Raw genomic sequence first — 109,899 nt, 5'->3', positions numbered from 1 at the left:
GACCTGAGCGAACTGGCGCTTTACGCCAAGGTGGACAACCGGCAATTTCGATTGCTCAAAGCCGCCACCCCTGGGGCCTACACCTTCATATTAGAGGCAACCAAAGAAGTTCCGCGCCGCGTTGCCCACCCGCAGCGCAAAACCATTGGCCTGCGGGTGCCCAACCACACCACTTTGCTGGCTTTGTTGGAGATTCATGGCGCACCCTTGCTGGCCACCACCCTGATTCCCCAAAACGAAACCGAGCCCTTGAACGACGCCGAACTGATCCGTGAACGCTATGAACACCAAGTGGCGGCAGTGGTCGATGCAGGAGCCTGCAGCCTGCAAGCCACCACGGTGGTGGACCTCACCCCCATGGCCGACGGAAGTGAGCCAGAAGTTTTACGTCAAGGTTTAGGGAAATTAGTACTTTTAGGTTTATGAATTGGCTAAAATAACTTAATTCAGGGTTTTTACGCATCCTAAAGCGCTTAACAAAAATTTTTATCACATACTTTTCACCAATAAATTGATAAAAATTAGTGAGAGAATACTTTTGTGAATTTCAATGAATTAGTACAAACAATTTCTACCCATGCAATACCTGTGTTGCTCGCTATCACCCTGCACGAAGCTGCGCACGGTTACACAGCGCGGCAGTTGGGTGACGACACCGCATGGCAAATGGGGCGCGTCACCCTCAACCCTTTTGCCCACATCGACTTGCTCGGCACAGTCCTCATGCCTTTGATGCTGTTTTTCGCCACTTCAGGTCAGTTTTTGTTTGGCTATGCCAAGCCTGTTCCTGTGGATTTTTCCCGTCTGCGCCAACCCAAGCGCGACATGGTGTGGGTGGCTTTGGCAGGTCCTGCGGTCAATTTGCTTCAAGCATTTGCATGGGCGGTGCTGATTTACCTGCTCTCGGGCATGGGTAATGAAGAGCGTTTTTTCATTGAAATGGCGCAAGCTGGCGTATTGGTTAATTTGGTGATGTTTGCTTTCAACCTGTTTCCCCTGCCTCCGCTGGACGGCGGACGCATCGTGGTGGGCTTGCTGCCCATGCGCTTGGCCATTGGTTTCTCGCACATTGAACGCTTTGGGTTTTTCATTGTCATGGGCTTGGTGCTCATGGGTGTGATCAATACGCTTTGGATGCGCCCCATCATGATGGCCACCACCGAAGGTATTCAGTGGTTGCTTCAGCCTTTGGCCGCTTTGCTGCAACTTGCCCCATGACAGAACGCGTACTCTCTGGCATGCGCCCCACCGGCGCCTTGCACTTGGGCCACTACCACGGCGCCTTGAAAAACTGGGTGCGCCTGCAGTCTGAAATGCAGTGCTTTTACTTTGTGGCTGACTGGCACGCTTTGACCACGCACTACGAAAGCCGCGAAGTCATTGAGAAAAATGTCTATGAAATGGTCATCGACTGGTTGGCGGCGGGCCTAGACCCCAATCAGTGCACCATTTTTTTGCAAAGCCGCATACCCGAACACGCTGAACTCTTTACCCTGTTGGCCATGGGCACACCTATCGGGTGGTTGGAGCGTGTGCCGACCTACAAAGACCAACAAGAAAAGCTCAAGGACAAAGACCTCAGCACCTACGGCTTCTTGGGCTACCCGCTGTTGCAAGCCGCCGACATTCTGATTTACAAAGCCCGCTGGGTGCCCGTGGGCGAAGACCAAGCCAGCCATGTGGAACTCACCCGTGAAGCGGCAAGGCGTTTCAACCATTTGTACGGTCGCGAACCCAATTTTGACGCCTTGGTGCAAGACTGCTTGGCCAAGTTACCTAAAGACAGCGTCAAGCGTTTTGAAAAATCACGAAAACAATTTCAGGAAACTGGCGACGCCAAAGCCATGGAAGGTGCCTTGGGTTATTTAAAAACTGCACCTGAACTCGATGACAAAGACCGCGAGCGTCTAGAAGGCTATTTCAAAGGCACAGGCAAAGCCGTACTCACCGAGCCACAAGCCCTGCTGAGCGAAGCCAGCAAATTGCCAGGGCTGGACGGCGCGAAAATGAGCAAAAGCTATAACAACTCGATTGCCATGCGCGAAGACAAGGCCAGCATAGAGACCAAGGTCAAGCGCATGCCCACCGACCCTGCGCGGGTCAAACGCAGCGACCCTGGCAACCCTGATCGCTGCCCAGTTTGGCAATTTCACCTGGTGTATTCGCCCCCCGCTACCCGCGATTGGGTGAAAACCGAGTGCGCTCGCGCTGGCATTGGCTGCTTGGAATGCAAGCAGCCGGTGATAGATGCGATCGTTTCCGAGCAACAACCCATGTTGACACGCGCTGAACCTTTTGTTTCCAATCCTCGGCTTGTTCGTGATATCGTAGACGCTGGAACACAGCGGGCTCGGGCCACGGCACAAGAAACCATGCGCGATGTGCGCGAGGCCATGGGCCTGAATTACTAAGAACGGAGAATAACGATGAGTCTTTACGTCATTGATGACCACCCAATGGTGCGCCAAATGATTGGCATGCTGCTGCGCCGCCTACGCCCCGCCTCCAAGGTGGTGGAGTTGGAGAAATTCAGCGAGTTACAGGCCGCGCTAATCAAAAACGGAGAGCCCGAGTTGTTTGTGCTCGACCTCTTGCTGCCAGGTGTCAAGGGCGCGACCGCTATCTCCGATGTGAAAAAAATGTACCCCGAGATTCCCTTGGTAGTGCTCTCAGCCATGCCTTCTGGCGAAGCGCGTGACGCCTGCCTTGAAGCGGGTGCCGACTTGTACATCGAAAAATCCACCGACACAGCTGAAATTTCCGCTGCCATCCAAGACATCATGAAGTCAGACGATGGCGACGACGATGCCGAAGTTGTGGTGATTGGCGACATCAAACTCTCCAAGCGCCAAAAGCAACTCATCCTCATGCTGGACCGCGGTTTGTCCAACCGCGATATCGCCGCCGAACTCAGCATCAGCGAGCACACCGTCAAGGTTCATTTGTGGCGCCTGTTTCGCCGCTTGGGTGTCAAAAGCCGTACCCAAACTCTGCACTTTGCACGTACCCATGGTTTATTGATGGGCTGATAGCCCACCGTCCAGCCCTTATTTACTCAAGGGTTGGGCAATCACCAAGTTCAGTTTTTCTTTGCTACCTGGCTTAATGGGGCCAGCGCTCACCCCCAAGTCGCCGGGTTGAGCCATGGCGTTACCGCTTCTTGAAATACGCGCCCTCACCATCACCGCGCTGATGTGCGAGAGCTTCATTTGCGGGTTCATGGCCATGCTGTCGTCCAGCACAAAATCGTAAGGTAATTTGTCCACTGTCGTGCGGACAATGGCCAAAGGCATGCGCGGTCCATCAGCAGCATTGGCGTAAATAAACACCGTGTCTTGCGGAGAAACCTGCGAAGCCAAGGAAGGGTCTAGGCTGACACGACCGGCAATGCGCTCAGCGCCTGGCGCCGATTTGCCCTGCATGGGCTTGGCAGTTGGCGCAGGGGTTTGTGGCGCTTGGGCCACCACCGTGTCGGGGTCAAGAGCCGGCATGTTCAAGCGTTCACGCGCCTTGTTGATGGCCTCGACCAAGGCGGGCAAGTCAGGTGAGGATGCTGGCAACAACCCGCGAACTTTGTCCCAGTATTTCAGCGAGTCTTGAAACTGGCCTTGTGAAAATGCAGCACTACCAGCCAGCAGCAAAGCGTTGCCATGCTCTGGGTCTGCTTTGAGCACACTATGGATAATGTCCCATGGCTCACCGTCAAACTTGCCTTGGTTTTTTTGCGCCAACACCTCGGCACGTTCAATACGCACATCGTCGTTGGCAGCAAGTGAGAGCGACTTTTTAAAGGCCTCATCGGCAGGTTCAAAACGCCCCAAAGCACGCTCGATACGCCCCAGCATCACCCAGCCCTCGGCATTGTTGGGGTTCTCGGCCAAGCGTTGGCGCAATTGGTCCGACATGGCTTGGAGTTTTTCGCTGGACATTTGTTCGTCGCCACCGACTTGGTTGGCCAGCAAGGGATCGATGCCAACAGGTGTTCCTACCCAAAAATACAAACCAAAAGATATCAAGGGAATGACCAAGGCCAAACCCGCCACCAAGCCACGCCAGTCAGGCGTGGCCACAGGCGCAGAGGCGGTTTTCTGCGGGGTATCTTCCAGTAGACGCTGGGTTAACTCTTCATGCGACGCATCAAAACCGGCTTGGTCAAGGGTGCCTTGCGCCAGTTCGTGTTGCAACTCTGCCAAATGTTCACGGTAAACCGCGACCTGCGACAACACATTTTCATGTTCACTGACCGGCAAACCTGCCAGCGACGCACGGCGCAAACTCCACGCAAAAACCAAAACCACGACGACACACATGAGAGCCGCCCAAATCAAAAACCATTGAACCGCGTTCATTCAATCTTTCAAAAGTTGTTCTGCTTGCGCTCGCTCAGCAGCGTCAAGATGGTGATGGGTGAGTTGCCGGCGCAGACGCAAATACCGCCACAAACCGCCAATTGCCAGCACAAACAAGAAAAAAGGCCCAAACCACAAGGGCCAAGTCAAGGGCTTGAGCGGCGGCTTGTAAAGCACAAAGTCGCCATAGCGTTCAACCAAATAGGTTTTGATCTCTTGGTCGGTTTTGTTTTCACGAATGAGTTTGCGCACCTCGCGGCGCAAGTCTTCGGCCAATTCAGCGTGCGAAGAAGCCAAGGACTCGTTTTGGCACACCAAACAACGCAATTCTTCGGCAATCACCACCAAGCGGGCTTGCACCTGAGGGTCTTGCGCCATGGGCTGGGCTTCCCCCCCCTGCGCCAACCCAGACATCAGACTCAAGCAAGCCACAAGGAGTGCATGTTTCATGCGGGTTTGTCCAATTGTTGAATCAAGGGAAGAATGGTCTCAATCAAAATTTCAGGGGTAACTGGGCCAACGCGCTTGTAGCGGATGACGCCTTCTTTATCGATCAGGTAGGTCTCGGGAACGCCATAAACACCGTAGTTGATACCCACACTTCCATCCAAATCCATCACCGACAGTTTGTAAGGGTCGCCAGCCTTTTGTAAAAATTTCAAGCTGCGTTCCCGAGCGAGTTGCAATTTATCCGCCTCACTGGCTTGCGGGTTAGCTGCTTCGCTGCCTTGCAGTTCTTTGTAACTCAAACCCACGATGGGAATACGCTGGCTTTTGGCAAATTGCACCAGCAAAGGGTGCTCTTCTCGACAAGCCACACACCATGTCGCCCAGACATTGAAGATCCACACTTGACCCTTCATGTCAGTCGGGCTAAAGGGCTTGTCACCACTCAAGGTGGGCAAGCTGAACACGGGCGCAGGTTTGCCCACCAAGGGGGAAGGGATTTCGCGCGGGTCGCGCTTTAAACCCACGCCCAAAAACACCACCAAAACGGCGAACAACGCCAATGGGAGTAGAAATTTTTTCATACCGAGCCTGACAAAGCCTCGGATGCTGTGCGAACAGACTGTTGGTTGGTGTTGCGGCGGTAGCGCCGGTCTAGGGCGGCCAATACCCCACCAAAGACCATGAACAGCACGCCAGCCCACAGCCATGGCACAAAAGGCTTGTAGTAGACGCGCATGCTCCAAGAAGGCGTGTCTCCTGCGACAGGGTCACCCAAGGAAACATACAAATCACGCCATAAGCCTGAGTCGATGGCAGCTTCAGTCATGGGCATGGCGGTAGAAAAGTAGCGGCGTTTTTGGGGGCGTAAAACTTCAATGACTTGTTCGTTTTTCAGCACCTCGACTTTGGCTTGCAGGGCTTTGTAATTGGGCCCCATCACGTCTTCCACGCCGACCAAACGGAAGGTATAGGGTGCAATGGTGACGGTGTCGCCCATGGCCATTCGCACATCGCGCTCGACCTCGTAAGACTTCACACCGGTGATGCCCAGCACCAGAACAGCCATGCCAAAGTGCGCCAAATGCATGCCCCAAAACGAACCGCCTATGCGCCCAGGTTTGCGCAAGCGCTCCAGCACATGCTGCAAACTGCCCAGGCCCACCCACATGCCCAGAAAAACGCCCAGCACGGTGCCGCCAGACCAATTACCCAGCACAAAGGGCAGCACCATAGCCAATAACAAAGCAGCGCCTCCTACAAACCGCAAACGCCAAAACACCTCGCTCATACGCGCCTCACGCCAGTGCGCCACGGTGCCAGGCACCAACACAAACAGCAGCGGCACCATGAGAGGCGCAAACACCAGATTGAAATACGGCGGCCCCACCGACAGCTTGCCAAGGTTCAACGCATCGATGATGAGCGGATACAAGGTGCCCAGCAACACCGCGCCCGTGGCCACCACCAGCAAGACGCTGTTGAGCAGCAAGAAAGACTCTCGCGAGACCAAACCCATGCTTCCGCCCAAGGTGACAGCCGGCGCCCTCCAAGCAAACAAGGTGAGGGACGCGCCCACCACAACCGCTAAAAAAATCAGAATAAAAATTCCGCGAGAAGGGTCAGATGCAAACGCGTGAACCGACGTCAACACACCAGAACGAACCAAAAAAGTCCCCAGCAAAGACAGCGAAAAAGCCGCAATCGCTAAAAGAACTGTCCAAGCTTTGAAACTGCCACGCTTTTCAGTGACCATCAAAGAGTGAATAAGCGCTGTGCCCACCAACCAAGGCATGAGGGACGCGTTTTCCACGGGGTCCCAAAACCACCATCCACCCCAACCCAACTCGTAGTACGCCCACCAAGAACCCAAGCCGATGCCAAAGGTGAGAAAAGCCCACGCGATGACGGTCCAAGGACGCGACCAGCGAGCCCAGGCGGCGTCAAGTCGCCCCGATAGCAAGGCAGCAATGGCAAAGGCAAACGCCACCGACATGCCCACATAGCCCATGTACAACATGGGCGGGTGAATCACCAAGCCAGGGTCTTGCAACAAAGGGTTGAGATCGCGCCCATCGGCAGGCATGGGAAAGAGCCGGTCAAAGGGGTTGGAGGTGGTCAAGATGAACATCAAAAAACCCACCGACACCAGGCCCAAGACACCCAACACCCGCGCCACCATGGCCAGTGGCAGGCTGGCGGAAAAAATTGCAACCGCTGCGGTCCAACCACTGAGCATGAGCACCCACAACAGCAAAGAACCTTCGTGGCCGCCCCACACCGCTGCGAATTGGTAAGGCTTTGGCAGCAAGGTATTGGAATGCTCGGCGACGTATTTGACCGAGAAGTCGTTGCTTAAAAAAGAAGAGGCCAAACAGGCAAAGGCAAAAGAAACCAATACAAATTGCAGCAGCGCAGCAGGACGTGCCAAAGACTGCCAAACCACGTTGTAGCGCAAAGTGCCTGCCAGCGGCACAGTCCCCAAAAATAAAGCGATAACGGCAGACAACACCAACGCAAATTGACCAAGTTCAGGAATCATCAGCTGTGCGCTTTCAAGGTTTGACAGATTGCGCGGCACGGGCCTGCGCGGCTTCGTCTAAGGCGTGTTGCGCCTCAGGGGGCATGTAATTCTCGTCGTGTTTGGCAAGCACCTCGGAGGCGGTCATCAGACCTTGCGCATCCAAGCGACCTTGCGCCACCACGCCCTTGCCCTCTTTGAACAAATCGGGCAGCAAACCACTGTAGCGCACAGGTATCTCTTGGGCGGTGTCTGTCACCACAAAAGACACATCTGTGCCGTTGCGTTGCAGGCTGCCTACTTTCACCAAACCACCAATGCGAAAGGTTTTGTTCTTGGGCGCTTCACCCTTTAACACTTGGGTAGGTGTGAAGAAAAACACCAAATTGTTTTGAAACGCATTAAGCACAAAAGCTGCGGCCAATGCCAGCACCAGCACACCACCTGCAATCAGCGCAAAACGGGTTTGCCGAGGCGTCATATTCATGGGTTCTCCAAGGCTTTTTCGGCCCGCGCCAGCGCCAAGGCGCGGCGGTGGGCTAGGTGAGCCTGAACCATTTCCAAAAGCAGTAGTAAAGCCGTCATTCCCATGCTGCCCCACACATACAGGCCATAACCACCCATCAACCAAAAATCAGACCATGTCTCCCACCTCATGCATTGGCTCCGGCAACTTCAGCAAGAGCCTGCACCCAATCGGTATGACGTTCACGCTCAATGATGAGGGTACGAACACGGTAGCAAACAATGGCCAAGGTATAGGCCCACATGGCCAAGGCCATCAGCAACATGCCCCACAACATCAGTTGCGCCATGCTTGGCGAGCGTGTCAGCGACACCGATGCGCCTTGGTGCAAGGTATTCCACCACTTCACTGAAAAATAAATGATGGGCACATTGATGGCGCCAACGATAGCAATCAAAGCCCCGGCGCGGTCGGCGCGGCGCACATCGTCAATGGCAGAGGTGAGCGCAATGTAGCCAAGGTAGAGAAAAAACAAAATCAACTCAGACGTTAAACGTGCATCCCAAACCCACCATGTGCCCCACATCGGCTTGCCCCACAAAGCGCCTGTCCACAAAGACAAAAACGCAAACATGGCACCGGTGGGCGCCAAAGCGCGGGTCATCATGCCCGATAAGCGGGTGTTGAAGGTGAGGCCCAGCACACTCCAAAACGCCATGGCAAGGTAAATCACCATGGACATCCAAGAAGCGGGGACATGCACAAAGATGATGCGGTAGCCCTCGCCCTGTTGGGCGTCAGCTGGCGCCAATGCAAAGCCTATCCACAAGCCCGCCAAAGTGAGTGCAAAGGCGATGGCGGCTAGCCAAGGCCACAAGCGTCCCGCCAAGCCGTAAAAGGTCTGGGGTGCAGCGTAATAGAACCAGCGCATCGTCATTTATTCATTCCAAGGCAATGCGCAAAGCCGCACTGCACGCCCAAGGGCTGAAAAACACAGCTGGCAACAACATCGCCAGCAAAATTGAAATATGGGCTTGCGCACCCAAACCACTGTTCAAGGCCTCGACTGCGCCAGCACCAAACACCAGCACCGGCACAAACAAAGGCAGAACCAACAACGCGATCAACACACCACCGCCTCTTACCCCTAAGGTGAGTGCTGCGCCAATGGCACCAATACAAGACAACACCGGTGTCCCCAATAAAAGCGAGAGGGCCAACATGCCCAAAGCATCCGTTGGCAAATCGAACTGCAACCCCAACAATGGCGCCAATGCTACCAAGGGCAGGCCCGAGACCAACCAATGCGCAAAAATTTTCCCTAAGACCAAAAGCCCTAAAGGCTGCGGGGACAGAACCAAGTGCTCCAACGAACCGTCCCGCCAATCGTTTTCAAACAAACGCGGCAAGGTGAGCATGCTGGCCAGCAATGCCCCTACCCACAACACGCCCGGCCCAATATGACGCAAGGTGGCAGCTTCGGGGCCAATCGCCAAAGGAAACAAGGCGGCGACCACCACAAAGAAAAACAAGCCACTCAGCACCTCGGCTTTTCGCCTGAAGGCCAAACGCAGGTCGCGCACAACCAAAGTAAAAAACGCGTTCATGCGCCCAGCCTCCATGGCTGCACAGAGGGTCCCAAGTCAACCGCTTGGTGACTGGTGAAGAGCAACAAGCCGTCTTGCAGAAGATGGTTTTGTAACACTTGCTGCAAGGCATGAACCGCCAGTGTGTCCAGTGCGACAAAGGGTTCGTCCAGCACCCACAAGCGGGCTTTGGACAGATGCAACCGTGCCAGCGCTACGCGGCGCTTTTGACCTTGCGACAAGACGCGCAGTGGCAAATGGGCTCTTGCCTCTAGACCCTGCGCTTGTAAGGCTTGCAAGGCTTGTTCGTGACTGACAGGATGGCCTGCCAGTACTGAGGCGACGCGCAGGTTCTCCACAGCAGAGAGTTCATCTTTCAAGCCAAGGTTGTGGCCCAAATACAGCAAGTCCCGCAAAAAAGCATGACGCACCTGCGCAATGGCTTGCCCGCCCCAGCGCACCTCACCGCTGGCAGTGGGAGCCAATCCGCACACCATGCGCAGCAAACTGGTTTTGCCCGATCCGTTGTCGCCCTCGATTTGCATGGCTTGGCCAGGACTCAAGGTGAAACTTTGGGGTGCAAACAAGGGACGACCGCCACGTTCGCAACTCAGCGCAATGACTTGGAGTTGGCTCATACCCAAAACGTACCCGCCAAAGTCACTACTTTGGCACCTGTGCTGATTTTGAAACGTGCAATACCGGCGCTGCGACCAGTGTTGATGCCGCCCATGTCCAATGTACGAATGCCGCGCTCTTTCAAAGCCTCCATGCCTTTGTACAGCAGCAGGTTGTGCGCATGGGCATCGCGCCCCGCATCGCTGGTCCAACCAATTTGGTAGGTGGCGGCTTGGCCGTGCAGCAAAAACATCATGCCTGCCACACGGTCGCGCCCAATGTCAGCACGCAAAGTCAACACATTGTGGCCGGGCTGTTTACGCGAGGCGATGTAGGCATCGACAAAATGCAGCGGCATGCCTTGCAAGCCGCGGTTGTCTCGCTGCTGCTGCTCGGCGTCCATCAACCAGCGGTACTGGCCCACATTGGTGCCCACGCGGTGTACCGTGAGTTCTGACTTTTCAGCGCCACCCACGCGATGGCGAAAGCGCTTTTCCAAACCTGCTCTAAGGTCTGCCATCGACGGGCTGAGGTTAAGCAGCGCAGTGGAATAACCGGTCATGACGCGCTTCAAGGGCGACAGCCCCAAGTCTTGTGTACTGGGTTCATCTGGGGTGACAAACAAAAACCGCAAACCCTTGACCGGCAGGCTTTGACGCAGGCTGCGATAGGCATGGGCTTTGTCTTTGCCGCTCAGGTGAGCTAACCACAAAGGGCCTCGGGTACACAAGGCCACACCGCCCAAGTTGCCAAAACGTCGCACCACGCATTGCGCCAAACCTACGGTTTGGCCATCGGCTTGAATGACTGCGCGAACAACTGTGCCACCGCTGACCAACATGGTCGAGCCATAAGCCCAATCTTGCTGAAGTGGGCCTGCGGCCTGGGCGTGCGCTGCGTCCCATGCATCTGTGTCTTGGGTGCCCCACTCGACTTTCATGCCGCCACACCCGCTTTGGTTAACATGGCCGCATGTGGAGCAGATTGTTTAAACGCACGCCGGTACAAACCGTGATGGGCCATCGCCTTGCCGAGCCGCGCCTGACGTGGCAAGCTGCCCTGTGGGTGTTTATCTATGTGGGCATCCCCTTGCTGTTGATTGGCACCTTGATTGACTTGGCCATACAGCTGACCACCGGCATATGCACCGGTTTGTGGTGTTTTTTCTAAAGCGTTGCCATTCATAAAGTGGGCATCTTAGCGGTTGCTACTGCCTTGTTTTTCAGGACTCCATGAACCTCCCTTCCTCCCCCTCCCCCCAATCCCTCTCTGGCCTCTTTCCATTTGTGAAACCCTACAAAGCGCGTATTGCTTTAGCGGGGTTGTTTTTGCTGGCAGCCGCAGCAGCCACCTTGGCGTTTCCGTGGGCCTTAAAACAGTTGATCGACCAAGGCCTGACGGGGCCGGGCAGTGCCGAGCGCTTGGCAGGGCAGTTCGCGCAGTTGTTTGGCGTGGCGGCGGCTTTGGCGCTTTTTTCAGCAGCGCGTTTTTACACCGTCACTTGGTTGGGCGAACGCATCACGGCGGATGTGCGCAATGCGGTCTATGGCCATGTGCTGCAACAAAGCCCTGCGTTTTTCGAGACCACGCAGACCGGCGAGGTGTTATCGCGCTTGTCCAACGACACGACACTGGTGCAAACCGTGGTCGGCTCATCACTTTCCATGGGACTGCGCAACTTGGTGATGGGTACCGGTGCTTTGCTGATGCTGGTTTACAACCACCCCATGCTGATGGTGCAAGTCATTGGCCTCTTGGTGTTGGTGGTGTGGCCAAGCGTGACCTTGGGTCGACGGGTTCGCAAACTCTCACGCGCCAGCCAAGACCGCGTGGCCGACGCCAGTGCCTTGGCCGCCGAGGTGTTGAACGCGATTCCTGTGGTGCAAAGCTATACCTCGGAGGCCCGTGAAGCCACGCGTTTTGTGGACTCCACCGAGCAAGCCGTGAAAACGTCCTTGCGACGCGCATTGGCACGTTCGGTGTTGGTGGGTTTCATTATTTTGGCCAGCAGTGCCGCGCTCTTGTGGGGCCTGTACCAAGGCACTTTGGCAGTGCGTGACGGCAGCATGAGTGCGGGTGAGTTGGGGCAAACCGTGGTCTATGTGATTTTGCTGGCCAGTGCGTTTGCGGTGCTGGGCGAGGTGTATGGCGATTTGCTGCGCGCTGCAGGGGCTACCGAGCGCTTGATGGAGTTGCTGAGCACAAGGTCTGTCATCAGTTCACCCTCAAGGCCTTTGCAAGCCGCTTGGCCAGAGCGCGGCTCATCATTGTCTTTGCAGGCTTTGGATTTTCATTACCCCTCACGGCCGCAAACCATGGCCTTGGCGGGTTTGAGCGGCGATATTCATGCGGGCCAAACAGTGGCGGTGGTGGGCCCCAGCGGTGCGGGCAAAACCACGCTGTTTGGTTTGCTGCTGCGCTTTTACGACCCGCAAGCGGGGCGCATTGTGCTCGATGGCGTGCCCATCAGCGAGTTGTCTTTGCACGATTTGCGTTCACGCATTGGCATCGTGCCGCAAGAGCCGGTGATTTTTTCAGGTTCAGCCATGGACAACATCCGCTATGGCAAACCCACAGCCACCGACGCTGAGGTGTTGGCTGCTGCCAAAGCCGCGTTTGCCGATGAGTTCATCGTGCAACTGCCCCAAGGCTATGACACCTTTTTGGGTGAAAAAGGCGTGCGCTTGTCGGGCGGTCAACGCCAACGCATCGCCATTGCCCGCGCCATGCTGAAAAACCCGCCGCTTCTTTTGCTGGACGAAGCCACCAGTGCGCTGGACGCGCACAGCGAACGCATGGTGCAAGCCGCACTTGAAACCGCCATGCAAGGGCGCACCACCTTGGTGATTGCCCACCGTCTCGCCACCGTGCAAAAAGCCGATGTCATTTGGGTGTTAGACCACGGCGCTTTGGTCGAACAAGGCACGCACACCGAGCTGGTCGCCAAGGGCGGTTTGTATGCGAGTTTGGCAGCTTTGCAATTCAATCAAAATTGAAACACATGGCACTCTTGCAAACCCCAGACACCGCCATCGACTCGCCCCAAGCGGCGTGGCGATTGCTCACCACCTTGCTGCTGATGCTCTTGGGCAACAGCGGTATGTATGTGGTGTCTGTGGTGTTGCCAGAGGTGCAAGCCGAGTTTGCTGTCAGCCGCGCCGATGCCTCCATCCCCTACACCTTGAGCATGTTGGGCTTTGGCATTGGCGGCATGTGGATGGGGCGCTGGGCCGACCGCTTTGGCATTGCGCGGGTGGCGGCCTTGGGCGCTCTAGGTGTGGCCAGTGGTTTTGTTTTAGCGGGCATATCGGGCGGCATCGTGGGTTTTGCCTTGGCGCAAGGTTTGTTGGGTTTGCTGGGCATTGCGTCCACCTTTGCGCCCTTGTTGGCCGACACCGCGCAGTGGTGGAACAAACGCCGTGGCATTGCGGTGGCGGTGTGCGCCAGTGGCAATTATTTGGCAGGTACCTTGTGGCCACCCATCGCGCAATGGGGCGTGACCCAAGTGGGCTGGCGCACTACCTATCTATGTATAGGCTTGTTTTGCGGCATAGGCATGGCCTTGCTGTCTTTGCGTATGCGCACCAAACCACCAATAGCCCAAGCGGCCACGGTCAACCGCCACGGCGTGATAGCGTCTGAGCGGCCCTTTGGTTTGTCCGTCACCCAAGCGCAATGGCTGTTGAGTGTGGCGGGTGTGGGTTGCTGTGTGGCCATGGCCATGCCGCAAGTGCATATCGTGGCCTATTGCAGCGACTTGGGGTTTGGTGCGGCGCGAGGTGCTGAAATGCTGTCGCTGATGTTGGCTTGCGGCATCGTCAGTCGCTTGGTGTCGGGCGCGATTTGCGACCGCATTGGTGGCATTCGCACCTTGCTGCTGGGCTCAGCCTTGCAAGGCATTGCGCTGATGATGTTCTTGCCCTTCGATGGCTTGGTGCCGCTGTACCTGGTGTCGGCCATGTTCGGTTTGTTTCAAGGCGGCATCGTGCCGTCTTACGCCATCATTGTGCGCGAGCATTTCCCTGCCAAAGAAGCGGGTGCGCGAACCGGCACCATCATCATGGCGACCTTGGTGGGCATGGCGCTGGGCGGCTGGTTGTCCGGCAAGATTTTTGACATCACAGGTTCCTACCACGCGGCCTTTATCAACGGCATTGCATGGAATGCGCTGAACTTTGGCATTGTGTGGTGGCTTTACAGACGCCACCAAAGGCATCAAGGTTTGCAGGCGGTAAAAACATAGCGATTGAGGCTAAAGAAATAGCCGCCAGCTTGCTCCATGCTGCTGACATCGGCTTGCCAATCGGCAACCAACTGTGAACCGTAGTCAGGCAAACCACCCACAAAGGAAGCGATAAAACCCATCATGCCGCCGCTGAATGTGTGGGGGTTGAAACTGAGGTTGATTAAGGGGATGGTGTTGACCTGCACTTGCGCAAATCCTGCAGCTTGCAAGCGTTGCACCAAGCTGCGTGGCAACTGGGGATGCGGAATATGCTGGCTCCAGCCCTGCATCACGCGGCGCATACGTGCTTCATCACGACACGCCCAGACGCAAGACTCCCAGTCGGTGTCGACCAACAAAACCTGTGCGCCGCTTTTCATCACCCGCGCCAGTTCAAGGAATGCAGCGTCCAAGTCCGCTACATATTCATAGACCTGCGTGGCCAGTGCAACATCAAATGCGCCATCGGCAAACGGCATATGCAACACATCGGCTTGGTGAAAAGCCACTTGCTTGGCGTCTTCACAGCGTCGAGCCGCCAACTGCAACATGGGCGGGGCGATATCAATGGCATCCACACGTCCTTGGTCACCTACTGCAAGCGCTAGGGCCAAGGAGGTGAGGCCAGGGCCGCAACCAATGTCCAAGGCCTGCATACCAGGTTTGATATGGAGCAACTGAAAAATCTGCTCACGTTGCTGCACCACATCGGGTGTGAGGTAGATGTTCTCCAAACGCTGGGCGCCAGCTTGGTCAAATTGCGCCAAGGTGCTGTCTGTATCACGCATGCATTGCACTCCAAGAAGGGTTCCCACGGCCAGCGTGAGCGCGTTGAATCTTAGCCGTACCCCCGTTGGGGAGTTGTATGCTCTGCCGCCATGAGCCTGTCTTCAGTCAAAACATTTTTTCAAGCACTGCAACTTGACGTCGCCATCTTGGAGACCCAGGCCAACACCGCCACCGTGGCCTTGGCCGCTGCCGCTCACGGCGTGGAACCGGGACGCATTGCCAAAACCTTGGCCTTCAAGTTGGCCGATGGCCGCGCAGTGTTGCTGGTGGCGCGGGGTGACGCTCGCATCGACAACGGCAAATTCAAAACCGCTTTGGGCAAAGGCAAGATGCTCAGCCCCGATGTGGTGGCTGACATCACTGGTCACCCGGTGGGCGGCGTGTGTCCGTTTGGCTTGGCGCAACCGCTGCCGATTTACTTGGACGTATCGTTGAAGGCTTTTGACGAGGTGTTGCCTGCGGCGGGTTCGGTCAACAGCGCGGTGCGTATCTCAGTAGCGCTGCTTGAGCAGGTGACGCAAGGGGTGTGGGTGGATGTGTGTCAGGCAGTGGAAGCTATCAGTAGCCATTGAATAAAAAATCAAGGGCCGTCACGATGCTGGCTTGCTCGGTGACCAAAGAAGCCACTTGATGCTTCAATACCCTGGCGGGAACCGCTGCCATTTTGGGGGTTTCAAGTACAAAGTCTTGACCTGCAATACTGAAAACAGGCATGAGTCGCTCGGGTATTCTCACGTTGGCAAACTGCCCCATCGGTCTCAATGGGATAACCATTCTGGTGTCCAAGCCATCAAATAAATCGTTTTGAATATCTAACATATAGGGTGTTGTCTTGGCTGATGCACCTTCATTGGCATAGACGTCAAAGCGAGGCATCAGAAGGTCTTCCATTCGTCCAAGGGCAAGCCTTCGGCAGCCACTGTTTCGTTGTAGACGGCGACAAATGCGGCATGTTCTTCGCGCCAGCGTCTGGCCTGCTCTTGCTTGACGTAATTCTGTAAGTAGGCGTCGCACAGTTTGGAGATGTTGAGGTTGAGCTGCTTGGCAGCGTCCAACACATCTGCGCTGAGGGTGAGGTTGGCCGCACGCTTGCCCGAAGGCTTGAGCGCTTGAAGCGTTTTGGTGTTACTCAGGTTATGCATGATTTCGATGCGCATGATTGTATGCGTATATTTTATTACCCCTCTGATTTTGTATCAGCGCTTGATTTGAACCAACAAACGTATTTCAGAGTGAAAGTGATACTGCTTAAACAATTAAGTTCTAGTTAAACAGGTATTTTGATTTATTTATTAGTTATATTGAATATATTTATATATTCATTGGCTCTATCAAATGAATACCAACGATGGAAAACTGTTGCTGCCACCGATGGTGAAACACATGAGCAAAGTATGTCTTGGCATTGACAGAAGCCCAAGGCACCCGAAGTGTGGGGCAAACCGAAGTGCGTTTGCGTTTTTTGAGTGAGTTCGCCCAACTGACTTTGCACGAAAGTACATTGGTCGAGGTGTCCAAAAGCATTTACGAACGTCAGGGATGGCCGTCCCGCAATGGTGGCTTGGAGAAAACATTCATCCATTGGGCACAAGCAGATTCACAAGTGCTGGCCTTTTGCAAGATCAGCGAAAACCGCCATACCTTTGCGTGACTGCGTTAAGTATTTGCGCCATGCACACCAAGACCTTCCCGCTCAGTAAGTCTCTAACTGCAACCGCCCCTCTTGCCTCAAGTTAGCAGCCACAGAGGCCCAGTCCATTCCTGCACCCACGGCAATGTCTTGCAAAGCCTGCAACACGCCTTCTTCCATGACCTTCAAACCGCACACATAAAAATGGGTTTGCGGGTCTTGCAGCAAGGCCGCCAGTTGCGGTGCTGCGTCGCGCATGGCATCTTGCACATAGCGCTTAGGCTGGCCGGGGGTGCGTGAATACGCAAAGTGGATGTCGATGAAGTCTTTGGGCAGTTTTTGCAAGGGGCCAAAGTAGGGCAGCTCTTGCTGGGTGCGAGCGCCAAAAAACAGCACCAACTGACCGCCTTCATATTTACCGTTGGCTTTCAAGCGGCGGCGCCATTCGGTCATGCCGCGCATGGGCGCGCTGCCGGTGCCGGTGCAAATCATCACCAAGTGGCTGCCCGCATGGTTGGGCATCAAAAAGCTGCTGCCAAAGGGGCCTATCACCTGCACGCTGTCGCCGGTTTTCAAATCGCACAAATAATTGGAAGCCACGCCTTTGACGGGCTGGCCTTGGTGGTCTTGCACCACACGCTTGACGGTGAGCGAGAGGTTGTTGTAACCCGCACGTTCGCCGTTGCGTGGGCTGGCCACTGAGTATTGACGGGCATGGTGGGGCTTGCCTTGGGCGTCCACGCCTGGCGCAATGATGCCCACCGACTGCCCTTCCAACACGGGAAATGGCAGGCTGCCAAAGTCAAGCACGATGTGGTGGGTTTCGTTGTCGGTGCCTGCCTCGTTGACCTGCATATTGCCCACCACCTTGGCGCTGATGGGCGACTTGGGGCCGTACAAATTGGTCGTGGGTTGCGCCGCAGAGCGTGGCGGCACATTGACTTCTGGGGGGGATAAGGGCGCGGCAGCAACGCCTTGCCACTCGACATCAGACTGGGGCGCAGGCAATTCGTCCCACGTCAGTTGCTCAGCCACGCTGTAGGCTTTGCTGCGCAACACTGGCAACCAATGGTCAATGGAGCCCGTGGGACATGGCGGCACACAGGCCATGCAGTGGTTGCAAATGTCTGCATCCACCACATAGTTGCGGCTGTCGTGCGTGACCGCACCCTCGGGACAAGTGGCCTCGCAGGTGTTGCAGCGGATGCACACCTCGGGATCAATCACATGCTGCTGCAGCAGCTCGACCGTCTCGCTCATGCCTGAACTTTAATTGAAGCGCACGTAGTCAAAATCCACCGGCTGGCGGTTGATGCCAATCGCTGGTGGCGCAATCCAATTGGCAAACTTGCCTGGCTCGACCACACGGCCCATCAGGCTTTGCACAAAAGCACGGTCCTCTGCGGTGGGCAACCATTCGCCGACCTTGGCATTCCATTCGTTCTCCGACACCACGCGGCCATCGGGCGAAATTTTGGCGCCCGACAATGCGCCGATGTTGCGGTGAAATGCTTTGTGCGGCACGCTCAGGCGGTGGGGCAAACCGGCTTTGTCGATGACGCGGTTCCAACGCTCTACGCCACCCACCGAGTCTTTGATGAAGTCGTCGCGCAGCACTTCGTTGAGTGCATTGAGCATGGGCACTTCTTTTTCTTGTAACTGGCCGTTGACCACATTGAGCACTTTGTAGGTTTGGCCGCGCAACACATGGTCGTCGTCGCGCTTGGTTTCTTCATAGCGGCCTTTGATGCCGGTGGAATAAAACGTCGCCGCGTTGCTGGACTCGTCGGCACCAAACAAATCGATGGTCACGCTGAAGTGGAAATTCAAATAGCGCTGCAAGGTGGGCAGGTCGATCACGCCAGCGGCGCGCAACTGGCCCATGTCGTCGGTTTTGAGTTCATTCATCTTGGCGCAGGTGCGCTGGATGATTCGGCTGATGCCAGACTCACCCACAAACATGTGGTGCGCCTCTTCGGTCAGCATGAACTTGGTGGTGCGAGCCAGTGGGTCGAAACTGCTCTCGGCCAAAGCGCAGAGTTGGAACTTGCCGTCGCGGTCGGTGAAATAGGTGAACATGAAAAAGCTCAGCCAATCGGGCGTTTGCTCGTTGAAGGCTTGCAAGATGCGCGGGTTGTCTTCTTGGCCGCTGCGGCGCTCTAAAAGCGCTTCGGCTTCTTCGCGGCCATCGCGGCCGAAATGTTTGTGCAGCAAATACACCATGGCCCACAGGTGACGGCCCTCTTCCACATTGATCTGAAACAGATTGCGCAAGTCGTACATGCTGGGCGCGGTGAGTCCCAGGTGACGCTGCTGCTCGACAGAAGCCGGCTCGGTATCACCTTGCGTCACGATGATGCGGCGCAAATTGGCGCGGTGTTCACCAGGCACGTCTTGCCATGCGGCCTCGCCTTTGTGGTCGCCAAAATGGATTTTGCGGTCGGCCTCGCCTTGGTTCAAAAAGATGCCCCATCGGTAGTCACGCATCTTCACATGGCCGAACTGCGCCCAGCCTTGCGGGTCCACGCTGACAGCGGTGCGCAAATACACATCGTTGTCGGTCGTGCCCTCGGGGCCCATGTCGTCCCACCAGTTGATGAAGTTGGGCTGCCACTGCTCCAAGGCGCGTTGCAATGTGCGGTCGCCGCCCAGGTCGACGTTGTTGGGGATTTTTTCGCTGTAGTTAATGGCTGACATGTGTTTTCCTGATGAGATGAAGGAAATTAATTGGGATCTGACCCCAATTAAATGCGGTTGAAATCGAAAGCGGCTTTCTCGCCTTTGCCGTAGACCTTGAGCGCACCTTTGTCGCCGACGGCGTTGGGGCGGTTGAAGATCCAGTTTTGCCAAGCCGACAAACGGCCAAAAATGCGGGTCTCCATGGACTCTTTTTGGCTGAAGCGCAAATTCGCTTCCAAGCCGGTGAGCGAATCGGGCGACATGGCAGCTCGCTCTTCAATGGCGATGCGGATTTCATCGGCCCAGTCAATGTCGTCGGGTGCCGCAGTGACCAAACCCAGCGCCATCGCTTGGTCAGCGTCCAAAGCTTTGCCGATGGCGGCACGCACAGCTTCAAGCGGCGCGGTTTCTTCATAGAAACGCCGTTGTAAACGAGACTGATGGTTCACCATGGGGAAGAAGCCCATGTTCAATTCATTCAACACCACACGAGGCGCTGTGTCTGGCGCATCAGGCAGGGCCAACATATAGGCGCGGTCGGCACAAAACGCCAACTCGGCCAAGGTGCCCGCAAAACAAGATCCCTCGTCGATCAGCGCAAACAAAGAGCGGGACGACACATCCAGTCTGGCCAAGGTACGGCGCAGCAAGCCGATGGTTTCATTCACCAACCAATGCGCTTGGTGCTGTACCAGCAATGCATCAGACTGCAAAGCCAAGGCTTGGTCGCCGCTGGTCTTCAGCAGCCATGTACCGATATCTAGCTCGTTGCTGCGCAAGCACAAAATCGCATCATCCAATTCACGCGCCATTTGCAAGGGGTACCAGCTGTCACCGGCTTGTTGAATCGCTTCGATGGTGCTGGGCAAAGCCGCTTTGGGTGCTGACACGGTAAGTGTGGCTGTGCGCTTGGTGCGGTCAATGTCGACCTGCACATAGTCATAGTGCAAACTGTCGGCAGTGGTTTTCTTGTGCAAAGGGGTCAAAGCCACGCCTTGACCTTTGGCTGCTGCACCCGCACGTTGGCTTTGGGCAGCAAGTTGTTGGGCATGTTTGGCCACCGCATCGGCAAACTGCGCGGGCTTGGCGATGGCATCCACCAAACGCCAGTCCACCGCTTTTTGGCCGCGCACGCCTTCAACGCTGGTGCAAAAAATATCTGCGTGATCATGGCGCACATGGCGCTTGTCAGTCACGCGGGTCAGGCCACCGGTACCAGGCAACACGCCCAACAATGGCACTTCAGGCAAAGAAACACTGGATGAGCGGTCGTCGACCAACACTATCTCGTCACACGCCAGCGCCAACTCGTAGCCGCCACCCGCGCAAGCGCCGTTGACCGCCGCCACAAATTTCAAGCCGCCATGGCGGCTGCTGTCTTCGATGCCGTTGCGGGTTTCGTTGGTGAATTTACAAAAGTTCACCTTCCACGCGTGGGTAGACAAACCCAACATGAAGATATTGGCACCCGAGCAAAAAATGCGGTCTTTCAAACTGGTGACCACCACCGATTTGACTTCAGGGTGCTCAAAACGCAGTCGCTGTAAGGCATCGTGCAATTCAATGTCTACACCCAAATCGTAGGAGTTGAGTTTCAATTTGTAGCCAGGCAAGATGCCACCGTCTTCTTGGATATCCAAAGACAAGGTGGCAATTTCACCGTCCACTTTCAAGGACCAATGGCGGTACTGGTTTGTATGGGTTTGGTAATCGACCTTGAAATCTGACATGGGGGCATTCCTTTGATGCCCTGCATCATCGTGCAGAATTTATCTCGGTTAATGCAATATATTGCAGCTATTTACAACTGAGCTAGCCAAGCCTTTTTCAACACCTGAAAGCTTTGCTCCTCGGACTGGGCGCTGGTGTCGATGTATACATCTGCTTTGGCGTAATAGGGGCTGCGGCTACTGAGGATGCGTTGCAAGTCTTGCATGGCCTCGGTGCTGGCAGCCATGGGGCGGGTGTCGCCTTGCGCCAAAACCCGCGCCATGTGGTCCTCTGGCGTGGCTTGCAACCAAATTGCAAAGCACTGTGCCAGCAGCTTATTGAAGGTGGTCTCCTCTGACACCAAGCCGCCAGGGGTAGCCAACACCGCGTGGGTGTTTTGCGCCAAGCTGTCTTCCAAAGCGCGGCGCTCGTAACGGCGATAGGCCTCGGGCCCATACAGACCGTGAATTTCGCTGATGCTGCAACCCGCCAGCTGCTCGATCACACGACTGAGCTCGACAAACACATAGCCCAGCTCTTTAGCCAAACGTTTGCCCAAGGTGGACTTGCCCGCACCACGCAGGCCAATAAGTGCAATGTGTTGACGCGGCGCTAAGCCGGCTTGCGCCGATTCTTCCAGCAGGCTTACCAAGTTGCATTGCAAGGCTTTGGCCACTTGCAACAGCACCAAGACCGATGCATTGCCCGTGCCCGATTCCAAATTCGCCCAATGCCGCTCAGACACCTGCGCTCTGGCCGCCGCCGCTTTGCGTGACAAGCCCCTGCGGGCACGCAACAAGCGCACCCGCTCGCCCAAGGCAATCAGGTAGGGGTGTTTTTCGTCCAGCGGGGTGTTGCGCATCTATGCACTTTAATGCATATTGGTGGCTGCTTGGTTTCAGGTGTCTTTGGACACCTTGATGGTGGGAAATTTGGAAGAAAAATCTTTCGCCTTGGCGGCCACCGCCACTGCCAACTGCCTTGCCACCGCTTTGTAAATACCCGTGACTTCGCCATCGGGGTCGGCCACTACGCTGGGCAAGCCGCTGTCGGCTTGCACACGAATGGCCATGGACAGCGGCAAAGCACCCAAATACGCCATGCCTTCGGCATGGGCCATTTTTTTGCCGCCTTCCACGCCAAAGATGTGCTCGGCATGGCCACACTGGCTGCACACATGCACCGCCATGTTTTCCACAATGCCCAAAATAGGCACGCCCACTTTTTGGAACATGCGTATGCCCTTCAAAGCGTCTATCAATGCAATGTCTTGCGGCGTGGTAACAATCACCGCACCCGTCAGCGGTACGCGCTGACTCAGCGTCAACTGGATGTCGCCGGTGCCAGGGGGCATGTCCACAATGAGGTAATCCAAGTCACGCCAATGGGTTTGCCGCAGCAATTGCTCCAAGGCCTGCGTGGCCATAGGACCGCGCCAGACCATGGCTTGGTCTTGTGCCACCAAAAAACCAATTGACATCACCTGAACGCCGTGCGCTTCCAAAGGTTGCATGGTTTTGCCGTCAGCACTTTCAGGCCGACCCGACAAACCCATCATCATGGGTTGGCTGGGCCCGTAAATATCGGCGTCCAGCAAACCCACACTGGCGCCTTCAGCGGCCAAAGCGAGTACCAAATTGGCAGCAGTGGTGGATTTGCCCACGCCGCCTTTGCCAGAGGCCACCGCGATGATGTTCTTGACCTGCGGTAACAGCGCCACGCCAGGCTGGGCTGCATGGGCAATCACTTTGCTGCTGACTTTGGCCTTGACCGAGCTCACTCCGCTGACTTGACCCACTACCTGTTGCAACTGCTGCTCGAATGCGGCCCACAGGCTTTTGGCGGGATAACCCAGCTCCACCTCAAAGCTGACATCGCCGCCTTTGAGTTGAAGATTTTTCACAGACTTGCTTGTTACAAAGTCCAGGCCAGTAAGGGGGTCGACCACGGTTTTCAACGCGTTGGTGACATCTTGTTCGCTCAGGGCCATATGTACTCCAATGTGTCTGTTGGGCAAAAGGGGGCTAGTCTAACGAGCTCTTTCATTGACGAAAGAAGCAACGCATAAAATCAGCCTCCCTCTTTGTTGCGACCCCCCATGACCCAGCGCCGCTTATTTGTCACCACCGCCCTGCCCTATGCCAATGGCAACTTCCACATTGGGCACATGATGGAATACATACAGGCCGATATTTGGGTGCGCTTTCAACGCATGCAGGGCCACGCGGTCAACTTTGTCTGCGCTGACGACACCCACGGCGCGCCCATCATGATCGCCGCCGAAAAGGCTGGTCTCACGCCACAACAGTTTGTCGCCAACATCGCCGCTGGCCGTCAACAGTACTTGGATGGTTTTCACATTGGCTTTGACAACTGGCACTCCACCGACGCCCCCGAAAACCACGCCCTGGCCCAGCAGATTTACCGCGACCTGCGCGACCTCTCCCCTGCACAAGGCGGCACGCTGATCGAGCGCAAAACCATCGAGCAGTTTTTCGACCCCGAGAAAAACATGTTCTTGCCCGACCGCTTCATCAAGGGCGAATGCCCCAAGTGCGGTGCCAAAGACCAGTATGGCGACAACTGCGAAAGCTGCGGCGCGGTCTACGCGCCCACCGATTTAAAAAATCCCTACTCGGCCTTGTCGGGTGCGACGCCGGTGCTGAAACACGCCGAGCATTTCTTCTTCAAACTCTCAGACCCGCGCTGCGTTGAATTTTTGCAAGACTGGACACAAAACGGCCAACACCTGCAAGCCGAGGTGGCCAACAAGGTGAAAGAGTGGTTCAGCGTTCGCACCAACCCGGATGGCTCCACCAGCGAGGGCCTGGGCGACTGGGACATCAGCCGCGACGCGCCTTACTTTGGCATTGAAATTCCCGATGCGCCGGGCAAGTACTTTTATGTGTGGCTGGATGCGCCGATTGGCTATTTGGCGTCATTGAAAAACTGGTTCGATAAAGGCGGCTCCAAGGCCCAGCACGGCGAGACGCGCAGCTTTGACGAGTACATGGCCGCTGATGACACCGAGCAATACCACTTCATCGGCAAAGACATCGTCACCTTCCACACCCTGTTTTGGCCGGCGATATTGAAGTTCAGCGGCCGCAAAGTGCCGAACAAGGTGTTTGTGCATGGCTTTCTCACCGTGAACAACGGCGAGAAGATGAGCAAAAGCCGTGGCACCGGCTTGAACCCCTTGAAGTACTTGGAGCTGGGTATGAACCCCGAGTGGCTGCGCTATTACTTGGCCGCCAAGTTGAACGGGCGCAACGAGGACATCGACTTCAACGCAGATGATTTTTTGGCACGGGTCAACTCGGACTTGGTGGGCAAGTACATCAACATTGCTTCAAGGGCAGCGGGCTTCATTGCCAAGCGTTTTGGCGGCAAGTTGGGCGCGGTGAGCGCCGATGGCGAAGCGCTGCTGGCGCAACTGCATGCCGGCCTGCCCGCCATCGAAGCCCTTTACGACAACCGCGATTGCGCCAAAGCGCTGCGCGACACCATGGCCTTGGCCGACCGCGTGAACGAATACGTCGACGCCAACAAGCCTTGGGAGTTGGCCAAACTAGAAGGCCAAGACACCCGCTTGCTGGATGTGTGCAGCACCTGCATCGAGGCCTTCCGATTGCTGAGCCTGGCCTTGAAGCCCGTGCTGCCGGCCTTGGCCGCCCAAGTGGAAGCGTTTTTGAACATCGCGCCTTTGCAGTTTGCGCAGCGCGACCACCGCATGGGCGCGGATCACAGCATCGGCAGCTACCAACACCTGATGCAACGCGTCGACCCCAAGATGCTGGAAGCTTTGTTTGAGCCGGATAAATTGGAATCTGACCCCAATTTATCTGTCCCCGGCGGCGAGCCGATTGCCGAGACCATCTCCATCGACGACTTTGCCAAGATCGATTTGCGCATCGCCTTGATCGTCAACTGCGAAGCGGTGGAGGGCAGCACCAAGCTTTTGCGCTTGACGCTGGACGTGGGCGAAGGCCGCACCCGCAATGTCTTTAGCGGCATCGCCAGCATGTACCAACCCGCGGACTTGGTGGGCAAGCTCACCGTCATGGTGGCCAATTTGGCGCCGCGCAAAATGAAGTTCGGTGTGTCTGAGGGCATGGTCTTGGCCGCCAGCCACGCCGATGAAAAAGCCCAACCTGGCATCCATGTGCTGCACCCTTGGCCGGGTGCCACGCCGGGCATGCGCATCCACTGATGCGCTGCTCGGCGGTCTTATTGGCAGCAGGCCCGGCCTCACGCATGGGTCACCGACCCAAGTGCTTGCTCGAGCGTGATGGCCAAGCGCTGATTCGCCGAACCGCCCTTGCCTTGCTCGACGCAGGCATTCAAGAGTTGGTGGTGGTGCTGGGACACTACGCCCAAGAGGTAGCACCTGCTTTGAAAGGTCTGTCAGTTCGCACAGTGACCAACCTCCATCCCGAGCAAGGCATCATTTCCTCCCAACGTCTAGGCTTACAAAGTATCACCGCAACCTGCGATGCGGTGCTGATGTGTTTGGCCGATCAACCGCTGATAGAAGCACAAGACAGCACTGAATTACTTTTAGCTTTTGCCAATCGCCCAACAAATACGAGCTTGGTTTTTCCTCAAGTGCAAGGACAGCCGGGTAACCCAGTAGCCTTAAGCGCTGAAGTGCGTGAAGCGGTCTTGCAAGCCACAGATGACTTTGGTTGCCAAACTTGGCGTCAACACAATACCGCTTTGGTGTGTGCATGGGCAAGCGACAACCAGCACTTCATCACCGACCTTGACAGCCAAGCCGATATCGCGGCCTTGCAGCAACGCGGTATCGATCTACGCTGGCCAGACGTCAGCGCACTCTAAGCCCAGAGGCGTATAGTGGTTTGCCATGGCATGGCTGACTTTTCAACCCCAATTATTTCAAGCGCTCAAGGGCTATAACCGCCAGAAACTGGGACAAGACATAGGCGCGGGTTTGACAGTTGCGGTAGTGGCCCTGCCCTTGGCCATGGCCTTTGCCATCGCCTCAGGCTTGAAGCCAGAAGCCGGCTTGTTCACCGCCATCATCGCGGGGTTTCTCATTTCTGCAATGGGCGGCAGCAAGGTGCAAATCGGTGGACCGGCTGGCGCCTTCATCGTCATCGTTTATGGCATCGTTAGCCAGCATGGTGTGGCTGGCTTGATGTTGGCGACGCTGCTCTGTGGTGTGTGGTTGCTGCTCATGGGCATGTTGCGATTGGGATTGCTGGTTCGATTTATTCCTGTGGCTCTCATCATTGGTTTTACCAACGGCATTGCGGTGCTGATTTTGTTGTCGCAAATGAAAGATTTTTTCGGTCTGCATATTCACCCTCTGCCGCCAGACTTTTTCCATTTGTTGGCGTCCTTGGCCAAACATGCCGATACCCTCAACACCGCCGCCTTGGCCTTGGCCTTGGCTAGTCTGGGTCTGTTGGTACTGTGGCAAAAATTGTTGCCCAAGGTCTTGCCCAGTGTTTGGGTGCGGCGTTTGGCAGTGTTGCCGGGTTCGCTGTTGGTGCTGGTACTCAGCACGCTTGCCACTGTGGGCATGGACTTGCCAGTAGACACCTTGGGCAACCGTTTTGGCGGCATGCCCGACAGCTTACCCCCATGGACTTGGCCGTCATTTAACGCTCAACAACTGCATGCCGTGCTGCTACCCAGCATCACCTTGGCACTGTTAGTCGCGATCAAGTCTTTGCTGAGTGCAAGGGTGGCGTACAAGCTTATTCATGACCGACATGACCCCAACCAGGAGTTGATGGCGCAAGGCATTGCCAACTTGGCCATGTCTTTTGTGGGCGGCATGCCAGCCTCCGGCACGATTGCCCGCACCATGACGAATGTGAAAAACGGCGCTGCTAGCCCAGTGGCCGGCATGGTCCACGCTATCACCCTGTTGCTGGTGATGCTGCTGGGAGCGCCTTTGGCGTTTCATGTGCCCTTGGCGGCCCTCAGCGCCATCTTGGTTTTTGTGGCTTGGAACATGGGCGAGTGGCATGCATTTGCGGATCTACAGCAGTTTCGCTGGCCTTACCGCCTCACGCTGTTGGCGGTGTTTGTGCTGACGGTGACAGTGGATTTGAGTGTTGCCGTCTCGGTGGGCTTGGTGGCGGCCACCCTCACGTTTTTATTTCGCATCTCCAGCCTGACTCGCAGCGAGGTGCTGTGGCAAGACCCGCAAACCCAAGTCCTTCGTTTGCAAGGGGCTTTATTTTTCGGTGCAGTCAACCTGATAGAGCAACGCATCGACGATTTACCCAACCAGCGCTTGGTACTCGACTGCGCAGGCCTCATCTACATCGACTCCAGCGGCGCAGAAGCTTTGGGACAGTTGTACGAGGCTTGTCAACAACAAGGACTGCTGTTGCAACTGGCAGGCTTGAGAGGACAACCCTTGGATATCTTGTGCCGCTGTGGTCTGTTGGCGGAAATTGGCGAAGAAAACTGCCTGCCCGATGCGCAGGCGCTGGTAAAAACCCTTGGTGGCTAGAATAGTGTTCCCACTCTTGGACAGCCCCATGTCACTGTTTGCCCGCCCTGAATACGTCTCTGAAGCCTCGCAGTTCATCGATCAGTTTAAGCAGGCCAAGCCCACGCTGGAAGCCGAGCAGCGTCAGGGCCGTGCATTGCTATGGGATACCCTTCTCAATGCCAAGGAACAAAGCGAGTTCAAGGCAGCCAAAGTCGCACAAAAGCCCTACGTTTATTTCAATTCCAGCGTCAAGTGAACACGCCTCATTTGCATCCTGATTGGCAAGGACCCAGCGGCGACTTGCCCCATATGCCCAGCGTCATCGACCATGTGGCGGTGGCTCGTTTGTATGGTGAACCGCTGTTTGCCATGCCGCAGGACCTGTACATCCCGCCCGACGCATTGCAAATTTTTTTAGAGGCCTTTGAGGGCCCGTTGGACTTGCTGCTCTACCTGATCCGCAAACAAAACTTCAATATCTTGGACATTCCCATGGCGGGACTCACCCGCCAGTACCTCAGCTATGTCGAGGAAATTCGCAAAACCAACCTTGAGCTTGCCGCTGAATATTTACTGATGGCAGCCATGCTGATAGAGATCAAGTCGCGTATGTTGCTACCGCCCAAAAAGGTGGCCGAGGGTGTAGAGGCCGAGGACCCCCGCGCGGAGTTGGTGCGCCGCTTGTTGGAATATGAGCAACTTAAATTGGCGGCAGCCAACCTGAACCAATTCCCCCAACAAGGGCGAGATTTTTTACGCGCACAGGTGTACATCGAGCAGTCCATGCAACCCCGATTCCCGCACGTGGATGCGGTGGAATTACAGCAAGCTTGGGCGGATATTTTGCGTCGTGCCAAACTGGTGCAACACCACAAAATCAGCCGCCAAGAATTGTCTGTCAGAGAACACATGAGCATCGTCTTGAAAAAACTGCAAGGCCAGCGCTTTGTCGAGTTCGCCGATTTGTTCGACCCCGCTTTGGGTGTACCAGTGTTATTGGTGACCTTCATCGCCTTGCTCGAACTGGCCAAGGAAACTTTGGTGGACATCACCCAAGCCGAGGCCTATGCACCTATTTATGTTCGACTGGCTTACGCACCAGTGAATTGATCTCTTTGAGGAAAGACCCACCATGAGCGTACAACCGAGTTCCCATCATCCTGCCAAGCGCCCTGCCATGACCCTGCACAGCTTGATGAAGATGTACAGCGAAGGCGAAAAAATCACCATGCTGACCGCCTATGACGCAAGCTTTGCAGCGCTGGCTGATTTGGCAGGCCTTGAAGTCATTTTGGTGGGGGATTCTTTGGGCATGGTGTGCCAAGGCCACACCAGCACCTTGCCAGTGACGCTTGACGCCATGCGCTACCACACCGAATGTGTGGCCCGTGGCGTACAAAAGCAAAACGGCCGACCAATTGTTTTGGGCGACATGCCCTTTGGCACCTATGCCACCCCTGAACAAGCTTTTTGCAGCGCCAGCGAGTTAATGCAAGCCGGTGCGCATATGGTGAAGCTCGAAGGCGGCGTCTGGTTGGCCCCCACCGTGGAGTTTTTGGTCACCCGTGGCATACCGGTATGCGGACACATTGGCCTGACACCCCAAAGCGTGAACACCTTGGGCGGCTACCGTGTGCAAGGGCGCACCGACAGCGGTGCACAACAATTGATGCAAGACGCTTTGCTGTTGGAGAAGGCCGGCGCACAAATGTTGGTTTTGGAAATGGTGCCTGCAGCGCTCTCGGGGGACATCACACGCGCTTTGACCACTTGCGCCACCATCGGCATTGGCGCTGGCGTAGATACCGCAGGACAAATTTTGGTGTTGCACGATATGTTGGGCGTGACCCAAGGCAAGGTTCCTAAGTTCGCACACAACTTCATGAGCGAAGTCGGCAGCATTCAAGACGCCATGCACGCCTATGTGCGGGCAGTCAAAGAGCAACGATTCCCTGTGAACGAATTGCACGCTTGGTAAAAAACGCATGTTGATCGCTTATACGCTGGCCGAGTTGCGCCAGCATTTGCTGCGCTTTGAACGACCCGCCTTTGTGCCCACCATGGGTAATTTGCACGAGGGCCATTTGCACTTGCTACAAGTGGCCAAGCCCTTAGGCGATGTGTTGGTAGCCAGCATTTTTGTCAACCGCTTGCAGTTTTTACCGCACGAAGACTTTGCCAGCTACCCCCGCTCCTTTGAAGAAGACTGCGCCAAGCTGCGTGAACAGGGTTGCGATGTGTTGTTCGCCCCTGCAGAAACCGAGCTGTACCCCCAGCCCCAAACCTTCACAGTGCTGCCCGACCCAGCCTTGGCCGACATCTTGGAAGGGCAGTTTCGCCCTGGCTTTTTCACCGGTGTAAGCACAGTGGTGATGAAGCTCTTCACGGCCGTGTTTGCCGGCAAAGCGCTGGGCGTGGCGGTGTTTGGCAAGAAGGACTATCAACAATTAATGGTGATTCGCCAGATGGTGCGCCAGTTTGCCCTGCCGATTGACATCCACGGCGTGGACACCTGCCGTGCCCCAGATGGTTTGGCGCTGAGTTCGCGCAACGGCTACTTGAGCGCCGACGAACGGACCGAGGCGGTGCAACTGTCGATGGCGCTGCGCCAATTGGGCCTTTCGGCCATGACCGCAGGTGCTGCAATGCCCGCCTTGTTAACCCAACTCGAAGCCCAAGCCATGAACCACTTGCGTCAGCGCGGCTGGCAACCCGACTACCTCACCTTGCGGCGGCGCCAAGACCTGCAAGCGCCACAGGCCGGTGATGCACTGGTGGTGTTGGGTGCGGCGAAATTGGGTGGCACGCGCTTGATTGATAACTTAGAGCTTATTCGCCCTTAGCGCCTCGCCCCATGAGCACCGCCACGGCCTGCTGCGGCGTGGTGTGCCCTTGCAATACCGCCTCCACCGCTTGGGCGATGGGCATGTCTACACCCAGATGCTGCGCACGTTGCACCACAGTATGGGCGCTGTACACGCCTTCAGCCACATGGCCCAGCGACTGCAATACCTTGTCCAGCGATTGACCCTGCGCCAAGGCCATGCCAACTTGTCTGTTGCGGCTTAAGTCGCCGGTGGCGGTGAGCACCAAGTCACCCAAACCGCTCAAGCCCATGAAGGTATCAGCACGTGCGCCCATGGCCAGTCCCAAGCGGGAGATTTCTGCCAAACCACGGGTGATCAACGCCGCACGTGCGTTCAAGCCCAGTTGCATGCCGTCGCACAAACCAGTAGCAATCGCCATAACGTTTTTCACCGCGCCACCCACCTCCACACCTACTACATCGTCATTGGCATAAACACGCAAGTTGTCGCTATGAAAAGCATCCACCAATACCTGACGCACTAATGCATGTTCACTGGCCGCCACCAACGCGGCAGGTTGCCCAGCAGCCACCTCTTGAGCAAAACTCGGTCCACTCAAGACACCTGCCAGCATCTCAGGCGCAACCTCGGCTTGCACCTCGTGGGCAAGCAAACCTTGGCGCGATGAAGTCGACGCAGCAGCCTCAAACCCTTTGCACAACCAAGCCAGTGGGGTGCGATGTTGCAAAGGCGCCAGCGCTTGCAACACCGAACGTAGCGAGGCCATGGGTGTAGCCAAGACGGTCAAATCAGCACCGGACAAGACTTGCGAGAAAGGGGCGTGACTTAAGTCAAGAGAATCAGGCAAAACACGGCCAGGCAAATAGCGCTTGTTAACGCGCTGCTGCCGCATGTTTTGAATGAGCGATGCATCTCTGGCCCATAAAGTGACTTCATGGCGCTGGCAGGCTTGCAAGGCCAAGGCCGTTCCCCATGCGCCTGCCCCAACGATGACCAGCTTCACTGCAGTTTTTGGTCTGCCGCCATGCGCTGCTGCTGGTCGTACATGGATTGAAAGTTAATTTCCGCCATGTGAACTGGAGGGAAACCTGCCCGTTGAATCACGTCAGCCACATTGCCACGCAAATAGGGGTAAATGATTTGTGGGCAGGCAATGCCTGTGACAGGTTGTAACTGGCCCTCAGGTAGGTTGCGAATTTCAAAAATACCCGCCTGCTTGGCCTCGACCAAAAACATGGTTTGCTCGTTGATTTTGGTGGTGACGGTGGCGGTGACGGTGATTTCAAAAACGCCTTCGCCAATTTGCTCGGAGCCTAAACCGATTTGAATATCCACCGAAGGGGCTTCTTGTGACAACAAAATGGCAGGTGAATTGGGCTGCTCTAAAGACAGGTCTTTAAGGTAAACGCGCTGGATTTGAAAGACGGGATCGTTGGCTTCGGCCATGGTGTGTTTCCTGAAATATAAATACCCGCTTAGAAATAACTTCCTAAGCGGGCGAGGGTTAGGTGGCGAAGATTATGTCAGCTTGGCTTGCAGCAAAGGCATAAGGCCGCCACGGCTGTCCAAAGCCATCAAATCATCGCAGCCGCCCACATGGGTCTCACCAATGAAGATTTGCGGCACGGTGCGCCTGCCTGTCAATGTCATCATCCGATCTCTCTCGTCGGGCAAGAGGTCGATGCGTACCTCCTCGATGTGCTCGACGCCGCGAGCTTTGAGGATTTGCTTGGCCCGATTGCAATAAGGACAAACAGCGGTGGTGTACATCTTGATGGGTGGCATGGTGTTGCGGGTAGTTAGGTTTTTTCCAAAGGTAAATTGGCTTCTTGCCAAATCTTCAATCCGCCAGACAGGCTGTGGGCCTGCTCGAAGCCGAGTTTGGTAGCAATTTTTTGGGCGCGTTGCGAGCGAACGCCACTGGCGCATACCAAGATGAGGGGACGTTTTTTGTCATTGATGGCTTTGCCAAGGCTTGACTCTAAAGTATCAATGACAATGTTTTTGGCGCCGATCAAATGTCCAGCGGCAAACTCCTCGGGGCTGCGAACATCAACGATTTGGGCTTTTTCACGGTTGATCATCAATACCGCTTGGGTTGGGGAAATACCTGCGTTGCCCATGGCTTGCAAGGTGGGCACAAGCAGCGCCAGACCCGAAATCACAGCGACCAGCACCAACATCCAGTTATCGATCAAAAAACTCACCATGGTTACCTTGGAAATTAGTCTCAGAACTGTCATTTTAGAATGCATTCTTTTATTCTGACTAAACAAGGACATTTCTTCCCTATGTATACCCTGGTGCTCATTCGACACGGCGAATCAATTTGGAACCTGGAGAACCGTTTCACCGGTTGGGCCGATGTCGATCTGACCCCAAAGGGTGTTGAGCAAGCCCGACAAGCTGGCGTTTTGCTGAAAAACTCAGGTTTTGACTTTGATGAGGCCTATACCAGCGTGCTTAAACGCGCCATCCATACCTTGTGGCACGCCTTGGATGGCATGGATAGAACTTGGTTGCCGGTGACTCACCACTGGCGCTTGAATGAGCGACATTACGGCGCCTTGCAAGGCTTGAACAAAGCCGAGACCGCTGTGCAGTACGGTCAAGCGCAAGTGATGGCGTGGCGGCGCAGTTTCGATGTGGCCCCGCCTGCTATGCAACCTGGCGACAGCCGCTGGGAAGCCCAGGACCCGCGCTACGCCAAGCTCAGTGCCACTCAGGTGCCACTCACGGAGTGCCTCAAAGACACGGTTGAGCGGGTCATGCCCTTTTGGCATGAATCCCTGGTACCCGCCATTCGCGCTGGCAAACGCGTCTTGGTCAGTGCGCACGGTAACTCGCTGCGGGCCCTTGTCAAATACCTTGACAACATCGCCGACCAAGACATTGTGGGTTTGAATATTCCCAACGGCGAACCTTTGGTGTATGAATTGGACGCGGATTTACGCCCCATCCGCAGCTATTACCTGAAAGACGCCTAGACCCAGTGCTGACCATGCCCTGCCAAGGTTAATTTGCATAAAGGCTGCGCTTGGGATTCAGGCACAGTAAACTATCTTCTTCAATTGCCTATTAACGGCTTTTTTTAAACAGGGTAAAAATGGGCCAAAAACTCAAAATCGCGGGCTGGATCAGCATTGGTGCTCTGACGGGTGCATTAACCACCTTTTCATTGCAAACTGTGGCTCGCGCCAACATGGCGCCGCTGCCACTTGAAGAGTTGCAGCAACTCGCCGCTGTTTTCAGCATGGTCAAGAGCGATTACGTTGAAACAGTTGACGAGAAAAAACTCATCAATGACGCCATCTCTGGCATGGTCTCCAGCTTAGACCCGCATTCACAGTATTTTGATAAAAAATCCTACAAAGAATTCCGTGAAGGCACGACAGGCAAGTTTGTCGGCGTCGGCATCGAAATTTCCCAAGAAGACGGCATGGTCAAAGTGGTCTCGCCCATCGAAGGCTCGCCCGCTGACCGCGCGGGCTTGAAGCCTGGCGACTTGATCACCAAGGTCGATGACACCTCCATGAAAGGCCTGTCATTGAACGAAGCCGTCAAGCGTATGCGTGGCGAACCCCGCACCAAGGTTTTGCTTACCATCTACCGCAAAGACGAAAACCGCACCTTCCCAGTCACCATCGTTCGTGAAGAGATCAAAACCGTCAGTGTTAAATCCAAAATGATTGACAACGGTTACGGTTGGATTCGCGTCAGCCAGTTCCAAGAGCGCACCGTTGACGACTTGGCCCGTAAACTTGAAGAGTTGTACAAACAAGACCCCAAAATGAAGGGCTTGGTGCTCGATTTGCGCAACGACCCCGGTGGTTTATTGGATGCAGCAGTGGCTATCTCTGCCGTCTTCTTGCCCGACAACGTGACTGTCGTCTCCACCAACGGCCAATTGGAAGAAAGCAAATACACATTCAAAGCAGCGCCCGAGTTCTACTTGCGTCGCGGTGGTCAAGACAGTGTTTCCAGTCTTAATAACAAAACCAACGGCTTTTTCAAGAAAATCCCCTTAGTGGTTTTGGTCAACGAGGGCTCTGCTTCGGCCAGCGAGATCGTTGCCGGCGCTTTGCAAGACCACAAACGTGCCACCCTCATGGGCAGCCAAACCTTTGGCAAAGGATCGGTTCAAACCGTTCGCCAACTCGGCTCAGACACTGCGTTAAAAATCACCACCGCACGTTATTACACGCCCAGCGGACGCTCCATTCAAGCCAAAGGCATCGTGCCTGATTTGCTCATTGACGATACCGCCGAGGGCAGTCCTTATGCAGCTTTGCGCACCCGCGAGGCTGATTTGGAAAAACATTTGAACAGCGGCCAAGGCGAAGAAGTCAAAGACCCTTCGCGAGAGAAAGCCCGCGATGAGGCTTTGAAGCGCCTTGAAGAAGAATCGAAAAAACCTGTGGCAGATCGCAAAACGCCCGAGTACGGCAGTCCTGAAGACTTCCAGTTGCAACAAGCGCTCAACCGCTTGAAGAATCAACCTGTCAAGGTCAGCAAAACTTTGACCGAACGTCCTGCCGACAAAAAGGAACAGTAAGGCGTGAATGACGCCCAACTGCTGCGTTATTCTCGGCATATCCTGCTCGATGAGCTCGGCGACATAGGCCAACAACGGCTGCTTGGCAGCCATGCCGTGGTCATAGGTGCAGGCGGTTTGGGCTGCAGTGCAGCACTTTTTTTGGCATCCAGCGGTGTGGGGCATATCACCTTGGTTGACCATGACGAGGTGGATCTCACCAACTTGCAACGGCAGATCGCACACAGCACCGAGCGCATAGGGCAAGCCAAAGTGGTATCAGCCAAACAAGCGATGCTGGCGCTCAACCCCGACATACGCATCACCGCCTTGCAACAAAAGGCAGACCCTGCGCTGTTGGATCAACTCTTGCCTTCGGCCCAAGTGGTGCTGGATTGCAGTGACAATTTTCAAACCCGCCACCTGCTGAACAAGGCCTGCGTGCTACACCGTGTGCCCTTGGTGAGCGGCGCAGTCATTCGCTTGGATGGTCAGTTGACCACCTACGACCCCAGGCAATCGGACTCACCCTGTTACGCCTGTGTATTTCCGCCTGACCAAGTCCCTGAAGAAATCAGTTGCGCCACCATGGGTGTGTTGGCGCCTTTGGTGGGCGTCATTGGCAGCATGCAAGCAGCCGAAGCGCTGAAGTTACTGACTGACTTAGGCAGCTCTTTGGTGGGGCGACTGCAAATGCTTGATGGTCGCAGTCTGGCATGGACCGAAATGCGTTTGCGCCGTCAAGCTGATTGCGCCGTGTGTTGCTCGGACAAGCGCTCGTAAAAACGCACCGCCAGCGCAGCTCGATCTGCTTGCGGCATTTCAATAACTGAGCGCACAAAACGGTAACGCGACTTTTCTACCACCCTGCAACTGGCTGCATTGCGCTCATCCACACGGCAAACCAAGCGTGCACTGGGTATAAGGTCTAGGGCTGCGTCGCTCAAGGCGGCGACAGCTTCGCTCATCAAGCCATGTCCATGCGCTGAGGTTCTGCACCAATACCCCAACTCAAACTCTGGTACTTTGGCATCAATGCGGTGAAAACCGACGCTACCTACTAGCGTGCCTGTGGCTTTGTCATGCATCAGCATCGGCCAAGACAAACCCAATACAAAAGCACCAAAGCAAGATTGGCAGTAGTCCTCTGCTTTTTCGGGTGTTTGTGGCTTTTGCGCCCAAGGTAAAGAGTCGGGCCATTGGCGAAGCGCTGGCAAACTCTCTTGCACTGCCGAGTGCAAGGCGGCGCCTTCTCCGGGCTGAGGACAGCGTAACCACAAACGTGACGTCTCTATAAGTTCAAGCCATGCAGTGCTCATACGCCGATGATCCAGCCTTCCAGTGCATCCATCTCAGGTGGTAAACCATACAGCTTATCGCCACCCACATGGCGTTGCTGTGCCATAGCTGCTTGCACCATGCAAAGCACAGCGTCGAGTTTGTCGCCAGTGGCGTCTTGCACCAAAGCGTCATGCTGCGCAGGACGCAAATACAGCGTTACCCCCACTTGCCCGCTTACCAAGCCATGCAAGATGTCCTTGCGGGCAATCAAGCGCTCAGGGGTTTGTTTGGCCTTATCGTCGCTCTTATAACTGCGCGAACCTATCAGTTGTCTGGCCAACCACCCAGGGTAGGCTTCCAAAGCCACACGTTGTGTGTCGCCGTTATGAAGGCCTGGGAAATCCAAACCCGCTTGCAGCATCAAAGGCACACCAGCATGAAGCATATAAGCCACTGGTGGGTTCACCCATTTCATCGATGGGCTTGAACCTGCAGGAATATCGGTCGCACGGTGGGCAAATTTGCCACCAGCGGGGCGGTTATCGCAAAAGGCTTTGAAAGTGTCTCGAATTTGCGCGCGGCTGAGCAAGGCGAAATGGTCTATGCAGTCTTTCCAACTGAGCGGCCATTTCAGCGTAGTGACCAACTCGCGTGGTAAGCCAAACGGCAGATCAAAACCACCCGTCCATGGGCCTGGCGTGTGCAAAGCTTGCTCGAACGCAACAAGGCTTGTGCAAGCTTGCAAACCCTCGAGAACCAAGCGCTTATCTCGCCAAGCACCCCAAGCCAGCACAATGGATTTGCGTGAGGAGGGTGAGCTGCTGAAGTCACAGCCCAGCAAGCGTGTCATGGCAAAAAATTTAGGCGCGACCCAAAATGGCAGCTGTGGCCATCAACTCTTCAAGCAAGGCCAAAGAGACGTGGCCCGATACCGTATAAGGGTCCAGCACGGGGAGTTCGGAATACTTCAACACCACCGAGGTATTGAGTTTGGACAAATTGACCTGCCCCATGGTCCAACCACCAAAACGGCGTTCTGCAATTTCTTCGTAGTTGAGCAGTACCACATCGGTATGGCGCTTGTCGCTGACAATTTGGGCATACAAGTTATTGACTTGGTTGCGCCCACCTTCAATGGCTTGCAAATAAATGCCGCCGCCATAGCAAAGAATGCCTGTAATGCCATTGGCCATATTGTGTTCGCGGGCAACCGACAAGATGGAGTCTGTGGCCGCAGAAGCGTCGGGGTCTAGCGCCCGACTGACATAAAGCAATCGCACCAACATACCATCAGTCCTTTTTAGGAATCAGTGACAGAAATTCTCGGCGCAAATTGGGGTCTTTCAAAAATGCGCCACGCATGACGGAGTTGATCATGCGACTGTCCATGTCTTTCACCCCGCGCCAAGCCATGCAGTAATGAGAGGCCTCCATGACAATGGCCAAACCATCGGGCTGGGTTTTGACTTGAATCAAGTCAGCCAACTGCACCACCGCTTCTTCTTGAATCTGGGGGCGGCCCATGACCCATTCAGCAAGTCGAGCATACTTGGACAAACCAATCACATTGGTGTGCTCATTGGGCAAGACGCCAATCCAAATTTTTCCAATGACCGGACAAAAGTGGTGGCTGCAAGCGCTGCGAACCGTGATGGGGCCGACGATCATCAACTCGTTCAAATGCTCGGCATTGGGGAACTCGGTGATGACAGGCGGGGTGACGAAGCGGCCACGAAAGACTTCTTGAACATACATTTTGGCCACCCGCCTCGCGGTGTCTGCGGTGTTGTGGTCATGCTCGGTATCGATGACGAGGCTACTGAGAACACCCGTCATTTTCTCGGCGACTTCTTCGAGCAATTTATCGAGTTCGCCTGGCTCAATAAAGTCAGCAATATTGTCATTGGCATGAAAACGCTTGCGCGAAGCCAGCAACCTTTCGCGGATTTTGATGGACACAGGAACACCCGCGTCATTTGCCTCTGAAGTCATGGTTGTCTCAGTCTTTTTCAACATGTCCAAGATACTAACAGCAGTGGACTGATTGAGCCTACAGGCAAAGACAAAGACCCTGCCTAGGCTGTTTCGATGGTGCGCAAACGGATATGCAACTCGCGAAGTTGCTTTTCATCTACCAGCGAGGGCGCTTGGGTAAGCAAGCACTGCGCACGTTGGGTTTTAGGAAAAGCAATCACGTCGCGGATAGAGTCTGCACCTGTCATCAGGGTGACGATACGGTCCAAACCAAAGGCCAAACCACCGTGGGGTGGAGCGCCATATTGCAATGCGTCGAGCAAGAAGCCAAATTTGATTTGCGCTTCCTCGGGGGTAATCTTTAAGGCATCAAATACTTTTTGCTGTACATCGGCGCGGTGAATACGCACCGAGCCCCCACCAATTTCCCAGCCATTGAGCACCATGTCATAGCCCTTGGCAATACACTTCTCAGGCGCTGTGACCATCCAATCCTCGTGCCCATCTTTGGGGGCAGTGAAAGGGTGGTGTACGGCGTTGTAGCGACCGGCTTCCTCGTCGAACTCGAACATGGGGAAATCCACCACCCACAACGGCGCCCAGCGGTCTTGCAGCAGGCCTTGTTTTTTGCCAAAGTCACTGTGACCGATTTTCAGGCGTAAGCCGCCAATAGCGTCATTCACCACTTTGGCCTTGTCAGCACCAAAGAACAGCAAGTCCCCGTCTTGTGCGCCACTGCGCGACAAGATTTCAGCAATGGCTTTGTCGTGCAGATTTTTCACAATAGGCGACTGCAAGCCTTCTCGACCCTTGGCCACTTCATTGACTTTGATCCACGCCAAGCCTTTGGCGCCATAAATTTTCACGAACTCGGTGAAACCGTCTATCTCGCCTCTACTCATCTCGCCACCACCGGGCACACGCAATGCAACCACACGCCCGCCTTTGCTGGTAGCCGGGCCGCTAAAGACTTTGAAATCTACATCGGCCATGACATCGGTGAGTTCGGTGAACTCGAGTTGAATACGCAAGTCGGGCTTGTCCGAACCAAAGCGGTGCATTGCTTCTGAATAGGCCATGATGGGGAAGTCGCCCAAGTCAATATCGAGCACTTGCTTGAACACACCTTTGATCATGTCTTGAAACAAAGCGCGAATTTCTTCTTCACCTAAGAAAGAAGTTTCGATATCAATCTGGGTGAATTCGGGTTGGCGGTCTGCTCGCAGGTCTTCATCGCGAAAACATTTGGTAATTTGGTAGTAACGGTCAAAGCCAGACACCATCAGCAACTGCTTGAACAGTTGGGGCGACTGTGGCAAAGCAAAGAAATGTCCATCGTGAACACGGCTAGGTACCAAGTAGTCACGAGCGCCCTCTGGCGTGCTTTTGGTCAGCATGGGTGTCTCAATGTCGACAAAGCCATTGGCATCTAAAAATTTACGCACTGCCATTGATACGCGGTAGCGCAGCATAAGATTCTTTTGCATATAGGGGCGACGCAAATCCAACACCCTGTGGGTTAATCGAGTGGTCTCAGACAAATTGTCGTCATCAAGTTGGAAAGGCGGCGTCACTGAAGGATTGAGCACCACCAACTCATGGCAAAGTACTTCTATCTTGCCGCTTTTGAGTTGTTCGTTAATGGTGCCTTCTGGGCGCAAGCGCACCACGCCTTTGATCTGCACGCAAAATTCATTGCGGATGTCTTCGGCCACTTTGAACATATCGGAGCGGTCGGGGTCACAGACCACCTGAACATAGCCCTCACGATCACGCAAATCTATAAAGATCACGCCACCATGGTCGCGTCGGCGATTGACCCATCCGCACAAAGACACACTTTGCCCTTGCAGTGCTTCGGTGACCAATCCACAGTAGTGCGTTCTCATAGCTTGTTATCCAGTCTTAAAAAATAATTGCGACATCAGGCACTCTAGGGCACCGACTTTTATTGAAGGGTGGTGGGTAAAGCCGTGGGAGAGACTGCACCCATAGAGATGACATAGGTCAGCGCTTCGTCCACACTCATATCGAGTTCAATCACATCTGTGACGGGTACCAGCAAAAAAAATCCACTGGTAGGGTTGGGCGTGGTGGGCACATAAACGCTCATAAAGCCATCTCCCAAATGTGTTTGCACTTCGCCTTGGGGTACACCAGTTTGAAATGCAATAGTCCAAGCACCCTGTCGTGGGTACTGCAACAACACTGCCTTTCGAAAGGCGTTGCCATTGCTTGAAAAAAGCGTGTCAGATACTTTTTTTACGCTGGTATAGATAGATTTGACAATGGGTATGTGGGTGAAAAGATGATCCCATTGCTTGACCATCCAACGGCCTGCCACATTGGAAGCCAAGGCGCCAGTGAAAACCAGCACCAAAAAAACCATCACAACACCCAAGCCTTTGATGCCATTGAGCTGCTGCAAAGAATTTGTATGTACTTGCGGCAAGACACTGCCCAAACCATAAAGCACATTAGCCAAAATACCGTCGAGGGCGCCAACCAGCCAACTCAAAACCCACAGGGTGATGGCCAAGGGCAACCACACCAGCAGTCCAGCAAAGATGTATTTTTTTAAATTCATTTTGTGATACTTGAAAAAGCCAGCCAGTAATTATCGACTTTAGTGACAAGCACACGAAGGGGCGCAAGAAGAGGCGCTGGTAGCAGCAGGGGTGTCAGCGGATTTGGCAGGCGGCGCTGCATCAGGCGTAGCCGTGGTGGCAGGGTCGGTACTGGCAGGGGCAGTGTTGCCCCCTCCTTTGAAGTCGGTGGCATACCAACCCGATCCCTTGAGCTGAAAACCAGCAGCCGTGAGTTGCTTGGTGTAAGAGGGTTTACCGCAAGAGGGACAGTCACTCAAGGGGGGGTCGGACATTTTTTGCAGCTGGTCTTTTGCGAAGCCGCAAGCGCTGCATTTATAAGCATAAATTGGCATAGATGATTCGCAGAGTGAGCACAGATTGAAGCCTTAAATTGTATGCTTTTTATGCAGGAGAAGGCCCCCAGCCCCTGAAAACCGCGTCCAACTGTTCTTATACTACTCGCCTGGCGCTCGCACAGCGAGTTTCTTTGTTGGGTTATCCACTTTTTACTTATGGAGTCTTTGCCATCATGAACAAACGTCTTTTGTGGCTTGTCTTGGCTTGCTTGTCTGTTGCCGCTTGTGGCAAAAAGGAAGAGCCAAAGGCTCCTCCCGTTGCTGCGGCACCTGTGAATGCAGAAGAGAAGGTGTTAAACGTTTACAACTGGCCCGATTACATTGCTGCCGACATGATCGCCAATTTCGAAAAAGAAACTGGTATCAAAGTTAATTACCAAACCTTTGAAAACAATGAAGGCTTGCAAGCCAAGTTGGTAGCAGGTAACTCTGGTTATGACATCGTGGTTCCTGGCTCGGTGTTCGTGAAAGCCCAAATCGAAGCAGGTCTGCTGAAAAAACTCGATAAATCCCAAATCCCCAATTACAAAAACCTTGATCCCGCCTTGATGAGCAAACTCACAAGTGTGGACCCAGGCAATGAATATGTACTCCCTTGGGCGTGGAGTTTCACTACGGTAGCCATCAACAAAGCCAAAGTCACCAAAGCTTTGGGCAGCACCCCCATGCCAGAAAACGCTTGGGACTTGGTGTTTAACCCCACCTATACCTCCAAGCTCAAATCCTGTGGCATCGCCTATCTCGATTCACCCTCTGAAATCTTGCCACCTGCTCTGCACTACATTGGCAAGAATGCTTACTCGCAAGATGCGGCGGACCACAAAGCCGCTGGCGAGATGCTGGCCAAGGTTCGCAAAGACATTCGATTGTTCTCTAGCACCATGATCGACGACGTCGCAGGAGGCAAAGCTTGTGTGGCCTTGGGCTGGGCGGGTGATTTCAATATTGCCATTGCGCGTGCCAATGAAAACAAGAGCGGCCAAGAGCTCGAAGTGATGTTGCCCAAAACCGGCGGCCTGATCTTCTTTGACAACTTGGCCGTTCCTGCTGACGCCAAGCACCCCAATAACGCCATGGCTTTCATCAATTACTTCCTCAAAGCCGAAGTCTCTGCTGCTTTGACCAACGAATTGGGCTACCCCACCGCGAACAAAGCCAGTTTGGCCAACGTCAACCCAGAAGTCGCACAAAACAAAGCCGTGTTTCCTGATGAAGCCAATTTGGGCTTGATGGTGCCACCTGCCGCATTGGGTAACGCGGCTCGTGAGTCCATGACAGCGGTCTACACCAGCTTCAAAAAAGGCAAGTAAAGATTGGTGCGGACACTTAAGTTGTTCACAGAGTGTCCGCCGTCTTTAAGCTAAGTCATACATCTTGAAGACCTTGTCGTCCACGTTAGGACTGCTGTTTTTGCGGCGTGGCCGCTTGATGGTTTTGGGTGTCCCATGGTTTTGGTTGCTGCTGTTTTTTGCGGTCCCCTTTTTCATACTGCTGCGCATCAGTGTGACCGACATGGGGGAGCAACTCAACCCCTTTGCCCCGCTGGTAGATGTTCAAGCGGGGCATTTTTCTTTGCGTCTGAAGTTCGCCAACTATGTGTCTTTATTGCGCGACCCAGACTCAGGCTGGGGACAGACGCTTTACATCGAGTCGTATCTGCTGTCTTTGCGGTACGCTTTTCTAACGACCTGCTTGTGTTTGTTCTTTGGTTATCCCTTTGCCTATTTCTTAGCCCGAAGTCCCAGCAACGTTCGTCCTTTGTTGCTCTTGATGGTCATGCTGCCTTTTTGGACCTCGTTTTTATTACGGGTCTATGCATGGAAGGGCTTGCTGGCAGATGCCGGCTTGATCAATAACCTCATGCTAGCAGTGGGGTTGATAAATGAACCTGTACAACTGCTCTACAACGATGTTTCCATGTTGGTAGGCATGACCTATGTCTACCTGCCCTTCATGGTTTTACCTCTTTATGCCAATTTGGTGAAACTTGATCTGCGTTTACTTGAAGCTGCCCAAGATTTGGGAGCAACCCCTTGGAAGACTTTTTGGCTCATCACCGTACCCATGAGTCGTGCAGGCATTGTGGCTGGATCCATCTTGGTTTTCATTCCTTGCTTGGGTGAATTTGTCATCCCCTCTCTTTTGGGGGGCGCAGAAAACATCATGATTGGACGTGTGGTGTGGGATGAAATGTTCAGCAGCAACAACTGGCCTCGAGCCAGCGCCTTGTCTATTGTGTTGATTTTGGGTGTGATCATTCCGCTGGCTTGGTTTAACCAACGTTTGGCTCTTAAGGTCGCAGAGGAAGGCCAGTAATGCAGGCCAACCCATGGCACCGCTATGTCAGCCGCTTATGGCTGGGTGGGGTGTTTTTATTTTTCTATTTACCGCTGATTTTTTTGGTGGTGTTCTCCTTCAACAGTACCCGCCAAGACAGCCAGTTCACGGGGTTTTCGCTGCGTTGGTATCAAGCCTTAGGCCAAGACACCCGTTTGGTTGAAGGTTTTTTGCTGTCTTTGAATGTGGCTTTGCTCAGTGCCACCTTAGCTACGGTATTGGCTACTTTGGCAGCTTATGCCTTGATACGTTTTGGAGTATTCAAAGGTCGCTCCTTGTTCAATGCCATGCTGAACTCACCTTTGGTCATGCCTGAAGTCATCATTGGCTTGTCCTTGCTATTGCTGTTTGTTGGCATGGAGCGTTGGGTGGGTTGGCCTGGAAGGGGTGCAACCACCATCGTGTTGGGACATGCTTTGCTGGGCATGGCGTATGCCACTGTGGTGGTGCAGTCTCGCCTAAAAGAAATGGACCGATCCATTGAAGAGGCAGCACTTGACTTAGGTTGCCGACCCTACCAAGTATTTTTTTTGGTGACACTGCCCAATATTTCGCAAGCTTTGGTTGCAGCGTGGTTGCTGACCTTCACCTTGTCGTTTGATGATGTGGTGATTTCCGAATTTTTATCTGGACCTGGCGTGACTACCTTGCCCCAAGTGATTTTTAGCTATGCGCGGCGTGGAGTGAACCCCTCAATTTACGCTGCGGCCACGCTATTGATGGCCGTGGTGAGTCTGGCAGTGGTGTTGTATGGGGTGCATACGTCACGGCAAATGCGGCGTGAAGCCTACCGGCCTTTAGACTGAAAGATCAGCCAGCCAAGCTCCACACACCAAGTGCAGCAGTGATAACGATACCAGCCATAAAGCCCAAGACCAATAACAAAATAGCCTGCAAGTTTTGATGTGTTCTGCGTTGTGCTTCAATCAAACGAATCAATTCATCACGCTCTGCTAACTGATCACGTTGTAAATAGGCATGGACCAAACGTGGAATTTCTGGAATAAGTTTGGCAAACCGAGGGGCTTCAATTTTGAGTTGTTGCCAAAATTTTTGGGGCCCCATTTGCTCTAGCATCCACTTTTCCAAGAAGGGCTTGGCGGTGCTCCATAAATCGAGGTCTGGGTCGAGTTGTCGCCCCAGGCCTTCAATATTGAGCAAGGTTTTTTGCAATAACACTAACTGCGGTTGTATTTCCACTTGGAAGCGTCTGGAAGTTTGAAATAGGCGCAACAACACCATACCCAAGGAAATTTCTTTCAATGGCCTATCGAAATAAGGCTCGCAAACTGCCCGAATAGCCGACTCAAGTTCATCTACTCGGGTGTGGTCTGGCACCCACCCCGACTCAATATGCAACTCGGCCACTCGCTTGTAATCACGCCGGAAAAAAGCGGTGAAGTTTTGCGCCAAATAATCTTTATCGATCTCAGTGAGAGTCCCCACGATGCCAAAGTCTAGGGACACATAGCGCCCAAAGGTTGCGCTATCAGTGCTGACTTGAATATTGCCTGGGTGCATATCAGCATGAAAGAAACCATCTCTAAAGACTTGGGTGAAAAACAAGGTTACGCCATCTTTGGCAAGTTGCGGGATGTTGACACCCGCCTTGCGTAAAGCCTCGGTATGACTGATCGGAATGCCATACATACGCTCCATGACCAATACATTGGTGCGGCAATATTCCCAGACCATCTCAGGGATCAAGACCAAATTCAAGCCCTCCATATTGCGGCGCAACTGTGCTGCATTGGAGGCCTCACGAACCAAATCGAGTTCGTCGTGCAGGTGCTTATCAAACTCTGCCACGACTTCGCGGGGCTTGAGTCGCTTGCCGTCTCTAGAGAGTCGCTCAAGCCACATTGCCATATTGCGCATGAGGTCTAAGTCTTTGTCGATCACTTTGAGCATGCCTGGGCGCAACACCTTCACCGCCACCTCGCGCTCAGGCTCACCCTTGTTGTTTCGCAGTCGCGCAAAATGTACTTGTGCAACAGATGCGCTGGCAACAGGCGTGTGTTCAAAGTGGCTAAATACCTCGTCAAGCTTTTTACCAAAAGCTTTTTCAATCATGGCCACTGCTTGAGCGGAAGGAAAAGGGGGCACCTGGTCTTGCAGTTTGGCGAGTTCGTCAGAAATGTCTTCAGGCAACAAATCGCGGCGGGTGGATAGCACTTGGCCAAACTTTACAAAGACGGGGCCTAAGCGCTCCAAGGCAAGACGCAGACGCTCGCCTCGGGGGGCGCGTAAATTTCGCCCAAATGTAAGAACACGAGAAACAACCTTTAACCAAGGCTGCTTGAAGCCTGAGAGCAGCAATTCATCGAGACCGAAGCGCAGAACGATCCAGACGATAAACACGCCGCGGTCAATGCGAATCATGACGGGTGCACCGTATGGGAAGCGGGTGCAGGTAAAAATCCTTTGAGTGCCGCAAAGACTCGCTTGGCCACGGCCACGCTTTGGTGCGCCATAGCATCGCCAAGAACACGTGAGAGGTCTTCCTCGATGTCCCAGCGAACATGGTCTACCAGCCAATTGATATCTGCTGCCAACATGACGTCGCCTTGCACTTGCATGGTGGGTTTGTCACCCTGCGCCAAGCCTTGAACAATGGCCAGCGGCGACTCTTGGCTGATATGCAAACACAAGTCTGGCGAATTTTGCAGCCCCGTCCTTTCGAGCAAACCCGCAGGGGTGATGCGACAGGACAGTTGCAGTTGTCGCCAGCTGATTTGCAGTGTGCGGTTTTGCTGGCGCCTAAGCCTCGTCATGGCAGCAGGCTCTTGCATCAAGACATGGTTGACCACAAGAAGCACGCGGTCTTGCGCCCCTTCAATCAAGACAGCAGGTGGCTGCAGATGCATCAGGGCAGAGCTGAACTGAGCAGCCAACTCTGCCAATGAGGGTGAATTTTTCATCAACAGCGTGAGTTATTGCAAAGCCTGTACGCCAGCAACCAGCCAACCGATTTGTCCATTTTTAGGCTTGGTCATATTCCACACCTCTCGGAAGGGGCTGGGGCCTGCTGCTGCGTCCTCGCGAATCAAACCAGAGAACTCGATGCTGGCCATATAACCTTCACCCAAATCTTCAATACCCAGCAACTGCGCTTCTAGCATGACCACCTCAGTGGTGTTGGGGCCAGAGACCATTTGTCCCCGCTCAGACAGTTGGGACTGAATTTCAAGCAGCATGTCATCGGTCATCATGACGCGCAAGGCGGGAATATCGGCTCTGTCCCAAGCGGCTTGCAGATTGATGAAATTTTGTTTAGCAGCTTGCACAAAGCCTTGCACATCAAAACCTTCTGGGATGCTCCAGTTTTGACCACTGCCCATCAATGAAGAACCAATTCGGGCAGTCGCACGATTGGGGGCTGTTTGTGAGGGGTAAGGGGTGCTAGGGTTTTCCCAAGGGCGAGCCGAGGCATCGTTGCCAACCTTTGCGGGGTTGTACTGCGGAGCATGGTCAGGATTGCCAGCAGAACCGGCACCACCATAGGCATAGGGAGTTGCGGTTTGACTGTTGACACGACGGCGCATAAACCAACCAGCCAGCAGCATCAAGCCCAAAGCCAACAAACCAAACATCATGAACTGACCAAACTCTGCGCCAAAACCCATTGAATGGGCCAACCATGCCAAGCCCAAACCAGCAGCCAAGCCACCGAGCATGGCACCCCAAGGGCGGCGCGGTTGTTGAACAGGCGGTGTAGCAGGTGAAGGCGTCGCAGCAGGTGCTGTGGCAGCATTTTGACCAGCTGGGCGAGCGGCTTCACGTTGGGTGACAGCGCCAGACTGCTTACCAAAGGAGCGTCCCCCGCCCAAACGCTTAGCATCAGCCTGCAGGCTGACCGATAAGAGCGCCACACTTAGCAACATAGTCAAGATTTTCATAAAAAACTTTCCATCAAAGAACCATGCAAATTGCATCAACAACGTATTCCAACATGCAATGCCACCACGCCTAAGGAGAGGTTATGAATGTCCACATGCGCAAAACCACTTTGTTGCATGAGGGCTTTCAACGCTGCTTGGTCAGGATGCATCCGAATGGATTCAGCCAAATAACGGTAGCTGGCATCGTCGCCAGCCACCATTTTGCCTAGTCGCGGCAAGACTTGAAAGGAATACCAGTCATAGACCTTAGATAAAGGTTGGGCAACTTTGGAAAATTCCAACACCAAGAGCTTGCCACCGGGCTTGAGCACCCGCGCCATCTCGGCCAAAGCGCGGTCTTTATGAGTCATATTGCGCAAACCAAAGGACACACAAACCACATTGAAGCTGGCATCTGCAAATGGCAAAGCCTCAGCGTCACAGACGGTGGTGGGCAGCATCAGACCTTCGTCTAAGAGGCGATCGCGGCCTTGGCGCAACATCGCCAAATTGATGTCGGTGTGCACAACAGTGCCTTGGGGACCGGCTTGCTTGGCAAACGCCTGTGCCATGTCTCCCGTGCCCCCAGCGATATCGAGCACAGCGTCACCTGCCTGCACATGGGCCACCATCACCGCATAAGCTTTCCAAGCGCGGTGCATGCCCATGGACATCAAATCATTCATGATGTCGTATTTGCTGGCAACCGAATCAAAAACGCCACGCACCCGACGGGCCTTGTCGTCTTCGTTGACTTTTTTAAAACCGAAGTGTGTTTGCGTCATATCTGACCTAATGGCTGTGGCAAACATTGCCGGTGGCAGAACCCATGGGATCATCACGTCCTACACCCGCTGATTTCAAACGCATTTCATACTGCACCCACAACTCGGCTTCACGCTGACCCAAAGAGTACAAATAGTCCCAAGAAAAAATACCACTGTTGTGGCCATCACTGAACTGGGGTTGCACCCCATAGTGGCCCACAGGCTCGAGGGCCACGATAGCCACCTCACGCTTGCCGGTTTGCAGCACTTCTTGTCCAGGACCATGGCCTTGGACTTCTGCCGAGGGGCTGTACACACGCAGCAACTCAAAGGGTATACGAAATGTTTGCCCATCAGAGAAGCTAATTTCCATCACTTTGGACTGGCTGTGCAACACGATATCCATGGGTTGAGGGGTTGTGGGTGTCAGTCCAGCCATGTCTGCTCCTTAAACCAAAACACGTTCTATGCCACCACTGTTGGCTTGGCGAATATAGTCAGTCATCCATTGCTCGCCCAATATTTTTTTAGCCATCTCAACCACGATGTAATCGGCCTCTAGCAAACCGTTTTGCAGATCGTCTTGAAAGCGGTTCAAGCCCATCAAGCAGCTTGGACAACTGGTCAAAACTTTGATGTTGTCTTGCTCCGTAACCCATTTTTTTTCGCGCAACGCATCTTCGCCCAAACGAATTTCTTGTTCTTTGCGAAAACGAATTTGGGTTGATACATCTGGTCGTGAGTAGGCCAAACCACCACTTTCGCCGCAGCAGCGTTTGCTCTCGAGAACTTGTTCGCCCAGCAAGGCTTTCACCGTTTTCATGGGCGCTTGTTGTTTCATGGGGCTGTGACACGGATCGTGGTAAAGGTAAGCGCCACCCGCGGGCAAAGAAAGTTGCTTTTCAAGCAAGTATTCATGGATGTCCAAAATACGTGAGCCAGGGAAAATTTTGTCGAACTCGTATCCCTGCAATTGGTCAAAACATGTTCCGCAACTCACCACCACGGTTTTGATGTCAAGGTAGTTCAAAGTGTTTGCCACGCGGTGAAACAAAACACGGTTGTCGGTGATGATTTTGTCTGCTTTGTCTTGCTGACCCGAACCACGCTGCGGGTAACCGCAGCACAAATACCCCGGTGGCAAAACAGTCTGTACACCGGCGTGCCATAACATGGCTTGGGTGGCCAAACCTACTTGGCTGAACAAGCGCTCTGAGCCACAACCAGGAAAATAAAACACCGCCTCCGCATCAGCGCTGGTGGTCTGCGGGTTACGAATGATGGGCACATAGTCGCGGTCTTCAATATCGAGCAATGCACGGGCGGTTTTATTGGGTAAGCCCGCGGGCATTTTTTTATTCACAAAATGCACCACTTGCGCCTTGATAACGGGCGCACCCACGCTAGAGGGCGGTTGCTGGGTTTGCTGTTTGGCCAGCACATGCAAGGCTTGGTTGGCCCAACGCTGCCCCTGCATGGCAACTCGGGTGACGGCGTGGCCAAGGTTGATCGCCTGCGGATTCACCGTGGTCACCAACCAAGATTGGAAAGATGAAGCAGGGCGAAAGCTTTGCTTACCCATTTTGCGCAGCAAATTGCGCATGGCCATGGTGACATCGCCAAAATCAATTTTGACGGGGCAAGGGCTGGCGCATTTGTGGCAAACCGTGCAGTGGTCAGCCACGTCTTCAAATTCTTGCCAATGCTTGATGGACACACCACGCCGTGTTTGCTCTTCATACAGGAAAGCCTCAATCAGTAAAGAGGTCGCCAAAATTTTGTCGCGCGGGCTGTAGAGCAAATTCGCCCCTGGTACATGGGTGGCGCAAACCGGTTTGCATTTGCCGCAGCGCAAACAGTCTTTGATGGAGTCAGAAATGGCACCAATGTCTGACTGCTGCATGATCAACGACTCGTGGCCCATCAGGCCAAAGCTGGGGGTGTAGGCTTGACTCAGGTCTGAGCTTCGTTGCTCATTGGCTGGCAGAGCTTTTCTGATCAACTTGCCTTGGTTGAAGTGGCCCCTTGGGTCTATACGCGATTTATAGTCGGCAAAAGGCTGCAGCTCGACGTCGGTGAGGTAAGCCATTTTGGTGATGCCAATGCCATGTTCACCAGAAATCACGCCATCGAGGGAGCGAGCCAAGGCCATGATGCGGTCGACCGCTTCATGCGCGGTTTGCAGCATCTCGTAGTCATCGCTGTTGACCGGCAAATTGGTATGCACATTACCGTCACCTGCATGCATGTGCAATGCAGCCCAAACACGGCCTTTCAAAACCCTTTGATGTGTGTCATCCAAGGCTTGGCGCAAAGGGGCGAACGCCGCGCCATTGAACAGGCTGTGCAAGGGCTGGCGCAACTCGGTTTTCCAGCTGGCCCGCAGACTGTGACTTTGTAAGTCTGAAAAGAAATGGTCAATACCAATTAGCCATGAAGACCAGCGGGTTTTAACCTCGTTGAACAATTCCAAAGCCTGCATCACACGCTCTTGCAGCAACTCAGGAGAGGGCGCTTCGCTGTCTTTAGAGACCTCACCCAGTGGCAACGATCCATGCGCGAACAAACTGGTGAGTGCATCGCACAGCGCAATCTTGTTACGCAAAGACAACTCGATATTGATTCGCTCTATGCCATCGGTGTACTCAGCCATGCGCGGCAAAGGAATGACGACGTCTTCGTTGATCTTGAAGGCATTGGTATGGCGGCTGATGGCGGCGGTGCGTTTGCGATCCAGCCAAAACTTTTTACGCGCCTCGGCACTGACCGCCACAAAGCCTTCGCCTGACCTGGCATTGGCCAAGCGAATGACTTCAGAGGTAGCACGTGCCACGGCATCTGCATCGTCGCCAGCGATATCGCCAAACAACACCATATTGGGCAAGCCACCACGTTTGGACTTGGTGGTGTAGCCCACAGCCTTCAAATAACGCCGGTCCAAATGCTCCAAACCAGCCAGCACCGTGCCACTGGTTTTGGCGAGTTGGAACATATAGTCTTTGATGTCCACGATGCTGGGAACGGCTTCGCGGGCATGGCCAAAAAACTCCAAGCACACGGTACGTGTATGCGCGGGCATGCGATGCAAAATCCACCTTGCGCTGGTGATCAAACCATCACAGCCTTCTTTTTGGATACCGGGCAAGCCGCTTAAAAATTTATCGGTGACGTCTTTACCCAAGCCGGCTTTGCGAAAACTCGCCCCAGGTATATCTAAACGCTCGGTGCGAACAGGGGTGGTGCCATCAGCTTGGAAATAGCGCAACTCAAAACTTGCCATCTCTGCGTCGTGGATCTTGCCCAAGTTGTGATTGAGTCGCACCACTTCCAGCCAAGTGGCGTCGGGTGTGACCATGCGCCAACTGGCCAAGTTGTCCAACGCCGTGCCCCAGAGTACCGCTTTTTTGCCGCCAGCGTTCATGGCGATATTGCCGCCAATGCAAGAGGCCTCGGCAGATGTCGGGTCGACGGCAAACACAAAACCAGCTTGTTCTGCAGCATCGGCGACACGCTGTGTCACCACGCCAGCTTCGGTGGCAATGGTGGCAAAGGCATGGGTTAAGCCTGGCAGTTGCAGCATTTCTACCTTGCCCAGGTGTTGCAGCTTTTCGGTGTTGATGACCGCACTTTTCCAACTGAGTGGAATGGCCCCCCCCGTGTAGCCAGTGCCACCACCGCGCGGCACAATGGTCAAACCCAAATCGATACAGGCTTTCACCAGCTTAGCCATTTCTGCTTCGCTGTCGGGCGCCAACACCACAAAAGGGTACTCCACCCGCCAATCGGTGGCGTCGGTGACATGCGACACACGGCTCATGGCATCAAAGCGAATATTGTTGTCGTGGGTGCATTTACGCAAAGCTTTTTTGGCTTTGCTGCGCAATCGATCCACTTCATCAAAACCTTGGGCAAAGGCTTTGACACACGAGCGAGCCGCATCCAACAACTGCACCACCATAACGTCGCGTTCGCGGTCATGGAAAACATCGCGGCGTTTGTCGATCTCACCCAAGCGGTGTTGCAAAGCCTGCACCAGTTGTTGACGTCGCCTGGGGTTGTCCAATAAATCGTCTTGCAAATAAGGGTTGCGCTGCACCACCCAAATGTCGCCCAAGACCTCGAACAACATGCGCGCAGAGCGCCCAGTTTTGCGCTCTTGGCGCAAAGTTTCTAAGGTCTGCCAAGTGCTTGACCCCAGCAGTCGAATAACGATTTCTCTATCGGAAAACGAGGTGTAGTTGTAGGGGATTTCCCTCGATCGTTGGATGTCTTGGTCAGCCGCCAGCAAAGGGGGCAAGGGCGTAGGAGCGTTCATAAGGGAGTGGGATATTAACCTAGGCAGAATTTAGCGACGCCAAGCCCTGAAAAATACCCATTGCAAAGAAGCGCATACCAACACAAGCAAGGTGTAGGTCAGCATCTTGCCGTCTTGACCGCCTATCAGCAGCCCACCTGTCAAAACTGCCATGCCTGCCAAACTGTTCAGGACAAACTGTAGCCAAGGCTTAACCAGCAAAGGTTTATGGCGCCATAAAAGGCGAGTAAGAACCCCCATCCACGCCGCCATAAAGACCGCAGGAGCTAAAAAATTGACTAAGTGCACAATAAGCGACAAGCTATCCATCCCGAAATTTTATAATCTCCACTATGTCAGTATGGGCGCTAGGACTCAACCACACCACCGCTCCGCTCGATTTGCGGGGACGGTTTGCGTTTGCTATTGAGCAAATAGGGCCTGTTCTTGACGGTTTGCGTCAAAGTTTTGGCTCGCAAACAGAAGCCACCATTCTCTCCACTTGCAACCGAACTGAAATTTATTGCGCCTCGCAAGAAATCGCCATGCCCCAGACCCTGCTGTGGCTGGCTGAGTCTGGTGGCGTAAGCCCCGACAGCTTGCACGACCATATCTACACCATGGTTGACAACGAGGCAGCGCGCCACGCCTTTCGAGTGGCCAGCGGTTTGGACTCCATGGTACTGGGCGAGCCGCAAATCTTGGGGCAAATGAAAGACGCTGTGCGGGTGGCCCGCGAGGTGGGTGCCTTGGGTTCTACTTTGCACCAAATGTTCCAACGCTCTTTTGCGGTGGCCAAGCAGGTTCGCAGCTCCACCGAAATTGGTGCCCACAGCATCAGCATGTCTGCCGCGTCTGTTCGACTGGCTGCGCAATTGTTTGAAGACCTGACCAAAATCAATGTATTGTTTGTAGGTGCAGGCGAAATGATCGAGTTGTGCGCCACCCATTTCGCCGCTAAAAATCCCAAAACCATGATGGTAGCCAACCGCACCCAAGAGCGCGGCGAGCGCTTGGCAGTTCAACTGAAGGCCGATGTCATGCGTTTGGCAGACTTACCAGACCGCTTGCACGAATTCGATGCTGTCATCAGCTGTACCGCCAGCACCTTGCCTTTGATTGGTTTAGGCGCTGTGGAGCGTGCGCTGAAAAAACGCCGCAACCGCCCCATGTTCATGGTCGATTTAGCGGTTCCCCGAGACATTGAACCGGAAGTGAAGTCTTTGCGCGATGTCTACCTCTACACCGTGGACGATTTGTCGCAAGTGGTGCAAACCGGCCAAGCCAGCCGCCAAGCCGCCGTGGCCGAAGCCGAGGTCATCATCGACGCTGGCGTGCAAAGTTTTGTCAATTGGTTGGACCAGCGCAGCGATGTGCCGCTGATTCAACAACTCAACCAGCAAGCTGAAGTTTGGCGTGCCGCTGAGTTGCAAAAAGCGCACAAACTGCTCTCCAAGGGCGAATCTGTCGAAGCTGTGTTGGACAGCATGTCCAAAAACCTCGCCCACAAAATGCTACATGGTGCAATGTCTGAGCTGCATTCAGACGACCCGCAAGCGCGTCAACAAGCGCGTAGCGCTATCGAACACTTCTTTTTGCGCAGCTCACGTTAGCTGCGGCCTTCCCCATGAAACCATTTATGCGCGCTCAGCTAGAGCGCTCGGTGCAACGTTTGTCCGAGCTGGATTTTTTGCTCTCCCGCGAAGACATCATGCAAGACATGACACAGTTCATGGCCTTGTCGCGCGAACACGCCGAGGTGGTGGCCTTGGTCACGCCTTACCAAAAATGGCAGCAACTTGGGCAAGACTTGGTTTCTGCGCAGGCCATGCTGCTAGACCATGATGCTGATTTGCAAGCCATGGCGCAAGAAGAGATTGCCATCGCCGAGCCTGCGATTTTGTCGATTGAAGCGCAGTTGCAACGCATGTTGCTGCCCAAAGACCCCGACGATGGCCGCAACGCCTTTTTGGAAATCCGTGCCGGCACAGGCGGCGACGAATCCGCGCTGTTTGCCAGCGACTTGCTGCGCATGTACACCCGTTATTGCGCCGCCACAGGCTGGCGGGTGGAGGTGATCAGCGAGTCGGTGAGCGAGTTGGGCGGCTACAAAGAGGTGGTGATCCGCATCGAGGGTACTGGGGTGTATGGCGCTTTGAAGTTTGAGTCAGGCGGCCACCGGGTGCAGCGTGTGCCTGCCACCGAAACCCAAGGGCGCATTCACACCAGCGCTTGCACTGTGGCAGTTTTGGCTGAACCTGACGAAGCGCAAGCCATTCAAATCAACCCCTCGGATTTACGCATTGACACCTTTCGCGCCAGCGGCGCGGGGGGGCAGCACATCAACAAAACCGACTCTGCGGTACGCATCACCCACTTGCCCACTGGCATCGTGGCCGAGTGCCAAGACGGCCGCAGCCAGCACAGCAACAAGGCGCAAGCGCTGCGGGTGTTGACGGCACGTATCCAAGAAAAAGACCGCTCCGAGCGGGCCGCCAAAGATGCGGCTGAGCGCAAAAGCCTGATTGGCAGCGGCGACCGTAGCGATCGAATCCGCACCTACAACTTCCCCCAAGGGCGCTTCACTGACCACCGCATCAACCTGACGCTTTACAAACTCTTGGGCATCATGGAGGGTGATTTGAGCGATGTGATCGAAGCCTTGCAAGCCTATGAAGCCGCTGAACAACTGGCGGCGCTTGAGGGTGCAGGGTGAACATCGCCCAAGCCTTGGCGCAAGCTAAAACTCTGGCGCTGGACCATTTGGAATGCCAAACACTGCTGCTTCATACTTTGGGGCGGGACCTGCATGACCGCGCATGGCTGCTGTTACACGACATGGATGAACTCAGCGCTGACGCTGTAGAAAAGTTCCATGCTGTGGTGCAACGGCGTCTGCAACACGAACCCTTGGCGTATTTAACCGGCTTTCAAGACTTCCATGGTCTGACGTTGCAAACAGACTGGCGAGCGCTGGTACCCCGCCCCGACACCGAAACTTTAGTGGATTGGGCCTTGGCTGTTGGCGCAACAAAAGCAAAGGTATTGGACTTGGGTACGGGCAGTGGTGCGATTGCCTTGGCCTTGAAACACGCCCAGCCTGCTTGGCAGGTGAGCGCCGTGGACGCCAGCGACGAGGCCTTGCAATTGGCGAGACTCAATGCCCAACGCTATCAACTTGACGTTACCTTTGCGCCCAGCGATTGGCTGTCACAAGTGACAGGTTTGTTTGACTTGATTGTCGCCAACCCGCCCTACATTGCTGAGAGTGACCTCCATTTGCAAGCCTTACCCTCAGAGCCCCGCATGGCCTTGGTGAGTGGGGTGGACGGTTTGGACGCCATTCGCCACATCATTTCGCAAGCCCCCCAGCACCTTGATCAAGGCGCTTGGCTGCTGCTGGAGCACGGTTTTGACCAAGCGCCGTCGGTGCTTGCCTTGCTTGAGCAGCATGGCTTTGTTCAGATACAAAGCCGTGTGGACCTTGCGGGCATAAATCGTTGCAGCGGGGGCTGTTGGCCAGAAGTGAAATAATGACCATTCTGATCGGGCAAATGCCCAGTGTTTAAGGGAGTTTTCTATGAGTGATGTGCAGCAACGTATCGACCAATTGGTCAAAAACAATGACATCGTGTTGTTCATGAAGGGCAACGCCAGCTTTCCCATGTGCGGTTTTTCCGGCCGTGCAGTGCAGTTACTCAAAGCCAGCGGCGTGGACACCAAAACACTGACCACTGTCAATGTGCTGGACGACGCAGATATCCGCCAAGGCATCAAGGAATACAGCAACTGGCCCACCGTTCCCCAGCTCTACATCAAAGGTGAGTTCGTTGGCGGCTCAGACATCATGACCGAGATGTACGAGAGCGGCGAATTGCCTAAGTTGTTGGGCGCTTAATACGCCTTTGGCCCCCCTAAAAGAAGCAGGGCGTTAAACGCCCAACTTTGCCTTCAACAACCCCAACACCTCAGCCAGCGCCACCTTGCTGGCCTCGGTGTCACGGCGGTGCTGGTATTCCACCAAACCGTCTTTGAGGCCTTTGTCGCCAATGGTCACGCGGTGCGGCACCCCAATCAACTCCCAGTCGGCAAACATGGCGCCAGGGCGCTCGCCGCGATCGTCCAAGATCACGTCCACGCCTGAAGCCAGCAAGTCGGCGTAGAGGGTGTCGGCGGCGGCTTTCACATCAGGGCTGCGGTCGGGGCCGATGGGGCAAATCACCACGGTGAAAGGCGCCAAAGCGTCGGGCCAAATGATGCCTTTGGCATCGTGGTTTTGCTCGATGGCAGCGGCCGGCAAGCGGGTGATGCCAATGCCGTAGCAGCCCATCTCGAAGTGCTTGGGCTTGCCATCATCGGCCAAAAACGTGGCGTTCATGGCTTGGCTGTACTTGGTGCCGAGGTAAAAAATATGTCCCACCTCGATGCCGCGCTCAATCGCCAACACGCCTTTGCCGTCGGGTGAGACGTCGCCTTCGACCACGTTGCGGATGTCGGCCACCATGTCGGGTTCGGGCAGGTCGCGGCCCCAGTTGGCGCCGGTCATGTGAAAGTCGACCGCGTTGGCGCCACACACCCAATCGGCCATCACCGCCACATCGCGGTCGATGACGATTTTTAACGGCTTTTGCAAGCCAATGGGCCCGAGATAGCCGGGTTTACAGCCGAAATGGTCTTCAATCTCGGCGATGGTGGCAAACCGAAAGCCTTTTTCAAAGCCCGGCAACTTGCCCACTTTCACCTCGTTCATGTCGTGGTCGCCGCGCACCAACAGCAACCAAACCTGCGATTTGACGACAACACCCTCTTTATTGAGGTCATCTGTCGCTAAAACCAGCGATTTAATGGTTTTGGTCAAAGGCAGACCCAAAAGTTCGGCCACATCGGCGCAGGTGCTCTTGCCCGGCGTGGGGGTTTTGGCCAAAGCTTGGGTGGCGGCAGGCCGTGCGCCTTGCGGGGCCAAGGCCTCGGCTTTTTCCATGTTGGCGGCGTAGTCGCTGCTGGGGCAATAAACGATGGCGTCTTCGCCGGTGGCCGCAATCACTTGAAACTCTTCACTCAAGTCGCCGCCAATCGCGCCGCTGTCAGCGGCCACCGCGCGGTAGCGCAAGCCAAAGCGGTCGAAGACGGCGCGGTAGGCCTGCGCCATGACTTGGTAGCTGGCCTTGGCCGCGTCGGCGTCGCGGTCAAAGCTGTAGGCGTCTTTCATGGTGAACTCACGCCCGCGCATCAATCCAAAACGGGGGCGGCGCTCGTCACGAAACTTGGTTTGGATTTGGTAGAGGTTTTTCGGCAGTTGCTTGTAGCTGCGCAATTCTTGGCGGGCGATGTCGGTGACCACCTCTTCGCTGGTGGGTTGCACCACAAAGTCGCGGCCATGGCGGTCTTGGATGCGCAGCAACTCGGGGCCCATTTTTTCAAAGCGGCCCGTCTCTTGCCACAGCTCTGAGGGCTGCACCACCGGCATGGTCAGTTCAATGGCGCCAGCGCGGTTCATCTCTTCGCGCACAATGGCCTCGACCTTGCGGATCACCCGCAAGCCCATGGGCATGTAGGTGTAAATGCCTGCGCCTAGCTTTTTGATCATGCCGGCACGCATCATCAGTTGATGGCTGGCCACCTCGGCGTCGGACGGGGCTTCCTTGAGGGTGGAGATAAAAAATTGGGAGGCTTTCATGGTCTGCTGTGCCGCATAAATCGGCATAAATGAATGGTCAGCCCTATTGATGACAGCCGTTGTCTGTGCATAATGGACTCAGTTGAAAAATTGAGGTTTGATTATGCTTGACCGCGATGGCTTTAGGCCTAACGTCGGCATCATTCTGCTCAATCAGAGGAATCAGGTTTTTTGGGGCAAGCGCATTCGCACCCACAGTTGGCAATTTCCGCAGGGCGGCATCGACCGCGGCGAAACTCCCGAGCAAGCCATGTTTCGGGAATTGCAAGAAGAAGTGGGGCTGTTAGCAGAACATGTGCGCATCGTTGCCCGAACCCGAGACTGGTTGCGCTATGAAGTGCCAGACCGCTACATCCGCAAGGATGCGCGCGGCCATTACAAGGGGCAAAAACAAATATGGTTTTTGCTGCAATTGGTGGTGCCTGATCACGCCTTGAATCTTCGCGCCAGCACCCACCCCGAGTTTGATGCTTGGCGCTGGAACGACTACTGGGTGCCACTGGATTCAGTGGTCGATTTCAAGCGCGGGGTGTATGAAAGGGCATTGACCGAGTTGTCACGCTTTCTGCCACAACCAGAAACCAAAAGCCGTTTTTTAGGACAAGGACTGAGCCATACCGATCGCATAGATGGCTCTGAACAACGCCCGACTGCACCCAATTAAGCGGTGAGCACCAAGTTATCGCGGTGAACCATCTCTGGTTCAGCCACATAACCCAGCAGTTTTTCAATCTCGCTTGACGCCTTGCGGCATAACAAACGGGCTTCGGCGCTTGCATAGTTGGCCAAGCCTCGGGCAAATGCTTTGCCGTGTTCATCGCAAATGGCGATGATGTCGCCGCGGGAAAAATCTCCCTGCACGCTGCTCATACCAATGGGCAACAAACTTTTTCCCTCACGGCTTAACTTCACCACAGCACCCGCATCCACCCAGACCGCGCCGGGCAGTTGCAACTGATCCACCATCCACTGCTTTCGCGCTTGCTGCTTGTGGGTAGGTGCGACCAACAAGGTACCTAAGCTTTCGCCTTGGGCCAAGCGCAGGAGTACATCTGGTTCGCGCCCCCATGCAATCACGGTGCTGGCACCCGAGCCTGCAGCTCTTTTGGCCGCCAGTATTTTGGTGATCATGCCGCCCTTACCGATGCTGGAGCCTGCACCACCAGCCATGACTTCCAATGCAGGGTCCCCGGCTTTGGCTTCATGAACAAAAGTAGCTTGCTTGTTCACGCGCGGGTCGGCGGTAAACAGGCCTTGCTGGTCGGTCAAGATCACCAAGGCGTCCGCCTCGACCAAGTTAGCCACCAAAGCGCCCAAGGTGTCGTTGTCCCCAAACTTAATTTCGTCATTCACCACCGTGTCGTTTTCGTTGATCACGGGCAGCACTTTGTGTTGCAGCAAAGTTAACAAGGTAGAACGGGCATTGAGGTAGCGCTCGCGGTCGGCCAAGTCGGCGTGTGTGAGCAACACCTGCGCACTTCGCAAGCCCTGCTCGCGCAGTTTGGTTTCGTACATTTGTGCCAAACCCATTTGACCTACCGCTGCCGCCGCTTGCAATTCATGCAACTCGTGAGGTCGGGTGGTCCAGCCCAGCCGCTTCATACCCTCGGCAATGGCGCCGCTAGAGACCATGATGATTTCCCGCGCAGGGTCCGCCTTGGCAAGCGTCGCCATTTGACGGCACCACTCGCCAATGGCGGCTTCGTCCAAGCCCTTGCCTTCGTTGGTCACCAAGCTGGAACCCACCTTGACCACAATGCGTCTGGCGTCGCGCAAGACCTTTGAGTTGGCGGTTTCATTCATGGGTATTAACTGTTTACAGGCGTGGTGGGCATGACGGCAAAGCGAGGGTCCACAACCTCTGGCTCTTGGGTCGATTGAAATTGCGCCTGCAAATGGTCGTAAATAGCCCGCACCAAGCCTTCGCAACCTTCGCGGTTCAAGGCCGATATTTCAAACACCGGACCTTTGTACTTAAAGCGTTTGACAAAATCTTTCACCCGCGCAGCACGTTCATCAGTTGGCACCATGTCGAGCTTGTTCAACACCAGCCAACGAGGTTTATCGAACAGCTCAGGGTCGTATTTTTTCAGCTCCAGCGTGATGGCCTTAGCTTGGGCGACAGGGTCTACCGCATCGTCAAATGGGGCTAAGTCGACCATGTGCAGCAGCAAACGGGTGCGCTGCAAATGGCGTAAAAACTGGTGACCCAAACCCGCACCCTCGGCAGCGCCCTCGATCAAACCGGGCACATCTGCCACCACAAAGCTTTGCTCCGCTGCCACCCTGACCACGCCTAAGTTTGGGTGCAAAGTGGTGAAGGGGTAGTCGGCAATTTTGGGTCTGGCGTTAGAGATGGCGCTGATGAGTGTGGATTTACCAGCGTTGGGCATACCTAGTAAGCCCACATCTGCCAGCACTTTCAACTCTAGTTTGAGGTTTTTGCGCTCACCCGGCCAGCCGGGCGTTTTTTGGCGAGGCGCACGGTTGATGGCACTTTTAAAGCGCATATTGCCAAAACCGCCGTCGCCGCCTTTGGCGATCATGATGACCTCGCCAGGGTTGAGCAATTCGTAAAGCACATCATTGGTTTCGGCGTCAATCAGCAAGGTGCCCACCGGCATTTTCAAGGTAATGTCGTCGCCTGCTGCGCCAAACATGTCTGAACCCATGCCGTGCTCGCCGCGACGCGCTTCGTGGCGGCGTGAAAAACGGAAATCGACCAAGGTGTTCAAGCTGGCGTCCGCCACCGCGTATACATGGCCACCGCGCCCACCGTCACCGCCATTGGGGCCGCCAAACTCTTTGTACTTTTCATGACGAAACGACACGCAACCGTTCCCGCCGTCGCCAGCGATGATGTCGATAAAGGCTTCGTCAACGAATTTCATAGGGCTATCTTAAAGAACAAAGCCCCGACGAGCGGGGCTTTGAAGCTGACGTCGGTCAAAAAGCCAAGGGTCAGACAGGGGTGACGTTCACCATTTGCTTGTTCAAAGCGCCTTTGAACGAGAAAGACACATGGCCTTCGACCAATGCAAACAGAGTGTGGTCTTTGCCAATGCCGACGTTGTTGCCAGGGTGGAACTTGGTACCGCGTTGGCGAACAATGATGGCGCCTGCAGTGATGTGCTCGCCGCCAAAGGCTTTGACGCCAAGCATTTTGGGGTTGGAATCGCGGCCGTTACGCGTTGAGCCGCCGCCTTTTTTCTGTGCCATGCTTGATTAACTCCTTAGGCTTGGATAGAGGCAATTTGCAATTCGGTGAATTGCTGGCGATGCCCCTGACGTTTTTGATAGTGCTTACGGCGGCGCATTTTGAAAATATGCACCTTATCGTGCTTGCCGTGTGCGACCACCATGGCTTTGACAGATGCACCGGACACCAAGGGTGTGCCAACTTTGATTTCAGCGCCGTTACCGACAGCCAAAACTTGGTCGATCACAATTTCTTGGCCAACATCCGCAGCGATCTGTTCTACTTTGATTTTTTCGCCGGTTGACACGCGATACTGCTTGCCACCAGTTTTTATGACTGCGTACATACGAACCTCTGAAAGAAAAGACTCTTCTCCGCCAAACCATTTTGAGCAGAGCCAAAGATTTTAGCATGCGCTAGGGTTTTGTCACTATTTTTCGCTCCTGAACGCCCCAGCCTACCTATAATTAGGGTCTAAATCCATATATTTACCCCATTGTCCAGCCCCCCCGCCCCCTCTTCCAGCCCATTTTCTGGTCTTATCGCCAAGGACATGACCGCTGTTGACCAACTGATTGGCCAGCGGCTGTCCTCCAGTGTGCCGTTGGTGGGACAGGTTTCACAGCACATCATCACCTCGGGCGGCAAGCGTTTACGCCCTGTTTTGCTGCTTTTGATGGCCGGCGCATTGGGCTACAAGGGAGACGAGCATTTCAAATTGGCTACTGTGGTGGAGTTCATCCATACCGCCACCCTTTTGCACGATGATGTGGTGGACGACTCGGGAATGCGGCGCGGCAAAGCCACAGCCAATGCCTTGTTTGGCAACCCCGCAAGTGTGTTGGTGGGAGATTTTTTGTATTCCCGCGCTTTTCAAATGATGGTCGAGTGCGGCGAGATGCGCATTTTGGACATCGTGGCCGACGCCACCAATGTGATCGCCGAAGGCGAGGTCATGCAACTCATGAACATGCATGATGCCTCCCTTGATCAGCAAGGCTATTTAAAGGTAATTCGCAGTAAAACTGCAAAATTGTTCGAGGCCAGCACTCGCTTGCCCGCTGTGTTGGTGAAGTCTTCTGCCAAGGTGGAAGCTGCTTGCGCCGCTTATGGTCAGGCCTTGGGCACTGCGTTTCAAGTGATTGACGATGTGCTCGACTATGACGGTGACGCTAACACCATGGGGAAAAACCTTGGCGACGATTTGCGCGAAGGCAAATCCACCTTGCCGCTTATTTTTGCCATGCAACGCGGCACGCCCAGTCAATGCGAGTTGATTCGAAATGCCATTGAGCAAGGTGATATTGGCGCATTGGCGGACATCGCCGAGATTGTGCGCAGCACGGGTGCCATGCAAGCCACTCGGCAGGCTGCATCGGACGAAGCGCAGTTGGCCCTCCATGCCTTAGATGTTTTGCCTGCCAGTGAGTACAAAACTGCATTGGCCGAAATTGCCGAGCAATTGCTAGAGCGCCAGAATTAAAAAAACCCGCTGCCTTGTGAGCAGCGGGTTTTAAGTTCTTTGTCCTTTAACTGGCAACTAGGCCAGCGCAGGGATTAGAAAGCGTGCTTGATACCAAGTGCAGTAATGGTTGTCTTCAATGTTGAAGCCGAACCTGCAATGGTGTCAACGCTTGCTTTACCAGACATTCCGTACAGAGTCGTGCGCTTGCTCAGTGTGTAAGTTGCAAATAAACGGTTGGCGGTAGATTCCACTGTTTTGCCAGATACGAGAGCGGTAGGAACAGTAACTGTGGTGCTGCTAGCTACGCCAGTGCCATCAGATGTGCCTTTTTCGGTTGACACAGCATAACCAATACCAATTGCACCGAAAGGCACGCTTACGCCTGTAGTGCTGGTTTTAAATTGAGCTACTGTCGTGCCAGATTTGATGGTTGATGCGCCATAGAAAGCTTTGGCGATACCAAAGTCATATGTCACTGCAACTGCCGTTGCTTTGGTTTTGTCCAAGGCTGTTCTGGCAGCCAAAGCAGTTGCAGCGCCACCAATAGATGTAGATGTCATTTGATTGGAAGAGACGGCAGTTCCCGCACCGCTGGTTGATGCTGTTGCAGCATAGGTGTATGTCACAGCATTGGCTACTTCAGTTTTACTGGAATTTGAATAGCGAACCATCAAACCGCCGGTATCGTACTGAGCCATGTAACCAGTCAGGTTACCTGCATTGGTGCTATTGCCGCCCCGTTGCAGTTCACCAGCCAAGCTCAAGCCTGGAACAAATTGAGGTGCGGTGTAGCTAAGCAGATTGCCTTTGAGTCCACCAGCTGAGCTATTCAACTGGCCAATGTGTCCGCCAAAACCGGTAGGGTCAGCAGCTGCATTAGTAAAGAAGTTCAGGTTATAGCTGGTACCAACGCTGACAGCGCCAAATCCGCCCTTCAAGCCTACGCCTGAGCCGTTATAGACGGTCACGGCACCACCACTGGTTGATTCGGCAAGGGCTAGGTTGATGCCATAAGTGGCAGTCAAACCATTGCCGACATCTTCAGAGCCAGAAACGCCGAGTTCAGAAACGCCGTTCAAATCTTCGCCAAAACTTTTAGCAGTGGTTTTTACACCAAGCGCACTGGTTGTGCCGATGGTCATAGCTGCTTGATCCAAGATACCTGAAATTTTTGCATCAGCCATTGCGCCAGTGACGGCTGAAATTGCTGCGAGTGCAACGAGGGTTGTTGAACATTTTTTTAATTTATTTACTTATCTGCTTGATTTTTATATAAATTTTTATTTAAAATCGACAATTACCTATTTCGATGGAGTTATGTACTATGAAAATATCACTTAAATATTATAAATTTCCTTGTTTTAGTAATTTTTTTTAAATTTAAATACAAATAACAAATTTATATTTTAAAAATAATTTATTATTTATAAGGTTTTATGAGTACTGTTAGACAGTCTGTCATGAACGCCTCCAACGATGGGGCTTATCACACCACGCGAAGTCGCAGCGCAGTGATTAAATCCAGCATGACCAATGTCGATGGTTTGCCCAAAAAATTAAAGATTTTTCGCATTGCAGGAAGCAAGTTTTGGCAAATGCGCTATTTCGTGCAGGGCAAGTACATCACCAAAAGCTTGAAAACCGTGGACCTGCCTGAGGCCATGCTGTGTGCTCGGTTCATTTATGAAAGTTTAGAAGCTGAGGGTTTAGGCACGCAAGACCGAAACGAGGACAACTACCCCGCGGGGATGAAGAACCAGCAACTGCTACATAACTTGATCGAAGACATCTTGCAAGCAGAGCTAGAGAAAGTGCAACGCGACGAAATACGCCATAACTCGTATGTGATGACCAAAATCCGCTTGGAAGGCTTGATTTTTGAATTTTTAAAAGACAAACCGCTTCACAAAATTGATATCCAAGTGCTGGAAGACTTCATCCGGCACATGACCGAGAAGAAGCTTTCCGCCTCCACCATGCAAGGCTATATCGCGCAAATGCGCAAAGTTCTGCGGTTGTTGGAGCGCAAAAAAATCCTCTCTTATGTGCCGAGTTTTCCGCCGCTCAAAGCACAACCCAACTCCAGGGGCGGCTTTACCGTTACTGAATACAAAGCGATTTTGCGCAAATCCAAAGCACTGCAAAGCCAAACATTTAATGACTGGGGCGAAGGGAAACGGGCTTGGATGAGAAGCGCTTATCACCAAATGCCCGTGGAAATCAATTGGCTCATACGCTTCATGGTCTACACCTTCATGCGACCAGGCGATGTGCGGCAACTGAAAAACCAGCATATTGAAATCATCAACGGCAATTACCACTACCTGCGCCTGACCATGCCCGAAGTCAAGCGCCATAAATCAGCCACCGTCAGCTTGGCGCCAGCCGTTCCACTTTTTAAACATATCTTGGATCACCAAAAAGCACAGGGCTACGGCTCACCCGATGACTATGTGTTTTTCCCCGAAGTCAAAAACCGGCGTTTGGTTTTGGACATTGTGGGATGGTGCTTCAACTGGATATTGAAAGACCTGAACCTTAAACAAGGCCCGCACGGCAACGACCGCACTTTTTACAGCTTGCGCCACAGCGCAATTACCTTCCGTTTGATTTACGGCGGCAATATCGATTTGCTGACCTTGGCACGAAATGCCCGTACATCTGTGGAAATGATAGAAAAATTTTATGCCTCCACCCTTTCAGCAGAAATGAATGTGAGTCTTTTGCACAGCAAGCGCAGATAACACGCCACTCGCATTCCTAACCTTGGCCAACACTGGCTCTTTTATTGAGCGTGGCTTACACCTTTAGCAACCGTTTTTTTTACAGTGGGCCCCATGGTTTCACTGTCATACCCTCTCTCTTCTACCGATCAAGACCAGCAAGCGGTTGACTGGCTGACGCATTTTTTTGTCACAGTGCTGGCCGATGGGGCATCGGATATCCATTTAGAGCCTTTTGAAAATTTACTCAGGGTGCGTATACGTATCGACGGTCATTTACAGGAGCGTCCCCCACCCCATGCGCAATTAAAGGACCGCATCATCTCGCGGATCAAAGTGCTGTCGCGCATGGATATTTCTGAAAAGCGCTTGCCCCAAGACGGCCGATTGCGCATTCCTGTCAACTCCTGGCCGATAGATATGCGGGTCAGTTGCTTACCCACATTGCATGGCGAAAAAATAGTGCTACGCATTCAAAACAATCTGTCACAGCAGTTAAACCTCAAGGACTTGGGTTTTGAGCAAGATCAACTCGATCAGTTGCTCACTGCATTGCAACGACCCAACGGCTTGGTGCTGATAACCGGCCCCACGGGTTCTGGCAAAACCTTGACGCTGTACAGCTGTTTGCATTACTTGAATTCATCCAAAATCAATATATCGACTGTAGAAGACCCTTGTGAGATTGTGCTGCCCGGCATCAATCAAATCAACGTGAACGAGAAGTCTGGACTGGGTTTTGCACAAACGCTGCGAGCCTTGCTCCGGCAAGACCCTGACGTGGTGATGGTGGGTGAAATACGTGACAGCGAAACTGCCGATATCGCCTCAAAAGCGGCTCAAACTGGGCATTTGGTGTTGTCTACCCTTCACACCAACGACGCAATATCTGCGCTCTTGCGTCTTTGCCAGTTGGGGGTCGCTGACTTCAATGTGGCCAGCAGTGTTATTTTGATTTGTGCTCAAAGACTGGTTCGAAAACTTTGTCCACATTGCAAATGCAAAGTACCTAACGAGAACAGGTACACGCCAGTTGGCTGTGCGTATTGCGTGAATGGCTATAAAGGCCGGGTAGGTATTCACCAAGTCCTGCCCATGACTGCAGAACTTCAATCGATGATGCTTTCAGGCTTAGACTCGCTCAGCATTGCCCATCACGCCAAAGAAAAGGGTGTACTCACACTGCGTCAAGCTGGCTTGTTAAAAGCATGTGCTGGCATCACATCGCACGAAGAAGTCTGGGCTGCTACTTCATCATGACCCTGGCACTGCGTCAGCGTTGTCATTTCACTCGGCAACTTGCCACAATGGTGGCCGCAGGTTTGCCCTTGCTTGACGCCTTGACGTCAATGGCCAAGTCAGAACAATCGACAGACATGCGTCATTTGATTGCTCGCCTATGTGTGTCGCTTGAACAAGGCAGCAGTTTTCACCGCGCCCTCAGGCAATTGAACTACTTTGATACTTTGTATTGCGAGTTGGTCGCAGCCGCCGAAATGGCTGGCAACCTTGACCAAGTGTTAGAGCGCTTAGCTGTTTTGCTTGAAAAGCGCCAGGCCCTGCATTCGCAGATTCGCACAGCCTTGGCCTATCCCTGCGCAATCCTTTTAATCACTCTGGTGGTTGTCACTGTGATCATGGTCTGGGTGGTTCCCGTGTTTGAAGGCATTTTTTCATCTCTTGGCGCTGACTTGCCAACACTGACCCAGTCAGTGGTGCAGATGAGTCGCTGGCTGAGTAACGGCGGCGCTGTATTTGCTTTGCTTGCACTTTGCAGCTTATATGTACCTGCAAGGTTGGTAATGAACAAACCTGGTATTGAACTTTGGTGCGACACCACTCTTTTGCGCTTGCCTTTGCTTGGCGCAATGGTCCACCAAAGCCAGCTATCTGTATGGGCGCTTACGCTGTCTGATTTGCTCAAAGCTGGAGTCCCCATGCTGGACGCTTTAGAGGTGGTTGCCGTCAGCAGCACCAACCGTTGTATCGGCATGTCCACCATCATGATTCGCTCCAAAGTCAGCCACGGTGCCTCGCTGGCCAGTGCAATGGAAGGCCTTTCCTCCATCCCTTCGCAATCACATGTGTTCCCCACCATGCTGATACAACTGGTTGGTGTGGGTGAACAAAGCGGGGCCTTGGACGTACTTCTTGCCAAAGTCGCGCAACAACTCAATACTCAAGTTGATAACCTGTTGCGACAATTCACGCAACTTTTAGAACCCGCCATAATGGTTGTGCTGGGTCTTCTCATGGGTGGGCTGGTGTTGGCACTTTACTTACCCGTCTTTCAATTGGGCCAAGTTCTTTAGGCTTCTCTTATAGACTGCAGGGCTTATGCAACACCCCTCATTCAAACGCATTGGACTGACAGGCGGCATCGGCAGCGGCAAATCCACCTTTGCAGCCATGTTGAGCGCTCGTGGTTTTGCATTGATTGATGCAGATGCGGTTTCTAGGGAGCTGACTGGCGTTGGCGGCTTGGCCATTGCAAAGGTTCGCGAAGCGTTCGGCAATAGTTTTATTGCATTGGATGGCAGCATGGACAGAGACCAAATGCGTACTTTGGTGTTTAATCATCCCCAAGCTAAGACGCAATTGGAAAATATTTTGCACCCGCTTGTCCGAGCGTCTATTGCTGAAAAATTAAGCGCCATCAAAGACAAGGGAGAACCCTTGGCAATCCTAGATATTCCTTTGTTGGTCGAGTCCTCCCAGTGGCAGGGGCAGCTCGACGGCATCATCGTGGTGGATTGCAGCCAGGCTAGGCAACTTTCCCGTGTCATGGCGAGGAACGGATGGACTCAGGCACAGACGCAAGCGGTGATGGCCACCCAAGCCAGTCGACAAGAACGCTTAGCCGTGGCCAACTGGGTCATCGATAACGACAGCGACGATTTGAGCGCCCTGCAAAAACAGGCTGATGCATGGGAGCCCATTTAGGCAAAGTCAAGGAGAGAAACCCCCCATTTGAGCGGTTATGATTTGGCAGTTGCTTTTTACCCACCTGCGAAGTATTGTGATTCTTTACGAACACCCATTTAACGAGCGAATTCGCACCTACCTGCGACTTGAATACCTGCTGGAGCGTTTTGAGCAGCTTTTGTTACGCTCCTCTGAAATTGATCATCACTTTGCCCTTACCACACTGTTTGAAATTGTGGATGTTGGGGGTCGATCAGATTTGAAGTCTGACATATTGAAAGAACTCGATAGACACAAACAACTTTTCAATAGCTACCGTGGCAACCCATCGGTGTCTGTGGAAGTGTTGGATGAATTGCTACAAAAAATTGACCAGTGCTTAAACGGTTTCAATACGATTGGCAGTCGGATTGGTCACTGCGTGAGCGATAACGATTTTTTGAGCAGTTTGCGCAACCGTGTCGCGATTCCTGGTGGCACCTGTGCGTTTGACCTGCCTGCTTACCACGCGTGGAAACAATTAGATCCAGATGTCCGACGCCTGAATATTTTGAAATGGTCAGAGCCTCTAAAAGCGCTCAACGACAGCGTAGTGCTGTTGATGCGTTTGTTACGCGAGAGTGGTGCTGCACAGCGCGTTATTGCCAACAACGGACAATTTCAACAGGCGCTGCCTCAAGGGCGATTTCAAATGATGCGAGTGTTCATCGATCCTGCTCTGGGTTTGGTGCCAGAGATCAGTGGCAACAGAATGATGGTCTGGGTCAGACTCATCCATCAAAATTGGGAAGGTAAGCCTCAAGCAGCCACTGAAAATGCAGAGTTTGAAATAGAACTCTGCGCCTGAGCCAGCCATTCCAGTACTGGCAACGTGCCAGGTAATACCGGCGATACCTCTACAGGCAAACACTGCCAAGCAAACTGCTGACCCTCACGCATTTGCAACTCACCTTGCCATTCAAAAACTTTGTAAAAATGCAGTTGCACCAACGCATGGGGGTAATCAATGCACTCAGTTTGCCAAGGTGCATAACGAATCACCTCAATGCCCAGTTCCTCTCGAAGTTCACGCGCAAGCGCTTGCTCGGCGGTTTCACCCTCTTCAACTTTGCCACCTGGAAACTCCCAGTACCCCGCATAAGCCTTTCCCTCAGGTCGGGTGGTCAATAAAAAAAAACTGTCTGAACGAATCAGAACACCTACCGCCACTTGCGTCATTGAGCGTTGGCCATCAATTTCAGGGCGAGGTATCTGCGCATCGGCAACCCGGACCTGCCCCTCTTGGGTAGCAGACAAACGAATAGGATCAGTGAGCACCAAGCCGTCCTGCAAAGTCTCTGGCGAACTGAAAAGCCACACGACCGCTGCGCGAACCACGTTCGAGTGCCCACACCAAAGCTTCTGGATGAGCCTTGTTAATCAACTCATGCGAAACACCTAAGGATGACAGCCATTGATCAACGATGAGCAAATAGGCCTCTTGGCTGAAAGGATAAAAGCTGATCCACAAACCAAAGCGCTCTGACAGCGAAATCTTCTCTTCAATTACCTCGCCTGGGTGGACCTCACCATCTGCAGTGTGGCTGTAGCTAAGGTTGTCCTTCATGTACTCAGGCAATAAATGACGTCGATTGCTGGTCGCATAAATCAACACATTGGGTGTGGCTGCAGCAACCGTGCCATCAAGAATAGATTTCAAAGCCTTGTAGCCAGGCTCGCCCTCTTCGAAGCTTAAGTCATCGCAAAAGATGATGAATTTTTCGGGCCGACTGGCAACCACCTCGATGATGTCGGGCAAGTCCACCATGTCTTGCTTATCGACTTCAATTAAACGTAATCCATCTGGGGCGTAGGTTTGCAGGCAGGCTTTGATCAAAGAGGATTTTCCTGTGCCTCGTGCGCCTGTGAGCAAGACATTGTTCGCAGGCAAGCCTTGAACAAATTGCAAAGTGTTGCGTTGAATTTTTTCTTTTTGAATGTCAATTTCTTTTAGATCATCCAAGGACAAGTTAGCCACATGTTTGACGGGTTCGAGCACGCCGTGCCCGTTGGTGCGTTTACGGTAGCGAAAAGCAATACTGGCACGCCAGTCAGGGGCGTGCAGTGCTTGGGGAAGTACCGATTCGATACGTGCCATCAAGGTTTCGGCTCGCAGCAACATGCGCTCTAGATGCTCATTGATTCCCATATCAGCTTCTGTAGTCAGCGTTGATGGTGACGTAGTCATGACTCAGGTCACACGTCCAAACTGTTTCAATGGCGTCGCCTCGTCCAAGAACCACCCGCACAGTAATCTCCGACTGCTTCATGACCCGCTTGCCGTCGTCTTCTTTGTAAGTGGCATTTCTGCCACCTCGTGTCACCACATGCACATCGTCCAAAAAAAGCTCAATCTTGTCTTGCGCCAGATCAGCGATGCCAGCATAGCCAACGGCGGCCAAGATGCGACCAAGGTTGGGGTCGCTGGCAAAAAAAGCAGTTTTCACCAAAGGTGAGTGGGCAATCGCATAAGCGGCCTGCAAACACTCTGCACTGTTTTTCCCGCCCTCCACCGTGACAGTGATGAACTTGGTGGCGCCTTCGCCGTCACGCACAATTGCCTGTGCAAGCCATCGAGCCACATCGGTAAGCGCTTCTTTAAGTGCATGGCCATGGCTGCTAGACCAACTGTCGATAGGCTTATGAGACGCTTTGCATGAGGCCATCACCACAAAAGAGTCGTTGGTGGATGTATCGCCATCGATGGAGATTCGATTGAAAGAAGCTTGCGCTAAGTCCAGAGCCAAGTTGTCCATCAAGGCAGGTGAAATACAAGCATCAGTCGCAATAAAGCCCAGCATGGTTGCCATATTGGGGCGAATCATTCCAGCACCTTTAGAGATACCGCTTATGGTGATTGTTACACCATCGATTTGAATTTGACGACTCACAGCCTTGGGTAAGGTGTCCGTGGTCATGATGGCACTAGCCGCTTGTGACCAGTGGTCTTGTGCCAAATCGGCCAAAGCCAATGGCAGTCCGTCCACAATGCGCTCGACTGGCAAAGGCTCCATGATCACGCCAGTAGAGAACGGCAAAACCTGATCGGCTTGGACTTGGAGAAGATCTGCCAAGGCTTGGCAAACTTGGTTGGCGTGTAACAAGCCTGATTCACCCGTTCCTGCGTTAGCAACACCTGTATTGATCACCAAAGCACGTATGCCTTGCGTGACTTTCAGATGACTTTGACAGACTTGAACAGGGGCTGCGCAAAAACGGTTTTGTGTAAAAACCGCGCCCACACTGGAGCCTGAAGCAAGCTTAAATACAGTGAGATCCTTGCGGTTAGCTTTACGCACACCTGCACTTGCAGTGCCTATTTCAATTCCTGGTACTGGAAATAAATCGGATGCAACTGGTGCAATGAGATTGACAGGCATGGTTCAGGCAAGCTTTCCGTGGCAGTGCTTGTATTTCTTCCCGCTGCCACAAGGGCAAGCCTCATTGCGCCCCACAGCTAGAACACCCGCATTGGGGGTTTCTTCGGTGCTGCCAGTAAACACATGTGTGACCCCAGTCTCATCGGGTGCGGAATAAATGATGTTGGAAATAGCTTCCGCCTTTTCCTCTAATTGGTTGGTAGCAAGTTGGACTTGCTCTGTAGACTCAATTTGCACAGTCATTAAGATTCGGGTGACTTCGGTTTTAACCATGTCTAACAACTGACCAAAAAGCTCGAAAGCCTCCCGTTTGTACTCTTGCTTGGGTTGCTTTTGGGCATAGCCGCGCAAATGAATGCCTTGGCGCAAATAATCAAGTGAAGACAAATGCTCTCGCCAGTGGCTGTCAATGTTTTGCAGCAGAACGGCTCGCATGAAAGGCGTGAATTGTTCAACGCCTACCTTGCTGATCTTTTCTTCAAAGCTTTGGTTGGCAGCATCGACAACAGTTTTGACAATGTCTTCAGCCGTGATCGCTTGTGCGTCTTGAACCTGCTGAGAAAGCGCAACACTCAAGTGCCACTCGTTCAATAAAATACTTTCCAAGGCTGGTAAGTCCCATTGCTCCTCGACAGACTCGGGTGGCACAAATTGGTGAACCAAGTCGGTGAAGCAGCCTTCACGCAAACTTTGAATTTGAAAACGTAAATCTTGCGCATCCAAAATATCGTTGCGCTGCTGGTAAATGACTTTACGTTGGTCGTTGGAAACATCGTCGTATTCCAACAACTGCTTGCGAATATCGAAATTACGCGCTTCTACCTTACGCTGCGCACTCTCAATGCTGCGGCTCACCATGCCAGCTTCAATGGCTTCGCCTTCAGGCATTTTCAATCTGTCCATGATGGCTTTGACGCGCTCACCAGCGAATATGCGCATCAGCGAATCGTCTAGGCTGAGGTAAAAACGCGATGAGCCAGGATCGCCCTGACGTCCTGATCGACCTCTGAGTTGGTTATCAATACGTCTAGATTCATGCCTCTCGGTGGCAATGATGCGCAAGCCCCCTAAGGACTTGACCTTCTCATGGTCTCTTTGCCATGCAGCACGAAGCTCCTGAATTTTGTTGACTTTGGTGTCTTCACTCAAACTCTCATCGGACTCGATGATGGCGATATTTTTTTCAATATTGCCCCCTAGGACAATATCTGTACCACGCCCCGCCATATTGGTGGCAATGGTGATGGAGCCCAATGCACCGGCTTGCGCCACGATATCTGCTTCTTTGGCGTGCTGCTTTGCATTGAGCACTTGATGGGCCAACCCAGCATTGACAAGCAGTCCAGCAAGCAACTCGGACAATTCAATGGAGGTTGTACCTACTAAAACAGGTTGCCCTCTGCCATGACATTCCTGAATGTCCTCAATAGCAGCTTTGTATTTCTCGTCCGTGGTTTTGTAGACCCGATCGAGTTGGTCATCTCGCTTGCTAAGTTTATTGGGCGGAATAATGACTGTCTCTAGACCGTAAATTTCTTGAAATTCATAGGCCTCTGTATCGGCGGTTCCGGTCATACCAGACAATTTTCCATACAAACGGAAATAATTTTGAAAGGTGATCGAGGCCATGGTTTGGTTCTCAGCCTGAATCGGCACACCCTCTTTGGCCTCCACCGCTTGGTGCAAACCATCACTCCAACGGCGACCGGACATCAATCGACCAGTAAACTCGTCTACGATGACAATCTCGCCATTTTGATTCACGTAATGTTGATCGCGGTGGTAGAGATGATGGGCACGCAATGCAGCATACAAATGGTGCACCAAGCCAATATGCAAGGGGTCATACAAAGACGCCCCCTCTGGCAACAAGCCCATCTCTGAGAGCACTTTCTCCGCTTTTTCATGGCCCAGTTCAGTCAAATACACCTGATGCGATTTTTCGTCTAGGGTGAAGTCTCCGGGCTTGGTCACGCCTTCACCTGTGCGCAGATCTAATTCACCTTCTTGACGGGTCAGGGAAGGAACAACTTTGTTCATGGCCACATAGGTGGCGGTGTGGTCTTCGGCTTGTCCACTGATGATGAGCGGCGTTCGGGCTTCATCAATCAAAATAGAGTCAACCTCGTCAACTATTGCGTAATTGAGGCCACGCTGAACTCGGTCATGCACCTCATAAACCATGTTGTCACGCAAATAATCGAAACCATATTCGTTGTTGGTGCCGTAAGTAATGTCAGAGTTGTAAGCGGCTTGCTTTTCTTCTCGGTTTAACTGAGATAAATTGATACCCACACTCAAACCTAGAAATTGATAGAGCTGGCCCATCCATTGCGCATCACGGTTAGCCAAATAATCATTCACTGTCACCACATGAACGCCTTTGCCACTCAATGCATTGAGGTAAACGGCCAAAGTGGCGGTGAGGGTTTTTCCTTCCCCAGTGCGCATCTCGGCTATCTTGCCTTGGTGCAAAGCGATACCGCCCATCATTTGCACATCAAAATGGCGCATCTTCATGACCCGCTTAGAGCCTTCCCTGACAACCGCAAAAGCCTCAGGCAATAGGCTTTCCAAGGTCTCGCCCTGCCCAAATCGTTGTTTAAATTCGTTTGTTTTTTGACGCAGGGCCTCGTCACTCAAATGCTCGTAGCTGGCCTCTAGCCCATTGATACGCTCTAGGGTTTTGCGAAATTGTTTTAGCAGCCGATCGTTGCGACTACCGAATATCTGGGTCAGAAGATTAAATGCCATGCCAGCGGTACATATACGTACGTTCCTTATGAATAAGGTTTAATTTTAACCTCTGTGCCAAGCACTACATAATCAGGGCATGTCTGCCACAAATACCTTTAAATCTCGATCCGCGACCCCTGTTCAATCAGCCATGGCCCAATCCGCCACCTTGTCCTCGCTGATGCAGATCAGTCAGCAATCGCAAGCCTGTTTGGCGTCCATTCAAGACCTTTTGCCCTTGGGTTTGTCGGGTCTTGTGAAAGCTGGCCCCTTGGATGCTCAGGGTTGGTGTCTACTGGTTCCCCACAATGCTGCGGGTGCAAAACTTCGTCAACTGGTTCCTGCTTTGTCAGCCCATTTGCGCTCGCACAACTTTCCCATTGAAAAAATCCGCGTCAAAGTCATGTCCCGCTAAATGAAAGTTTCTATGCCACTTTTTTTTGTGCAGTTATTAACTGGCCTACTTTTGTCAGTTTTATATCTTTCGAGCTGGGCTGAAGATGAAAGCCAATGCAAAAAGGACAATGACGGCACTGTGTGGTGTGCTCCTGATCAAGGCGGCATAGGACAAAGACCGAGCGGAGAGGTTTTTTGTGGCGTGGGTCAATGTATAAATATGACCAATGGTGCAGTGGTTTGCTCCAATCAACCGAATGGCCGAACCGCATTGAATTACATAGGTCAAGCTATTTGTGCAGGTACCTGTGTGCCCGGCAAACAATCGGTTTGCGTGAAAACTAAGTAAATACTTTATTGCATCGGCTGGCGTGAACAGCTTTTATGAACTTCGCTGTACATGCGCATTCGCCCTGCAACGCTTTGGTATTGCTCCCAAATAATTTCCACGATAGCTCGGGTGATTCGCATGAATTCAACATTGCAATGATGGCGAATATTGTTTACATACACCGTCTTATCCTCCCAGCGATTTTCTTGCATTAATAGCGCGTAATGGGTTAGTTCATGGCCTAAGGCCCATATAAACATTTCCTGTCTCCACAAACGAGTGGCTGTTGATCCGATTGAAATTTGCATAGGGTTATCGGGAGCATCTTCACTTGGGAACTGAAACACCATCCTCGCTTCTTTAGGAATGTTTTCATCAAACAGTATGGGGGGCATGGGCAAATTAGCAGGTGCTTGGGTTTCTGTTTTGATGAACTCCCAAATTTTTTCTGTCATCTGCATATCCAGTTGCGATGTGATGGCAGACCCACCTTGGGCGAATGACAATCCAGTCACCATCACGCCGATCAGCGCCAAAGCGAAGCGGCTACATCTGATATTCATTGCGTCTTTTTCCATTCGACTGGTGGTATGGTTAGGGCATTATTTTTACAAGCAGTTTTATGCGGTTGACGATTTTTACCATGCCGGTCCTTAGCCCTTTACTCAAAAGGTTTTCTATTTTCTTTTTGCGCTTGTCAGGATAGAAATTAGTAGGTCAAATGCCTACAAATACACCCAAGAGCGTTTTGATTGCAGCGCCTCACACCAGCAACTGGGATTTGCCTTACACACTGATGGTGGCATTTGCCCTTGATTTGAATATCCATTGGATGGGGAAAATTCAAATCTTTCGCTTTCCATTTCGAGGTTTGATGTGTTGGTTGGGCGGCATTGCTGTTGACCGCTCTCAGTCCACCAATATGGTGTCAGCTTCGGCTCAAACCTTGCGCGATGCAGATGGCGAATTGCACTTGGTGGTTCCTCCCGAAGGCACAAGATCGCAGTCACGACAATGGAAGACCGGTTTTTATTACATCGCACTGGAGGCACAGGTTCCTATCGTGTTGGGGTTTTTAGACTTTGGCAGTAAAACCTCTGGACTGGGTCCAGCGCTTTTGCCAACAGGCGATTTAGAAACAGATATGACACGCATCAAAGCTTTTTATGCGACTTTTAAAGGTAAAAACGCCTCTCAGTTTGTTATAGATTAATAAATTCGATTTCCTATTCTTTTTCTCCTGCAAAACATTTCTGCTCTATAGAATCAAATTTATGCTTTCACAGTTTCAATTTAGCCTTTCACGCCCCCGATTGGGATGGTTGTTTTTTTTGACTTTTGGCGGATTCGTAATCAATGATGCCTCTGCGCAAAATAAAAATACGGCAATAACTCCCCCGCCTGCTGTAGTTTGTTCAGCCACAGATTTCAAAGCTTTGGCATACACCACGAATGATGCGCAACTGCGAGAAGACCGCGCAAAAGAGTGGCTTAGTAAGTACGGTAAGTCTTGCCCTCTTGATCAAATTGAATTTATTCTGATGAACCAAGCTGTCTGGCTAGGCACCTCAAATACGCCCGCTATCATTTCTTCTATAGAAACAATTTACAAACAAAAAAAAGCGTCTGCGCAAGAGCTTGAAAAAGCTGTTGACAGGCCAAGATGAACTGCACCCATTAAGAAATAATGTCCCTCAGTCTAGCCCCTTTTTTTGCTGATGCGATATTCATAATGCTCTTTCCACCCTCAATTTAAATCTCATGCCTTTTGTTTTGCTCAAAGTTTTTCGGCATTCAGCTATTGGGGTTTCATTACTTGTCCTTGGCCTGTTTGTTCCACTGAATCATTTGGTCCAAGCTCAAGTTAAAAATTTACCCGCCTCTTGTCTTTCAAATGAATTTAAAGCCTTGGCGTACACCACCAATGACGTGGACGCTCGTGAGACAAACGCCCTTGCTTGGCTGGCAAAGTTTGGCAAGAGCAACTGTCCATCGGCTGAATTAGATGCGATCAATAACAATGCTCCACTTTGGTTAGGAACGTCATACACAGCGAAAGTCAATCAAGCTATCAGCGGTTTAAGCAACGCCCGTAAGTCGGCTGCCAATAGTTCGCCCAACGCCCCTCCCAAGTCGGCGTCCGCTGCTGCCTCTACCCAAGCCGATACCGTCGGTACCCAAAAGAGAACGCCCACTGCAAAAAAAGCTGAAGAAAGTGTTGCGACCAGCATCAGCCCTACGGGTTTGCGTGAGAGTGAAATCAACCAGTGCTTGGCCAATGAGATCGTTACTTGGAACGATGGCGGTAAAGACACCAAAATGCTCAGTCCAAGCATGGTCTACGTTTATGACCACCAAGGTGCACCTGAAGGTTTCAGCGAAGAAGCTGTTTTGTTATCACTCAAAAATTCTGCTACTGCTTGGGATCAGTGCGGGGGTCAAAATAATGTGATCTTGAAGCGCGATGCCAGTTCTGCACCTGTTGGCCTCAGAATAGCCGCGCTCTGGAGTGATGAAGATAAATTAGGAACGATTGGCTTGGCCAACATCACCAAAAAAACGTTGACGCTCAGCCCTGAAGCCTTTGTAAACCTGAGAAAGGCAAATGCCACGAGAAACCTTTTGGAAACCTTGCAAATGGTGGTTTCCCATGAAATCGGGCATTTTCAGGGCTTGACCTCACACTCTAGACGCTGTGTGGATGTGCTGTCTTACTACACCAATGCCAGTGGCGAAAAATGTTCCATACGAAATAACGGGGTGATGCCAACAAACATTGAATACAGATCGCAGCTTCCAACGGCTTGCGATATTCAAAGATGTCGTGCTTCAAATAACAATTAATTACTGGGTAGTATGTAAAAAATGGTGCCGATTATCGGATTCGAACTGATGACCTACCGCTTACAAGGCGGTTGCTCTACCAACTGAGCTAAATCGGCACTGTAGATATTCTAACCACAACACCCTAGGCAAAATTATTTGATGCGCTTGAGTTGTGGTCTGCTGCCCGTACTGGGTTGAGGTGGTTTTGGGGGATCGCTTGGGTCATCACTGTCTTGCGTTTGGTGTGAGTTTGCAGTGCTTAAACCTAGGATAGGCTTGATCGCAGACACGACTGTTTTGGGCACCGCATCTTCAGCCTCACCAGTAGACGAAGAAGGTGCAGGAAAAGCCATGCCTTGTCCATTTTCGCGTGCATAAATGGCAATCACCCTGGCTATGGGAACACTGATTTCTCTGGCCACACCGCCGAATCGGGCTTTGAAAACTACAAACTCGTTACCCAGTTGCAAATTGCTGGTGGCGTCAAAACTGATGTTGAGAACGATCTCACCATTGTTGACATATTCTCTGGGCACCTGCACTGTGTCATCTACCAAAACAGCGATGTAAGGCGTAAATCCGTTATCGGTACACCATTCGTGTAATGCTCGAACCAAATATGGCCGGGTAGAAGATGACTGCGAAATGTTGATCATGTCAGCAGCTTATTTACGCATCACTTTCTCTGAAGGTGTCAACGCTTCAATATAAGCTGGTCTGGAAAAAATACGCTCAGCGTATTTCAGCAAAGGAGCAGCGTTTTTGGACAACTCAATGCCGTAATGGTCTAAGCGCCACAGCAAAGGCGCAATAGCCACATCCAGCATTGAAAAGTTGTCGCCCAACATGAATTTGTTCTTCAAGAACACGGGGGCAAGTTGAGTCAATCGATCACGAATATGAGAGCGAGCCTTTTCAAGCGCTTTCTCATTGGCTTTTTGGCTGCGCGACTCAATCGTCATCACATGGGCAAACAGTTCTTTTTCAAAGTTCAAAAGGAACAAGCGCACACGGGCGCGGTCGACAGGGTCGCCAGGCATCAACTGTGGATGGGGGAAACGCTCATCTATGTATTCGTTGATGATGTTTGACTCATACAAAATCAAATCGCGCTCAACCAAAATAGGCACTTGGCCATAGGGATTCATGACATTGATGTCTTCTGGTTTGTTGTAGAGATCAACATCACGGATTTCAAAATCCATGCCCTTTTCAAAAAGCACGAATCTACATCTGTGAGAAAAAGGACAAACTGTCCCAGAGTACAAAACCATCATGAGATTGGCTCCTAAAAGGCTAAGGGTTTAATGGACTAGCCAAGGCCCATTGTAAGAACCCGCACAAGACGGGCAGAAAACACAACTGAAATCAGCGAATGTCTTTCCAATATGACGCATTCAAACGCCAAGCAATGACCATGAAGATCAGCAAAAATAGCATGACCCAAACGCCAATTCGTACTCGGGTATTTTGCGTTGGCTCAGACATCCATTGCAGATAGTTGACCAAGTCCGCTACAGCTGTATCGTATTCAACAGCTGTCATTTTCCCAGCGGTGATTTGCTGCCAACCAGCAAACACATGGGTAGCATGTCCATGCTGTGTTACTTCTTTGTAAACAGGGCGACGTTGTCCTTGCAACTCCCAAAGAACATGGGGCATTCCCACATTAGGGAAAGCTAAATTGTTCCACCCCGTTGCTTTGGTGTCATCGCGGTAGTAGGTGCGCAAATAGGTATACAAATAGTCAGCACCTGAACCGCCCGGGCCAGAGCGTGATCGTGCGATCACTGTCAAGTCGGGGGGGTTGCCGCCAAACCAATCTTTGCCCTGCTTGGCGTCCATGCTGATCTTCATGGTGTCGCCGACTTTGTCTGTGGTGAACAGCAAGTTGTCCTTGATTTGCTTGTCTGTCAAGCCAATGTCGTTAAGGCGGTTAAACCGCATATAGGCCGCAGCGTGGCAATTCAAGCAGTAGTTAACAAATATTTTTGCGCCATTTTGCAGGGCACTTAAATCGTTAAGTTTATTGGGCGCTTTGTCCAAAGGCATCAAATCGGTATTGGCCAAAACGGGCAAAGCCACTCCCAAGACCATACAAAGACTGATTAAGAATTTTTTCATGACTGATTGCTCCAGGTTCTGTCAGTGCGCCACAAAGTTCACACGATCGGGAACTGGTTTGGTTTCACCCAAGGTGCTCCACCAAGGCATCAACAAAAAGAACCCGAAATAAAACAAGGTGCCTATCTGCGACACCCGTTCACCAATGTATGAAGGAGGCTGCATACCAAGGTAGCCCAGAACAAAGAAGTTGACCACGAAGATGGCATACAAATAAACATGCCAATCGGGACGGAAGCGAATGGATTTGACCGCGCATTTATCTAGCCACGGCAAGAAGAAAAGAATGACTACCGCGCCACCCATGACCACCACACCCCAAAACTTGGCGTCAATCGCCAGCATCAAAACAACGCCAACGACAGCAGCACCGATAACCACGCCCTTGAGCATGCTGCTGATTTTCGCGTGGGTAGCACCCAAATAAGCTGCCGCTAACACACAGGCGATAAGGGCGTACATCATTTCGCTGGTGATGGCACGCAGCATGGAGTAGTAAGGCGTGAAATACCAAACAGGGGCAATGTGCAGGGGTGTTTTCAGTGGGTCTGCAGGAATGAAGTTGTTGTATTCCAAAAAGTAGCCGCCAAATTCAGGGGCAAAAAATATGATGGCACAAAAAACCAATAAAAAGCCTGTCACACCCAAGATGTCGTGAACAGTGTAGTAAGGGTGAAAAGGAATGCCATCTAAAGGCCGTCCGTTTTCATCTTTATGCGCTTTGATCTCTACGCCATCGGGGTTGTTTGAACCCACTTCATGCAAAGCAATGATGTGGGCCACTACCAAGCCAAGCAACACTAAGGGCACAGCAATCACATGGAAAGCGAAAAATCGGTTCAAGGTGGCGTCACCCACCACATAGTCACCGCGGATGAGCAATGCCAAGTCGGGGCCAATGAACGGGATAGCTGAAAATAAATTCACAATCACTTGCGCACCCCAGTAGGACATTTGGCCCCAAGGCAGCAAATAGCCCATAAAGGCTTCGCCCATCAAAGCCAAAAAGATGGCGCAACCAAACAACCAAACCAGTTCACGTGGTTTTCTGAATGAACCGTAAATGAGGCCTCGGAACATATGCAAATACACCACCACAAAAAAAGCAGAGGCGCCGGTTGAATGCATATATCGAATCAGCCATCCCCATGGAACATCGCGCATGATGTATTCCACTGAGGCAAACGCCATGGCAGCGTCAGGCTTGTAATGCATAACCAAGAAAATACCAGTGACAATTTGAATCACCAGCACCAGCAAGGCCAAAGAGCCAAAGAAGTAGAAAAAGTTGAAATTTTTGGGCGCGTAGTACTCGCTCAAATGCTCTTTGAACATCTTGGACAAAGGAAAGCGGTTATCGATCCAATTCAAGGCTTTATCGGCCATGGGGGCATCAGCAGAAATTTCTTTGAAATCAGCCATGGTCTTCTCAAGCCTTTTTGTCTTCACCAATCAGCAAACGAGTGTCTGAAAGGTACATATGAGGGGGAACTTCCAAGTTATCGGGCGCAGGCTTGTTTTTATAGACACGGCCAGCCATGTCAAAAGTCGAACCATGGCAGGGGCATAAAAAACCACCAAGCCAATCGTCTGGCAAAGATGGCTGAGGTCCCATTTGGAATTTATCGCTGGGCGAGCATCCTAGGTGGGAGCAAATACCCACGCCAATAAAAAATTCAGGCTTGATAGAGCGGGCTTGGTTACGCGCATATTCAGGGGTGAGCTCTGTGGGGTTGCGTTTTGACTCGGGGTCAGCAAGTTGAGATTCGACTTTTTTCAGAGCATCAAGTTGCTCGGGTGTGCGGCGGATGATCCAAACGGGTTTTCCACGCCACTCAACAGTTAATTTTTCTCCGGGCTTGATGGCGCCAATGTCTACCTCCACAGCCGCACCAGCCGCTTTGGCTCGCTCGGAGGGACTGAAAGTACTGACAAACGGGACCGCGACAGCAACGCCGCCAACTGCACCTGCACAACTCGAGGCAATTAGCCACGTCCGCTTGCTGGTGTCCACAGTGGTTTCACTCATGAAAGACCTCTAAATTGGGATGCAAATTTGTAAAGCTTTTGATTCTAACCGAGCGCGCGTTGTCTAACCAACCCCACAAAACCATGGTTTTTAGATCTTTTAATTTTCAAAATGATGTTAAATATAGTTTTAAATTACTCATTAAAAGGACTGCTTCATGTTGAAAGATTTCAAAGAGTTCGCCATCAAGGGGAATGTGGTCGATTTAGCCGTGGGGGTCATCATCGGCGGGGCGTTTGGCAAGATTGTTGAATCCTTGGTCAGCGACTTGATCATGCCCGTCGTCTCGGTGCTGATTGGGCGCTTAGATTTTTCCAGCTATTTTTGGGTGCTTGGTTCGGTCCCAGACTCAGTTCCCAGAACCTTAGAGGCCATACGCAAGGCGGGCGTGCCGGTTTTGTCTTACGGTAATTTCATCACCATTGCCATCAACTTTCTTATTTTGGCTTTCGCTATTTTTCTGATGGTCAAGCAAATTCAGCGCATGAAACAATCCGCTGCGGTTGCCGAGCCGATTGCCCCACCGCCAGCCACACCTGAAGAAGTTTTGTTGCTGCGAGAAATTCGGGACCATCTCCAGCGCAGGTAATTCAACTGCTTGGTCGATTACAAACGTTGACCTTTAGCTACTTTGAGAGCCGCCAACAAACTGCTGGGGTCAGCCACCCCTTTGCCAGCAATATCAAAGGCGGTCCCGTGATCGGGACTGGTTCGCACAAAAGGCAGGCCCAAAGTTTGGTTCACGCCGTTGTCTAACCCCAAGTATTTGACAGGTATCAAGCCTTGGTCGTGGTACATGCCAACAACCACATCCGTGGCTTCTTGTCCCTGCTGACTGTGGGCTTGCATGAACACAGTGTCTGGCGGGTAAGGGCCGCGGATATGCATGCCAAGCGCTTGGGCTTTTTCAATAGCTGGGGCAATAAAGCGTCTCTCTTCGTCCCCAAACAGCCCCTCTTCACCCGCATGTGGGTTAAGCCCTGCCACAGTCATGCGAGGAACAGTACCATGCATTTTGAGCCAGCTGTCATTTGTAACTTGGAAAGTTTGAAGAACATTTTCAAGGGTGACCAAGCCAATGGCTTCGCGTAAAGGTACATGGATGCTGACCAACACCACCCTCAAACTTGGACAAGACAACATCATGCGAACCGGCAAGCTGCTAATCGGCAGGCCCAAGTGTTGCGCAGCCAGTGACTGCAACATCTCGGTGTGTCCAGGAAATTCAATACCGCTGAGTTGCAAAGCCTTTTTGTGGACTGGTGCAGTGACCAAGGCGGCAACTTTTCCATTGAGTGCAGCGCAAGTGGCTGCGCGGATGGCCGCCGCTGCCATCGCCCCCGCTTGAGGGCTGACTTGACCCATGGCAATCTGTGTTGACTCACCACACTGAATAACAGGTAATTGGTGATCCAAGCTTTGCCCCACTTGAGCCAAATCTGTGATGGGCAGACACGCTAAAGGTCTAGGCAATAAAGGGGCAAGCAAGGCGAGTTGTTTTTGCAGCGTTGGCACATCGCCAAACACGCAACAACCTTTGGTCAACTCTGGCGACTGCGCAAAGACTTTCAGGATGATTTCTGGGCCAATGCCGGCGGGGTCTCCCATGGTGATGGCCACGGGCAAAGGGGAAGATTGCAAGGCGTTCATTCAACCGTCAAGCGGGGTTGTCGATATCGATGAACACATGCTTGACGCCGAGCTGTTTGGCCAGATGAGCGCCCAATGCAGGGGCGCCGTAGCGCTCGGTTGCGTGGTGACCGCAAGCAAAAAAACTCACCCCTGTTTCGTGCGCTAAATGAGCTTGGGGTTCAGAGATTTCGCCAGTAATGAAAGCATCGACGCCTTGGGAGATGGCCTCTTCAAACAAATTTTGTGCGCCACCCGTACACCAAGCAATGCGTCGAACAGGCCTTTGGGCGTCAGGCACCACAGACACGGGCTGTTTACCCAAACGGCTATGTAAGAGCTGCGCCAAGGCTTGGCCATTGTCAAAAGCCATTAGCGCTTGCCCCACAAAACCCAAACCTTGTTCACCAAACGTGCCGTCTACGCGAAAGCCCAAATGTGCGGCCAGTTGGGCGTTGTTGCCAAGCGCTAGATGGGCGTCAAGTGGCAGGTGATAGGCCAGTACATTGATATCGTGTTGAAGTAACAAGGCCAAACGTTTTTTAAGCCAACCCGTCACCGTACCCGTTTGGTTACGCCAAAACAAACCATGGTGAACCAGCAAAGTGTCGGCGCCAGCATCAATGGCAGATTGAATGAAGGCCAGACTGGCGGTGACACCCGACACAATTGATTGAACTTGGGGACGCCCCTCCACCTGCAAGCCATTGGGGCAATAGTCTTTGAAGCGTTCAGGTTGCAGCAATCCATCGCACAGCGTCAACAATGCGGTGCGCTCAGCCATGTCAGCGACGCTCCACCCGAACTTTGGGGCGTTGCAAGGGGGTGACCGACAGCACCTGCTCTTGTTCTTTACGCAAAATCTTCAGTTGGGCATCCACCCCTGGCTTGAGCAAAGAAACTTGCGCCAAAAGTTCCGCCACATTTTGAACTTTGTGGTCATTCACAGCCAACAACATATCGCCAGGACGAATGCCCGCTTTGAATGCCGGGCCTGTCTGTAAAACGCCGGTGATGATGACGCCATCGTGTCGCTTCACATTGAAAGTTTGGGCCAACTCTGGGGTGAGTTCTGTGGGTTCGACCCCAATCCAACCGCGGGTAACCAAGCCATCTTTGACGATGCCTTCAAGCACTTGTTTGGCAATGCTCACAGGGATGGCAAAACCAATGCCCATGCTGCCACCCGATTTGGAATATATGGCTGTGTTGACACCCAACAAATTGCCCTGCACATCCACCAATGCGCCGCCTGAATTGCCTGGGTTGATGGCCGCGTCGGTTTGAATGAAATTCTCAAAAGTATTGATGCCCAGTTGGTTTCTACCCAAGGCAGACACGATGCCACTGGTGACGGTTTGACCAACACCAAAGGGGTTGCCTATGGCCAACACGATGTCGCCAACTTGGACTTGCTCGGAATTGTTCATCACCATCACTGGCAAATTTTCCAAATTCACTTTGAGAACAGCCAAGTCGGTTTCGGGATCGGTGCCGATGATCTTGGCTTGGGTTTGGCGACCATCGTTAAGCATCACCAAAATTTCATCAGCCGCTTCCACCACGTGGTTATTGGTGAGGATGTATCCCTGTGGACTGACAATGACACCGCTGCCCAATCCCGTTTGTGCTGAGTCATCTTGGTCACCAAAAAAATAGCGAAACCATGGGTCTTTGTTTTTTTCGAGTGCGGCTTTTTGCGATGTGTTGATACTGACCACCGCAGGGGAAGCTTTCTTTGCGGCGTAACTCAAACTGCCAGCGCTTGCTGTAGGCGAGATAGCACCAGGGGCGACCTCAAATACTTGCAGATCTGTATTCCAAGCGGGCCTTTGGACCCACTCGGGTTTGAGGGTGATCAGCACAAACCAAACCGCCACCAAGACGGTGACAGTTTGTGCAAACAATAGCCACAGGCGCTTCATGGTGAGTTTGAATCAGCCCCTTTTGACTCATCGGGGGCTTGGGTATGGCGTATGAATATTTGGGCAGCCCAAATGCCTATCTCATAAAGAATGCACATGGGTACAGCCAAAGCAAGTTGTGAGACCACATCAGGTGGCGTGACCACTGCTGCAATGATGAAAGCCAAAACGATGAAGTAAGAGCGAAAGGCCTTGAGCTTTTCAATGCTCACCACTTTCATGCGTGCCAGCACAATCACCACAATGGGCACTTCAAACGCCAAGCCAAAGGCTACAAACATGGTCAGCACAAAACTTAAGTAAGCCTCGATATCAGGCGCTGCGGTGATACTTTTAGGCGCAAAGCTTTGTATGAACTTAAAGACTTGGCCAAAGACGAAAAAGTAACAAAACGCCACGCCGATGAAAAAGAGCAAGGTACTAGAAAAAACCAATGGCAAAACCAGTTTCTTTTCGTGGGTGTACAAGCCTGGAGCCACAAACGCCCAGCCTTGGTAGAGCACCACGGGCAAGGCGATCAAAAACGCCGTCATCAGCATGATTTTCAAAGGCACCAAAAAAGGTGAAATCACCGAGGTGGCGATCAATCGGGTGCCTTCAGGGAGTTGAGCGACCAAGGGGGCCGCCAAGAAATCATAAAGTTGCGCAGGGCCTGGGTAAAGGCTTAAAACAATACAGACCAAGGCGATGGCAATCGTCGCCTTGACCAAGCGATCGCGCAACTCCTTGAGGTGCTGCACAAAGGGTTGTTCTGTGCCGGCGAGTTCGTCGGTGTCTTTGGTGGAGGAGTCAGCCATAAAGGTCTAGTTGTTGCCCAAACCTGAGGGCGGGCGGAAACGGGCTACTCTGGCGGCACCAGATAAAGCGCGTGTGCGAACACCTTGGCGCGATTTGTACCACTGCGGCGTGGCCGAGCGCTTAACGCGCCAGTTCTTGCCGGGGTGTTGGTAACTGGGTGGTGGTGGCGTCCATTGGTAAGGAATGATGGGCTGGTAGCCGTCTTCTGCCTGCCCATCCATGTCCAAGCTGGCCACACCTTGGTTGAGCTTGGTCGTGGCATCGAGCACACTTTTTTGCACATCAGTCATGGCGCTGTCCATGGTTTCCTTCATTTTCTTGAGGTCTTCCATGTCCATCGAACGGTTCACTTCAGCTTTGACATCTGACACATAGCGCTGCGCCTTGCCTATCAAGGTGCCTATGGTTCTAGCCACCCTGGGCATCTTCTCAGGGCCGATCACCACCAGTGCCACCGCACCAATGAGGGCCAACTTGGAGATTTCCAGGTCAAACATGGCTTAAGGCTTTTGTTTGGCTTCGACGTCGATGGGCGCTTTGTCTGCATTGGGGTTTGCATTGGCAGCAACCTGCTGGGCCGCTGCGCTGGCAGGTTCTTCAGGCGCTGCAGAGCCGTCTTTGACGCCGTCCTTGAAACCCTTGACAGCGCCACCGAGGTCCGCACCAATGTTTTTGAGTTTTTTGGTGCCAAACACCAAAACGATGATTAAGAGCACGATTAACCAGTGCCAAATTGAAAATGATCCCATGGGATGCTCCTGAATGAAGAGAGGAATTCTAGTCTTAGCCGCGTAACCACGGGCGAGGACCGCCCATGACATGCCAATGCAGATGGTGAACCTCCTGTCCGCCCTCGGCGCCGGTGTTGGTAACCAACCTAAAACCACCCTCGGGATAGGGGTTCACGCCCTCTTGTAAGGCAAGCTTAGGGGCCAGCAAGAGCATGCGTCCCAAAAGGTCTTGGTGCTCAGGGCCCACCTGCGCCATAGAGGGAATGTGCAGCTTGGGGATCAGCAAAAAATGCACTGGCGCCCAAGGGTTGATGTCGTGGAAGGCGAATATCTCTTCGTCTTCGTAAACCTTTTTGCTCGGTATCTTGCCGGCAACGATTTTGCAAAAGATGCAGTTGGGGTCGGTATGCATGGTGGTATTTGACAAGTTTAATCTTCGCCAGCTTCACGGGCTTGCGCTTTGCGCAAGGCTTTTTCTTCCAAGCCGCTCAAGCCTTCGCGTCGCGCCAGCTCTTGCAGCACGTCTTCGGGGCTTAAGTTGTAGTGGGACAGCGCCACCAAACTGTGGAACCACAGATCGGCAATCTCGCCCACCAACTTGTGCGGGTCGCCGCCGTGGTCGAGGTCTTTGGCGGCCATCACCACCTCGGTGGCCTCTTCGCCGATTTTCTTTAAAAACGCATCGGGGCCTTTGTGCAGCAAACGAGCCACATAGCTGGTGTCGGGGTTGCCGCCGTTGGCCGCTTTGCGGCTTTCAATCACGGCGGCCAAGCGGGCCAAGGTGTCGTCAGAGCTCATGGTTTGACCTTGTAAATGGTGGCGGGGTCTTGCAATACCGGCTCGACGCTCAACCACTGGCCGCCGTCGGGGCTGGCTTGCCAGCGTTGGTAAAAGCAACTGTGGCGGCCCGTGTGGCAGGCAATGCTCGGGTCGTGGCCGGTTTGGGTGACGCTGAGCAAAATCACGTCGTTGTCGCAATCCAAGCGGATGTCGTGAACGGTTTGCACATGGCCAGACTCCTCGCCCTTGAACCACAGCTTGCCCCGCGAGCGGCTGAAGTACACCGCACGGCCGAGTTCGGCGGTTTTTTGCAACGCCTCGCGGTTCATCCACGCAAACATCAGCACGTCTTTGCTGCCCTGTTCCTGCGCGATGACCGGCACCAAGCCTTGGGCGTCCCATTTGATAGTGTCTAGCCAATTCATAGGGGGAGATGTTAAGGGCATCGCCCGGCATGGGCATGGGCATGGGTTCAGACAGAAGCGTCGCGGTAAGCCTTGAGGACGGCGTTGATGCGGGTTTGATAACCCGCACCTTGTGCCTTGAACCACTCCAAAACATCTTGATCGACCCGCAATGAAATGGAAGCCTTGGCGGGTTGAACTTTCAAACCCTTGCGGACCATGCCTCGCACAATGTGCTGGACATCTGCCTCAGGGTGCTCAGTCGTTGGCTTGACCTTGCCACTTTTTAGTTGGGCTAAATCAGTTTTTGATTTCATCGAAGTAGATTTGCGACTCACGCTTGGTGGCTTTTCTGAAAGAGATGATGCGGATTTCATGTTCTTGCGAATGGACGGCGGGAATTCAATGCGATAACGCTCAGGTGCTTCGCACACTGCTTGCATCGCGGCGTCAAAAGCCGACAGATATCGAGCGCCTAAACCTGCTTGGCAAGATTCATAGTAAGCCACATGCTCCAGGTGCTCATCCCGTGCGGCCTCGTTGAAGAAGTAACTCACTTGAGCAAGGCATTGGCCTGGCGGCGCACTTCTTCAGCAGGTATGAGTTTGGATAAACCTTGATCTATTTGCGATGCTCGGTGTTCGGCTTCTTGCAACCAAAGCGCTTCAATTTCAGGTTCGGTCAGCACGTCCAAACTGGACAGTAACTGCGCAGCCAACTCCGCCCTTTGTTGCACAGGCAGTGAAAGTGCTTGGTTGGTGAGGTTGGCTGTGTCCATGGACAAATCCTAGCATTTAGTTAGATCTTGCTCAAGGGCGCTGTCTTTGGGGCAGCGCCTCAAACATGTCTTGAAATAAGCGTTAGACCCCAATCGTGCGCAGTCTGCGAGGGACCAAATTATTCAAAACGACTGCGAGTTCATGTAGCAATGGTGCAAGTTCTTGCAATCGGCCACCAGGGACACCCTGGCCTTCTCAAGAACGCCTACGGCCTGCTCTCGTGTGACAGACGGGAACTGCTTCAAAAACACATCCAACGAGTCGCCCTCTTCCAAGTAATCGAAAAGGTTTTGGACTGGCACGCGTGTACCTGCAAAAACGGGTGCTCCGCTTTGAATATCGGGATCAACGGTGATGAGGTTGCTGGTCATGGTTAACGTAGGCGCTGTCAGTCCGCCGCTTCCGAAACCAACGGGAATGTGGATGGATTTCGGATGGACTGAACAGATAAATCGACGTCCAACTTCGGCCAATAGAGGTGATCGGCGGTTGGCCACTCAACTTCCGAAATCTGTTCGATCGTCGCTTTTCGAAACCATGGAAATTGATCAAAAGGCACGAGCAGTTCCTCGTTGGCAAGCAGCAGCCAAAAACCGTGCTTTGAAATATGGGTAACCTCAGCCGCCAAAGTGGTGGGTCCAGGCATCTTGGATCTCCTTCAAGTGTGAATTCACAACTTCTTGCGCTTGTCGAAGTTGGGTAGCAGAAAGACCAGTATGGTTGGCAAGCGCCACCTGTGGTGTGAGCCAGAACTTTGCTTCACCGTCCACATGTGCGACATGGACATGAATGCGTGTCTCCTCCCTTGAAAAGAAGAAGAGACGAAATTGGCCATCACGAACAATGGTTGGTGCCATATCGGTACTGTACACAACTGCTTCTGATGTTTCGTTGAGCAGCCTTTGTCCGTTGCCCGTACCCGGCTTGATGCGCTTAGGGGCATCGGTCCGCTTGAGCGAGGGGTTAGGCCTCAGTGCGCAACAGCACATAGCTGCCTTGCTTGTGTCTCGACAAAGCGGCCTCAAGTTCCGGAACAAGAGGCAGCAGGTATGGCAGCTCATTTGAAAGCGCGTCCAGCACGAAGACCGAAAGCGGCAGAGTTGATGTGTTCTGCTGATACGGGAGATTCTTGTCTACTGTTATGAAGGCATCAAATCTTGCGGCTAGCTCCGCCGATCTTTAAACCTTGCTCAACCGCTCTGCCATGCGGGTCTGCCAACCGGGGCCGGTGGCTCGCCAGCGCTCGATGACTTCTGGGGGCAGGCGCAAGGAGATGGATTTACGCGGACTGGCTGACAAAGGGCGGCCGCCTTTTTTCAGCTTGGCGCGAGCCAACATGTCTTCGGTGAGTTCTGGCAACTCTTCATATTCGTGCGGCGCAATGACATGGGTGTCAATTTGCTTCACGTTAGATGTCAAGGAGCGGCGCGATGCGGTTTTGTTCACGTTCATTGGCTTTCCTCATGCTGAAAACATGGCGGTCCGCGCCACGCGGTGTGTAGCCCACGACCACCATTCGTCCTAAGAGCAGTCCATAACAAATGAAGCGTGATTCGCCATAGTCGTGTCTCTTGTCCTCGATCTCCAATGTCACCCTTTCAAACACGATTTCGGCATCGGCAAAATCCAAACCGCGTTCTTGCAAAGTTTTGTCGCGCTTGGCTTGAGCAAAGGTGATACGCATGGTTATTGTATATACAAAAACTTAAATGCACACTTTGCGATTGGCATTGGTGGACTGATGATTCAAGGGATCAATCCAAGATATAGATCAATTCGTCTTGCGTGGTGTGAGCATGGCGCAGTGAAGAAACCGCGCTAGGTGCGAGATGGGTCAAATTGACGCCAAAGTTGGTCAGGCCGAACAGGTCGCCTAAAGGGCGCTTTTCGCGGCCTTGCATTTGGAATGCGAAGGGCTCTGGATAGTTGGAAGGCTTGGTGCGCTTGGGGGCTTTGAGGGCGACAAGGGCTACGGGGGGTGGCTGGTTTGGCATGACTAAGCCGCTTTTTGCCAACGCCACGCACCCCAGATGGCAAACCCAGCCAGCGCGTGGTGATTGAAGTCCAAAACCGATTGAAGACCCAGGGGCTCACCGCCAACCATGTGGACGATGTTGTGCACCAAAAAGAACAGTCCATAAAGGACGCTGAGAATAAATACACTGACCTTAGCTGTGCGACATGAACGGGCATGCACCGTGACCTGAACAAGCGCATTAAGGCAAAGCATCACGATGAGAACTTGCAGGCCAAGAGGGCTAGGGTCTTCGCGAAGCACCTTAGTCAGGGCTTCATATTGACCATTCATGGCGTACTGCAAAGGGCTCAGCATGAGCATGGCTAGCAAAAGCGCCAGCATGCCGCCCCATGAAGTGGCAATGATGGCGCGGTGATTAGGTTCATTTACATGCACTGGCAACTCCAAAATACAGAATAACGTTTGAGATGAGAGGCTTGACCCGGCTTGCCGGGGCAAGTCCTCTCGATTGAAGGGTTAGAACTCGCCGAGCTACTGAGCATTTGATCGCTCGACCGGCCAGCTTAAGCGGCGGACAGACGTAATCTCATTCAGCAGTGCTTGGTAGTACTCGGCGGAGACGTTCTCTTGCGCCTGCACGACGACAAGTTCGTTTCGCTGCTTCTGAATCTCTTCGGCCGGGCGGTGCTTTGCCAGAAAGTCCAACATCCGAGATCTGAAGTCGCTCTTGAGGCTGTACTGCCCGGCATTCCGTTTGACCGCTTCGGGTGTAGCGTCGAAGTCTCTTATCGCTCGCGCTTGAAGAGTCACAAGCGCATTAGAAATCCGACCTGCTTCGACCTCCAGCGCAGTTCGGTCAACCTGCCTAAGATCTGCGATTGCTTTGGCTCCGGCAATCGCATCGGTAATGCATCTCCTCACATCGACGCTTAGAAGGACGTCTTTAGACGAGTGCTTAGGCCCACTTTTTTGTTTGACTGGGTGGTCATCTGGATCGACGAGGAGGTGTGCTGTTCGAGCGCACTTTTCGACTGAGAGAACTATGAACTGCTGGACGGCAATCTGGCGGACGGAAACGTACGCTTTGTCGAGAGCCACTAGCGTCTGTTTCAGCTCAATTTCCTTTCGCGCAATTGCTTCATCTAGGAGCGCCTTTTGGTAGAGAGGAATGACAGTAAAGTAAAAGCCACCAACGGTAAGCAAGAGCAGCCCAAGTTGAGAAATATGGCTGACGCGGGGAAGCCATATATCAATTCGATTTTGGTGTGCAGCGCTCGATGCCTGAGCTTGTACTTTTAAGCGTTGGCGTCGGAAAGGTCTGGGTGCTGGCATGCGAGTTCTAACGTGTAAATAGGCTGCGCCGATCAGGCGACCGCTTGAACGTGTGGTTATGCATTTGGTGGTGAATATACGGTGGCGTTCATGTCGATGCTGCGTTCGTTTCGAAGAACCTCAAGCAACAACCTTCTAAGCTCTTGCTGCTCTTCTTCTGTCAGTTCGTACCCACGTGGATAGTAAGACGGTTGAATAATGTCTGTCTTGGAAAATGAGATATTCAAATCTTTCGCCATTAGATGAAGCAACTCTGCAAGCAGGGTGTTCGACTTCTCCTGCCAATGTGCATGACTGTCCCGTGTTTGACCTTGGTCTGTTTTCAAGTGAGAGAAATACAGCCCCCATGCGTCAACTATCTCCTGGTGATCTGAGAAAACAAACGCGATGTGATTTAACGCTTGTATGTGATCTGGGTGCAGTCTCGCGGAACGAGTTGTCATTAGTGTGCGAAAAACCCACTCTTTTCGTTCTTGGTCTTGACGATTCTTTTGCCTCCACTCGGATGCCCAGATGGCTAAAATTGGACCGACGAGAGTGGCAAAGACGATTGCGATGTCTGTGGCTTTTACTGACCAATCAATAAACATTTATCGATCCAAAGTGGGAAATGTATAACGTCTCAATTCACCGGCCTGCGCTGCTTTTCGCGCAGGTCCGGTGGAATGGTGGGTTGGGCATTACAGGAGTCCCGCCGCAGCGGAAAGTAGTGATACAGCGCCCTTGTTGCTCGTCACTTCTTGTCGGAGCTTGTTGATCTTCTGTCGAAGTGTCAGGGACTTGTCGAGAACTTCTTGCTGCTTGGCTCTGGTCTTGATATTCGCTTGAACAATCTCTTTGAATCGAGTTTCTGCATGCTCGACGTTTGCAAGAATGATCTCAAACAGAGCCAGTGCGTCAATCTTGAGAATCTCACGATTGATTCCATATTCAACCGAATACTTGGCCACCTTAACGGCGTACTCAAACTCACGTCGATCAATCGGGTTTTCGAGAGTGATAGATACTTTGCCACCTAAAAATTCCGGTTTGTTTATTTCAGCAATTATCCACTGGACGACATTACCCAGAACCGCCTTGTGATTGGCGGGCTTGTGGCGAATGGATGCTTCTAGGCGTAGCGACTTGATTTTCGTCTCGGTCACCTTCAGCTTGTTCGCAAGAAGGTAATTGCCGTCTGAGAGCAATGCAGCTGAGCCAGACAGGTGATGGAAGATGAGCAACTCGTAGTCCTTCTTCGAGATTGCTCCGAGGCCGCGTTCAGCAATTAGCGCATTGATTGCTTGTCCGAGTTCGGTTGCTTCCTGTTCCGTCAGCATGTGGTGCGTCCTCTTTGTAATGCCCAACGTCCGAATTCAGCAGACGTCAAAAAGCTTAGCTTTTTGGCGGTCCGCTGGAATGAAGTGTTAGAGCGCATTGACCCTTACCTCGGAGAATGCATCAACGAAAAGTTGCAGGTGCTCTTTGGGAGGAATAATTAGCCAGGTGCACGCGACAGTTGTGAACGCTTCAATGGCCTCGGTAGGTTCGGCAAACTTCACGCTGGCGCGTGCGATAGCAAGGACATCACTTATTGGCCCCAGGTCTCCGAAGGTGATATCGGAACTAAGATTGTGGCCTGCACGATTGCGCAGCGTATTTAGTTTAAGAATGCCTGGCTTTACAACGGCCGCACTGGCGGCCTTGTTGGGTAGCAACATCGCTTTATTGAAGAACCCTAGTTTGGCACGCTCAACATCTTCAATACCGAAATGTTCCGACAAGAAACGATCTAGGTAGTGCTCGACAACAAGGTGGCACTTAAGAAGGCGTCCCACTACGTCGTGGGGCCGACTCATTAGCTCAATGAATCGAGCATTTTCGGCATTGAAGTGCGCTTCTATCTCAGCCATATGCGGCTTGAGACGGGCAACAACCTGTTCGATTCCCTCTATGTCTCTCATGGTTGCGCTCTAAAGTGATGTAGATCGCAAAACTCGGTGGATACATCCGAGCCTGGTCGACACATCGTTTCGATGAAACACCTGCAAGCCCCTTTCGCAATGGCTCAGCGGTTCATGAACTGTGAATTCATAAAGATAAAAATTTGCCATGAAACTCAGTGCCCCTTCCTTGCAGTTCACCCGCTTGCTTGACCAGCTGCGCGAGTGTTTGCGTTATCGGCACTATAGCTTCAAAAATTTGTACTAATTAGCTCAATAATTAAATATTTATATTATTTTTAAAACAAATACTACTCATCTTCTCTGTGCCTTTCGAGGCCCATCAATGGCGTCAAACGCCAGCACCCTGTGTATGAAGAAAAGCTATCGGCTCAACCCAACCAACTCACAACCTCACAGGTATCCCGCGCTCCCGCATCCTCTGCTTCGCCTGCTGCACCGTGTACTCACCATAGTGAAAAATGCTCGCGGCCAGCACCGCATCGGCGCCGCCGGTTTGGATGCCATCGGCCAAGTGGTCGAGGTTGCCCACACCGCCAGAGGCAATCACCGGCACGGGCACGGCGTCGCTCACAGCGCGGGTCAGCGCCAAATCAAAGCCGCTTTTGGTGCCGTCGCGGTCCATGCTGGTGAGCAGTATTTCACCTGCGCCGTGTTCGGCCATTTGCGTGGCCCAGGCCACGGCGTCGAGGCCGACGTTTTTGCGGCCGCCGTGGCTGTACACATCCCACCCCGGCCCCATGGGCACGCCATTCGCGCCCAAGCGTTGCTCGTCTTCCGCACTGCGACGCTTGGCGTCAATCGCCACAACGATGCACTGCGCGCCGTATTTGGCCGAGGCGTCGCGGATCACCTGCGGGTTGGCAATGGCAGCCGAGTTAAAGCTGGTTTTGTCAGCACCCGCGTTCAAGAGGCGGCGCACATCGTCCACGGTGCGCACACCGCCGCCCACGGTCAGGGGAATAAACACCTGAGAAGCCACGGCTTCGATGATGTGCAGAATCACGTCCCGCCCATCGCTGGTGGCGGTGATGTCGAGGAAGGTGAGTTCGTCTGCGCCTTGCTCGTTGTAACGGGCGGCAACTTCCACCGGGTCACCGGCGTCGCGCAGTTCCACAAAGTTGATGCCCTTGACGACCCGTCCGGCCGTCACGTCCAGACAGGGAATGATGCGTTTGGCCAGCATCTCAGCCGTTCAGCTCGTCGGCGCGGGCCTGGGCTTTTTCGAAGTCGAGGTCGCCGCTGTAAATCGCGCGGCCGCAAATCACCCCTTCCACGCCCTCGTCTTCCACCGCGCACAGGCCTTCGATGTCTTTCATGTTGGACAAGCCGCCAGACGCGATGACGGGGATGGTGAGGGCTTGCGCCAGCTTGACGGTGGCGTCGATGTTGATGCCGCTCAGCATGCCGTCGCGGCCAATGTCGGTGTAGATGATGGACTCCACGCCGTAGTCTTCAAACTTCTTCGCCAAGTCCACCACCTCGTGGCCGGTGAGTTTGCTCCAGCCGTCGGTCGCCACTTTGCCGTCTTTGGCGTCCAGCCCCACGATGATGTGGCCGCCAAACGCGCTGCAAGCATCTTTCAAAAAGCCAGGGTTCTTGACGGCTGCGGTGCCAATGATGATGTAACGGATGCCGCCGTCGATGTATTTTTCAATCGTGTCCAAGTCGCGGATGCCGCCACCGAGTTGCACCGGAATGTCGTCGCCCACGGCCTTCAAGATGTTGCGAATGGCGCTGAAGTTTTGCGGCTTGCCAGCGAACGCGCCGTTCAGGTCCACCAAGTGCAAACGCCGTGCCCCTTTGTTCACCCACTGCAAAGCCATGTCGGCAGGGTCTTCGCTGAAGACGGTGGATTGGTCCATATCGCCTTGGATCAGGCGAACGCAGTGGCCGTCTTTGAGGTCAATGGCGGGGATGAGGAGCATGGTTAAGCAAAGGAATAAAGCCTCGGTTGAGGTACATCAGGGAGACCAAGACAAGAAATTTCGGTAGAGGGTAAGGCCAAGGTCGGCACTTTTTTCCGGATGGAATTGGGTAGCAAAAATATTACCTCGGGCAAGCACAGAGGTAAAGCTTTGGCCGTAATCGGTTACCCCCGCAGTGTGGTGCGTATCTAACGGGCGGGCGTAAAAACTATGCACAAAGTAGAAATAACTGTTGTCAGGGATGCCTTGCCACAGGGGGTGCGCTTGCGTCTGGGTCACTTGGTTCCAGCCCATTTGCGGCACCTTGAAGCGGCTGCCGTCGGCTTGGTGTTGGCCAGCCAAGTCAAATTTGACCACCTCGCCAGGGATCAACCCAAGGCTTGCTGTGCCGCCCGCGTCGCCTTCGGCGCTGTGGTCGAGCAGCATTTGCATGCCCACACACACGCCAAACAAGGGCTTATTGGCAGCGGCGTGAAGCACAGATGGCATGAGGCCGCTGTCGTGCAGCTCACGCATGCAGTCGCGCATAGCGCCTTGGCCGGGCAGCACCACGCGTTCTGCGGCGTGAACTTCTTCAGGGTTGGCGGTGATGACGACGTTGACATCCGAGCCATGGGCTGCGGCCATGACGGCCTGCGCCACCGAACGCAAATTGCCCATGCCGTAATCGATGACCGCCACGGTTCGCATAAAAGCTTAGAGCGAGCCCTTGGTGGAAGGAATCACGCCCTCGGAGCGGGGGTCGATTTCCAACGCAAAACGCAGCGCACGGGCAAAGGCCTTGAACACCGTCTCGGCTTGGTGGTGGGCGTTTTCGCCGCGCAGGTTGTCGATATGCAGGGTCACGAAGGCGTGGTTGACAAAGCCTTGGAAAAACTCAAACGCCAACTGCGAGTCGAAATTGCCAATGCTGCCGCTTTTGAAAGGCACATGCATTTCAAGGCCAGGGCGGCCAGAGAAGTCCACCACCACGCGGCTCAAGGCCTCGTCCAGCGGCACATAAGCATGGCCGTAGCGGCGAATGCCTTTTTTGTCGCCCACGGCTTTCGCAAACGCTTGGCCCAGCGTGATGCCCACGTCTTCCACCGTGTGGTGGCCGTCGATGTGTAAATCGCCTTTGGCGTGGATGTACAAGTCGATCAGGCCGTGGCGGGCGATTTGGTCCAGCATGTGGTCAAAGAAACCAATGCCAGTGGACAAGTCGGCTTGTCCCGTGCCGTCGAGGTTGATGCGCACCTGTATCTGAGTTTCCTTGGTGTCGCGACTGACTTCTGCAATGCGTGGTGTCATGGTGGCTTTCAAATGGAGGCAGGCGCCAAGGGTGTCCAAAGTTCAGTTAAGGCAGCAAGGAATTGGTCGTTCTCTTGAGGCGTTCCCACCGACGGGCGTAAACAACGGCGCAGCAAGGGATGCATTTTAGAAACGTTCTTGACCAAAATACCACGCTCACGCAAAGCTTCAAACAAGCGGGTGGCAATGTCCTCGGCGCCTTCAAAACGCACCAAGAGCATATTGGCTTGGCTGGGAAAAACCTTTACGCCTTTGAGTTGACCTAATACTGCGCTGACACGTTCGCGCTCTGAGCGGATGGCCTGTGCCTGCGCTTGAAAAACCGCTTGGTGCTCCAAGGCAAACAAAGCGCACTCGGCATTGAGCACACTGATGTTGTAGGGTGGGCGAATTTTGTCAATCTGGGCAATCACCTCGGCGCGGCCAAGCATATAGCCAATACGCACCCCCGCCAAACCAAATTTCGACAAGGTACGCATCAGCAGCACTTGGGTGTTGGCGGCGGGGTCGCGGCGAATCTCGTCCCACCACGTGAGCGATGAAAACGGCTGGTAAGCCTCGTCTAAAACCACCCAACCGCCATAAGCGCTGACTTGGGCGATGAGGCGGCGAATCACCGCCGCATCCCACAAATTGGCCGAAGGGTTGTTGGGGTAAGCCAAATAGACAATAGCTGGTTGATGTGTGGTGATGGCGGAGGACATGGCGGCTTCGTCCAACTCGAAGTCTTGCGTCAGACTGACTGGTACATAAGTCAATCCCTGTAAGCGGGTGCTCAGGGCATACATGACAAAGCCAGGTTCGGGGGCCAAAGCCACGGCACCTGGTGCTTGGCAGGCCATGGAGAGCAAAGAAATAAGTTCATCAGAGCCGTTGCCCAGCATCAGCGCATAGCCTGCGGGCATGTCCACATAAGCTTGCAGGGCGGTTTTGAGGTCTTCGGTACGCTGGCCGGGGTAGCGGTTCAGGGCCACAGCGCCCAACCTGCGGCCTAAGGCAGACTGCAAGTCGGGTGACAGGGTGTAAGGGTTTTCCATCGCATCGAGCTTGACCATGCCTGCGGCTGGCTGGACCACGTATGCGCTCATGGCCTGGATATCAGAACGGATGAAATTCAATGGGCTCATGAGTACGTTCAAATTATAGTCACCCACTAGCTGTAAGCTTTTAACCTTTCCAAGGAGTCTTTATGAAGAAACCATCTTTATCGTCCCGCGCAGCCGTTTGGGTAGGTGTTTTGGCGATCCCTTTGCTTACATCTTGCGGCAGTATCGGCGCGCTGGAGTGGTCGTCCGCCGATGCTGCTTACACCACACTGTTTGATGGCAGCGACTTGAACCAATGGAAGCCGGTAGGCAACGCCAACTGGCGACTGCAAGACAGTTTGCTGCTGGCCGATCTGGGCAGCGGTTTTTTGGTGACGCGGCAAAGCTACCAAGACTTCCAACTCAAGGTTGACTTTTGGGTGGACCCCTCAGCCAACAGCGGCATATTTATTCGCTGCACCGACTTGCAAAACATCACCTCGGCCAATGCCTATGAAGTCAATATTTTCGACCAACGGCCAGACCCCAGCTTCGGCACAGGCGCCATTGTGGACGTGGCCAAGGTATCACCCATGCCTAAAGCAGGCGGCCAATGGAACAGCTACGACATCACTTTCAAAGGTGACCGTATGGTGGTTTACCTCAATGGTGAGAAAACCGTGGATACCCGCGACAGCCGCTTGAGTGCAGCGGGCCCCATCGCATTGCAATACGAAAAAGGGGTGGTGAGGTTTAGAAATGTGCGTATCAAGGCTTTGTGAATGGAACCAAGCAAGACCTGACGGCGCATTTGCCCCATGCGCCAGGGGTCTATGTCTTTTGGGGTGACAGCAGCTTGCCTTTGTACATTGGCAAAAGTGTCGACATCCGCAGCAGGGTGATGTCTCACTTTCGCCAGCCTGATGAGGCACGCATGTTGGCACAAACCCGTCGTATCGAGTGTTTGCCCACCGCTGGTGAAATGGGCGCTTTGCTTTTAGAGTCTCGGCTCATCAAAACCCGCCAGCCCTTGTTCAATCAGCGACTCAGGCGCACCAAGCACCTGCACTCATGGCGACTCAGCGAGAGTGCGCAAGGGCTTGTGAACCAGCTTGTCAGCAGTGCTGATGTGGTGCATGGTCAAACCCAAGGTCTGTTTGGCCTGTTTTCATCGCGCCATGCAGCGCAAGAAAAATTGCGGGCCCTGGCTTTGGAGCACACATTGTGTTTGGCCACACTCGGTTTGGAAAAATCCACGACTCGCGGCTGTTTTGGTTTGCAGCTTCACCAATGCAATGGCGCTTGCGTGGGCAAAGAGGCTCGCGCAAATCATGATGAACGGTTGCGTACCGCCTTACAACAACTTCAAGTGCATGTTTGGCCTTACGCCACGGCCATTGATGTGGTGGAGCAGTCTGGCGACTGGGTGCAAAAACACCGTGTCTTGAATTGGTGCTATTTGGGAACTTGGTGCTCCAAGGGCACGGCGGTGGAGCCCCCGCAAGGCGATGTCTCCGCAAGCTTTGATGCTGACACCTATGCGATATTGGTCAAACCCCTTTTAAAGGGCGAAGCCTTGATACAGGAAGTGCTTAGTCACTGAACGCAAAGGCCGACAGCGTGGTCTGCATCACACGGTCGGAAAACACTTTGCGGCCCACGGAGTTTCCTGCCGCACCTGCCACGGTCATCAAAGGCAACAAATGTTCTTCCGCACGGGGCGGATGACAGTCACGCGCCCGTGGGGCTTTTGTCCACTCAGCCAGCAGCTGTTCACGCTCTTGGGGCTCAGCCTGAACCGCGTGGGTGAGCCAATCGTCAAACTCGTCAGAGATAGGTGCGTATTGCGGGTTGCCATAGGCACGCATATTGTGAAAGCTCATGCCACTGCCAATGATGAGAACGTCCTCATCACGCAGCGCTTGCAAGGCTCGGCCCGTATTGAGGTGGTGGGCTGGATCCAGCGATGTGTGCAATGAGACTTGCACCACCGGAATATTGGCTTGGGGAAAAAGCAGTTTCATCGGAATGAACACGCCATGGTCAAAACCACGCTTGGCATCTTGTTGCGCAGGTATGCCTTGCACTTTCAATAAATCAATAATTCGCGCCGCCAAGGCAGGGGCACCGGGTGCGGGGTAGGTCAGCTCGTAGGTATGCGGCGGGAAACCGTGATAGTCGTAAATCAACTCAGGATGTGCGCCGCTGGTGACAGCAATGTACGGCTCCAGCCAATGCGCAGACACCAACACAATCGCCTTGGGTTGACGCGGCAAGGTGCTCGCCGCGGTTTTCAAGTAATGCGCCATGCGGTCCCATGCATCGATGGGGTTCCAGTCCATGAAAAAACATGGCCCGCCCCCGTGCGGGATGAACCAGGTGGGCATGCGGGTGGGAGAGGTCGTGTTCAAGGTGTTCATACGAGCATTAGAACCATCAGTACTTACGCCAAAGTTTCCAAGGCGACAAGCATGGTGATAATTCCCCATGGTCTCTTTGCTGACAAACCGAATCAAAACTTGGGCGAAAAGCTTAAAGCGCGATGTGATGACGCTATGGTTTGTGTTCAAGCATCCACACACTCCATGGTATGCCCGCGCTTTGGCCGCTTTGCTAACAGCTTATGCGCTCAGCCCCATTGACCTTATTCCGGATTTCATTCCTGTGTTGGGTTACCTGGATGACCTGATCATTGTGCCGGCGGGCATTTGGCTGCTGCTGAAAATCATCCCAGCGCAAGTACTGATTGAATGCAGAAACCAAGCCGACGAATGGTTTCGTCAAGACCAGCAAAAACCAAGAAGTTGGGTGGGCTTGGCCATCATCCTGAGTTTGTGGAGTTTGGCTGCTTGGGTTACTTATTCCACCGTAACTGACTTCGCTAAGTTTCGAGGTTTGTCCACATCTGTACCCCTCGCGCAAGCGGTGTGATAAGCCAGCAATTGCAAGGGCACCACATGCAACAGGGGCGATAACTCGCCATAGTGCTCAGGCATACGGATCACATGCAAGCCCTCGCCCGATTCGATTCGGGTGTCGGCATCAGCCAGCACATACAGCACGCCGCCACGCGCTCTGACTTCTTGCAAATTGCTTTTGAGCTTTTCCAGCAAAGTGTCGTTGGGTGCGACGGTCACCACCGGCATGGCGCTCGTCACCAACGCCAGTGGGCCGTGTTTGAGCTCTCCTGCTGGGTAGGCCTCAGCATGGATGTAGCTGATCTCTTTCAGTTTCAAAGCGCCTTCCAAGGCGATGGGGTAGTGCAAACCACGGCCCAAGAACAAGGCGTTTTCTTTGCTGGCAAAGTCTTGCGCCCAAGCAATGAGTTGCGGCTCTAAAGCCAACACGCTTTGCAAGGCCACGGGCAAATGGCGCATGGCTTTGAGGTGTTGCGCCTCATCGGCGACGCTCAAGCGCCCTTTGGCCTTGGCAAGTGCGAGGGTGAGTAAAAACAAACCTGCCAACTGGGTGGTGAAGGCCTTGGTAGAGGCCACGCCTATCTCCACCCCTGCACGGGTGATGTAGGCCAAACTGCATTCACGCACCATGGCCGAGGTGGATACATTGCAAATGGTCAGGGTGTGCTTCATGCCCAAGCTTTGCGCATGGCGCAGGGCAGCCAAGGTGTCGGCGGTTTCCCCCGACTGGCTGATGGTGACCACCAAGCTGCGCGGGTTGGGCACGGTGGTGCGGTAGCGGTATTCACTGGCGACTTCCACTTGGCAAGGGATTTGCGCGATGCTCTCCAACCAGTACTTGGCGACGCATCCACTGTAGTAACTGGTGCCGCAAGCCAGTATCAGCACCGATTCCACCTCGACAAATACTTTCGCAGCATGACCGTCTTGGGTCAAAGTGGGGTTGTCAAACAACGCGGGCACGATGCCCTCTATTCCCTCCAAAGTATCTGCAATGGCACGGGGTTGCTCGAAAATTTCTTTTTGCATGTAGTGGCTGTAGGGCCCAAGCTCGGCCGCACCGCTGTGGGCGTTCACAGTCAACACCTCGCGCTGTACAGGTTGATGGTGGGCATCAAACACTTGGAATTTGTCTAACTGCACATCCACCACATCGCCTTCAGCCAAGTACAAGATTTGGTTGGTCACCCCCGCCAGCGCCATGGCGTCGCTGGCCAAAAAGTTTTCACCTTCGCCTTTGCCAAAAATAAGCGGCGAGCCAGCCCTGGCACCAATGACGCGGTGCGGCTCATCCTTGGCCATGACGGCGATGGCGAATGCGCCGCGCAATTGTTGGGTGGCTTGCATCACGGCTTGCAGTACATCGCCTTGGTAAAGCGAATCAATCAGGTGCGCCATCACCTCTGTGTCGGTTTGGCTAACAAAGGTGTAACCCTTGGCCTGCAAAGCTGCGCGTAGTTCTTCGTGGTTTTCGATGATGCCGTTATGCACCAACGCAATGCGGTCGCGGCTGAAATGCGGGTGCGCGTTGTGTACCGCGGGTGCGCCGTGGGTTGCCCAACGGGTGTGGGCAATGCCCGTCAAGCCTTGCAAACCATTTTTGTCGTCGTTGACTTGGACCTCCAACTCGGCCACACGCGAGGTGCTGCGAGCGCGTTGCAAACCGGCTGCTTGCCCCATTTGCACTTGCGTGCTGTTGACTGCCACACCACAAGAGTCATAGCCTCGGTACTCCAAGCGCTGCAAGCCTTGTACCAGCACAGGAACGATGTTGCGCGTAGATACCGCGCCGACGATGCCGCACATGTTTGCAGTCCTTTATTTTTTTATTTTGACGGGTCGCTGCCAATTGGCAATGCTGGTTTGCTTAGCCCTGGCCACCGTAAGTGCACCAGCAGGTGTGTCCTTGGTGATGGTGGAGCCACCTCCAATCGTGCCTCCCACGCCTAAAGTAACGGGTGCTACCAACACACAGTTGCTGCCCACATGAACATCGGCTTGGATGGTGGTGCGGTGTTTGTTGGCGCCGTCATAGTTGGCGGTGATGCTGCCGGCACCGTAGTTGACACGCTCTCCAACAGAAGCGTCGCCCAAATACGCCAAGTGGTTGGCTTTTGAGCCTTTGGCCATGGTGGAGTTTTTCACTTCCACAAAGTTGCCAATGTGCACCTCGTCGCTCAGCTGGGCACCAGGACGCAATCGGGCAAAGGGTCCAATTCGAGCATCACGCCCAATTTGCACAGCTTGATGCTCACCATCGATGTGTGTAAAAGCCTGAACAAAAGTGCCTGCACCGATGTCAGCATTGGCAATGACGCAGTTAGGTCCTATGCGCACCCCATCGCCTAAGCTGACAACACCCTCAAACACGCAGTTGACATCAATCTCCACATCTTGGCCACAGGTGAGGTTACCGCGAACATCCAAGCGGGCAGGGTCTGCCAAGCGAACGCCATCGAGCATCAAACGCTCGGCTTGCAAATGCTGAAAGGCTCGCTCGAGACAGGCCAGTTGCACAGGGTTGTTCACGCCTTCTACCTGCCAAGCATCGGTGATGGTGTGCGCCTGAACTTGACAGCCATCAGCCACGGCGAACTTCACCACATCGGTGAGGTAATACTCTTTTTGGGCGTTATGGTTGTCTAAGCGGGCCAGCCAAGCACGCAGCAAACGGGTGGGTACGGCCATGATGCCGCTGTAAATTTCTTGAATAAGGCGCTGCTCGGGCGTGGCGTCTTTTTCTTCCGTGATGGCTTGCACCTGCCCCTGTGGGTTGCGCACCAAGCGGCCATAGCCTGTGGGCTTGGGTGTTTGCAAAGTCAGCAAGGCCAAGTGCTGACCGTCACACATTCTCAGCAAAGCGCTTAAGGTGTTGGTTTGAATCAAAGGCACATCCCCGGACAGAACCAAGGTCACACCATCATCTTCAAGCACAGGCAGTGCTTGTTGCATGGCATGACCCGTGCCCAGTTGCGGTATTTGACGCACGCATTGCAAATGGTCTTTCTGGCCTAAAAAGGCTTCGACTTGCTCTGCGCCGTGACCGGTGATGACAACAACGCTTCTGGCTTGGAGTTGACCCGCAGCGTCAATCACGTGCTGCAACAAAGCCCTACCCCCCAAACGGTGTAAAACTTTGGGCATACTGCTCTTCATGCGGGTGCCCTTGCCCGCTGCCATGACCACCACATCAACAAATGCCATGAACCTGCTTCCCCTTGTTGCTCGGATTATCAATCAGCTTACTACCCGCTTTGGTCTAGGCTCCAAACTGTTGGCTTTAGGCTTGTTTACCTGCCTGAGTGCTTGCAGCTTTGTGGTGACTGGCTACAACCAAGCACCCAGTTTATTGATATTTACATGGGTCAATCCCCACTTAGACCTTAACTCAGAGCAAGACAAGCAGTTGCGTGCAGATTTGCAGGTGTTGCACCAGTGGCACCGCCAGCAGCAGTTGCCCGTCTATGCAGATGTTTTGCAAAAAATGGCGGCGCTGGCACCCAAGGAACTGACGGGATCGCAAATTTGTACGCTGGTCGATGAATTCAAAGATACCCTCGAACCCTTGTCGCAGCAAATGGCGCCGGCCATTGCCCGATTGGCCTTGAAGTTAACCCCTGCGCAAATTCAGCGACTGGAGCAACAGGTCGACAAAGACAACAAGGATTACCGCAAAGAATGGAAGTTCGATGCCAATGCCGCAGAGCAGTTGCAGGTGCAGACTGACAAGGGCGTGGAAAACGCCGAACGCTTGTATGACCGCTTGGATAAAAAACAAAAAGCTTTGGTCAAACAACTGGCCAAGGAATCGCAGTTTGACTTGCCAAAGAGTTGGGCCGAACGCCTAAGGCGTCAGCAAGACACGGTAAGCACTTTGGAGCGCATCGCTAAATCAACACAAGGGTTTGCAGCAGCACAACAAGAGGCCACGGCTTTGATTACCCGAAGTTTGCTCAACTCACCCGATGAGGCTTATCGAGACTATGCCGAGATGCGCAAAACCATCAATTGCGAGGCTGCAGCGCAGTTGCATAACACCACCAGTGCAGCACAAAGAGAATTTGCATTAAAAACACTGAAGGCTTATGAGGCTGACATTCGTGCTTTGTCAAAAGCCAAGGCTTCTTGAATCAAGCTTGCAGTGCAGCCCACATTTGCTTGTCTCGCTCTGCTGTCCAAATTCGTGGGTGCTTGATGCCACTGGCCTCGTCAAAAGCACGGCTCACATCAAACGGTAAACAGTGCTCGTAAATAAACACCTGTCCAAACACGGGGTCCATGTGCTGACGGGTATGCGCCATGGCGGCTTTCAAGTCCATTTTTTGCGCCACGGCTTCGTGTCCGCATTGAAACAAGGTCTCTACCCATAGCTTGGTGTAGTCCAAAGCCTTGTTCACATCTGCGTTACCTCGCATGGCTTCGCCACGACCGGGCACAATCGCCTCAGCTTGCAAATCCCGCAAAGCCTCTAAAGTGGTGGGCCACTCGGCCAAGTGAGCGTCGCCTGTGTAAACACCTGCCAAGTACTCCACCAAATCGCCGCTGAATAAAACCTTTTCAGCTTCTACCCAAGCAATGGTGTCACCTCGTGTGTGGCCGGCGCCTGGGTGCCAAATATCGACTTGAACACCACCCAAATCGATGCGCAAACTGCCCTGACGCCCGGGCTTACCATCGCCAATCACCATGGTCGGCCATGTGAGGCCTGGCACGCTGTCAGCGCCGCGAAACAAGCGGGGAAAGCGGTCCATCTCGCTTTGCATGTCTTGGGCACCGCGCTCGACGATCAAGTCATAAGTGCCTTTGCTGGCTATCACCTCGGTCGCACCTTCGGCCAGATACGCACTGGCACCCAGCACACGCACAGCGTGGTAGTGCGTCAGCAAAACATATTTGATGGGCTTGTCGCTAACTGTGCGTATCTTGGCAATCAAATCTTTGGCCATCAAAGGCGTGGCCGTTGCGTCGCTCACCAAAATGTATTTGTCGCCAATGATGACGCCCGAATTGGGGTCACCTTCTGCGGTGTAGGCCCAGCAGTGGGGGCTGAGTTGGGTGAAGCTGATGTGTTTATCGGTCAAATCGCTTTGACTGGCAAATGCTTTAGACATATTTTTTCCTTGGGCTTAACCTACGCTTGAATTAAAACCGTTTTCTAAGGTGTCAATGACCTCTTTGGCAAACGCATCGTAACTGAGTGGCCCCTGGGGTCTGAGCCAAGTGAAAGTCCAGTTGATCATGCCAAACAGCATCATGGTCAGGGGAATTTTATTTTGCGCATGGATGCGACTTGGATAGGCTTGTGCCAACATATCGCCCAAAGCGCTGACCACTTTCCGCTGGCGTTCAACCACCAAGCCACGCTGTGACTCACTGAGAAATTGGGTGCTGTGCAACAAAGCAATGTGGCGGGTTGCAGAGCTTTCATAGGTTTGCAAAAAACGTTTGACCACGCTGTGAACTGTCTCTTGTGGGCTGAGCTTTGATTGAAGCCCTTGAGCTTGTACCTCTGCCAGCAATTGCAGCAAAAGCAGGGTGTAGCGGTCTAGCAAATCGAAAAGTATGGCCTGTTTGCTGTCGTAGTAATGGTAGAGCCGCGCCTTTGACGTACCCAGAGCCTTGGCCAAATCATTCATACTGGCAGACGGATAGGAAGAAGCCGCAAAGCAGCTTGCGGCTACCTCCAAAATCTCTTCTCGCTTGAGGTCGTGGGTTGCAGATTTAGGTCGCGCCATCCAACACCTTTAAGACATTGGCCACACCACGCCGTTTTCATTCAACAAAGCATCCAAGGGCACATCATGAGGCTCTGCAATGAAGTCGGATAAAAAACCATGGGTAAAACCCAAACCTACGGTGTAGGGTTTAGGCTCGATTTGGTTTAAGGTGCGGTCATAAAACCCACCGCCGTACCCCAAGCGGTAGCCACCCGGCCCATACCCCACGCAAGGGACAAAAAGCAAGGTGGGTTGAATAATTTCCGTGTCTTTCGGCTTGGGTATGTTGTAAGCATCTTCTTCCATGGCGCAACCTGGGTACCAAGAATGAAATGTCAGGGTTTTGGTTTGCTTGTCCATGACGGGCAAACCGATTCGCCGGCGAAGGGGATGGTCTAGCAATTCACCATCTTCTTTCCATCTGTGCAATGCAGGCAAGGGGTCAAACTCCCCTTTGATTGGCCAATAAGCACCAATGACTGTGTGCGGTTGATCGAACAACCAAATGCGCATGACTCTTTGCAGAAGGTCTGCACGTCGCTCTCTGTCAGGCATTTGCAGTCTTGTTTGAATCAGTTCTTGGCGCAGGGCTTTTTTGTCCATGGGAGAATCCAACCATCCTGTTAGTTGATTGATTGTGTCATGCCTCCATTATTTGTTCGAATTGTTTGTTGCATCCTCTTGATGAGTTGCATGACGATGGCAACCGCAGGCAATAAACACAAAGCCCCTGCCAAGCCTGCGCCACCCACCAGACCGGCCGATGCCGCCGATGCGGTGTTCATCGACATGTCGCAAGCCTTTCAAAAGGGCGACCGCAAAAGACTGGCAACATTGTTACCGCAAGCCAAAGGGCATGTACTAGAGCCCTGGGCTGCGTTTTGGGAATTGCGTCTGCGCCTAGGCGATGCCTCAGACCATGAAATCAAAAGTTTTCTTCAGCGCTACGCCGGCACCTACCAAGAAGACAGAATGCGCAACGATTGGTTGTTGCTGCTTGGCGAGCGACGCGAATGGGCACAGTTTGAGCGCGAGTACGCCCTCTACCGAATGCACGACGACAAGGAAATCGAGTGCTACGCCAAACTTCTGGAAGTTCAACAAAAAGACCTCAATGCAGGCTCCTCTCCCATCGAAGATATTCGCCGCAATTGGCTGAGCCTCAAGCAATCTGATGAGGGTTGTACTTATGCGGCTTCCCAACTGCTGAAACAACATAAATTTAACCCCAAAGATGTCTGGCTTAAAGCACGCTTATCGGTTGAGAGCAACCGCAAAGTACCAAGCAGAGACGCGCTGAAGTTGGTCTCTGACCACAATATGGCAGTGGTCGATGAACTCTTTGCAAACGGAGGCCGTTTTTTATCACAGCGGGCTTCCAATATGGGGGCGGAGTCTTCTGATTGGATGACCTTGGCTCTGATTAAAGCAGCTACCGCAGACCATGACAACGCCATCAAGTTGCTGCAAAACAAATCGACTTCGTCTTTAAGTAACGAGGACAAACAATGGGTCTGGGGTGTCATCGCTAAACAGGCTGCACAGCAATTAGATGATAAAGCCTTGGACTACTTTGCCAATGCAAGCCATACCAATCTGAGCGATGATATGTTGGCGTGGAAAGTGCGAGCCGCATTGCGAGCCGGCAAAACACCTGCATGGTCTGCTATTCAATCTGCGGTAGACGCCATGAGTGCTACGGCACAAAAAGACCCTGCTTGGGTGTATTGGCGAGCACGCGCTGTGATGGGTCAGCAATCTGTTGCTTCACCACCCACAGGACAAGCCTTGACCGCATTGCAAAGCATCGCAGGACCACAAGGTTTTTATGAGCAATTAGCAAGCGAAGAATTAGGCAAAAAAATCGCAATACCTCCTCGACCACTGCCGCCTCAGCCACAAGAAACTGCGGCGGTAAAAGCCAACCCCTTGCTACAGCGGGCTTTATACGCCATCAAAATTGGTTTGCGCCAAGACGGTGTGCGTGAGTGGAATTACGCCACAGGACTGGTCGACAGCGCAGGGCAACGTGGCCGCTTGAATGAGCGTGAAAGACTTGCTGCCGCACAACTTGCTTGCGACCAAGCCATTTGGGACAGGTGCATCAACACCAGTGAGCGCAGCGTCCAAATGGATGTGATGCATCGCTATCCCATGCCTTTCAGAGAAGATGTCATTGAAGCCGCCAACAGTATTGGTCTGAGCTCGGCGTATGTGTATGGTTTGATAAGGCAAGAAAGCCGCTTTATATTGGATGCCAAATCCAGCGTAGGAGCATCAGGGTTGATGCAGATCATGCCAGCAACCGCCAAATGGACGGCTAAGCGCATGGGCATGAAGAATTTTCGTCCCGAACAACTGCAACAGCGCAAAACCAATATCGCTATCGGAACGCAATACCTTAAATTGGTCTTAGATAATTTCCAAGGCTCTATGCCCATGGCCGCTGCTGCCTACAACGCGGGTCCAAGTCGTCCAAGGCGCTGGCGCAATGGTCCTGAGATGGAGGGTGCCGCTTGGGCTGAATGCATTCCCTT

128 protein-coding genes and 1 tRNA gene (1 of these 129 only partly in view) are annotated in these 109,899 nt (G+C 53.2%); 42 read left to right on the top strand and 87 right to left on the bottom strand.

The window, feature by feature from the left end:
* From AC9UEO_RS02745 to AC9UEO_RS02730, 4 genes are all read left to right on the top strand, one after another.
* Positions 1–426, top strand: the 3' portion of a protein-coding gene (locus tag AC9UEO_RS02745; RefSeq protein WP_509529526.1) for an L-threonylcarbamoyladenylate synthase. Its footprint begins 210 nt before the window's first position; 426 of the gene's 636 nt are visible here — the last part of the coding sequence; its start codon lies off the left edge, out of view; it ends in the stop codon at positions 424–426.
* Between the two features lie 114 nt (positions 427–540).
* On the top strand, positions 541–1,218 hold the full coding sequence (locus tag AC9UEO_RS02740) for a site-2 protease family protein (protein ID WP_509529523.1): 678 nt from the start codon (positions 541–543) through the stop codon (positions 1,216–1,218).
* Complete coding sequence (locus AC9UEO_RS02735; RefSeq protein WP_509529521.1) at positions 1,215–2,411, top strand: tryptophan--tRNA ligase; 1,197 nt, start codon at positions 1,215–1,217, stop codon at positions 2,409–2,411. Before AC9UEO_RS02740 ends, AC9UEO_RS02735 begins: the two co-directional genes overlap by 4 nt.
* A gap of 15 nt (positions 2,412–2,426) precedes the next feature.
* Positions 2,427–3,029: a response regulator transcription factor gene (locus AC9UEO_RS02730; RefSeq protein ID WP_509529519.1), complete on the top strand. Its 603-nt coding sequence runs from the start codon at positions 2,427–2,429 to the stop codon at positions 3,027–3,029.
* 18 nt (positions 3,030–3,047) lie between these two features.
* On the opposite strand, the gene ccmI is transcribed toward AC9UEO_RS02730, so the two are convergent.
* The 11 genes from ccmI to AC9UEO_RS02675 are packed head-to-tail and all read right to left on the bottom strand — an operon-like array spanning position 3,048 to position 11,172.
* Entirely contained in the window at positions 3,048–4,349 is a 1,302-nt protein-coding gene (gene ccmI / locus AC9UEO_RS02725; protein WP_509529517.1) for a c-type cytochrome biogenesis protein CcmI, read from the bottom strand.
* On the bottom strand, positions 4,350–4,799 hold the full coding sequence (locus AC9UEO_RS02720) for a cytochrome c-type biogenesis protein (protein WP_509529515.1): 450 nt from the start codon (positions 4,797–4,799) through the stop codon (positions 4,350–4,352).
* Entirely contained in the window at positions 4,796–5,380 is a 585-nt protein-coding gene (locus AC9UEO_RS02715) for a DsbE family thiol:disulfide interchange protein (protein WP_509529512.1), read from the bottom strand. The genes AC9UEO_RS02720 and AC9UEO_RS02715 overlap by 4 nt, the downstream gene beginning before the upstream one ends.
* Positions 5,377–7,338, bottom strand: a complete 1,962-nt coding sequence (locus AC9UEO_RS02710; protein ID WP_509529510.1) for a heme lyase CcmF/NrfE family subunit — start codon at positions 7,336–7,338, stop codon at positions 5,377–5,379. Before AC9UEO_RS02710 ends, AC9UEO_RS02715 begins: the two co-directional genes overlap by 4 nt.
* Before the next feature lie 13 nt (positions 7,339–7,351).
* Positions 7,352–7,798: a cytochrome c maturation protein CcmE gene (gene ccmE, locus AC9UEO_RS02705; protein WP_509529731.1), complete on the bottom strand. Its 447-nt coding sequence runs from the start codon at positions 7,796–7,798 to the stop codon at positions 7,352–7,354.
* Between the two features lie 2 nt (positions 7,799–7,800).
* Positions 7,801–7,974 (bottom strand): heme exporter protein CcmD, encoded by a 174-nt coding sequence (gene ccmD / locus AC9UEO_RS02700; protein WP_509529508.1) that lies wholly within the window; start codon positions 7,972–7,974, stop codon positions 7,801–7,803.
* The gene (gene ccmC, locus AC9UEO_RS02695; RefSeq protein ID WP_509529506.1) at positions 7,971–8,720 is read right to left on the bottom strand and encodes a heme ABC transporter permease CcmC; all 750 of its coding nucleotides are present in this window, start codon (positions 8,718–8,720) and stop codon (positions 7,971–7,973) included. The genes ccmD and ccmC overlap by 4 nt, the downstream gene beginning before the upstream one ends.
* Positions 8,721–8,724: 4 nt before the next feature.
* Positions 8,725–9,390: a heme exporter protein CcmB gene (ccmB, locus tag AC9UEO_RS02690; RefSeq protein WP_509529503.1), complete on the bottom strand. Its 666-nt coding sequence runs from the start codon at positions 9,388–9,390 to the stop codon at positions 8,725–8,727.
* Positions 9,387–10,007 (bottom strand): cytochrome c biogenesis heme-transporting ATPase CcmA, encoded by a 621-nt coding sequence (ccmA, locus tag AC9UEO_RS02685; RefSeq protein ID WP_509529501.1) that lies wholly within the window; start codon positions 10,005–10,007, stop codon positions 9,387–9,389. The genes ccmB and ccmA overlap by 4 nt, the downstream gene beginning before the upstream one ends.
* Positions 10,004–10,927, bottom strand: a complete 924-nt coding sequence (locus tag AC9UEO_RS02680) for a GNAT family N-acetyltransferase (protein ID WP_509529499.1) — start codon at positions 10,925–10,927, stop codon at positions 10,004–10,006. The genes ccmA and AC9UEO_RS02680 overlap by 4 nt, the downstream gene beginning before the upstream one ends.
* Entirely contained in the window at positions 10,924–11,172 is a 249-nt protein-coding gene (locus AC9UEO_RS02675; protein ID WP_509529497.1) for a hypothetical protein, read from the bottom strand. The genes AC9UEO_RS02680 and AC9UEO_RS02675 overlap by 4 nt, the downstream gene beginning before the upstream one ends.
* A 47-nt stretch (positions 11,173–11,219) precedes the next feature.
* On the opposite strand from AC9UEO_RS02675, the gene AC9UEO_RS02670 reads away from it, so the two are divergent.
* Together AC9UEO_RS02670 and AC9UEO_RS02665 are read left to right on the top strand one after the other, a co-directional pair.
* A complete protein-coding gene (locus tag AC9UEO_RS02670; protein ID WP_509529494.1) occupies positions 11,220–12,983 on the top strand; it encodes an ABC transporter transmembrane domain-containing protein in 1,764 nt (587 codons plus the stop codon).
* A gap of 5 nt (positions 12,984–12,988) precedes the next feature.
* Positions 12,989–14,230 carry an MFS transporter gene (locus AC9UEO_RS02665; RefSeq protein WP_509529492.1) on the top strand — a complete coding sequence of 414 codons (1,242 nt, stop codon included), beginning with the start codon at positions 12,989–12,991 and terminating at the stop codon, positions 14,228–14,230.
* Here AC9UEO_RS02665 and AC9UEO_RS02660 read toward each other — a convergent pair.
* Positions 14,203–15,000, bottom strand: coding sequence for a methyltransferase domain-containing protein (locus tag AC9UEO_RS02660; protein ID WP_509529490.1), 798 nt, complete (start codon positions 14,998–15,000; stop codon positions 14,203–14,205). The two genes, AC9UEO_RS02665 and AC9UEO_RS02660, sit on opposite strands and share 28 nt — an antisense overlap.
* 90 nt (positions 15,001–15,090) lie before the next feature.
* On the opposite strand from AC9UEO_RS02660, the gene AC9UEO_RS02655 reads away from it, so the two are divergent.
* Positions 15,091–15,573: a YbaK/EbsC family protein gene (locus tag AC9UEO_RS02655; RefSeq protein WP_509529487.1), complete on the top strand. Its 483-nt coding sequence runs from the start codon at positions 15,091–15,093 to the stop codon at positions 15,571–15,573.
* Here AC9UEO_RS02655 and AC9UEO_RS02650 read toward each other — a convergent pair.
* Together AC9UEO_RS02650 and AC9UEO_RS02645 are read right to left on the bottom strand one after the other, a co-directional pair.
* Positions 15,560–15,892, bottom strand: coding sequence for a CcdB family protein (locus tag AC9UEO_RS02650; RefSeq protein ID WP_509529485.1), 333 nt, complete (start codon positions 15,890–15,892; stop codon positions 15,560–15,562). The genes AC9UEO_RS02655 and AC9UEO_RS02650 overlap by 14 nt on opposite strands.
* The gene (locus AC9UEO_RS02645) at positions 15,877–16,158 is read right to left on the bottom strand and encodes a type II toxin-antitoxin system CcdA family antitoxin (RefSeq protein WP_509529482.1); all 282 of its coding nucleotides are present in this window, start codon (positions 16,156–16,158) and stop codon (positions 15,877–15,879) included. Before AC9UEO_RS02645 ends, AC9UEO_RS02650 begins: the two co-directional genes overlap by 16 nt.
* Before the next feature lie 242 nt (positions 16,159–16,400).
* Between AC9UEO_RS02645 and AC9UEO_RS02640 the strand changes: the two genes are divergently transcribed.
* Positions 16,401–16,652, top strand: coding sequence for a hypothetical protein (locus tag AC9UEO_RS02640; RefSeq protein ID WP_509529479.1), 252 nt, complete (start codon positions 16,401–16,403; stop codon positions 16,650–16,652).
* Positions 16,653–16,694: 42 nt separating this feature from the next.
* On the opposite strand, the gene boxA is transcribed toward AC9UEO_RS02640, so the two are convergent.
* The 5 genes from boxA to apbC all read right to left on the bottom strand — a co-directional run bounded on the left by boxA (position 16,695) and on the right by apbC (position 23,010).
* Positions 16,695–17,891: a benzoyl-CoA 2,3-epoxidase subunit BoxA gene (boxA, locus tag AC9UEO_RS02635; RefSeq protein WP_509529477.1), complete on the bottom strand. Its 1,197-nt coding sequence runs from the start codon at positions 17,889–17,891 to the stop codon at positions 16,695–16,697.
* A 9-nt stretch (positions 17,892–17,900) separates the two neighbouring features.
* Positions 17,901–19,328: a benzoyl-CoA 2,3-epoxidase subunit BoxB gene (gene boxB, locus AC9UEO_RS02630; protein ID WP_509529475.1), complete on the bottom strand. Its 1,428-nt coding sequence runs from the start codon at positions 19,326–19,328 to the stop codon at positions 17,901–17,903.
* A 47-nt stretch (positions 19,329–19,375) separates the two neighbouring features.
* A complete protein-coding gene (boxC, locus tag AC9UEO_RS02625) occupies positions 19,376–21,040 on the bottom strand; it encodes a 2,3-epoxybenzoyl-CoA dihydrolase (protein WP_509529472.1) in 1,665 nt (554 codons plus the stop codon).
* A 71-nt stretch (positions 21,041–21,111) separates the two neighbouring features.
* Complete coding sequence (locus AC9UEO_RS02620) at positions 21,112–21,882, bottom strand: helix-turn-helix transcriptional regulator (protein WP_509529470.1); 771 nt, start codon at positions 21,880–21,882, stop codon at positions 21,112–21,114.
* Between the two features lie 36 nt (positions 21,883–21,918).
* The gene (apbC, locus tag AC9UEO_RS02615; RefSeq protein WP_509529468.1) at positions 21,919–23,010 is read right to left on the bottom strand and encodes an iron-sulfur cluster carrier protein ApbC; all 1,092 of its coding nucleotides are present in this window, start codon (positions 23,008–23,010) and stop codon (positions 21,919–21,921) included.
* Positions 23,011–23,118: 108 nt separating this feature from the next.
* Between apbC and metG the strand changes: the two genes are divergently transcribed.
* Genes metG through panC form a run of 7 tightly spaced genes read left to right on the top strand, consistent with a single transcriptional unit; the run spans position 23,119 to position 30,338 of the window.
* Positions 23,119–25,233, top strand: coding sequence for a methionine--tRNA ligase (gene metG, locus AC9UEO_RS02610; RefSeq protein WP_509529465.1), 2,115 nt, complete (start codon positions 23,119–23,121; stop codon positions 25,231–25,233).
* On the top strand, positions 25,233–25,862 hold the full coding sequence (locus tag AC9UEO_RS02605) for a nucleotidyltransferase family protein (RefSeq protein WP_509529463.1): 630 nt from the start codon (positions 25,233–25,235) through the stop codon (positions 25,860–25,862). Before metG ends, AC9UEO_RS02605 begins: the two co-directional genes overlap by 1 nt.
* A 25-nt stretch (positions 25,863–25,887) precedes the next feature.
* A complete protein-coding gene (locus AC9UEO_RS02600) occupies positions 25,888–27,513 on the top strand; it encodes a SulP family inorganic anion transporter (protein ID WP_509529461.1) in 1,626 nt (541 codons plus the stop codon).
* A gap of 28 nt (positions 27,514–27,541) precedes the next feature.
* Positions 27,542–27,751, top strand: a complete 210-nt coding sequence (locus AC9UEO_RS02595; protein ID WP_509529459.1) for a DUF3460 family protein — start codon at positions 27,542–27,544, stop codon at positions 27,749–27,751.
* Positions 27,752–27,804: 53 nt separating this feature from the next.
* Positions 27,805–28,605, top strand: a complete 801-nt coding sequence (locus tag AC9UEO_RS02590) for a segregation and condensation protein A (RefSeq protein WP_509529728.1) — start codon at positions 27,805–27,807, stop codon at positions 28,603–28,605.
* 22 nt (positions 28,606–28,627) lie between these two features.
* Positions 28,628–29,473, top strand: coding sequence for a 3-methyl-2-oxobutanoate hydroxymethyltransferase (gene panB, locus AC9UEO_RS02585; protein WP_509529456.1), 846 nt, complete (start codon positions 28,628–28,630; stop codon positions 29,471–29,473).
* 7 nt (positions 29,474–29,480) lie between these two features.
* Positions 29,481–30,338, top strand: coding sequence for a pantoate--beta-alanine ligase (gene panC, locus AC9UEO_RS02580; protein WP_509529454.1), 858 nt, complete (start codon positions 29,481–29,483; stop codon positions 30,336–30,338).
* Here panC and AC9UEO_RS02575 read toward each other — a convergent pair.
* The 4 genes from AC9UEO_RS02575 to AC9UEO_RS02560 form a co-directional block, all read right to left on the bottom strand.
* Positions 30,325–31,326, bottom strand: a complete 1,002-nt coding sequence (locus tag AC9UEO_RS02575) for an NAD(P)H-dependent glycerol-3-phosphate dehydrogenase (RefSeq protein WP_509529452.1) — start codon at positions 31,324–31,326, stop codon at positions 30,325–30,327. The two genes, panC and AC9UEO_RS02575, sit on opposite strands and share 14 nt — an antisense overlap.
* Complete coding sequence (gene secB / locus AC9UEO_RS02570) at positions 31,323–31,769, bottom strand: protein-export chaperone SecB (protein WP_509529450.1); 447 nt, start codon at positions 31,767–31,769, stop codon at positions 31,323–31,325. The genes AC9UEO_RS02575 and secB overlap by 4 nt, the downstream gene beginning before the upstream one ends.
* Positions 31,770–31,841: 72 nt before the next feature.
* Complete coding sequence (gene grxC / locus AC9UEO_RS02565) at positions 31,842–32,108, bottom strand: glutaredoxin 3 (protein WP_509529448.1); 267 nt, start codon at positions 32,106–32,108, stop codon at positions 31,842–31,844.
* A gap of 14 nt (positions 32,109–32,122) precedes the next feature.
* Positions 32,123–32,530 carry a rhodanese-like domain-containing protein gene (locus AC9UEO_RS02560; protein ID WP_509529725.1) on the bottom strand — a complete coding sequence of 136 codons (408 nt, stop codon included), beginning with the start codon at positions 32,528–32,530 and terminating at the stop codon, positions 32,123–32,125.
* Positions 32,531–32,614: 84 nt separating this feature from the next.
* Here AC9UEO_RS02560 and gpmA point away from each other — a divergent pair, with 84 nt between their 5' ends.
* The 3 genes from gpmA to AC9UEO_RS02545 all read left to right on the top strand — a co-directional run bounded on the left by gpmA (position 32,615) and on the right by AC9UEO_RS02545 (position 35,640).
* Positions 32,615–33,310, top strand: a complete 696-nt coding sequence (gene gpmA, locus AC9UEO_RS02555; RefSeq protein ID WP_509529446.1) for a 2,3-diphosphoglycerate-dependent phosphoglycerate mutase — start codon at positions 32,615–32,617, stop codon at positions 33,308–33,310.
* Between the two features lie 119 nt (positions 33,311–33,429).
* On the top strand, positions 33,430–34,878 hold the full coding sequence (locus tag AC9UEO_RS02550; RefSeq protein ID WP_509529444.1) for a S41 family peptidase: 1,449 nt from the start codon (positions 33,430–33,432) through the stop codon (positions 34,876–34,878).
* A 3-nt stretch (positions 34,879–34,881) separates the two neighbouring features.
* Positions 34,882–35,640, top strand: coding sequence for a HesA/MoeB/ThiF family protein (locus AC9UEO_RS02545; RefSeq protein ID WP_509529442.1), 759 nt, complete (start codon positions 34,882–34,884; stop codon positions 35,638–35,640).
* Here AC9UEO_RS02545 and AC9UEO_RS02540 read toward each other — a convergent pair.
* Genes AC9UEO_RS02540 through AC9UEO_RS02510 form a run of 7 tightly spaced genes read right to left on the bottom strand, consistent with a single transcriptional unit; the run spans position 35,598 to position 41,053 of the window.
* Positions 35,598–36,176: a GNAT family N-acetyltransferase gene (locus AC9UEO_RS02540; RefSeq protein ID WP_509529439.1), complete on the bottom strand. Its 579-nt coding sequence runs from the start codon at positions 36,174–36,176 to the stop codon at positions 35,598–35,600. The two genes, AC9UEO_RS02545 and AC9UEO_RS02540, sit on opposite strands and share 43 nt — an antisense overlap.
* A complete protein-coding gene (locus AC9UEO_RS02535) occupies positions 36,173–36,988 on the bottom strand; it encodes a DUF429 domain-containing protein (protein ID WP_509529437.1) in 816 nt (271 codons plus the stop codon). Before AC9UEO_RS02535 ends, AC9UEO_RS02540 begins: the two co-directional genes overlap by 4 nt.
* Before the next feature lie 10 nt (positions 36,989–36,998).
* A complete protein-coding gene (locus AC9UEO_RS02530) occupies positions 36,999–37,424 on the bottom strand; it encodes a BLUF domain-containing protein (RefSeq protein ID WP_509529435.1) in 426 nt (141 codons plus the stop codon).
* Positions 37,425–37,428: 4 nt separating this feature from the next.
* Positions 37,429–38,154: a GTP cyclohydrolase I gene (gene folE, locus AC9UEO_RS02525; RefSeq protein ID WP_509529433.1), complete on the bottom strand. Its 726-nt coding sequence runs from the start codon at positions 38,152–38,154 to the stop codon at positions 37,429–37,431.
* Positions 38,155–38,213: 59 nt separating this feature from the next.
* The gene (aspS, locus tag AC9UEO_RS02520; RefSeq protein WP_509529431.1) at positions 38,214–40,001 is read right to left on the bottom strand and encodes an aspartate--tRNA ligase; all 1,788 of its coding nucleotides are present in this window, start codon (positions 39,999–40,001) and stop codon (positions 38,214–38,216) included.
* Between the two features lie 59 nt (positions 40,002–40,060).
* Positions 40,061–40,699, bottom strand: a complete 639-nt coding sequence (locus AC9UEO_RS02515) for a DUF502 domain-containing protein (RefSeq protein ID WP_509529429.1) — start codon at positions 40,697–40,699, stop codon at positions 40,061–40,063.
* A gap of 39 nt (positions 40,700–40,738) precedes the next feature.
* Complete coding sequence (locus AC9UEO_RS02510; protein ID WP_509529427.1) at positions 40,739–41,053, bottom strand: FmdB family zinc ribbon protein; 315 nt, start codon at positions 41,051–41,053, stop codon at positions 40,739–40,741.
* 176 nt (positions 41,054–41,229) lie between these two features.
* On the opposite strand from AC9UEO_RS02510, the gene AC9UEO_RS02505 reads away from it, so the two are divergent.
* The 3 genes from AC9UEO_RS02505 (at position 41,230) to AC9UEO_RS02495 (ending at position 44,199) form a co-directional block, all read left to right on the top strand.
* A complete protein-coding gene (locus AC9UEO_RS02505; protein WP_509529425.1) occupies positions 41,230–42,366 on the top strand; it encodes an extracellular solute-binding protein in 1,137 nt (378 codons plus the stop codon).
* Between the two features lie 118 nt (positions 42,367–42,484).
* Complete coding sequence (locus tag AC9UEO_RS02500) at positions 42,485–43,372, top strand: ABC transporter permease (protein WP_509529722.1); 888 nt, start codon at positions 42,485–42,487, stop codon at positions 43,370–43,372.
* Positions 43,372–44,199, top strand: a complete 828-nt coding sequence (locus tag AC9UEO_RS02495) for an ABC transporter permease (protein ID WP_509529423.1) — start codon at positions 43,372–43,374, stop codon at positions 44,197–44,199. The genes AC9UEO_RS02500 and AC9UEO_RS02495 overlap by 1 nt, the downstream gene beginning before the upstream one ends.
* A gap of 4 nt (positions 44,200–44,203) precedes the next feature.
* Here the strand turns inward: AC9UEO_RS02495 and ubiB are convergent, their stop codons facing one another.
* The 7 genes from ubiB to AC9UEO_RS02460 are packed head-to-tail and all read right to left on the bottom strand — an operon-like array spanning position 44,204 to position 52,509.
* Positions 44,204–45,775, bottom strand: coding sequence for a ubiquinone biosynthesis regulatory protein kinase UbiB (gene ubiB, locus AC9UEO_RS02490; protein ID WP_509529420.1), 1,572 nt, complete (start codon positions 45,773–45,775; stop codon positions 44,204–44,206).
* Positions 45,772–46,314 (bottom strand): hypothetical protein, encoded by a 543-nt coding sequence (locus AC9UEO_RS02485; RefSeq protein WP_509529416.1) that lies wholly within the window; start codon positions 46,312–46,314, stop codon positions 45,772–45,774. Before AC9UEO_RS02485 ends, ubiB begins: the two co-directional genes overlap by 4 nt.
* A gap of 12 nt (positions 46,315–46,326) precedes the next feature.
* A complete protein-coding gene (locus tag AC9UEO_RS02480) occupies positions 46,327–47,292 on the bottom strand; it encodes a Tim44 domain-containing protein (RefSeq protein ID WP_509529414.1) in 966 nt (321 codons plus the stop codon).
* Between the two features lie 35 nt (positions 47,293–47,327).
* Positions 47,328–48,059 (bottom strand): bifunctional demethylmenaquinone methyltransferase/2-methoxy-6-polyprenyl-1,4-benzoquinol methylase UbiE, encoded by a 732-nt coding sequence (gene ubiE / locus AC9UEO_RS02475; RefSeq protein ID WP_509529411.1) that lies wholly within the window; start codon positions 48,057–48,059, stop codon positions 47,328–47,330.
* A gap of 7 nt (positions 48,060–48,066) precedes the next feature.
* Entirely contained in the window at positions 48,067–48,480 is a 414-nt protein-coding gene (locus tag AC9UEO_RS02470) for a gamma-butyrobetaine hydroxylase family protein (RefSeq protein ID WP_509529409.1), read from the bottom strand.
* A gap of 9 nt (positions 48,481–48,489) precedes the next feature.
* The gene (locus tag AC9UEO_RS02465) at positions 48,490–52,356 is read right to left on the bottom strand and encodes a DUF3683 domain-containing protein (RefSeq protein WP_509529407.1); all 3,867 of its coding nucleotides are present in this window, start codon (positions 52,354–52,356) and stop codon (positions 48,490–48,492) included.
* Between the two features lie 30 nt (positions 52,357–52,386).
* Entirely contained in the window at positions 52,387–52,509 is a 123-nt protein-coding gene (locus AC9UEO_RS02460) for a hypothetical protein (protein ID WP_509529405.1), read from the bottom strand.
* 179 nt (positions 52,510–52,688) lie between these two features.
* Between AC9UEO_RS02460 and hemA the strand changes: the two genes are divergently transcribed.
* The 4 genes from hemA to grxD are packed head-to-tail and all read left to right on the top strand — an operon-like array spanning position 52,689 to position 56,233.
* Positions 52,689–53,948, top strand: a complete 1,260-nt coding sequence (gene hemA, locus AC9UEO_RS02455; RefSeq protein ID WP_509529403.1) for a glutamyl-tRNA reductase — start codon at positions 52,689–52,691, stop codon at positions 53,946–53,948.
* A gap of 14 nt (positions 53,949–53,962) precedes the next feature.
* Positions 53,963–55,051, top strand: a complete 1,089-nt coding sequence (gene prfA / locus AC9UEO_RS02450; protein WP_509529401.1) for a peptide chain release factor 1 — start codon at positions 53,963–53,965, stop codon at positions 55,049–55,051.
* A complete protein-coding gene (gene prmC / locus AC9UEO_RS02445) occupies positions 55,048–55,869 on the top strand; it encodes a peptide chain release factor N(5)-glutamine methyltransferase (protein ID WP_509529399.1) in 822 nt (273 codons plus the stop codon). Before prfA ends, prmC begins: the two co-directional genes overlap by 4 nt.
* Before the next feature lie 46 nt (positions 55,870–55,915).
* Positions 55,916–56,233 (top strand): Grx4 family monothiol glutaredoxin, encoded by a 318-nt coding sequence (gene grxD / locus AC9UEO_RS02440; protein ID WP_509529397.1) that lies wholly within the window; start codon positions 55,916–55,918, stop codon positions 56,231–56,233.
* Between the two features lie 33 nt (positions 56,234–56,266).
* Here the strand turns inward: grxD and AC9UEO_RS02435 are convergent, their stop codons facing one another.
* On the bottom strand, positions 56,267–58,012 hold the full coding sequence (locus tag AC9UEO_RS02435) for a proline--tRNA ligase (RefSeq protein WP_509529395.1): 1,746 nt from the start codon (positions 58,010–58,012) through the stop codon (positions 56,267–56,269).
* A gap of 103 nt (positions 58,013–58,115) precedes the next feature.
* Between AC9UEO_RS02435 and AC9UEO_RS02430 the strand changes: the two genes are divergently transcribed.
* Positions 58,116–58,676: an RNA pyrophosphohydrolase gene (locus AC9UEO_RS02430; RefSeq protein WP_509529392.1), complete on the top strand. Its 561-nt coding sequence runs from the start codon at positions 58,116–58,118 to the stop codon at positions 58,674–58,676.
* Here AC9UEO_RS02430 and proB read toward each other — a convergent pair.
* The 4 genes from proB to rplU form a co-directional block, all read right to left on the bottom strand.
* Positions 58,673–59,815, bottom strand: a complete 1,143-nt coding sequence (proB, locus tag AC9UEO_RS02425) for a glutamate 5-kinase (protein ID WP_509529390.1) — start codon at positions 59,813–59,815, stop codon at positions 58,673–58,675. The two genes, AC9UEO_RS02430 and proB, sit on opposite strands and share 4 nt — an antisense overlap.
* Before the next feature lie 5 nt (positions 59,816–59,820).
* Entirely contained in the window at positions 59,821–60,903 is a 1,083-nt protein-coding gene (obgE, locus tag AC9UEO_RS02420) for a GTPase ObgE (RefSeq protein ID WP_509529388.1), read from the bottom strand.
* A gap of 70 nt (positions 60,904–60,973) precedes the next feature.
* Positions 60,974–61,231, bottom strand: coding sequence for a 50S ribosomal protein L27 (gene rpmA / locus AC9UEO_RS02415; protein WP_509529386.1), 258 nt, complete (start codon positions 61,229–61,231; stop codon positions 60,974–60,976).
* Positions 61,232–61,245: 14 nt separating this feature from the next.
* Positions 61,246–61,557, bottom strand: coding sequence for a 50S ribosomal protein L21 (rplU, locus tag AC9UEO_RS02410; protein ID WP_509529384.1), 312 nt, complete (start codon positions 61,555–61,557; stop codon positions 61,246–61,248).
* A gap of 207 nt (positions 61,558–61,764) precedes the next feature.
* Between rplU and AC9UEO_RS02405 the strand changes: the two genes are divergently transcribed.
* Positions 61,765–62,694 (top strand): polyprenyl synthetase family protein, encoded by a 930-nt coding sequence (locus AC9UEO_RS02405; protein ID WP_509529382.1) that lies wholly within the window; start codon positions 61,765–61,767, stop codon positions 62,692–62,694.
* Between the two features lie 74 nt (positions 62,695–62,768).
* On the opposite strand, the gene AC9UEO_RS02400 is transcribed toward AC9UEO_RS02405, so the two are convergent.
* A complete protein-coding gene (locus AC9UEO_RS02400; protein ID WP_509529720.1) occupies positions 62,769–63,881 on the bottom strand; it encodes a porin in 1,113 nt (370 codons plus the stop codon).
* A 231-nt stretch (positions 63,882–64,112) separates the two neighbouring features.
* Here AC9UEO_RS02400 and AC9UEO_RS02395 point away from each other — a divergent pair, with 231 nt between their 5' ends.
* The 5 genes from AC9UEO_RS02395 (at position 64,113) to zapD (ending at position 69,171) form a co-directional block, all read left to right on the top strand.
* Positions 64,113–65,420, top strand: a complete 1,308-nt coding sequence (locus AC9UEO_RS02395; protein ID WP_509529380.1) for a tyrosine-type recombinase/integrase — start codon at positions 64,113–64,115, stop codon at positions 65,418–65,420.
* Positions 65,421–65,513: 93 nt separating this feature from the next.
* Positions 65,514–66,659: a GspE/PulE family protein gene (locus AC9UEO_RS02390; protein ID WP_509529377.1), complete on the top strand. Its 1,146-nt coding sequence runs from the start codon at positions 65,514–65,516 to the stop codon at positions 66,657–66,659.
* On the top strand, positions 66,656–67,711 hold the full coding sequence (locus tag AC9UEO_RS02385; protein WP_509529375.1) for a type II secretion system F family protein: 1,056 nt from the start codon (positions 66,656–66,658) through the stop codon (positions 67,709–67,711). The genes AC9UEO_RS02390 and AC9UEO_RS02385 overlap by 4 nt, the downstream gene beginning before the upstream one ends.
* 25 nt (positions 67,712–67,736) lie before the next feature.
* Entirely contained in the window at positions 67,737–68,342 is a 606-nt protein-coding gene (gene coaE, locus AC9UEO_RS02380; RefSeq protein WP_509529374.1) for a dephospho-CoA kinase, read from the top strand.
* A 76-nt stretch (positions 68,343–68,418) separates the two neighbouring features.
* The gene (gene zapD, locus AC9UEO_RS02375) at positions 68,419–69,171 is read left to right on the top strand and encodes a cell division protein ZapD (protein WP_509529718.1); all 753 of its coding nucleotides are present in this window, start codon (positions 68,419–68,421) and stop codon (positions 69,169–69,171) included.
* Here the strand turns inward: zapD and AC9UEO_RS02370 are convergent.
* From AC9UEO_RS02370 to secA, 4 genes are all read right to left on the bottom strand, one after another.
* The gene (locus AC9UEO_RS02370) at positions 69,123–69,542 is read right to left on the bottom strand and encodes an NUDIX domain-containing protein (RefSeq protein WP_509529716.1); all 420 of its coding nucleotides are present in this window, start codon (positions 69,540–69,542) and stop codon (positions 69,123–69,125) included. The two genes, zapD and AC9UEO_RS02370, sit on opposite strands and share 49 nt — an antisense overlap.
* A gap of 88 nt (positions 69,543–69,630) precedes the next feature.
* Positions 69,631–70,512: an ATP-binding protein gene (locus tag AC9UEO_RS02365; RefSeq protein WP_509529372.1), complete on the bottom strand. Its 882-nt coding sequence runs from the start codon at positions 70,510–70,512 to the stop codon at positions 69,631–69,633.
* Between the two features lies 1 nt (position 70,513).
* Positions 70,514–71,743, bottom strand: a complete 1,230-nt coding sequence (gene argJ / locus AC9UEO_RS02360) for a bifunctional glutamate N-acetyltransferase/amino-acid acetyltransferase ArgJ (RefSeq protein WP_509529370.1) — start codon at positions 71,741–71,743, stop codon at positions 70,514–70,516.
* 3 nt (positions 71,744–71,746) lie between these two features.
* The gene (secA, locus tag AC9UEO_RS02355; RefSeq protein WP_509529368.1) at positions 71,747–74,497 is read right to left on the bottom strand and encodes a preprotein translocase subunit SecA; all 2,751 of its coding nucleotides are present in this window, start codon (positions 74,495–74,497) and stop codon (positions 71,747–71,749) included.
* 79 nt (positions 74,498–74,576) lie between these two features.
* Here secA and AC9UEO_RS02350 point away from each other — a divergent pair, with 79 nt between their 5' ends.
* Entirely contained in the window at positions 74,577–74,894 is a 318-nt protein-coding gene (locus AC9UEO_RS02350; protein WP_509529365.1) for a hypothetical protein, read from the top strand.
* A 335-nt stretch (positions 74,895–75,229) separates the two neighbouring features.
* On the opposite strand, the gene AC9UEO_RS02345 is transcribed toward AC9UEO_RS02350, so the two are convergent.
* Positions 75,230–75,784, bottom strand: coding sequence for a hypothetical protein (locus AC9UEO_RS02345; protein WP_509529363.1), 555 nt, complete (start codon positions 75,782–75,784; stop codon positions 75,230–75,232).
* A 143-nt stretch (positions 75,785–75,927) separates the two neighbouring features.
* Here AC9UEO_RS02345 and AC9UEO_RS02340 point away from each other — a divergent pair, with 143 nt between their 5' ends.
* From AC9UEO_RS02340 to AC9UEO_RS02330, 3 genes are all read left to right on the top strand, one after another.
* The gene (locus tag AC9UEO_RS02340) at positions 75,928–76,419 is read left to right on the top strand and encodes a 1-acyl-sn-glycerol-3-phosphate acyltransferase (RefSeq protein WP_509529361.1); all 492 of its coding nucleotides are present in this window, start codon (positions 75,928–75,930) and stop codon (positions 76,417–76,419) included.
* Between the two features lie 61 nt (positions 76,420–76,480).
* The gene (locus tag AC9UEO_RS02335; RefSeq protein ID WP_509529359.1) at positions 76,481–76,873 is read left to right on the top strand and encodes a hypothetical protein; all 393 of its coding nucleotides are present in this window, start codon (positions 76,481–76,483) and stop codon (positions 76,871–76,873) included.
* A gap of 241 nt (positions 76,874–77,114) precedes the next feature.
* Entirely contained in the window at positions 77,115–78,050 is a 936-nt protein-coding gene (locus tag AC9UEO_RS02330; RefSeq protein ID WP_509529356.1) for a hypothetical protein, read from the top strand.
* 22 nt (positions 78,051–78,072) lie between these two features.
* Here AC9UEO_RS02330 and AC9UEO_RS02325 read toward each other — a convergent pair.
* The 6 genes from AC9UEO_RS02325 to petA form a co-directional block, all read right to left on the bottom strand.
* Positions 78,073–78,148, bottom strand: a tRNA-Thr gene (locus AC9UEO_RS02325).
* 36 nt (positions 78,149–78,184) lie between these two features.
* Positions 78,185–78,688: a ClpXP protease specificity-enhancing factor gene (locus AC9UEO_RS02320; RefSeq protein ID WP_509529354.1), complete on the bottom strand. Its 504-nt coding sequence runs from the start codon at positions 78,686–78,688 to the stop codon at positions 78,185–78,187.
* 9 nt (positions 78,689–78,697) lie between these two features.
* Positions 78,698–79,309, bottom strand: coding sequence for a glutathione S-transferase N-terminal domain-containing protein (locus AC9UEO_RS02315; RefSeq protein WP_509529352.1), 612 nt, complete (start codon positions 79,307–79,309; stop codon positions 78,698–78,700).
* Between the two features lie 91 nt (positions 79,310–79,400).
* Complete coding sequence (locus AC9UEO_RS02310; RefSeq protein ID WP_509529350.1) at positions 79,401–80,156, bottom strand: cytochrome c1; 756 nt, start codon at positions 80,154–80,156, stop codon at positions 79,401–79,403.
* A 21-nt stretch (positions 80,157–80,177) separates the two neighbouring features.
* Positions 80,178–81,578: a cytochrome b gene (locus AC9UEO_RS02305; protein ID WP_509529348.1), complete on the bottom strand. Its 1,401-nt coding sequence runs from the start codon at positions 81,576–81,578 to the stop codon at positions 80,178–80,180.
* A 7-nt stretch (positions 81,579–81,585) separates the two neighbouring features.
* The gene (gene petA / locus AC9UEO_RS02300; protein ID WP_509529345.1) at positions 81,586–82,185 is read right to left on the bottom strand and encodes a ubiquinol-cytochrome c reductase iron-sulfur subunit; all 600 of its coding nucleotides are present in this window, start codon (positions 82,183–82,185) and stop codon (positions 81,586–81,588) included.
* Positions 82,186–82,342: 157 nt separating this feature from the next.
* On the opposite strand from petA, the gene mscL reads away from it, so the two are divergent.
* On the top strand, positions 82,343–82,774 hold the full coding sequence (gene mscL / locus AC9UEO_RS02295; protein ID WP_509529341.1) for a large conductance mechanosensitive channel protein MscL: 432 nt from the start codon (positions 82,343–82,345) through the stop codon (positions 82,772–82,774).
* A 17-nt stretch (positions 82,775–82,791) separates the two neighbouring features.
* Here mscL and pdxA read toward each other — a convergent pair whose 3' ends face one another.
* From pdxA to hisC, 27 genes are all read right to left on the bottom strand, one after another.
* The gene (gene pdxA, locus AC9UEO_RS02290) at positions 82,792–83,835 is read right to left on the bottom strand and encodes a 4-hydroxythreonine-4-phosphate dehydrogenase PdxA (RefSeq protein ID WP_509529339.1); all 1,044 of its coding nucleotides are present in this window, start codon (positions 83,833–83,835) and stop codon (positions 82,792–82,794) included.
* Between the two features lie 7 nt (positions 83,836–83,842).
* Entirely contained in the window at positions 83,843–84,598 is a 756-nt protein-coding gene (locus AC9UEO_RS02285) for a Nif3-like dinuclear metal center hexameric protein (protein WP_509529337.1), read from the bottom strand.
* 1 nt (position 84,599) lies between these two features.
* Complete coding sequence (locus AC9UEO_RS02280; protein WP_509529335.1) at positions 84,600–85,739, bottom strand: S1C family serine protease; 1,140 nt, start codon at positions 85,737–85,739, stop codon at positions 84,600–84,602.
* Complete coding sequence (gene tatC, locus AC9UEO_RS02275) at positions 85,736–86,536, bottom strand: twin-arginine translocase subunit TatC (protein WP_509529332.1); 801 nt, start codon at positions 86,534–86,536, stop codon at positions 85,736–85,738. Before tatC ends, AC9UEO_RS02280 begins: the two co-directional genes overlap by 4 nt.
* Before the next feature lie 6 nt (positions 86,537–86,542).
* On the bottom strand, positions 86,543–87,034 hold the full coding sequence (locus tag AC9UEO_RS02270; protein ID WP_509529330.1) for a Sec-independent protein translocase subunit TatA/TatB: 492 nt from the start codon (positions 87,032–87,034) through the stop codon (positions 86,543–86,545).
* A gap of 3 nt (positions 87,035–87,037) precedes the next feature.
* The gene (gene tatA, locus AC9UEO_RS02265; RefSeq protein ID WP_509529328.1) at positions 87,038–87,286 is read right to left on the bottom strand and encodes a Sec-independent protein translocase subunit TatA; all 249 of its coding nucleotides are present in this window, start codon (positions 87,284–87,286) and stop codon (positions 87,038–87,040) included.
* Between the two features lie 34 nt (positions 87,287–87,320).
* Complete coding sequence (locus AC9UEO_RS02260; protein ID WP_509529325.1) at positions 87,321–87,680, bottom strand: histidine triad nucleotide-binding protein; 360 nt, start codon at positions 87,678–87,680, stop codon at positions 87,321–87,323.
* A gap of 17 nt (positions 87,681–87,697) precedes the next feature.
* Positions 87,698–88,066 (bottom strand): phosphoribosyl-ATP diphosphatase, encoded by a 369-nt coding sequence (locus AC9UEO_RS02255; protein WP_509529322.1) that lies wholly within the window; start codon positions 88,064–88,066, stop codon positions 87,698–87,700.
* On the bottom strand, positions 88,063–88,473 hold the full coding sequence (hisI, locus tag AC9UEO_RS02250) for a phosphoribosyl-AMP cyclohydrolase (RefSeq protein ID WP_509529320.1): 411 nt from the start codon (positions 88,471–88,473) through the stop codon (positions 88,063–88,065). The genes AC9UEO_RS02255 and hisI overlap by 4 nt, the downstream gene beginning before the upstream one ends.
* Before the next feature lie 47 nt (positions 88,474–88,520).
* On the bottom strand, positions 88,521–89,009 hold the full coding sequence (locus tag AC9UEO_RS02245; RefSeq protein ID WP_509529317.1) for a BrnA antitoxin family protein: 489 nt from the start codon (positions 89,007–89,009) through the stop codon (positions 88,521–88,523).
* Positions 89,006–89,230, bottom strand: a complete 225-nt coding sequence (locus AC9UEO_RS02240; RefSeq protein ID WP_509529315.1) for an addiction module protein — start codon at positions 89,228–89,230, stop codon at positions 89,006–89,008. The genes AC9UEO_RS02245 and AC9UEO_RS02240 overlap by 4 nt, the downstream gene beginning before the upstream one ends.
* 123 nt (positions 89,231–89,353) lie before the next feature.
* Entirely contained in the window at positions 89,354–89,602 is a 249-nt protein-coding gene (locus AC9UEO_RS02235) for a DUF433 domain-containing protein (protein ID WP_509529312.1), read from the bottom strand.
* Positions 89,603–89,619: 17 nt separating this feature from the next.
* Positions 89,620–89,877: a DUF2442 domain-containing protein gene (locus AC9UEO_RS02230; RefSeq protein ID WP_509529310.1), complete on the bottom strand. Its 258-nt coding sequence runs from the start codon at positions 89,875–89,877 to the stop codon at positions 89,620–89,622.
* A complete protein-coding gene (locus AC9UEO_RS02225; protein ID WP_509529307.1) occupies positions 89,849–90,088 on the bottom strand; it encodes a DUF4160 domain-containing protein in 240 nt (79 codons plus the stop codon). The genes AC9UEO_RS02230 and AC9UEO_RS02225 overlap by 29 nt, the downstream gene beginning before the upstream one ends.
* A gap of 322 nt (positions 90,089–90,410) precedes the next feature.
* The gene (locus AC9UEO_RS02220) at positions 90,411–90,638 is read right to left on the bottom strand and encodes a BrnA antitoxin family protein (RefSeq protein WP_509529305.1); all 228 of its coding nucleotides are present in this window, start codon (positions 90,636–90,638) and stop codon (positions 90,411–90,413) included.
* Position 90,639: 1 nt separating this feature from the next.
* Positions 90,640–90,915 carry a BrnT family toxin gene (locus AC9UEO_RS02215; RefSeq protein ID WP_509529302.1) on the bottom strand — a complete coding sequence of 92 codons (276 nt, stop codon included), beginning with the start codon at positions 90,913–90,915 and terminating at the stop codon, positions 90,640–90,642.
* Positions 90,916–90,985: 70 nt separating this feature from the next.
* Positions 90,986–91,225: a cupin domain-containing protein gene (locus AC9UEO_RS02210; protein ID WP_509529300.1), complete on the bottom strand. Its 240-nt coding sequence runs from the start codon at positions 91,223–91,225 to the stop codon at positions 90,986–90,988.
* Between the two features lie 2 nt (positions 91,226–91,227).
* Complete coding sequence (locus AC9UEO_RS02205) at positions 91,228–91,644, bottom strand: hypothetical protein (protein ID WP_509529298.1); 417 nt, start codon at positions 91,642–91,644, stop codon at positions 91,228–91,230.
* A gap of 96 nt (positions 91,645–91,740) precedes the next feature.
* A complete protein-coding gene (locus tag AC9UEO_RS02200) occupies positions 91,741–92,541 on the bottom strand; it encodes a hypothetical protein (protein ID WP_509529296.1) in 801 nt (266 codons plus the stop codon).
* 56 nt (positions 92,542–92,597) lie between these two features.
* A complete protein-coding gene (locus AC9UEO_RS02195; protein WP_509529294.1) occupies positions 92,598–93,131 on the bottom strand; it encodes a DUF6680 family protein in 534 nt (177 codons plus the stop codon).
* Positions 93,132–93,221: 90 nt separating this feature from the next.
* Entirely contained in the window at positions 93,222–93,860 is a 639-nt protein-coding gene (locus AC9UEO_RS02190; RefSeq protein ID WP_509529291.1) for a hypothetical protein, read from the bottom strand.
* Between the two features lie 87 nt (positions 93,861–93,947).
* Positions 93,948–94,484, bottom strand: coding sequence for a hypothetical protein (locus tag AC9UEO_RS02185; RefSeq protein WP_509529289.1), 537 nt, complete (start codon positions 94,482–94,484; stop codon positions 93,948–93,950).
* Between the two features lie 385 nt (positions 94,485–94,869).
* Entirely contained in the window at positions 94,870–95,670 is an 801-nt protein-coding gene (gene hisF, locus AC9UEO_RS02180; protein ID WP_509529287.1) for an imidazole glycerol phosphate synthase subunit HisF, read from the bottom strand.
* 1 nt (position 95,671) lies between these two features.
* Complete coding sequence (hisA, locus tag AC9UEO_RS02175) at positions 95,672–96,412, bottom strand: 1-(5-phosphoribosyl)-5-[(5-phosphoribosylamino)methylideneamino]imidazole-4-carboxamide isomerase (RefSeq protein WP_509529284.1); 741 nt, start codon at positions 96,410–96,412, stop codon at positions 95,672–95,674.
* Between the two features lie 36 nt (positions 96,413–96,448).
* The gene (gene hisH, locus AC9UEO_RS02170) at positions 96,449–97,102 is read right to left on the bottom strand and encodes an imidazole glycerol phosphate synthase subunit HisH (protein ID WP_509529282.1); all 654 of its coding nucleotides are present in this window, start codon (positions 97,100–97,102) and stop codon (positions 96,449–96,451) included.
* A 6-nt stretch (positions 97,103–97,108) separates the two neighbouring features.
* Positions 97,109–97,702, bottom strand: coding sequence for an imidazoleglycerol-phosphate dehydratase HisB (gene hisB / locus AC9UEO_RS02165; protein ID WP_509529280.1), 594 nt, complete (start codon positions 97,700–97,702; stop codon positions 97,109–97,111).
* A gap of 8 nt (positions 97,703–97,710) precedes the next feature.
* Positions 97,711–98,829, bottom strand: a complete 1,119-nt coding sequence (gene hisC, locus AC9UEO_RS02160) for a histidinol-phosphate transaminase (protein ID WP_509529278.1) — start codon at positions 98,827–98,829, stop codon at positions 97,711–97,713.
* 62 nt (positions 98,830–98,891) lie between these two features.
* Here hisC and AC9UEO_RS02155 point away from each other — a divergent pair, with 62 nt between their 5' ends.
* Positions 98,892–99,509: a 3-keto-disaccharide hydrolase gene (locus tag AC9UEO_RS02155; protein WP_509529275.1), complete on the top strand. Its 618-nt coding sequence runs from the start codon at positions 98,892–98,894 to the stop codon at positions 99,507–99,509.
* Positions 99,506–100,330 (top strand): endonuclease, encoded by an 825-nt coding sequence (locus AC9UEO_RS02150; RefSeq protein ID WP_509529273.1) that lies wholly within the window; start codon positions 99,506–99,508, stop codon positions 100,328–100,330. The genes AC9UEO_RS02155 and AC9UEO_RS02150 overlap by 4 nt, the downstream gene beginning before the upstream one ends.
* Here the strand turns inward: AC9UEO_RS02150 and AC9UEO_RS02145 are convergent.
* Entirely contained in the window at positions 100,320–101,147 is an 828-nt protein-coding gene (locus AC9UEO_RS02145) for a DODA-type extradiol aromatic ring-opening family dioxygenase (protein ID WP_509529270.1), read from the bottom strand. The genes AC9UEO_RS02150 and AC9UEO_RS02145 overlap by 11 nt on opposite strands.
* 67 nt (positions 101,148–101,214) lie before the next feature.
* Here AC9UEO_RS02145 and AC9UEO_RS02140 point away from each other — a divergent pair, with 67 nt between their 5' ends.
* The gene (locus tag AC9UEO_RS02140) at positions 101,215–101,658 is read left to right on the top strand and encodes a YkvA family protein (RefSeq protein WP_509529268.1); all 444 of its coding nucleotides are present in this window, start codon (positions 101,215–101,217) and stop codon (positions 101,656–101,658) included.
* On the opposite strand, the gene glmS is transcribed toward AC9UEO_RS02140, so the two are convergent.
* On the bottom strand, positions 101,586–103,451 hold the full coding sequence (gene glmS / locus AC9UEO_RS02135; RefSeq protein WP_509529265.1) for a glutamine--fructose-6-phosphate transaminase (isomerizing): 1,866 nt from the start codon (positions 103,449–103,451) through the stop codon (positions 101,586–101,588). The genes AC9UEO_RS02140 and glmS overlap by 73 nt on opposite strands.
* A gap of 12 nt (positions 103,452–103,463) precedes the next feature.
* The gene (gene glmU / locus AC9UEO_RS02130; protein ID WP_509529262.1) at positions 103,464–104,849 is read right to left on the bottom strand and encodes a bifunctional UDP-N-acetylglucosamine diphosphorylase/glucosamine-1-phosphate N-acetyltransferase GlmU; all 1,386 of its coding nucleotides are present in this window, start codon (positions 104,847–104,849) and stop codon (positions 103,464–103,466) included.
* On the opposite strand from glmU, the gene AC9UEO_RS02125 reads away from it, so the two are divergent.
* The gene (locus AC9UEO_RS02125; protein WP_509529260.1) at positions 104,848–105,774 is read left to right on the top strand and encodes a DUF6279 family lipoprotein; all 927 of its coding nucleotides are present in this window, start codon (positions 104,848–104,850) and stop codon (positions 105,772–105,774) included. The genes glmU and AC9UEO_RS02125 overlap by 2 nt on opposite strands.
* A gap of 1 nt (position 105,775) precedes the next feature.
* Here AC9UEO_RS02125 and AC9UEO_RS02120 read toward each other — a convergent pair whose 3' ends face one another.
* From AC9UEO_RS02120 to AC9UEO_RS02110, 3 genes are read right to left on the bottom strand one after another with little or no spacing between them, the layout of a single operon-like run.
* Complete coding sequence (locus AC9UEO_RS02120; protein WP_509529258.1) at positions 105,776–106,756, bottom strand: MBL fold metallo-hydrolase; 981 nt, start codon at positions 106,754–106,756, stop codon at positions 105,776–105,778.
* Between the two features lie 15 nt (positions 106,757–106,771).
* On the bottom strand, positions 106,772–107,380 hold the full coding sequence (locus tag AC9UEO_RS02115) for a TetR/AcrR family transcriptional regulator (protein WP_509529256.1): 609 nt from the start codon (positions 107,378–107,380) through the stop codon (positions 106,772–106,774).
* A gap of 9 nt (positions 107,381–107,389) precedes the next feature.
* Positions 107,390–107,965: a 5-formyltetrahydrofolate cyclo-ligase gene (locus tag AC9UEO_RS02110; RefSeq protein WP_509529253.1), complete on the bottom strand. Its 576-nt coding sequence runs from the start codon at positions 107,963–107,965 to the stop codon at positions 107,390–107,392.
* 81 nt (positions 107,966–108,046) lie between these two features.
* Between AC9UEO_RS02110 and AC9UEO_RS02105 the strand changes: the two genes are divergently transcribed.
* On the top strand, positions 108,047–109,899 hold a 1,853-nt coding region (locus AC9UEO_RS02105), incomplete at its 3' end, for a lytic transglycosylase domain-containing protein (protein WP_509529251.1).

Source organism: Limnohabitans sp. (genome assembly GCF_040401495.1).
Lineage (GTDB): Bacteria > Pseudomonadota > Gammaproteobacteria > Burkholderiales > Burkholderiaceae_C > Limnohabitans.
The sequence above is the reverse complement of the archived record's forward strand: the minus strand, read 5'-3'. Positions and strand labels throughout refer to the sequence as shown.

Coding starts and splice junctions, on each gene's coding strand:
- AC9UEO_RS02155 (WP_509529275.1), top strand. CDS start 98,892: ATGAAGAAACCATCTTTATCGTCCCGCGCAGCCGTTTGGGTAGGTGTT.
- boxC (WP_509529472.1), bottom strand. CDS start 21,040: ATGTCAGATTTCAAGGTCGATTACCAAACCCATACAAACCAGTACCGC.
- rpmA (WP_509529386.1), bottom strand. CDS start 61,231: ATGGCACAGAAAAAAGGCGGCGGCTCAACGCGTAACGGCCGCGATTCC.
- AC9UEO_RS02120 (WP_509529258.1), bottom strand. CDS start 106,756: ATGTCTAAAGCATTTGCCAGTCAAAGCGATTTGACCGATAAACACATC.
- AC9UEO_RS02605 (WP_509529463.1), top strand. CDS start 25,233: ATGCGCTGCTCGGCGGTCTTATTGGCAGCAGGCCCGGCCTCACGCATG.
- rplU (WP_509529384.1), bottom strand. CDS start 61,557: ATGTACGCAGTCATAAAAACTGGTGGCAAGCAGTATCGCGTGTCAACC.
- AC9UEO_RS02500 (WP_509529722.1), top strand. CDS start 42,485: ATGGTTTTGGGTGTCCCATGGTTTTGGTTGCTGCTGTTTTTTGCGGTC.
- AC9UEO_RS02515 (WP_509529429.1), bottom strand. CDS start 40,699: ATGAATTTAAAAAAATACATCTTTGCTGGACTGCTGGTGTGGTTGCCC.
- AC9UEO_RS02600 (WP_509529461.1), top strand. CDS start 25,888: ATGGCATGGCTGACTTTTCAACCCCAATTATTTCAAGCGCTCAAGGGC.
- AC9UEO_RS02495 (WP_509529423.1), top strand. CDS start 43,372: ATGCAGGCCAACCCATGGCACCGCTATGTCAGCCGCTTATGGCTGGGT.
- ccmI (WP_509529517.1), bottom strand. CDS start 4,349: ATGAACGCGGTTCAATGGTTTTTGATTTGGGCGGCTCTCATGTGTGTC.
- petA (WP_509529345.1), bottom strand. CDS start 82,185: ATGAGTGAAACCACTGTGGACACCAGCAAGCGGACGTGGCTAATTGCC.
- AC9UEO_RS02370 (WP_509529716.1), bottom strand. CDS start 69,542: ATGACGCAAGTGGCGGTAGGTGTTCTGATTCGTTCAGACAGTTTTTTT.
- secA (WP_509529368.1), bottom strand. CDS start 74,497: ATGGCATTTAATCTTCTGACCCAGATATTCGGTAGTCGCAACGATCGG.
- hisB (WP_509529280.1), bottom strand. CDS start 97,702: ATGACACCACGCATTGCAGAAGTCAGTCGCGACACCAAGGAAACTCAG.
- proB (WP_509529390.1), bottom strand. CDS start 59,815: ATGAATGAAACCGCCAACTCAAAGGTCTTGCGCGACGCCAGACGCATT.
- aspS (WP_509529431.1), bottom strand. CDS start 40,001: ATGAGAACGCACTACTGTGGATTGGTCACCGAAGCACTGCAAGGGCAA.
- glmU (WP_509529262.1), bottom strand. CDS start 104,849: ATGGCATTTGTTGATGTGGTGGTCATGGCAGCGGGCAAGGGCACCCGC.
- AC9UEO_RS02320 (WP_509529354.1), bottom strand. CDS start 78,688: ATGATCAACATTTCGCAGTCATCTTCTACCCGGCCATATTTGGTTCGA.
- AC9UEO_RS02730 (WP_509529519.1), top strand. CDS start 2,427: ATGAGTCTTTACGTCATTGATGACCACCCAATGGTGCGCCAAATGATT.
- AC9UEO_RS02505 (WP_509529425.1), top strand. CDS start 41,230: ATGAACAAACGTCTTTTGTGGCTTGTCTTGGCTTGCTTGTCTGTTGCC.
- ubiB (WP_509529420.1), bottom strand. CDS start 45,775: ATGATTCGCATTGACCGCGGCGTGTTTATCGTCTGGATCGTTCTGCGC.
- AC9UEO_RS02185 (WP_509529289.1), bottom strand. CDS start 94,484: ATGAGAGACATAGAGGGAATCGAACAGGTTGTTGCCCGTCTCAAGCCG.
- AC9UEO_RS02590 (WP_509529728.1), top strand. CDS start 27,805: ATGCCCAGCGTCATCGACCATGTGGCGGTGGCTCGTTTGTATGGTGAA.
- pdxA (WP_509529339.1), bottom strand. CDS start 83,835: ATGAACGCCTTGCAATCTTCCCCTTTGCCCGTGGCCATCACCATGGGA.
- ccmC (WP_509529506.1), bottom strand. CDS start 8,720: ATGACGATGCGCTGGTTCTATTACGCTGCACCCCAGACCTTTTACGGC.
- ubiE (WP_509529411.1), bottom strand. CDS start 48,059: ATGACGCAAACACACTTCGGTTTTAAAAAAGTCAACGAAGACGACAAG.
- AC9UEO_RS02715 (WP_509529512.1), bottom strand. CDS start 5,380: ATGAAAAAATTTCTACTCCCATTGGCGTTGTTCGCCGTTTTGGTGGTG.
- AC9UEO_RS02540 (WP_509529439.1), bottom strand. CDS start 36,176: ATGAGCACTGCATGGCTTGAACTTATAGAGACGTCACGTTTGTGGTTA.
- AC9UEO_RS02235 (WP_509529312.1), bottom strand. CDS start 89,602: ATGACCAGCAACCTCATCACCGTTGATCCCGATATTCAAAGCGGAGCA.
- folE (WP_509529433.1), bottom strand. CDS start 38,154: ATGTTGAAAAAGACTGAGACAACCATGACTTCAGAGGCAAATGACGCG.
- AC9UEO_RS02675 (WP_509529497.1), bottom strand. CDS start 11,172: ATGAATGGCAACGCTTTAGAAAAAACACCACAAACCGGTGCATATGCC.
- AC9UEO_RS02285 (WP_509529337.1), bottom strand. CDS start 84,598: ATGGCTGAGCGCACCGCATTGTTGACGCTGTGCGATGGATTGCTGCAA.
- hisC (WP_509529278.1), bottom strand. CDS start 98,829: ATGAGCCCATTGAATTTCATCCGTTCTGATATCCAGGCCATGAGCGCA.
- AC9UEO_RS02230 (WP_509529310.1), bottom strand. CDS start 89,877: ATGCCTGGACCCACCACTTTGGCGGCTGAGGTTACCCATATTTCAAAG.
- hisH (WP_509529282.1), bottom strand. CDS start 97,102: ATGCGAACCGTGGCGGTCATCGATTACGGCATGGGCAATTTGCGTTCG.
- AC9UEO_RS02190 (WP_509529291.1), bottom strand. CDS start 93,860: ATGCTGACGGAACAGGAAGCAACCGAACTCGGACAAGCAATCAATGCG.
- AC9UEO_RS02215 (WP_509529302.1), bottom strand. CDS start 90,915: ATGCGTATCACCTTTGCTCAAGCCAAGCGCGACAAAACTTTGCAAGAA.
- AC9UEO_RS02200 (WP_509529296.1), bottom strand. CDS start 92,541: ATGCCAGCACCCAGACCTTTCCGACGCCAACGCTTAAAAGTACAAGCT.
- AC9UEO_RS02645 (WP_509529482.1), bottom strand. CDS start 16,158: ATGCGCATCGAAATCATGCATAACCTGAGTAACACCAAAACGCTTCAA.
- hisI (WP_509529320.1), bottom strand. CDS start 88,473: ATGAATTGGCTAGACACTATCAAATGGGACGCCCAAGGCTTGGTGCCG.
- tatC (WP_509529332.1), bottom strand. CDS start 86,536: ATGGCTGACTCCTCCACCAAAGACACCGACGAACTCGCCGGCACAGAA.
- AC9UEO_RS02530 (WP_509529435.1), bottom strand. CDS start 37,424: ATGTTGGTGCGATTGCTTTATGTCAGTCGGGCGCTAGACCCCGACGCT.
- AC9UEO_RS02465 (WP_509529407.1), bottom strand. CDS start 52,356: ATGAACGCTCCTACGCCCTTGCCCCCTTTGCTGGCGGCTGACCAAGAC.
- grxD (WP_509529397.1), top strand. CDS start 55,916: ATGAGTGATGTGCAGCAACGTATCGACCAATTGGTCAAAAACAATGAC.
- AC9UEO_RS02480 (WP_509529414.1), bottom strand. CDS start 47,292: ATGAAAATCTTGACTATGTTGCTAAGTGTGGCGCTCTTATCGGTCAGC.
- AC9UEO_RS02145 (WP_509529270.1), bottom strand. CDS start 101,147: ATGAACACCTTGAACACGACCTCTCCCACCCGCATGCCCACCTGGTTC.
- ccmB (WP_509529503.1), bottom strand. CDS start 9,390: ATGAACGCGTTTTTTACTTTGGTTGTGCGCGACCTGCGTTTGGCCTTC.
- AC9UEO_RS02140 (WP_509529268.1), top strand. CDS start 101,215: ATGGTCTCTTTGCTGACAAACCGAATCAAAACTTGGGCGAAAAGCTTA.
- grxC (WP_509529448.1), bottom strand. CDS start 32,108: ATGCCACCCATCAAGATGTACACCACCGCTGTTTGTCCTTATTGCAAT.
- AC9UEO_RS02255 (WP_509529322.1), bottom strand. CDS start 88,066: ATGAGCTCTGACGACACCTTGGCCCGCTTGGCCGCCGTGATTGAAAGC.
- AC9UEO_RS02460 (WP_509529405.1), bottom strand. CDS start 52,509: ATGGCAGTTTTGACAGGTGGGCTGCTGATAGGCGGTCAAGACGGCAAG.
- AC9UEO_RS02210 (WP_509529300.1), bottom strand. CDS start 91,225: ATGCCAAACCAGCCACCCCCCGTAGCCCTTGTCGCCCTCAAAGCCCCC.
- AC9UEO_RS02655 (WP_509529487.1), top strand. CDS start 15,091: ATGAGCCTGTCTTCAGTCAAAACATTTTTTCAAGCACTGCAACTTGAC.
- obgE (WP_509529388.1), bottom strand. CDS start 60,903: ATGAAATTCGTTGACGAAGCCTTTATCGACATCATCGCTGGCGACGGC.
- boxB (WP_509529475.1), bottom strand. CDS start 19,328: ATGTCAGCCATTAACTACAGCGAAAAAATCCCCAACAACGTCGACCTG.
- glmS (WP_509529265.1), bottom strand. CDS start 103,451: ATGTGCGGCATCGTCGGCGCGGTATCTACGCGCAACATCGTTCCTGTG.
- ccmD (WP_509529508.1), bottom strand. CDS start 7,974: ATGAGGTGGGAGACATGGTCTGATTTTTGGTTGATGGGTGGTTATGGC.
- AC9UEO_RS02665 (WP_509529492.1), top strand. CDS start 12,989: ATGGCACTCTTGCAAACCCCAGACACCGCCATCGACTCGCCCCAAGCG.
- AC9UEO_RS02340 (WP_509529361.1), top strand. CDS start 75,928: ATGCCTACAAATACACCCAAGAGCGTTTTGATTGCAGCGCCTCACACC.
- hemA (WP_509529403.1), top strand. CDS start 52,689: ATGTCAGTATGGGCGCTAGGACTCAACCACACCACCGCTCCGCTCGAT.
- AC9UEO_RS02485 (WP_509529416.1), bottom strand. CDS start 46,314: ATGAAAAATTCACCCTCATTGGCAGAGTTGGCTGCTCAGTTCAGCTCT.
- gpmA (WP_509529446.1), top strand. CDS start 32,615: ATGTATACCCTGGTGCTCATTCGACACGGCGAATCAATTTGGAACCTG.
- ccmA (WP_509529501.1), bottom strand. CDS start 10,007: ATGAGCCAACTCCAAGTCATTGCGCTGAGTTGCGAACGTGGCGGTCGT.
- panC (WP_509529454.1), top strand. CDS start 29,481: ATGTTGATCGCTTATACGCTGGCCGAGTTGCGCCAGCATTTGCTGCGC.
- AC9UEO_RS02110 (WP_509529253.1), bottom strand. CDS start 107,965: ATGGACAAAAAAGCCCTGCGCCAAGAACTGATTCAAACAAGACTGCAA.
- hisA (WP_509529284.1), bottom strand. CDS start 96,412: ATGCTCCTCATCCCCGCCATTGACCTCAAAGACGGCCACTGCGTTCGC.
- AC9UEO_RS02710 (WP_509529510.1), bottom strand. CDS start 7,338: ATGATTCCTGAACTTGGTCAATTTGCGTTGGTGTTGTCTGCCGTTATC.
- AC9UEO_RS02720 (WP_509529515.1), bottom strand. CDS start 4,799: ATGAAACATGCACTCCTTGTGGCTTGCTTGAGTCTGATGTCTGGGTTG.
- coaE (WP_509529374.1), top strand. CDS start 67,737: ATGCAACACCCCTCATTCAAACGCATTGGACTGACAGGCGGCATCGGC.
- ccmE (WP_509529731.1), bottom strand. CDS start 7,798: ATGACGCCTCGGCAAACCCGTTTTGCGCTGATTGCAGGTGGTGTGCTG.
- AC9UEO_RS02435 (WP_509529395.1), bottom strand. CDS start 58,012: ATGAAAGCCTCCCAATTTTTTATCTCCACCCTCAAGGAAGCCCCGTCC.
- AC9UEO_RS02125 (WP_509529260.1), top strand. CDS start 104,848: ATGAACCTGCTTCCCCTTGTTGCTCGGATTATCAATCAGCTTACTACC.
- AC9UEO_RS02335 (WP_509529359.1), top strand. CDS start 76,481: ATGCTTTCACAGTTTCAATTTAGCCTTTCACGCCCCCGATTGGGATGG.
- panB (WP_509529456.1), top strand. CDS start 28,628: ATGAGCGTACAACCGAGTTCCCATCATCCTGCCAAGCGCCCTGCCATG.
- AC9UEO_RS02115 (WP_509529256.1), bottom strand. CDS start 107,380: ATGGCGCGACCTAAATCTGCAACCCACGACCTCAAGCGAGAAGAGATT.
- AC9UEO_RS02240 (WP_509529315.1), bottom strand. CDS start 89,230: ATGGACACAGCCAACCTCACCAACCAAGCACTTTCACTGCCTGTGCAA.
- AC9UEO_RS02225 (WP_509529307.1), bottom strand. CDS start 90,088: ATGGCACCAACCATTGTTCGTGATGGCCAATTTCGTCTCTTCTTCTTT.
- argJ (WP_509529370.1), bottom strand. CDS start 71,743: ATGCCTGTCAATCTCATTGCACCAGTTGCATCCGATTTATTTCCAGTA.
- AC9UEO_RS02390 (WP_509529377.1), top strand. CDS start 65,514: ATGGTTTCACTGTCATACCCTCTCTCTTCTACCGATCAAGACCAGCAA.
- AC9UEO_RS02395 (WP_509529380.1), top strand. CDS start 64,113: ATGAGTACTGTTAGACAGTCTGTCATGAACGCCTCCAACGATGGGGCT.
- AC9UEO_RS02350 (WP_509529365.1), top strand. CDS start 74,577: ATGTCTGCCACAAATACCTTTAAATCTCGATCCGCGACCCCTGTTCAA.
- AC9UEO_RS02535 (WP_509529437.1), bottom strand. CDS start 36,988: ATGACACGCTTGCTGGGCTGTGACTTCAGCAGCTCACCCTCCTCACGC.
- AC9UEO_RS02430 (WP_509529392.1), top strand. CDS start 58,116: ATGCTTGACCGCGATGGCTTTAGGCCTAACGTCGGCATCATTCTGCTC.
- mscL (WP_509529341.1), top strand. CDS start 82,343: ATGTTGAAAGATTTCAAAGAGTTCGCCATCAAGGGGAATGTGGTCGAT.
- AC9UEO_RS02735 (WP_509529521.1), top strand. CDS start 1,215: ATGACAGAACGCGTACTCTCTGGCATGCGCCCCACCGGCGCCTTGCAC.
- AC9UEO_RS02270 (WP_509529330.1), bottom strand. CDS start 87,034: ATGTTTGACCTGGAAATCTCCAAGTTGGCCCTCATTGGTGCGGTGGCA.
- AC9UEO_RS02315 (WP_509529352.1), bottom strand. CDS start 79,309: ATGATGGTTTTGTACTCTGGGACAGTTTGTCCTTTTTCTCACAGATGT.
- AC9UEO_RS02660 (WP_509529490.1), bottom strand. CDS start 15,000: ATGCGTGATACAGACAGCACCTTGGCGCAATTTGACCAAGCTGGCGCC.
- AC9UEO_RS02280 (WP_509529335.1), bottom strand. CDS start 85,739: ATGAAGCGCCTGTGGCTATTGTTTGCACAAACTGTCACCGTCTTGGTG.
- AC9UEO_RS02550 (WP_509529444.1), top strand. CDS start 33,430: ATGGGCCAAAAACTCAAAATCGCGGGCTGGATCAGCATTGGTGCTCTG.
- tatA (WP_509529328.1), bottom strand. CDS start 87,286: ATGGGATCATTTTCAATTTGGCACTGGTTAATCGTGCTCTTAATCATC.
- boxA (WP_509529477.1), bottom strand. CDS start 17,891: ATGAGCGAGACGGTCGAGCTGCTGCAGCAGCATGTGATTGATCCCGAG.
- AC9UEO_RS02620 (WP_509529470.1), bottom strand. CDS start 21,882: ATGCGCAACACCCCGCTGGACGAAAAACACCCCTACCTGATTGCCTTG.
- AC9UEO_RS02345 (WP_509529363.1), bottom strand. CDS start 75,784: ATGGAAAAAGACGCAATGAATATCAGATGTAGCCGCTTCGCTTTGGCG.
- AC9UEO_RS02305 (WP_509529348.1), bottom strand. CDS start 81,578: ATGGCTGATTTCAAAGAAATTTCTGCTGATGCCCCCATGGCCGATAAA.
- hisF (WP_509529287.1), bottom strand. CDS start 95,670: ATGCTGGCCAAACGCATCATTCCCTGTCTGGACGTGACGGCCGGACGG.
- AC9UEO_RS02405 (WP_509529382.1), top strand. CDS start 61,765: ATGACCGCTGTTGACCAACTGATTGGCCAGCGGCTGTCCTCCAGTGTG.
- AC9UEO_RS02310 (WP_509529350.1), bottom strand. CDS start 80,156: ATGAAAAAATTCTTAATCAGTCTTTGTATGGTCTTGGGAGTGGCTTTG.
- AC9UEO_RS02510 (WP_509529427.1), bottom strand. CDS start 41,053: ATGCCAATTTATGCTTATAAATGCAGCGCTTGCGGCTTCGCAAAAGAC.
- AC9UEO_RS02680 (WP_509529499.1), bottom strand. CDS start 10,927: ATGAAAGTCGAGTGGGGCACCCAAGACACAGATGCATGGGACGCAGCG.
- secB (WP_509529450.1), bottom strand. CDS start 31,769: ATGGCCGAAGCCAACGATCCCGTCTTTCAAATCCAGCGCGTTTACCTT.
- AC9UEO_RS02595 (WP_509529459.1), top strand. CDS start 27,542: ATGTCACTGTTTGCCCGCCCTGAATACGTCTCTGAAGCCTCGCAGTTC.
- prfA (WP_509529401.1), top strand. CDS start 53,963: ATGAAACCATTTATGCGCGCTCAGCTAGAGCGCTCGGTGCAACGTTTG.
- AC9UEO_RS02365 (WP_509529372.1), bottom strand. CDS start 70,512: ATGGGAATCAATGAGCATCTAGAGCGCATGTTGCTGCGAGCCGAAACC.
- AC9UEO_RS02385 (WP_509529375.1), top strand. CDS start 66,656: ATGACCCTGGCACTGCGTCAGCGTTGTCATTTCACTCGGCAACTTGCC.
- metG (WP_509529465.1), top strand. CDS start 23,119: ATGACCCAGCGCCGCTTATTTGTCACCACCGCCCTGCCCTATGCCAAT.
- AC9UEO_RS02195 (WP_509529294.1), bottom strand. CDS start 93,131: ATGTTTATTGATTGGTCAGTAAAAGCCACAGACATCGCAATCGTCTTT.
- AC9UEO_RS02470 (WP_509529409.1), bottom strand. CDS start 48,480: ATGGCTGGACTGACACCCACAACCCCTCAACCCATGGATATCGTGTTG.
- AC9UEO_RS02670 (WP_509529494.1), top strand. CDS start 11,220: ATGAACCTCCCTTCCTCCCCCTCCCCCCAATCCCTCTCTGGCCTCTTT.
- AC9UEO_RS02260 (WP_509529325.1), bottom strand. CDS start 87,680: ATGCATACCGACCCCAACTGCATCTTTTGCAAAATCGTTGCCGGCAAG.
- AC9UEO_RS02650 (WP_509529485.1), bottom strand. CDS start 15,892: ATGGAAGACCTTCTGATGCCTCGCTTTGACGTCTATGCCAATGAAGGT.
- apbC (WP_509529468.1), bottom strand. CDS start 23,010: ATGGCCCTGAGCGAACAAGATGTCACCAACGCGTTGAAAACCGTGGTC.